This window comes from Streptomyces sp. HUAS MS02, from assembly GCF_055702265.1.
Genome location: NZ_CM146747.1, coordinates 3,416,785 through 3,531,106 on the forward strand (window position 1 = coordinate 3,416,785; position 114,322 = coordinate 3,531,106).

The 114,322-nt window shown below is 71.5% G+C and carries 99 protein-coding genes (2 of these 99 running past the window's edge); 42 read left to right on the forward strand and 57 right to left on the reverse strand.

The window, feature by feature from the left end:
• The 5 genes from ACZ9QC_RS14500 to ACZ9QC_RS14520 form a co-directional block, all read right to left on the reverse strand.
• Positions 1-2,224 carry the 5' portion of a galactose oxidase-like domain-containing protein gene (locus ACZ9QC_RS14500; protein ID WP_472920520.1) on the reverse strand. It extends 239 nt beyond the left edge of the window, so the window shows 2,224 of its 2,463 coding nt (coding positions 1-2,224); its start codon is at positions 2,222-2,224; the stop codon falls past the left edge of the window.
• 32 nt (positions 2,225-2,256) lie between these two features.
• The gene (locus ACZ9QC_RS14505; RefSeq protein ID WP_472920521.1) at positions 2,257-3,561 is read right to left on the reverse strand and encodes a glycosyltransferase; all 1,305 of its coding nucleotides are present in this window, start codon (positions 3,559-3,561) and stop codon (positions 2,257-2,259) included.
• Complete coding sequence (locus ACZ9QC_RS14510) at positions 3,558-5,276, reverse strand: ArnT family glycosyltransferase (protein WP_472920522.1); 1,719 nt, start codon at positions 5,274-5,276, stop codon at positions 3,558-3,560. Before ACZ9QC_RS14510 ends, ACZ9QC_RS14505 begins: the two co-directional genes overlap by 4 nt.
• A complete protein-coding gene (locus ACZ9QC_RS14515) occupies positions 5,273-6,535 on the reverse strand; it encodes a glycosyltransferase (RefSeq protein WP_472920523.1) in 1,263 nt (420 codons plus the stop codon). The genes ACZ9QC_RS14510 and ACZ9QC_RS14515 overlap by 4 nt, the downstream gene beginning before the upstream one ends.
• A gap of 214 nt (positions 6,536-6,749) precedes the next feature.
• Entirely contained in the window at positions 6,750-8,807 is a 2,058-nt protein-coding gene (locus ACZ9QC_RS14520) for a thioredoxin domain-containing protein (protein WP_472920524.1), read from the reverse strand.
• Between the two features lie 236 nt (positions 8,808-9,043).
• On the opposite strand from ACZ9QC_RS14520, the gene ACZ9QC_RS14525 reads away from it, so the two are divergent.
• Positions 9,044-12,313: a tetratricopeptide repeat protein gene (locus tag ACZ9QC_RS14525; protein ID WP_472920525.1), complete on the forward strand. Its 3,270-nt coding sequence runs from the start codon at positions 9,044-9,046 to the stop codon at positions 12,311-12,313.
• 100 nt (positions 12,314-12,413) lie between these two features.
• Here the strand turns inward: ACZ9QC_RS14525 and ACZ9QC_RS14530 are convergent, their stop codons facing one another.
• Together ACZ9QC_RS14530 and mca are read right to left on the reverse strand one after the other, a co-directional pair.
• The gene (locus ACZ9QC_RS14530; RefSeq protein WP_472920526.1) at positions 12,414-12,656 is read right to left on the reverse strand and encodes a hypothetical protein; all 243 of its coding nucleotides are present in this window, start codon (positions 12,654-12,656) and stop codon (positions 12,414-12,416) included.
• A gap of 21 nt (positions 12,657-12,677) precedes the next feature.
• On the reverse strand, positions 12,678-13,529 hold the full coding sequence (mca, locus tag ACZ9QC_RS14535) for a mycothiol conjugate amidase Mca (RefSeq protein ID WP_472921689.1): 852 nt from the start codon (positions 13,527-13,529) through the stop codon (positions 12,678-12,680).
• A 211-nt stretch (positions 13,530-13,740) separates the two neighbouring features.
• Between mca and ACZ9QC_RS14540 the strand changes: the two genes are divergently transcribed.
• Positions 13,741-14,139, forward strand: coding sequence for a DUF4307 domain-containing protein (locus ACZ9QC_RS14540; protein ID WP_472920527.1), 399 nt, complete (start codon positions 13,741-13,743; stop codon positions 14,137-14,139).
• A gap of 211 nt (positions 14,140-14,350) precedes the next feature.
• Positions 14,351-14,851 carry a transcription elongation factor GreA gene (gene greA / locus ACZ9QC_RS14545; RefSeq protein WP_230219785.1) on the forward strand — a complete coding sequence of 167 codons (501 nt, stop codon included), beginning with the start codon at positions 14,351-14,353 and terminating at the stop codon, positions 14,849-14,851.
• A gap of 66 nt (positions 14,852-14,917) precedes the next feature.
• On the opposite strand, the gene ilvA is transcribed toward greA, so the two are convergent.
• Positions 14,918-16,147 (reverse strand): threonine ammonia-lyase, encoded by a 1,230-nt coding sequence (gene ilvA / locus ACZ9QC_RS14550; protein ID WP_472920528.1) that lies wholly within the window; start codon positions 16,145-16,147, stop codon positions 14,918-14,920.
• A gap of 164 nt (positions 16,148-16,311) precedes the next feature.
• Here ilvA and ACZ9QC_RS14555 point away from each other — a divergent pair, with 164 nt between their 5' ends.
• From ACZ9QC_RS14555 to ACZ9QC_RS14565, 3 genes are all read left to right on the forward strand, one after another.
• Positions 16,312-16,806, forward strand: coding sequence for a MarR family winged helix-turn-helix transcriptional regulator (locus tag ACZ9QC_RS14555; protein ID WP_184906451.1), 495 nt, complete (start codon positions 16,312-16,314; stop codon positions 16,804-16,806).
• Positions 16,807-16,907: 101 nt separating this feature from the next.
• Positions 16,908-17,399: a sigma factor-like helix-turn-helix DNA-binding protein gene (locus ACZ9QC_RS14560; protein WP_472920529.1), complete on the forward strand. Its 492-nt coding sequence runs from the start codon at positions 16,908-16,910 to the stop codon at positions 17,397-17,399.
• The gene (locus tag ACZ9QC_RS14565) at positions 17,396-17,644 is read left to right on the forward strand and encodes a hypothetical protein (protein WP_472920530.1); all 249 of its coding nucleotides are present in this window, start codon (positions 17,396-17,398) and stop codon (positions 17,642-17,644) included. The genes ACZ9QC_RS14560 and ACZ9QC_RS14565 overlap by 4 nt, the downstream gene beginning before the upstream one ends.
• A gap of 31 nt (positions 17,645-17,675) precedes the next feature.
• Here ACZ9QC_RS14565 and ACZ9QC_RS14570 read toward each other — a convergent pair whose 3' ends face one another.
• Positions 17,676-18,830, reverse strand: coding sequence for a cystathionine gamma-synthase (locus ACZ9QC_RS14570; RefSeq protein WP_472920531.1), 1,155 nt, complete (start codon positions 18,828-18,830; stop codon positions 17,676-17,678).
• A 199-nt stretch (positions 18,831-19,029) separates the two neighbouring features.
• Here ACZ9QC_RS14570 and ACZ9QC_RS14575 point away from each other — a divergent pair, with 199 nt between their 5' ends.
• The 3 genes from ACZ9QC_RS14575 to ACZ9QC_RS14585 all read left to right on the forward strand — a co-directional run bounded on the left by ACZ9QC_RS14575 (position 19,030) and on the right by ACZ9QC_RS14585 (position 23,053).
• A complete protein-coding gene (locus tag ACZ9QC_RS14575; RefSeq protein WP_472920532.1) occupies positions 19,030-20,148 on the forward strand; it encodes a hypothetical protein in 1,119 nt (372 codons plus the stop codon).
• A gap of 176 nt (positions 20,149-20,324) precedes the next feature.
• Entirely contained in the window at positions 20,325-21,965 is a 1,641-nt protein-coding gene (locus ACZ9QC_RS14580) for a M48 family metalloprotease (RefSeq protein WP_472920533.1), read from the forward strand.
• Positions 21,962-23,053 (forward strand): hypothetical protein, encoded by a 1,092-nt coding sequence (locus tag ACZ9QC_RS14585; protein ID WP_472920534.1) that lies wholly within the window; start codon positions 21,962-21,964, stop codon positions 23,051-23,053. The genes ACZ9QC_RS14580 and ACZ9QC_RS14585 overlap by 4 nt, the downstream gene beginning before the upstream one ends.
• Before the next feature lie 80 nt (positions 23,054-23,133).
• Here the strand turns inward: ACZ9QC_RS14585 and msrA are convergent, their stop codons facing one another.
• From msrA to ACZ9QC_RS14600, 3 genes are all read right to left on the reverse strand, one after another.
• Positions 23,134-23,646: a peptide-methionine (S)-S-oxide reductase MsrA gene (msrA, locus tag ACZ9QC_RS14590; protein WP_215448729.1), complete on the reverse strand. Its 513-nt coding sequence runs from the start codon at positions 23,644-23,646 to the stop codon at positions 23,134-23,136.
• A 131-nt stretch (positions 23,647-23,777) separates the two neighbouring features.
• Positions 23,778-24,620, reverse strand: a complete 843-nt coding sequence (locus ACZ9QC_RS14595) for an MBL fold metallo-hydrolase (protein ID WP_472920535.1) — start codon at positions 24,618-24,620, stop codon at positions 23,778-23,780.
• Positions 24,621-24,859: 239 nt separating this feature from the next.
• Entirely contained in the window at positions 24,860-25,903 is a 1,044-nt protein-coding gene (locus ACZ9QC_RS14600) for an NAD(P)-dependent alcohol dehydrogenase (RefSeq protein ID WP_472920536.1), read from the reverse strand.
• A gap of 180 nt (positions 25,904-26,083) precedes the next feature.
• Between ACZ9QC_RS14600 and ACZ9QC_RS14605 the strand changes: the two genes are divergently transcribed.
• Entirely contained in the window at positions 26,084-27,004 is a 921-nt protein-coding gene (locus ACZ9QC_RS14605) for a helix-turn-helix domain-containing protein (protein WP_472920537.1), read from the forward strand.
• A gap of 101 nt (positions 27,005-27,105) precedes the next feature.
• On the opposite strand, the gene ACZ9QC_RS14610 is transcribed toward ACZ9QC_RS14605, so the two are convergent.
• From ACZ9QC_RS14610 to ACZ9QC_RS14630, 5 genes are all read right to left on the reverse strand, one after another.
• On the reverse strand, positions 27,106-30,531 hold the full coding sequence (locus tag ACZ9QC_RS14610; protein ID WP_472920538.1) for a S8 family peptidase: 3,426 nt from the start codon (positions 30,529-30,531) through the stop codon (positions 27,106-27,108).
• A gap of 226 nt (positions 30,532-30,757) precedes the next feature.
• Positions 30,758-31,441 carry an ABC transporter ATP-binding protein gene (locus ACZ9QC_RS14615; protein WP_472920539.1) on the reverse strand — a complete coding sequence of 228 codons (684 nt, stop codon included), beginning with the start codon at positions 31,439-31,441 and terminating at the stop codon, positions 30,758-30,760.
• Between the two features lie 84 nt (positions 31,442-31,525).
• Positions 31,526-33,016, reverse strand: coding sequence for an ABC transporter permease (locus ACZ9QC_RS14620; protein ID WP_472920540.1), 1,491 nt, complete (start codon positions 33,014-33,016; stop codon positions 31,526-31,528).
• 188 nt (positions 33,017-33,204) lie between these two features.
• Positions 33,205-34,473, reverse strand: a complete 1,269-nt coding sequence (locus ACZ9QC_RS14625) for a L,D-transpeptidase (protein WP_472920541.1) — start codon at positions 34,471-34,473, stop codon at positions 33,205-33,207.
• 218 nt (positions 34,474-34,691) lie between these two features.
• Positions 34,692-35,033, reverse strand: coding sequence for a hypothetical protein (locus ACZ9QC_RS14630; protein WP_215448721.1), 342 nt, complete (start codon positions 35,031-35,033; stop codon positions 34,692-34,694).
• Positions 35,034-35,142: 109 nt separating this feature from the next.
• On the opposite strand from ACZ9QC_RS14630, the gene ACZ9QC_RS14635 reads away from it, so the two are divergent.
• A complete protein-coding gene (locus ACZ9QC_RS14635) occupies positions 35,143-35,469 on the forward strand; it encodes a hypothetical protein (RefSeq protein WP_472920542.1) in 327 nt (108 codons plus the stop codon).
• A gap of 210 nt (positions 35,470-35,679) precedes the next feature.
• Here the strand turns inward: ACZ9QC_RS14635 and hutH are convergent, their stop codons facing one another.
• The 3 genes from hutH to ACZ9QC_RS14650 form a co-directional block, all read right to left on the reverse strand.
• Complete coding sequence (gene hutH, locus ACZ9QC_RS14640; protein ID WP_472921690.1) at positions 35,680-37,218, reverse strand: histidine ammonia-lyase; 1,539 nt, start codon at positions 37,216-37,218, stop codon at positions 35,680-35,682.
• Positions 37,219-37,503: 285 nt separating this feature from the next.
• The gene (locus ACZ9QC_RS14645; RefSeq protein WP_230219756.1) at positions 37,504-38,673 is read right to left on the reverse strand and encodes a GGDEF domain-containing protein; all 1,170 of its coding nucleotides are present in this window, start codon (positions 38,671-38,673) and stop codon (positions 37,504-37,506) included.
• 321 nt (positions 38,674-38,994) lie between these two features.
• Complete coding sequence (locus tag ACZ9QC_RS14650; RefSeq protein WP_472920543.1) at positions 38,995-39,810, reverse strand: enoyl-CoA hydratase/isomerase family protein; 816 nt, start codon at positions 39,808-39,810, stop codon at positions 38,995-38,997.
• 725 nt (positions 39,811-40,535) lie between these two features.
• On the opposite strand from ACZ9QC_RS14650, the gene ACZ9QC_RS14655 reads away from it, so the two are divergent.
• Entirely contained in the window at positions 40,536-41,093 is a 558-nt protein-coding gene (locus tag ACZ9QC_RS14655; RefSeq protein ID WP_472920544.1) for a hypothetical protein, read from the forward strand.
• Between the two features lie 15 nt (positions 41,094-41,108).
• Here ACZ9QC_RS14655 and ACZ9QC_RS14660 read toward each other — a convergent pair whose 3' ends face one another.
• Both ACZ9QC_RS14660 and ACZ9QC_RS14665 read right to left on the reverse strand, forming a co-directional pair.
• The gene (locus ACZ9QC_RS14660; protein ID WP_316726111.1) at positions 41,109-42,263 is read right to left on the reverse strand and encodes an adenylate/guanylate cyclase domain-containing protein; all 1,155 of its coding nucleotides are present in this window, start codon (positions 42,261-42,263) and stop codon (positions 41,109-41,111) included.
• A 247-nt stretch (positions 42,264-42,510) separates the two neighbouring features.
• Positions 42,511-43,386 carry a biotin--[acetyl-CoA-carboxylase] ligase gene (locus ACZ9QC_RS14665; protein WP_472920545.1) on the reverse strand — a complete coding sequence of 292 codons (876 nt, stop codon included), beginning with the start codon at positions 43,384-43,386 and terminating at the stop codon, positions 42,511-42,513.
• A 157-nt stretch (positions 43,387-43,543) separates the two neighbouring features.
• Here ACZ9QC_RS14665 and ACZ9QC_RS14670 point away from each other — a divergent pair, with 157 nt between their 5' ends.
• The 4 genes from ACZ9QC_RS14670 to ACZ9QC_RS14685 all read left to right on the forward strand — a co-directional run bounded on the left by ACZ9QC_RS14670 (position 43,544) and on the right by ACZ9QC_RS14685 (position 46,547).
• Entirely contained in the window at positions 43,544-45,142 is a 1,599-nt protein-coding gene (locus tag ACZ9QC_RS14670) for an acyl-CoA carboxylase subunit beta (RefSeq protein WP_472920546.1), read from the forward strand.
• Between the two features lie 27 nt (positions 45,143-45,169).
• Positions 45,170-45,379, forward strand: coding sequence for an acyl-CoA carboxylase epsilon subunit (locus ACZ9QC_RS14675; RefSeq protein WP_184904269.1), 210 nt, complete (start codon positions 45,170-45,172; stop codon positions 45,377-45,379).
• 72 nt (positions 45,380-45,451) lie between these two features.
• Positions 45,452-45,580, forward strand: coding sequence for a morphogenic membrane protein MmpB (gene mmpB / locus ACZ9QC_RS14680; protein WP_472920547.1), 129 nt, complete (start codon positions 45,452-45,454; stop codon positions 45,578-45,580).
• 343 nt (positions 45,581-45,923) lie between these two features.
• Positions 45,924-46,547: a Maf family protein gene (locus ACZ9QC_RS14685; RefSeq protein ID WP_472920548.1), complete on the forward strand. Its 624-nt coding sequence runs from the start codon at positions 45,924-45,926 to the stop codon at positions 46,545-46,547.
• A gap of 9 nt (positions 46,548-46,556) precedes the next feature.
• Here the strand turns inward: ACZ9QC_RS14685 and ACZ9QC_RS14690 are convergent, their stop codons facing one another.
• Positions 46,557-47,066 (reverse strand): hypothetical protein, encoded by a 510-nt coding sequence (locus ACZ9QC_RS14690; RefSeq protein WP_472920549.1) that lies wholly within the window; start codon positions 47,064-47,066, stop codon positions 46,557-46,559.
• A gap of 394 nt (positions 47,067-47,460) precedes the next feature.
• Between ACZ9QC_RS14690 and ACZ9QC_RS14695 the strand changes: the two genes are divergently transcribed.
• Positions 47,461-49,236, forward strand: coding sequence for an acetyl/propionyl/methylcrotonyl-CoA carboxylase subunit alpha (locus tag ACZ9QC_RS14695; protein WP_472920550.1), 1,776 nt, complete (start codon positions 47,461-47,463; stop codon positions 49,234-49,236).
• Between the two features lie 212 nt (positions 49,237-49,448).
• A complete protein-coding gene (locus tag ACZ9QC_RS14700) occupies positions 49,449-50,015 on the forward strand; it encodes a TetR/AcrR family transcriptional regulator (RefSeq protein ID WP_472920551.1) in 567 nt (188 codons plus the stop codon).
• 94 nt (positions 50,016-50,109) lie between these two features.
• On the opposite strand, the gene ACZ9QC_RS14705 is transcribed toward ACZ9QC_RS14700, so the two are convergent.
• A complete protein-coding gene (locus ACZ9QC_RS14705) occupies positions 50,110-51,117 on the reverse strand; it encodes a DeoR/GlpR family DNA-binding transcription regulator (RefSeq protein WP_467329652.1) in 1,008 nt (335 codons plus the stop codon).
• A 187-nt stretch (positions 51,118-51,304) separates the two neighbouring features.
• Entirely contained in the window at positions 51,305-52,753 is a 1,449-nt protein-coding gene (locus ACZ9QC_RS14710; protein ID WP_472920552.1) for an NAD(P)H-quinone dehydrogenase, read from the reverse strand.
• 170 nt (positions 52,754-52,923) lie between these two features.
• Here ACZ9QC_RS14710 and ACZ9QC_RS14715 point away from each other — a divergent pair, with 170 nt between their 5' ends.
• From ACZ9QC_RS14715 to ACZ9QC_RS14725, 3 genes are all read left to right on the forward strand, one after another.
• On the forward strand, positions 52,924-53,361 hold the full coding sequence (locus ACZ9QC_RS14715) for a gamma-glutamylcyclotransferase family protein (protein WP_472920553.1): 438 nt from the start codon (positions 52,924-52,926) through the stop codon (positions 53,359-53,361).
• 116 nt (positions 53,362-53,477) lie between these two features.
• A complete protein-coding gene (locus tag ACZ9QC_RS14720) occupies positions 53,478-54,302 on the forward strand; it encodes a purine-nucleoside phosphorylase (RefSeq protein ID WP_184904281.1) in 825 nt (274 codons plus the stop codon).
• Positions 54,303-54,638: 336 nt separating this feature from the next.
• On the forward strand, positions 54,639-56,270 hold the full coding sequence (locus ACZ9QC_RS14725) for a phospho-sugar mutase (RefSeq protein ID WP_316731610.1): 1,632 nt from the start codon (positions 54,639-54,641) through the stop codon (positions 56,268-56,270).
• A gap of 133 nt (positions 56,271-56,403) precedes the next feature.
• Here ACZ9QC_RS14725 and ACZ9QC_RS14730 read toward each other — a convergent pair whose 3' ends face one another.
• Entirely contained in the window at positions 56,404-58,191 is a 1,788-nt protein-coding gene (locus ACZ9QC_RS14730; RefSeq protein ID WP_472920554.1) for a hypothetical protein, read from the reverse strand.
• A gap of 201 nt (positions 58,192-58,392) precedes the next feature.
• The gene (locus ACZ9QC_RS14735) at positions 58,393-59,052 is read right to left on the reverse strand and encodes a PH domain-containing protein (RefSeq protein ID WP_472920555.1); all 660 of its coding nucleotides are present in this window, start codon (positions 59,050-59,052) and stop codon (positions 58,393-58,395) included.
• Positions 59,053-59,250: 198 nt separating this feature from the next.
• Between ACZ9QC_RS14735 and deoC the strand changes: the two genes are divergently transcribed.
• From deoC to ACZ9QC_RS14750, 3 genes are read left to right on the forward strand one after another with little or no spacing between them, the layout of a single operon-like run.
• Positions 59,251-60,204, forward strand: a complete 954-nt coding sequence (gene deoC, locus ACZ9QC_RS14740; RefSeq protein WP_472921691.1) for a deoxyribose-phosphate aldolase — start codon at positions 59,251-59,253, stop codon at positions 60,202-60,204.
• A 5-nt stretch (positions 60,205-60,209) separates the two neighbouring features.
• On the forward strand, positions 60,210-61,646 hold the full coding sequence (locus ACZ9QC_RS14745; protein ID WP_467292388.1) for an aldehyde dehydrogenase family protein: 1,437 nt from the start codon (positions 60,210-60,212) through the stop codon (positions 61,644-61,646).
• Positions 61,639-62,526, forward strand: coding sequence for an aldehyde dehydrogenase family protein (locus ACZ9QC_RS14750; RefSeq protein WP_472920556.1), 888 nt, complete (start codon positions 61,639-61,641; stop codon positions 62,524-62,526). Before ACZ9QC_RS14745 ends, ACZ9QC_RS14750 begins: the two co-directional genes overlap by 8 nt.
• Positions 62,527-62,628: 102 nt before the next feature.
• On the opposite strand, the gene ACZ9QC_RS14755 is transcribed toward ACZ9QC_RS14750, so the two are convergent.
• Positions 62,629-63,039, reverse strand: coding sequence for a hypothetical protein (locus ACZ9QC_RS14755; RefSeq protein WP_472920557.1), 411 nt, complete (start codon positions 63,037-63,039; stop codon positions 62,629-62,631).
• A gap of 140 nt (positions 63,040-63,179) precedes the next feature.
• Here ACZ9QC_RS14755 and ACZ9QC_RS14760 point away from each other — a divergent pair, with 140 nt between their 5' ends.
• Entirely contained in the window at positions 63,180-63,809 is a 630-nt protein-coding gene (locus tag ACZ9QC_RS14760; protein WP_472920558.1) for a uridine kinase family protein, read from the forward strand.
• 242 nt (positions 63,810-64,051) lie between these two features.
• Here ACZ9QC_RS14760 and ACZ9QC_RS14765 read toward each other — a convergent pair whose 3' ends face one another.
• On the reverse strand, positions 64,052-64,819 hold the full coding sequence (locus ACZ9QC_RS14765; RefSeq protein ID WP_472920559.1) for a SigE family RNA polymerase sigma factor: 768 nt from the start codon (positions 64,817-64,819) through the stop codon (positions 64,052-64,054).
• A gap of 265 nt (positions 64,820-65,084) precedes the next feature.
• Here ACZ9QC_RS14765 and afsQ1 point away from each other — a divergent pair, with 265 nt between their 5' ends.
• From afsQ1 to ACZ9QC_RS14790, 5 genes are all read left to right on the forward strand, one after another.
• Entirely contained in the window at positions 65,085-65,762 is a 678-nt protein-coding gene (afsQ1, locus tag ACZ9QC_RS14770) for a two-component system response regulator AfsQ1 (protein ID WP_013001223.1), read from the forward strand.
• A gap of 47 nt (positions 65,763-65,809) precedes the next feature.
• Positions 65,810-67,360: an ATP-binding protein gene (locus ACZ9QC_RS14775; protein ID WP_472920560.1), complete on the forward strand. Its 1,551-nt coding sequence runs from the start codon at positions 65,810-65,812 to the stop codon at positions 67,358-67,360.
• Positions 67,357-67,980, forward strand: a complete 624-nt coding sequence (locus ACZ9QC_RS14780) for a hypothetical protein (RefSeq protein WP_472920561.1) — start codon at positions 67,357-67,359, stop codon at positions 67,978-67,980. The genes ACZ9QC_RS14775 and ACZ9QC_RS14780 overlap by 4 nt, the downstream gene beginning before the upstream one ends.
• A 219-nt stretch (positions 67,981-68,199) precedes the next feature.
• Entirely contained in the window at positions 68,200-68,754 is a 555-nt protein-coding gene (locus ACZ9QC_RS14785; RefSeq protein ID WP_467292375.1) for a VanZ family protein, read from the forward strand.
• Between the two features lie 122 nt (positions 68,755-68,876).
• On the forward strand, positions 68,877-69,077 hold the full coding sequence (locus ACZ9QC_RS14790) for a PspC domain-containing protein (RefSeq protein ID WP_037694490.1): 201 nt from the start codon (positions 68,877-68,879) through the stop codon (positions 69,075-69,077).
• A gap of 105 nt (positions 69,078-69,182) precedes the next feature.
• Here the strand turns inward: ACZ9QC_RS14790 and ACZ9QC_RS14795 are convergent, their stop codons facing one another.
• Both ACZ9QC_RS14795 and ACZ9QC_RS14800 read right to left on the reverse strand, forming a co-directional pair.
• Complete coding sequence (locus tag ACZ9QC_RS14795) at positions 69,183-69,554, reverse strand: ATP-binding protein (protein ID WP_472920562.1); 372 nt, start codon at positions 69,552-69,554, stop codon at positions 69,183-69,185.
• A 133-nt stretch (positions 69,555-69,687) separates the two neighbouring features.
• Complete coding sequence (locus tag ACZ9QC_RS14800) at positions 69,688-70,851, reverse strand: adenosine deaminase (RefSeq protein WP_472920563.1); 1,164 nt, start codon at positions 70,849-70,851, stop codon at positions 69,688-69,690.
• 113 nt (positions 70,852-70,964) lie between these two features.
• Here ACZ9QC_RS14800 and ACZ9QC_RS14805 point away from each other — a divergent pair, with 113 nt between their 5' ends.
• Positions 70,965-71,735 carry a prolyl oligopeptidase family serine peptidase gene (locus ACZ9QC_RS14805; RefSeq protein ID WP_472920564.1) on the forward strand — a complete coding sequence of 257 codons (771 nt, stop codon included), beginning with the start codon at positions 70,965-70,967 and terminating at the stop codon, positions 71,733-71,735.
• A gap of 70 nt (positions 71,736-71,805) precedes the next feature.
• Here ACZ9QC_RS14805 and ACZ9QC_RS14810 read toward each other — a convergent pair whose 3' ends face one another.
• A complete protein-coding gene (locus ACZ9QC_RS14810) occupies positions 71,806-72,804 on the reverse strand; it encodes a LysR family transcriptional regulator (RefSeq protein ID WP_472920565.1) in 999 nt (332 codons plus the stop codon).
• Between the two features lie 63 nt (positions 72,805-72,867).
• On the opposite strand from ACZ9QC_RS14810, the gene ACZ9QC_RS14815 reads away from it, so the two are divergent.
• Complete coding sequence (locus tag ACZ9QC_RS14815) at positions 72,868-74,133, forward strand: MFS transporter (RefSeq protein ID WP_472920566.1); 1,266 nt, start codon at positions 72,868-72,870, stop codon at positions 74,131-74,133.
• A 297-nt stretch (positions 74,134-74,430) separates the two neighbouring features.
• Complete coding sequence (locus ACZ9QC_RS14820) at positions 74,431-75,435, forward strand: sigma-70 family RNA polymerase sigma factor (protein ID WP_472920567.1); 1,005 nt, start codon at positions 74,431-74,433, stop codon at positions 75,433-75,435.
• Here the strand turns inward: ACZ9QC_RS14820 and ACZ9QC_RS14825 are convergent.
• From ACZ9QC_RS14825 to ACZ9QC_RS14890, 14 genes are all read right to left on the reverse strand, one after another.
• Positions 75,328-75,714 carry an STAS domain-containing protein gene (locus ACZ9QC_RS14825; protein ID WP_472920568.1) on the reverse strand — a complete coding sequence of 129 codons (387 nt, stop codon included), beginning with the start codon at positions 75,712-75,714 and terminating at the stop codon, positions 75,328-75,330. The two genes, ACZ9QC_RS14820 and ACZ9QC_RS14825, sit on opposite strands and share 108 nt — an antisense overlap.
• Before the next feature lie 55 nt (positions 75,715-75,769).
• Positions 75,770-77,053: a thymidine phosphorylase gene (locus ACZ9QC_RS14830; RefSeq protein WP_472921692.1), complete on the reverse strand. Its 1,284-nt coding sequence runs from the start codon at positions 77,051-77,053 to the stop codon at positions 75,770-75,772.
• Between the two features lie 80 nt (positions 77,054-77,133).
• A complete protein-coding gene (locus ACZ9QC_RS14835) occupies positions 77,134-77,541 on the reverse strand; it encodes a cytidine deaminase (protein WP_472920569.1) in 408 nt (135 codons plus the stop codon).
• Complete coding sequence (locus ACZ9QC_RS14840; protein WP_472920570.1) at positions 77,538-78,812, reverse strand: ABC transporter permease; 1,275 nt, start codon at positions 78,810-78,812, stop codon at positions 77,538-77,540. The genes ACZ9QC_RS14835 and ACZ9QC_RS14840 overlap by 4 nt, the downstream gene beginning before the upstream one ends.
• Positions 78,809-79,945 carry an ABC transporter permease gene (locus ACZ9QC_RS14845; RefSeq protein WP_472920571.1) on the reverse strand — a complete coding sequence of 379 codons (1,137 nt, stop codon included), beginning with the start codon at positions 79,943-79,945 and terminating at the stop codon, positions 78,809-78,811. Before ACZ9QC_RS14845 ends, ACZ9QC_RS14840 begins: the two co-directional genes overlap by 4 nt.
• Entirely contained in the window at positions 79,945-81,519 is a 1,575-nt protein-coding gene (locus ACZ9QC_RS14850; protein WP_472920572.1) for an ABC transporter ATP-binding protein, read from the reverse strand. Before ACZ9QC_RS14850 ends, ACZ9QC_RS14845 begins: the two co-directional genes overlap by 1 nt.
• Before the next feature lie 285 nt (positions 81,520-81,804).
• Positions 81,805-82,860, reverse strand: a complete 1,056-nt coding sequence (locus ACZ9QC_RS14855; RefSeq protein ID WP_472920573.1) for a BMP family lipoprotein — start codon at positions 82,858-82,860, stop codon at positions 81,805-81,807.
• A gap of 325 nt (positions 82,861-83,185) precedes the next feature.
• Positions 83,186-84,244 (reverse strand): BMP family lipoprotein, encoded by a 1,059-nt coding sequence (locus tag ACZ9QC_RS14860; RefSeq protein WP_472920574.1) that lies wholly within the window; start codon positions 84,242-84,244, stop codon positions 83,186-83,188.
• 313 nt (positions 84,245-84,557) lie between these two features.
• Complete coding sequence (locus ACZ9QC_RS14865; protein WP_472920575.1) at positions 84,558-85,811, reverse strand: amidohydrolase; 1,254 nt, start codon at positions 85,809-85,811, stop codon at positions 84,558-84,560.
• A 621-nt stretch (positions 85,812-86,432) separates the two neighbouring features.
• Entirely contained in the window at positions 86,433-87,635 is a 1,203-nt protein-coding gene (locus ACZ9QC_RS14870) for a low temperature requirement protein A (RefSeq protein WP_472920576.1), read from the reverse strand.
• Positions 87,636-87,757: 122 nt separating this feature from the next.
• A complete protein-coding gene (locus ACZ9QC_RS14875; RefSeq protein WP_472920577.1) occupies positions 87,758-88,864 on the reverse strand; it encodes a hypothetical protein in 1,107 nt (368 codons plus the stop codon).
• A gap of 137 nt (positions 88,865-89,001) precedes the next feature.
• Positions 89,002-89,940 carry an N-acetylneuraminate synthase family protein gene (locus ACZ9QC_RS14880; RefSeq protein WP_472920578.1) on the reverse strand — a complete coding sequence of 313 codons (939 nt, stop codon included), beginning with the start codon at positions 89,938-89,940 and terminating at the stop codon, positions 89,002-89,004.
• 15 nt (positions 89,941-89,955) lie between these two features.
• The gene (locus ACZ9QC_RS14885; protein ID WP_472920579.1) at positions 89,956-91,257 is read right to left on the reverse strand and encodes a cytidylyltransferase domain-containing protein; all 1,302 of its coding nucleotides are present in this window, start codon (positions 91,255-91,257) and stop codon (positions 89,956-89,958) included.
• A gap of 44 nt (positions 91,258-91,301) precedes the next feature.
• Positions 91,302-92,630, reverse strand: a complete 1,329-nt coding sequence (locus tag ACZ9QC_RS14890) for a DUF6716 putative glycosyltransferase (protein ID WP_472920580.1) — start codon at positions 92,628-92,630, stop codon at positions 91,302-91,304.
• A gap of 198 nt (positions 92,631-92,828) precedes the next feature.
• On the opposite strand from ACZ9QC_RS14890, the gene ACZ9QC_RS14895 reads away from it, so the two are divergent.
• The 4 genes from ACZ9QC_RS14895 to ACZ9QC_RS14910 all read left to right on the forward strand — a co-directional run bounded on the left by ACZ9QC_RS14895 (position 92,829) and on the right by ACZ9QC_RS14910 (position 97,446).
• Positions 92,829-93,806, forward strand: coding sequence for a glycosyltransferase family 2 protein (locus ACZ9QC_RS14895; RefSeq protein ID WP_472920581.1), 978 nt, complete (start codon positions 92,829-92,831; stop codon positions 93,804-93,806).
• Positions 93,803-95,137: an alpha-2,8-polysialyltransferase family protein gene (locus ACZ9QC_RS14900; RefSeq protein WP_472920582.1), complete on the forward strand. Its 1,335-nt coding sequence runs from the start codon at positions 93,803-93,805 to the stop codon at positions 95,135-95,137. Before ACZ9QC_RS14895 ends, ACZ9QC_RS14900 begins: the two co-directional genes overlap by 4 nt.
• Before the next feature lie 8 nt (positions 95,138-95,145).
• The gene (locus tag ACZ9QC_RS14905; RefSeq protein ID WP_472920583.1) at positions 95,146-96,342 is read left to right on the forward strand and encodes an acyltransferase family protein; all 1,197 of its coding nucleotides are present in this window, start codon (positions 95,146-95,148) and stop codon (positions 96,340-96,342) included.
• Positions 96,343-96,519: 177 nt separating this feature from the next.
• The gene (locus tag ACZ9QC_RS14910) at positions 96,520-97,446 is read left to right on the forward strand and encodes a class I SAM-dependent methyltransferase (RefSeq protein WP_472920584.1); all 927 of its coding nucleotides are present in this window, start codon (positions 96,520-96,522) and stop codon (positions 97,444-97,446) included.
• 37 nt (positions 97,447-97,483) lie between these two features.
• Here ACZ9QC_RS14910 and leuE read toward each other — a convergent pair whose 3' ends face one another.
• Together leuE and ACZ9QC_RS14920 are read right to left on the reverse strand one after the other, a co-directional pair.
• Positions 97,484-98,137: a leucine efflux protein LeuE gene (leuE, locus tag ACZ9QC_RS14915; RefSeq protein ID WP_472920585.1), complete on the reverse strand. Its 654-nt coding sequence runs from the start codon at positions 98,135-98,137 to the stop codon at positions 97,484-97,486.
• Between the two features lie 141 nt (positions 98,138-98,278).
• Positions 98,279-99,859, reverse strand: coding sequence for an acyl-CoA mutase large subunit family protein (locus ACZ9QC_RS14920; protein WP_472921693.1), 1,581 nt, complete (start codon positions 99,857-99,859; stop codon positions 98,279-98,281).
• Between the two features lie 223 nt (positions 99,860-100,082).
• Here ACZ9QC_RS14920 and ACZ9QC_RS14925 point away from each other — a divergent pair, with 223 nt between their 5' ends.
• Positions 100,083-101,015 carry a L,D-transpeptidase family protein gene (locus tag ACZ9QC_RS14925; RefSeq protein ID WP_472920586.1) on the forward strand — a complete coding sequence of 311 codons (933 nt, stop codon included), beginning with the start codon at positions 100,083-100,085 and terminating at the stop codon, positions 101,013-101,015.
• Positions 101,016-101,350: 335 nt separating this feature from the next.
• Here ACZ9QC_RS14925 and ACZ9QC_RS14930 read toward each other — a convergent pair whose 3' ends face one another.
• The 4 genes from ACZ9QC_RS14930 to ACZ9QC_RS14945 all read right to left on the reverse strand — a co-directional run bounded on the left by ACZ9QC_RS14930 (position 101,351) and on the right by ACZ9QC_RS14945 (position 105,260).
• A complete protein-coding gene (locus ACZ9QC_RS14930) occupies positions 101,351-102,664 on the reverse strand; it encodes a hypothetical protein (RefSeq protein WP_472920587.1) in 1,314 nt (437 codons plus the stop codon).
• Positions 102,664-103,350: an RNA polymerase sigma factor gene (locus ACZ9QC_RS14935; protein ID WP_184904345.1), complete on the reverse strand. Its 687-nt coding sequence runs from the start codon at positions 103,348-103,350 to the stop codon at positions 102,664-102,666. Before ACZ9QC_RS14935 ends, ACZ9QC_RS14930 begins: the two co-directional genes overlap by 1 nt.
• 384 nt (positions 103,351-103,734) lie before the next feature.
• Complete coding sequence (locus ACZ9QC_RS14940; RefSeq protein WP_472920588.1) at positions 103,735-104,598, reverse strand: hypothetical protein; 864 nt, start codon at positions 104,596-104,598, stop codon at positions 103,735-103,737.
• A gap of 71 nt (positions 104,599-104,669) precedes the next feature.
• A complete protein-coding gene (locus tag ACZ9QC_RS14945) occupies positions 104,670-105,260 on the reverse strand; it encodes an RNA polymerase sigma factor (RefSeq protein ID WP_329898688.1) in 591 nt (196 codons plus the stop codon).
• A 381-nt stretch (positions 105,261-105,641) separates the two neighbouring features.
• Between ACZ9QC_RS14945 and ACZ9QC_RS14950 the strand changes: the two genes are divergently transcribed.
• Complete coding sequence (locus ACZ9QC_RS14950) at positions 105,642-107,675, forward strand: FG-GAP-like repeat-containing protein (RefSeq protein WP_472920589.1); 2,034 nt, start codon at positions 105,642-105,644, stop codon at positions 107,673-107,675.
• 251 nt (positions 107,676-107,926) lie between these two features.
• Here the strand turns inward: ACZ9QC_RS14950 and ACZ9QC_RS14955 are convergent, their stop codons facing one another.
• From ACZ9QC_RS14955 to ACZ9QC_RS14975, 5 genes are all read right to left on the reverse strand, one after another.
• Positions 107,927-108,307: a hypothetical protein gene (locus ACZ9QC_RS14955; protein ID WP_472920590.1), complete on the reverse strand. Its 381-nt coding sequence runs from the start codon at positions 108,305-108,307 to the stop codon at positions 107,927-107,929.
• A 167-nt stretch (positions 108,308-108,474) separates the two neighbouring features.
• On the reverse strand, positions 108,475-109,080 hold the full coding sequence (locus tag ACZ9QC_RS14960; RefSeq protein WP_472920591.1) for a hypothetical protein: 606 nt from the start codon (positions 109,078-109,080) through the stop codon (positions 108,475-108,477).
• Positions 109,081-109,165: 85 nt separating this feature from the next.
• Positions 109,166-109,702 carry a hypothetical protein gene (locus tag ACZ9QC_RS14965; RefSeq protein WP_472920592.1) on the reverse strand — a complete coding sequence of 179 codons (537 nt, stop codon included), beginning with the start codon at positions 109,700-109,702 and terminating at the stop codon, positions 109,166-109,168.
• A 91-nt stretch (positions 109,703-109,793) separates the two neighbouring features.
• Entirely contained in the window at positions 109,794-110,645 is an 852-nt protein-coding gene (locus ACZ9QC_RS14970; protein WP_472920593.1) for a DUF4328 domain-containing protein, read from the reverse strand.
• 239 nt (positions 110,646-110,884) lie between these two features.
• Entirely contained in the window at positions 110,885-112,537 is a 1,653-nt protein-coding gene (locus ACZ9QC_RS14975; protein ID WP_472920594.1) for a beta-N-acetylhexosaminidase, read from the reverse strand.
• A 209-nt stretch (positions 112,538-112,746) separates the two neighbouring features.
• On the opposite strand from ACZ9QC_RS14975, the gene ACZ9QC_RS14980 reads away from it, so the two are divergent.
• From ACZ9QC_RS14980 to ACZ9QC_RS14990, 3 genes are all read left to right on the forward strand, one after another.
• Positions 112,747-113,373 carry a 2-oxo-4-hydroxy-4-carboxy-5-ureidoimidazoline decarboxylase gene (locus ACZ9QC_RS14980; RefSeq protein WP_472920595.1) on the forward strand — a complete coding sequence of 209 codons (627 nt, stop codon included), beginning with the start codon at positions 112,747-112,749 and terminating at the stop codon, positions 113,371-113,373.
• A 336-nt stretch (positions 113,374-113,709) separates the two neighbouring features.
• Entirely contained in the window at positions 113,710-114,054 is a 345-nt protein-coding gene (sdhC, locus tag ACZ9QC_RS14985; RefSeq protein ID WP_045562912.1) for a succinate dehydrogenase, cytochrome b556 subunit, read from the forward strand.
• Between the two features lie 5 nt (positions 114,055-114,059).
• On the forward strand, positions 114,060-114,322 hold the 5' portion of the coding sequence (locus ACZ9QC_RS14990; protein ID WP_472920596.1) for a succinate dehydrogenase hydrophobic membrane anchor subunit. 229 nt of this gene lie beyond the right edge of the window; the window shows 263 of its 492 coding nt (coding positions 1-263); the start codon lies at positions 114,060-114,062; its stop codon lies off the right edge, out of view.

Genomic DNA, 114,322 nt, shown 5'->3' on the forward strand with positions numbered 1-114,322 from the left:
TGGTCTTCTTCCCCGGGCCCGTGACCTTGCCCTTCGGGGCGTCCGCGAAGTCGTGGACGTGGGCCGAGGGGGCCTCGCCGGACGCCTGTGCCAGTGCGGACGGGCCCTGGAGGTGCACCCATTCCGCGACCGACGGGACGCCGTTCGCGTCGACCGCGAAGAGCATGTACCAGCCCGGCGGCGCCAGGTTCGGGTTGCTCGTCACGTTCAGGTCCACGTTGTTGCCGTCGACCGACAGGGGGAGGTCCACGAAGCGCTGGTTCGGGTCCGAGGAGTGGGTCACGGCGGCGGGGCGGATCAGTTCCGCCTTCGCGATCGGGCGGTCCACCGTGATGCGTTGCGTGTCGCCGTACACCCACTCCTTGTCGATCACCGAGGTGATGGTCGGCCGCGGGCCCTTCAACAGGTACGGCGGGGTGTAGATCGACACGTCGTGGTTCCAGGTGCCGTTGCCCGGGTTGTCGCCCGTGGTCATGACACGGCCGTCGGGGAGCAGGAACGCCGAGGAGTGGTAGCCGCGCTCCTCCGGGTCCGTCGCCACCGGGTCGAACGTGTTGGTCGCCGGGTCGTAGATCGAGGTCTCGTAGACCGGGTCGGCGCGGTTGTGCAGGGCGCCGCCCGTCTCCAGGACCTTGCCGTCGGGCAGCAGCACCGCGGAGACGTACATCTTGCCCTGGTCGCCCGTCTGGGCGACCTTGCCGTTGCCGAGGTCCACCGTGCCCTGCGGGATCGGCGGGCCGGCGACGTACGCCGGGTTCGCGGCCTTGAGGTCGATGATGTCCGTCAGGCGGTTCGCGACCGGGTTGGACTCGATGTTGCCGCCGCCGAGCGTCAGGACCTTCTGGTCCTGGGCCGGGGGCAGCAGCACGCTCGCGGACTGGTCGCGTTCGTCCTTCCGCTGCAGGCCCGGGACCTGCGTGACCGTGTTGGCGCCGTAGTCGTAGATCGCCGAACCCGTGCCCGGGATGTTGTTGCCGAAGACATGGCTGCCCGAGTAGAAGAGGCGGCCGTCCTGCATGAGGATCATCGACGGGTACAGGCCCCAGTACGACCAGGTCTGGTTGACCTTCCAGAGTTCGAGCCACTTCTGCTCGGCGTCCGACCACAGCTCGGCGGTCACCGAACCGGTCGAATCCTCCTTCAGGCCGCCGAAGGAGATGACGTCACCGTTGCCGAGGATCGTCGCCGACGGGTACCAGTGGCCGTCGTTCATGTCGTTGGTCTTGCTGTACGTCTCCGTCACCGGGTCGAAGATGTACGAGTCCTTGTAGCCCTGGTAGCCGATCGTGCCGTCGGCCGACGGATAGCCCTTGTTGCCGCTCATCACCAGGACCCGGCCGTCGTCGAGCTGCACGTGGCCCGCACAGAACATGTCGTCCGGGGTCGGGATCTGCTTGTACGTGCCGTTCTTCGGGTCGTACACCGCCGAGGTGAAGGTGCCCGCCTCGAACATCTCCTCGCTGTTGCCGGAGCCGGCGATCAGCAGCACCTTGCCGTTGTTGAGGACGACCGAGTGCATGGAGCGGACGGGGTTCTGCGTGGGCAGCACGTCCCAGCGGCCGTTCAGGCACTCGTCCGGCGTGCCCGTGCACTGCGGCTCGGGGACGGGGTCGGCGACCACGTCCATCGTGTAGTCGTCCGTGGTGACGGAGCCCGTGCCGTAGACGGAGACACCCCAGGCGATGCGGTCCGTGGCGGCCGGCACGGCGGGCGTACGGACCGTGGCCTCGGTCCAGCTGCCCGCCATCTCGAGCGTCTTGAGGTCGGTCCAGTACTGCCATCCGGCCGTGGTGTCGTGCCGGAAGAGCGTGATGGACGTGTCCGGCGTCGTCGACTTGTACCAGAGAGCCAGGTCGTACTGCTTGCCCACCGTGACCGAGGGCGCGCAGGCCGCCGACTCGGTGATCAGAGCCTTGCGGTCACCGTCGGCCCGGCGGGTCAGCTCGACCTTCATGGCCTTGGAGCCCGAGTGGGCATCCGATGTCGTGGTGAACGTGAAGTCGTTGTCGCCCCAGCCCGACTTCTTCCAGCAGTACGGCATGTCGTCCGTACCGGCCGTCTCGAAGCCGGGGTTCTGGATGAGGTTGGCGGCGGACGCGGGCTGGGGTGAGATCAGCAGGAGGCCGGAGGCGAGGGCTCCGACCGCCAGCAGGGCGGTTCTGCGTCTGGGTCTCGGGATGGATCTCGAGGTGGATCTCGAGGTGGATCTCGGTCTGGATCTCATCCAGACGGTCAAGCGGTTCCTCAGGTGGTTCTTCACGCGGCTCTCCTTGCCGACTGCTCGGGCTCCACAGGCTCCCCGGTCCGATCGGTCACATCGGTCGCATCGGACCGACCGGACCGTTCAGCCTGCTTCTCGGCCCGCTTCCGCCCGCCGCGCTCCCCGCGGCGGGACTTCTTGCGGGGCAGATAGACGAGCGCCTCGGTCCCCACGAAACGCAGGACGAACGTCGTCACCAGGGCGAGCGCGGTCGCGGGCAGCGCGCCCATCCCGAACTCGCTCACGAACAGGGCGATCAGCGGGATCCGCAGCACCAGGTCGGCGTTGGCGAGCAACGCGAACCGGCCTACGCGGTCCCACCCCTTGCGGTACTGGCGCCGCTCGCGGAAGCAGAGGTGCTCGATGAGGAAGAAGTTCCAGAGCACCCCGAGCTGGTTGGCGAGGATCTCGGCGGGGACGTAGTGCATCCCGGCCGAGGTGAGGGCGTACAGGCCCGCGAGGTTCGGCAGGAAGCCGGTGACACCGATCAGCCCGAAGACCGTCATGCGGGCCAGCGGCGACGCGGTGCGCAGTCCGACGAGGTGGCGCAGGAACCTGAACCCCTCCCGCGCGGTCGACTTGGACTCGCCGGCGTAGCGGTCCTGGAAGACGAACGGCACCTCCGTGACCCGCCGGGGGCGGCTGCGCACGGCGAGTTCGAGGAGGATCTTGTAGCCGAGCGGCTGGAGGATGTCGGCGGTGACGGCGCTGCGGCGGATGGCGAAGAAGCCGCTCATCGGGTCGCTGATGCCGTGCAGTCGGCGCGGGAAGAGGGCCTTGGTGAGCCAGGTCGCGCCGCGCGAGACGGCCACGCGGTAGCTGCCCGCGAGTCCGGCCCGGCTGCCACCCTTGATGTAGCGGGAGGCGACCACCAGACCGGCGCCCGAGCGTTCCCCGGTGGCCACCAACTCCGGTACCAGCGAGGGCGGGTGCTGCAGGTCGCCGTCCATGACGACGATCCAGTCGGAGCCGGCCGCCCTCATCCCCTCGACCACCGCGCCGCCGAGTCCGCCGACCGGTTCGTCGCGGTGCAGCACGGTCACCGGGAACGGGCAGTCCTGCGCGGCGGCGTCGATGACCTCCGGGGTGTCGTCGGTGGAGTCGTCCACGAAGACGACCTCGCAGGGCAGCCGCGAGGGCACCGTCTCGGTGATCCGGTGCAGCAACTCACGTACGTTGGCGGACTCGTTGAAGGTCGGTACGACGATGGTGACGGCACCCGGCTCGGGCACCTCCGCACCGCGCACGGCCGGGTCGTTCAGCTCTCCGGGGGCGGTGGACTCATAACTTCCGCTGCTCATCGGTCGCCTCCAAGGGCGTCGGTCTCGCGGTTCCGGCCGTCGTCGCCCGCTCCCTCGATCCTGCGGATCTCGATCCGGTCCTCGCCGGTGCCGAAGGTGGCCACCGGGGTCGAGTTCTCCATCGCGCCCTTGACGTTGGGCAGGTCGACCGCGTCGCGCCGTACCGTCGGGGACGCGACCACGTAGTCCAGGTCGCGCCAGCCGCGTGGCATCGTCTTCGTCACCGCCGGGTCGAGGTCGGCCTTGTAGAACCAGATGACGCCGAGGCCCGGCTCGTAGCCCTCGTGGACGAGGTCGAGCCAGAGCGCGTCGTCGACGAGGACCCGGGTGTCCGCGGGGTCCTCGACCTCCGTGCCGAGCCACTCGGCGGCCTGCCGGTAGGGCGCGTTGGCGTCGAAGGTCATCGCGGTGTGGTTGCCGTCGTACCAGCGCGGGACGACGTACGCGGCCGCGGCTGCGGCCAGGGCGAGCGCGAGGACGTGCCGCGCCCAGGTCACGGGCCTCCTCTCCGTCGCACTGCGCCAACGGCGCAGGATGCCGTGCGTGACGCTCGCGGTGCCGCCCGCGAGGACGAGCGCGAGGAAGGGCAGCGCCTGGAGGACGTACATGGCGGGGAGGTAGCCGGGGCGCAGCGCCATGCCGGCGAGGATCGCGACGGCGAGCGCGGGGCCGGCGAGGGCCCGCGCGGTCACCGACCAGCGCCAGGTGACCAGCAGGAGCAGGGCGCCCGCGAGTCCGCCGATCGGCAGCACCCGGTCGTAGTACAGCCACGACTGCAGGACGCCGTACGAGCCCGTGCCCTCGGTGAGGATGAAGCCGGAGCCGGGGCGGCTCATCTGGTAGACGATGCCGTCCCAGAGGGACACATGGCCGTCGCCGGGCAGCATCTCGCCCTTGAGCAGGGCGAACAGCGGGTACGAGATGCCGATCAGGGTGCAGGCGGTGATGGCGCCGGTGATGGCGAACTTCCGGGTGTCCCGGTGGCTGTGCCGCCACATGGTGAGCAGCACGGCCGGCAGGACGAGGAGCATCGTCTCCTTGGTGAGCACGGCCGCGGCCGCGGCGATGCCGGCGCCGAAGTGGTGCCAGAGGTGACGGCTGGGCGAGGCGGCGAGGCAGAACGCCAGCAGCGTCCACATGACCGCGATGTTGTCGAGGAAGATCTCCCGCTGGAGCACGACCGACAGCGGGGAGAGCCCGAAGAGGGCCATGCCGAGGCCGGCGGCCCAGCGGGGCAGCGAGAGGCGGCGGCCGAGGACGTAGACGAGGACGGCGCTGACCGCGCTGATCAGCAGCATGACCACGCGCATCGAGCCGACGGTCATCGACTCGGGGGCGAGCTGGGCGGGGATCCAGGTCAGGACGGCGAGCTGGATCCAGCCGAGGGGCGGGTGGTCGTACCAGTAGGTGTAGTGGGCGAGGCCCCTGCCCTCCTGGACGGCCCAGGCCTGGGCGAGGTAGGTGCCCTCGTCGTCGCTGAGGGTCGGGTAGTCGGCGATGTTCCAGCCCTGCACGATCATGATCGCGACGAGGAGGAGACCGCAGAGGATCAGGTCGGGGGGCGAGTTCCGCAGGCGCTTCGGCGGGGTCCCGGGCGTGGGCGATACAGAAGAGGAATCGTTTGTTCGACCTGTCGAACCGGCTGTGGGCACAGCTGTCCGCTGCGCGGGGACCTTGACTTTCGTCTTGGCCGCCGCGGGAAGTGTGGAGGTCACGCAGGAACGTCCTCTCGGGTCACGTTCGCGAGATGTGCGCCGACGTGACTGGTCAGTTCCCAGTCGTTGCGGCCGCGTTGCTCGCGCCACACCGCGCGTACGGCGGCGAAGGCGAGGAGCAGCTGGTAGAAGGGGCCGCCCACGATGAGCTTGACGTAGTGGACGAACCGGACGCGCAGTCCGTACTGCTTGCCGAAGTCGTGCAGTCCGACGACCTCGAACACGAAGGTGACCAGGGCGGTCACGGCCGGCAGGAAGGTGATGAAGGCGACGCCCACGGGGACGTCGAGGAAGAGCGCGATGCCCACGTTGAGGGGGATGATCACCCCGGAGACGGCCTGGAGATAGGGCGTCATCAGGGTGTAGCGGGCGAGCAAGCGCTGCCGGAAGGAGGGCAGTTGACGCCAGTCCCGCTTCCGGTAGACCTGGAGGAAGCCCTGGTTCCAGCGGGTGCGCTGCTTCATCAGGGACATCAGGCTGCCGGGGGTCTCCTCCCGGGTCACCATGTCGGAGTCGTAGGCGACGACGACCTTCTTGCCCACGCTGGAGAGCCGGACGCCGAGGTCGCAGTCCTCGGCGAGGCAGTTGGGGTCCCAGCCGTCGGCGGCGCGCAGCACGTCGGTGCGGACGAAGACGGTGTTGCCGCCGAGCGGGATGAACCCTTTCTGCGCGTGCAGATGGAGGCGGGACCGGAACCAGAAGAAGTACTCCAGGCAGTTGCGCAGGCTGTACCAGCTGGAGTTGTAGTTGATGAGCTGCACGCCGCCCTGCACGACGTCCGCGCCGGTGGTGCGGAAGGCGTGGTCGACGTGGGACAGCAGCTCCGGATGAACCTGGTCCTCGGCGTCGAAGACCCCGACGACATCGCCGCGGCAGTGCGGCAACGCCGTGTTCATGGCCTTCGGCTTGTTCTTCTTCTCGTGGTGGTCGACCACCACGCGGACGCGCGGGTCGCGCCCCTCCGCGGCCCGGGCCACCGCGGTGGTCTCCGGGTCGTCGTGCCCGACGATCACGATGATCTCGAAGTCGTCGTGGCTGGATTCGAGCAGTCGTTGGATGGTGTGGTCCAGCACGGCCTGTTCATGGCGTGCCGGCAGCAGCAGTGAGAACGACACATGCTCGTCGCCGTCGGGTCTGCTGAAACGGGTGGAGGCGAGCACTTCGGGCGTTCGCCACGCGTGCATCTGCCACCACAGGGTGAAGGCCGCCATCCAGAACAGGACAAGCGAGACGACGGCGATAAAGACGGACGTCAACAAGAAAGATCCCCCCAGATCCCCAATACCCCCTACGCGACAGTGAGTTACTCCTGCCGCGGAACTGTGCCGAGCCTAGGGGGAAACTGTGAAGCCTGGGGACCCTTCCGATAAAAACCGTGTTTCCGTTCGGTGGAACATCTAATCGGATGTGTCCGAACACCAGCACGTTTCCAGGCAGTTGTTCGATCTTGTCCGGGTCCCGGACCGGCGAGTTTCAGCCGGTCGCGCCCGCCGCGGGCGATCCGAGGGCCGTGCGCAACCTGTCGACATCTGTCGTGGGAGCGTCACATGTGAAGTTACGGCAGACGTACGCAGTCGGTTCACCGCCGACGTAAGGACGGCCCGCCAGCAACGGCAGCTCGTCACTGTCCGTGGTCCCCACGGCCACCACCGCGCCCGGCGCGGTCCCCAGCAACGCCGCCCGGTGCAGCTCCTTGGTCCCCGGATGCCCCTCCGGTCCCACGACCGCCACCTCACGCGGCCCGTCGAGCAGAGCCTCCGCCGTGGCCAGCCCCCACCCGATGAACCGCGGCGCCCGCGGCCCCAGGGCCTTCACCACACCCAACGCCCGTTCGGCGGCAGTCCGATGAGGCTCGGAACCGGTGTGCGCGGCATAGCTCAGCAGCGCACCCGCCGCCGCGCTCCACCCCGACGGCGTGGCGTTGTCGGTCGGATCCTGCGGCCGCCGGATCAGCTTCTCCGCGTCGGCGGCCGTGTCGAAGAGCGCTCCGGACTCCTCGTCGACGAACCGGACGAGCACATGGTCGAGCAGGAACCCGGCGAACTCCAGCCACACCCCCTCCCCCGTGACCGACGCCAGCGCCAGGAACCCCTCGGCGACGTCCGCGTAGTCCTCCAGCACCCCCGCGTTCGCCCCGACCTGCCCGTCCTTGCTGGTCCGCGCGAGCCGCGCCCGCTCGTCCAGATGCAGGCGTACGAGGAGGTCGGCGGCGGCGATGGCGGCGTCCACCAGGTCGGGGCGGTCGAAGTAGGCGCCGGTCTCGGCGAGCGCGGCGACGGCGAGGCCGTTCCAGGCGGCCACCACCTTGTCGTCGCGGCCGGGGGCGGGACGGCGCGCCCGCGCCGCATTCAACCGATCCCTGACCGACTCGATCCGCTCGGCATCGAACACGCCCTCGCGCTGCGGTAGCTGAAGAACGGACGCCCCCTCCTCGAACGTCCCCTCCTCCGTGACCCCGAAGTAGTGCGCGGCGAGGGCCGCGTCCTCCTCGCCGAGCACCTCGGTCAGCTGCTCGGGCGTCCAGACGTAGTACGCCCCCTCGACATGCCTGCCGGAACCGGTCCCGTCGTCGCTGTCGGCGTCCAGCGCCGAGGCGAACCCGCCCTCGTTCGTGCGCAGTTCGCGGACCATGAAGTCGGCCGTCTCCAGGGCGACGCGCCGGGCCAGCTCGGAACCGGTGGCCCGCCAGAGGTGGGCGTACACCCGGCACAGCAGGGCGTTGTCGTACAGCATCTTCTCGAAGTGCGGCACAACCCACTCACGGTCGACGGAGTACCGGGCGAAGCCGCCGCCGAGCTGGTCGTAGATGCCGCCGCGGGCCATGCGCTCGCAGGTGTCCCGCGCCATCTGCAGCGCGCCCTCGGAGCCGGTGCGCGCGGCGTGCCGCAGCAGGAACTCGATCACCATCGAGGGCGGGAACTTGGGCGCCCGGCCGAAGCCGCCCCGCGCCGCGTCGTACTCCCGGGTGAGCCCCAGCAGCGCCTGGGCGAGCTCGTCCTCCCCGGGCACGTCGACCGCCGCGAACTTCAGCTCCCGGCCGGCCAGGTCCCGCACGATCTTCGCGGCGACCTCGGTGACCTCGTCCCGCCGGTCGGCCCAGGCGGCCCGCACCCCCTCCAGGACCTGCCGGAAGGAGGGCATGCCGTGGCGGGGAGCGGGCGGGAAGTAGGTGCCGAAGTAGAAGGGCTCCTCCTCCGGCGTCAGGAACACGGTCATGGGCCAGCCGCCCTGCCCGGTCGCCGCCTGTACGGCCTCCATGTAGACGGCGTCGACGTCCGGCCGCTCCTCACGGTCGACCTTGATGTTGACGAAGTGCGCGTTCAGGTACTCGGCGGTCTCCCGGTCCTCGAAGGACTCGTGCGCCATCACATGGCACCAGTGGCAGCTCGAGTACCCGACGCTGAGCAGCACCGGCACACCCCGCCCGCGCGCCTCCTCGAACGCCTCGGCCGACCACGGCCACCAGTCGACCGGGTTGTCGGCGTGCTGGAGGAGGTAGGGAGAGGTCTCGTGGGCCAGTCGATTCGCCATGGGCACCATCATTCCCCAGTACCCGTGAATCGCAGTTCAGCACGGACCCGCGCCCCTGAAAGGGGCGCGGGGAACTGCGCGAGCAACCCCCCACACACCCGCACCCGGCCGACAACCCGACCCCCACGGCGAAACCCCGCTCACGCACCCCCACCCACGATCACGCCCTCTCGCCTACACGCACCGATCCCCGCACACTGGCCGGAGGCAACCGTTTCGGCGAAGGGGGAAGCGTGATGCGGGACAGCCACCGGGGGGAGGCCGAACGGCTGTTGGTCCGGGCGGTCGAGGAGGAGGTCCGCAGATCGGGCGGCCGTACCGACGGAGTGGTCCTGCTCGGCCGTGCCCGCGCCTCCCTGGACTCGATGGCGCAGAACGCGGCCGAGGAGTACGAGACCTACACCCGCGCCCTGGACGAGTCCGAGGCCGGCCGCCCCACCTTCCGCCAGCGCTACGCGAAGGAGGGTTCCGGCACTCCCCTGCTGGTCGCGGCCGTCGCCGCCGGCACGGCGGTCGTCGCCGACCTCTCCTTCGGCGTCGCCCCCGGCACCGCCGTGAGCACCGGCGTGATCGTCGGCATCGCGAGCGCCGTGGCCACGGTCCTGAAGGTCACCGCCTCGCACCTCCCCGCCGCCCACCACCACGCGGGCACCCTGAGCCAGCCTGGCGGCCCGGAGCAGCTGCGGCTGCAGTGGCTGACGGCGCTGGAGGTGCGCGGGATACGCCCGTTCCTGGACCAGCAGCGCGTCCTCGCCGCGTCGACGGCGACGGCGAAGAAGACGGCGCCCCGGCTGCGCGGCGCCGACAAGAGCGCGGCGGCCCGGCGGCGCAACGTGCTGGAGCAGTCGTTCGCCCAACTCCCCGAGGCCGACGTCCGGTTCGCGGGCCGCCGGGCGGAGATGGGGAAGATCCGCCAGTGGGTGCAGGCGGCCCGCGCGGAGACCGAGACCCGGCCGACCGTCGTCGTGCTGCACGGCGCGTCCGGCTCCGGCCGCACCGCCCTCGCCGTCCGCGCCACCCATGAGCTGCGGGACTACTTCCGGGGCGCCTGTGTGGTCGATCTGCGCGCCGACAGCCCCCAGGAGCCGCCGCTGTCGACCCGGGACGCGCTGATGCATCTGCTGAATCGTCTCGGCGCGCCCCGCGACCAGCTGCTCTTCCGTGAGCGGACCTCCCAGGACCAGCAGGTCAAACGGCTCAGCGAGCTGTACCACCAGCAGCTGACCACCGTGCCGGTGACGATCGTCCTCGACGACGCCTCCGACCCCGAGCAGGTCCGCGCCCTCGTCCCCGAGCGCTCCGACAGCCTCGTGCTGGTCACCGCCCGCTCCCCGCTCGCCCTGCCCGCCGACCTGCCCGCCTGGGTCCACCAGCTCCCCGTCGAGGCGCTCGACGCCGACGGCACGCACGAACTGCTGAGCACGGCGGCCCAGGACGGCGCGGTGCTGTCGGCGGGAGCCGTCGCGGGCGCCGGCGCGGGGCCGTCGTCGGGGGCGCGCTCCGGCTTGTACGACACGGGGTCCGTCGCCCGGATCCGGCATCTGTGCGGCGGGCTGCCGCTCGCCCTGCGCATCGCCGGCTCGTCCCTCGGCCCGCGCACGCCCGGCCAACTGGCCACGGACCTGGGCGCGTACGGGCCGGTCGAGCCGATCGAGCGGGCCCTCTGGCTCCGCTACACCGACCAGTCGGAGCTGTCCCGCAAGCTGCTGCGTCGCCTGGCGCTGGCGGGACGGGCGTCGCTGGGCGCGGCGGCGGCCGCCTCGCTGCTCGCCACCGACGAGACGGAGGCGACCCGTCACCTCACGGCGCTCGCCCGCGCGGGCCTGATCGACCACGTCCACGGCAACCGCTACCGCCTGCACGACCTGGTCCGTGCCTTCGCCCACGCCCGCCTGCTCGACGAGGAGGAGCCGAGTGAGCGCACGGCGGCGCAGGAGCGCCTCATCGTCACCTACGCGGATCTGGCCGACTCCGTCCTGCGCCTGGTCGACGGCAACATGTCGACCCGTTCGGACCGCTTCGGCCAGCACGGCTTCGTGTCGCTGGAGGAGGCGCTGCGCTGGCTGGACGACGAGACCAGCTTCATCACCTCCACGCTCCGGCACGCGGAGGGCGTGAACGAGGCGGCCGTGCTCAGTCTGCTGGGCGCCCTGTGCGACTACTGCCTGCTGCGCGGCGACCTCTACCGCCTCGGCGAGCTCAACGAGCTGGCCCAGTCGGTGGGGCAGGGTCTGCTGACCCGCTCCGTGCAGTGGCGTACGGGTATCGCGGCCCGTCAGCTGGGTGAGCTGGACAAGTCACGGACGACGCTGGCGTCGGTGGTCAACCTGTACATGGAGACCAACCACGACGCGGGCGCCGCGCGTGCCCTGTGTTCCCTGGGTATCACTCTGCACCACCAGGGCAATCTGACGGAGGCGGCGGAGAAGCTGCTGGAGGCCCTGCAGATGCAGTCGGTCCCCGAGCTGGCGGCGGACCGCGCGTGGACGATGCACGCCCTCGCGGCGGTGGAACGCGACCGCTCCCATCTGGCCGACTCGCTGGACCTGTTGACCCGCGCGCTGGTCCTGCACCGTCAGCAGGAGTCCCTGCACGGCGAGGGCTGGGCCTACTACCAGCTGGGCCAACTGCTGTTGCGGATGGGTGAGGTGGCGCGCGCGGAGACCGAACTGCGCACGGCGCTCGATCTGTTCGGCCGTACCCGCGACCCCCGGGGCGAGGCCTGGTCGATGACGCAGCTGGCCCGCGCCCGTCTCGTGGCCGGGGACCCCTCCGCCGCCGTCGACGGTCTGCGCCAGGCCGTCTCGCGCCACCGCGACAACGAGGACGCGCGCGGCGAGGCCTGGTCCGGCTACTACCTGGGGCAGGCCCTGGAGGAGACCGGCAATCTCGACCAGGCGGTCCGTGAGCTGGAGCGTTCTCGCACGATGTTCTCCCGGATGCGGGACGTGTACGGCCTGGCCTGTGCCCGTCACCACTCCGCCCGCGTCACCCGCGACCAGCGGGCCGTGCAGACCGGCTCGCTGCGCAACTCCGGCTTCGCCCGTCAGCTCCTGGTCGACGCGCGCGCCGACTTCCAGCGCATCGGCGTCGCCCACGGGGAGGCCTGGACCTGCCTGGAACTGGCGGTCGTGGACGCGGGCAACACCCGTACCCCCCAGGCACTGGCCCTCTGCGAGGAGGCCACCCGTCTCTTCACGTCCTACGGCGACCGCCGGGGCGAGGACTGGGCCCGCTTCCTCAAGTGCACCCTGCTGCCCTACGCGGCTCCGGGCGGCGTGGAGATCGGCACGGCCGTCGCCCAGGAGGACCTGGCCCATCTCTCCCGCACCGACCATCCCCTGCGTGACGAGAAACTCACCGAGTACATCGAGGCCTACCAGCTCCTCCTGGAGCGGGGCGTCAATCTGGAGAGCGGCTGGCGGGCCTGGACCCTCGGCATGGTGCCGAACCGCCATGCGCGCGAGGTGATGGGGGTGCCGGTGTCGGGCGGGGGACACGGGTGAGGGGGGCTCGAAGGCCCGGTGGACCGGCGACGACAGGGCGTGACCGTGTGGCACCTCGCGGTGTCACACGATCCCGCCCGTCGAGCCGTCGCGTCGGCGGTCAGCCCTTCGCCGGAGTCGTCTTCCCGGCCGCGTCCGTCGCCGTCTCCTCGACGGAGGCGTCCGGGTCCGACTCCTTGAAGTCGACCTTGCCCATGTGCTTGTTCATGGACTTCATCAGGCCCCAGACGGCCAGGGCCATCACCGCGAAGACGATGAAACCGAGGACGCCGGGGGTGACCTTGTCCTCGTCCAGCTCCTTGGCGAGGGGGACGAGGTGTGTGACTGCCAGGCTTACGCTCATGCCTGGCATTGTCCCCCAGGGCTAGCGGATGCCCGCAAAGAGGTCGTCCTCCGGGAGCGAGGTGTCCACGAGGGACTTCGCGAGCTCGTACTCCTCGGTCGGCCAGACCTCCTTCTGGATCTCCATCGGGACCCGGAACCAGCCGCCGTCGGGGTCGATCTGCGTGGCGTGGGCGATGAGGGCCTTGTCACGGATCTCGAAGAACTCGGCGCACGGCACGTGCGTGGTGAGGGTGCGGTCCTTGTGGTCGGACTCGTCCCAGCGCTTGAGCCAGTCGCCGTACGGGGACTCCAGACCGCGCTCCAGCATGGCGTTGTGCAGCGCCTCGGTGCGCGGGCGGTTGAAGCCCTGGTTGTAGTAGAGCTTCTGCGGCTGGTACGCCGGGCCGTACTCGGCCTCCGGGTACCGCTCGGTGTCCGCCGCGCCCTCGAACGCCACCATCGAGATCTTGTGGGTCATGATGTGGTCGGGGTGCGGGTACCCGCCGTTCTCGTCGTAGGTGGTGATCACCTGGGGACGGAACGCGCGGATCCTGCGGACCAGCTCGCCGGCCGCCTTGTCGACGTCCTCCAGCGCGAAGCAGCCGTCGGGAAGGGGCGGGAGGGGGTCGCCCTCCGGGAGGCCGGAGTCGACGAAGCCGAGCCACTCCTGGCCGACGCCGAGGATCTCGCGGGCCTCGTCCATCTCCTTCTTGCGTACCTCGTGAATGTGCTCCTCGATGTACTTGTCGCCCTGCAGTTTCGGATTGAGGATGGAGCCGCGCTCCCCGCCCGTGCAGGTCACGACCAGCACGTCCACCCCCTCGGACACATACTTCGCCATGGTGGCCGCACCCTTGCTCGACTCGTCGTCGGGGTGCGCGTGCACGGCCATCAGTCGCAGCTGGTCAGTCAAGACTCATTCCCTCGTAAGTCGGCGCCCGGCCTGGACGATCGGTGACTCGGCCCGGCGCGATCCGGTGAGTCCATACTGCCGCCCCGCGCGGACACCCGTGTGGGGCGGCCGTCAGGCGCTGGGCGGGGGGCTTCTATAGTGACGGCATCGGGGGGTGGGATATTCCCGGTCCGGATCAGAGAGGGCGACCATGACGACGGCGGGCACACGGCTTCCCGAGGGTCGCTACGGCCGCTCCGCGGACGAGCGCGCCGACCGCAAGCTCATGGTCGTCGGCAGCGTCCTGGGCGCGGCCCTCCTCGTCCTCGTCGGCTGGTTCGCCTACCACTACGTCGCCGGCAACAGGATCAGCGTCGAGGTCTACACCTTCGATACCTCGGCGACCTCGGTGAAGGTGCACCTCAGGGGCGACAAGGACGCCGGTGTCGAGGGCTACTGCACCGTGCGCTCCCAGTCCGAGGACGGCGCCGAGGTGGGCCGCGCGGACTTCCGCTTCGACGCCGCCACCACGGACATCGACGAGGTCGTCACCCTGAAGACGACGGCGCGCGGCACCACCGCCGAGCTGCTCGGGTGTCACGCCGGCTGATCCCGGCCCGTCGCACCCCCCGGCCAGGGCCCGCGAACGAGCCATCGGCTCTCCGCACCTCGGCCCTGACCTGCGTCGACGTAACGCTTGTGGTTTATGTCCTCCCCCTTCCGCCACTGAATTGTTAGGCTCGTGGTTTCGCCCACTCGTGAAGGAACATTCTTCTGGGTAGGGCGATGCTTTGTATTCCCAGTACCTACGAGGAGCACCTGTGACCCAGACCAGCGAGAACGTCACCTGGCTGACCCAGGAGGCGTACAACCAGCTCAGGGCCGAGCTGGAGTACCTGTCTGGTCCTGCGCGCACGGAGATCGCCGCCAAGATCGCGGCCGCGCGCGAGGAGGGCGACCTGCGCGAGAACGGCGGGTACCACGCGGCCAAGGAGGAGCAGGGCAAGCAGGAGCTCCGTGTGCGCCAGCTGACCCAGCTCCTGGAGAACGCGAAGGTCGGCGAGGCGCCGGCGTCGGCGGATGGCGCGGTGGCTCCCGGCATGGTCGTGACGATCGCCTTCGACGGCGACGAGGACGACACCGTGACCTTCCTGCTCGCCTCCCGGGAGTACGCCAGCTCGGACATCGAGACCTACTCGCCGCAGTCCCCGCTCGGCTCGGGCGTGATCGGCAAGAAGGTCGGCGAGGACGCCCAGTACGAGCTGCCGAACGGCAAGCTCGCCTCGGTGAAGATCCTCAAGGCCGTGCCCTACCAGAGCTGACCGCACGTCCTTCGCTCGGTCCGGGCCCCCGGCACCCTTCGGTGCCGGGGGCCCGGTCGTGCGGCATCAGTCGAGGACGATGTAACCCGCCTTCCGCAGGGCGAGGTTGACCTCCGCGCAGTGCTTCGGGCCCCTGGTCTCCAGGTGCAGTTCGACCTCCACCTCCGTGAGCCCGAGCCGGGGGTCGGTGCGTACGTGGCTCACGTCCAGGACGTTGGCGTCGACCGCCGACAGCACCCCGAGGAGCGTCGCGAGGGCGCCGGGGCGGTCGGTGAGCCGGAGGCGTACCTGGAGGTAGCGGCCGCCGGCGGCCATGCCGTGGCGCAGGATGCGCTGCAACAGCAGCGGGTCGACGTTGCCGCCGGAGAGCACCGCGACGACCGGGCCCTCGAAGGACTCCGGGTCGCGCAGCAGGGCCGCGACGGGACTGGCGCCGGCCGGTTCGACGACCAGCTTGGCCCGCTCCAGGCAGAGCAGCAGGGCGCTGGAGAGGTCGTACTCCGAGACCGTGCGGATCTCGTCCACCAGGTCGGCGACGATCCCGAACGGCACGTCGCCGGGTCGGCCGACCTTGATGCCGTCGGCCATCGTCGCCGGGTTCCGCACCGCCACGGGCCGCCCGGCGGCCAGCGACGGCGGGTACGCGGCGGCGCCCTCCGCCTGGACGCCGATGACCCGCACGTCCGGCCGCAGCGCCTTCACCGCGACCGCGACGCCGGCCACGAGCCCTCCGCCGCCGACCCCGACGACGATCGTCCGCACCTCCGGGCACTGCTCAAGGATCTCCAGGCCGACCGTGCCCTGACCGGCGATGACGTCGTGGTGGTCGAACGGGTGGATGAACACGGCGCCGGTCTCGGCGGCGTATTCCTGGGCCGCGGCCAGCGTCTCGTCGACCACCGTGCCGTGCAGCCGCACCTCGGCGCCGTACTCCTCGGTCGCGCTGATCTTCGGCAGCGGGGCGCCCTTCGGCATGAAGACCGTGGAGCGCACCCCGAGCAGGGAGGAGGCGAGGGCGACCCCCTGGGCGTGGTTGCCGGCGCTCGCGGCGACGACACCGGCGGCGCGCTCCTCGGGCAGCAGGCCCGCGATGCGGACGTACGCGCCGCGCAGTTTGAACGAGCCCGTCCGCTGGAGGTTCTCGCACTTGAGGTGCACCGGCGCGCCGACGAGCTGCGACAAATGCCTGCTGCCCTCCATCGCGGTGACACGTGCGACGCCGGTAAGCATCTTCTGGGCGCCGCGCACGTCGTCGAGCGTCACCACCGGAAAGGAGTCAGCCGTGCTGTAGCTCATGACCACCAGTCTCGCAGTTCACAGCGGTGGAACGCGGGTGTGACCAAGGCGCGGGACGGGTTTCAGCGGCGCCGGTACACCCCGCGCCCGGTCCGCGTACTCTGTCCCCCAACCCAGCGCCCCACGCATGAATTGAGCCTTTGGCCATGCCCACAACACCTGAAATGTCGATGGACATGACGACCGTCGGTGACACCGGTCTTCTCGACACGCTGCAGCACGAGGTCGCGGTGTTCGCGCGCCGTGCCGAACAGACCCGGCTCGGCGGCGTCGGGCAGGTGCGCAACTCCATGGACCGTGCCGCGTACCTGCTGCTCAACCGCCTCGACAACGAAGGCCCGATGGGTGTCAAGGCGCTCGCGGCGAGCATGGGGATCGACTCCTCGACGGTCACCCGTCAGGTGGCGCCGCTCGTGGACACCGGACTCGTCAAGCGCACCTCGCACCCGGAGGACGGCCGGGCGGTGGTGCTCCAGCTGTCGCCCCGCGGGCTCGCCCGCCTTGAGGAGGTACGTTCCTCCAGGCGTCAGCTGATGGCCGAACTCACTCAGGACTGGGCCCCCGAGGAGCGCGAGGCGTTCTGCTCCCTCCTCACCCGATTCAACACGGCGCTCTCCACCCGCATGGCGGCGGCGCCGGAGGCACCGTCGCCCTCCTGACCCTTGACCGCGCCCCCGCTCCTGGCCTCATATGAGACCGGGCCCTCGTCGTGCGCGGCCGGGCCCCGTTCCCTCAGGGTCGGCCTCAGGCGGGAGGCGCGGTGCGAGATCGGCATGTGGCCCAAGGCGCCCGCCGGGCACGGGAGTTCGAGGCGTTCGTCGCGGGCGCGGCGGGGCGGCTGCTGCGGACCGCCACCCTGCTCACGGCGGAGACGCCGGACGACAACCCGCGCGCGCGGCGGCTGCTGACGCACGCCCTCGCCCACACGTACGCCACCTGGGACCGGCTGCGCGGCGAGGACCCCTACGACCGGACCCGTCAGCAGCTGGCCCTCCGTTTCGCGCGCGCGGCCTGGCACCACCACGCGCTCTTCCGCCACGCGCGCGGGGGCGTCCTGCGCGTCCTCGGTCCCCAGGAGCGGCTGATCCTGGTGCTCCGGCTCTACGAGGGGGTCGCCGAGGAACAGACGGCGGCGCTCCTGGGGCTGCCCGTCGAGCGGGTGCGGACGATCTGTCTGCGTGCGATGGCGACCGTGCTGCATCCCCCGCGCGAGGTCGCCGCCCAGAAGGTGGTGGAGGTGGCGCCGTCATGAGTCTGCGGGAGCGTGAGACGGCCGTACGGCTGATCCTGGAGCGCGGGCCGGTCCAGGTGCCGCCCGACCTGTGCACGGCGGCGATGCGACGCGGCGGGCGCATGCTGCGGCGCCGGACGGTGGCACGCCGTCTGCTGTGGCTGGTGCTGACGGCCGCCGTGGTCGCGTTCTTCGTGTGGGCGCTGACGACCCGCCCCTGGGTGGAGCCGCCGTCGACGACGACCCCACCGGTGGTCGACTGGTGAGCGACCGGGCCCGGCAGCGGGCCGGGGGCGGCTAGCCCAGGGCCTGCTGGAGGTCCTCCAGGAGGTCGTCGACGTTCTCGATGCCCACGGAGAGGCGGACGAGGTCGGCGGGTACCTCCAGGGCCGAACCGGCCACCGAGGCGTGCGTCATGCGTCCCGGGTGCTCGATCAGGGACTCGACGCCGCCCAGGGACTCGCCGAGGGTGAACACCTTGGCGCGGTCGCAGACCGCGACGGCCGCCTCCTCGCCACCGGTGACCCGGAACGACACCATGCCGCCGAACGCCTTCATCTGCTTGGCGGCGACCTCGTGCCCGGGGTGCTCGGGCAGGCCCGGGTAGAGCACGCTCGACACGCGCGGGTGCCGGGTCAGCATGTCGGCGACCGTGGTGGCGTTCTCGCTGTGCCGGTCCATGCGGACGGCGAGCGTCTTGGTGCCGCGCAGCACCAGCCAGGAGTCGAAGGGCCCGGCGACCGCGCCCATCGCGTTCTGGTGGTACGCCAGTTCCTCGCCCAGCTCCTGGTCGCCGACGATCAGGGCGCCGCCGACGACGTCGGAGTGGCCGCCCATGTACTTGGTGAGCGAGTGCACGACGACGTCCGCGCCGAGCGCGAGCGGCTGCTGCAGGTAGGGGGTGGCGAAGGTGTTGTCGACGACCAGCTTCGCGCCGGCCTCACGGGCGACCTGGGCGACGAGCGCGATGTCGGTGATCCCGAGCAGCGGGTTGGAGGGGGTCTCCACCCAGACGACCTTCGTCTTGGGGGTGATGGCGGCGCGGACGGCCGCGGGGTCGGAGGTGTCGGCCACCGACCAGTCCACGCCCCACCGGGAGACGACCTTCGCGAAGAGGCGGAACGTGCCGCCGTACGCGTCGTCGGGGATGACCACATGGTCGCCGGGGCTGAGCAGCGTGCGCAGCAGGCAGTCCTCGGCGGCCAGTCCGGACGCGAAGGCGAGGCCGCGGCGACCGCCCTCCAGGGCGGCCAGGTTCTCCTCCAGCGCGGTGCGGGTGGGGTTGGCGCTGCGGCTGTACTCGTAGCCGCCGCGCAGGCCGCCTACGCCGTCCTGCTTGAAGGTCGAGACCTGGTAGATCGGCGGGACGACGGCGCCGGTGAGGGGATCCGCGGTGTTGCCCGCGTGGATCGCGAGGGTCTCGAAGTGTTGGCTGTGGTGGGTGTCGCTCATGGGTATCGAGCCTAAGCGCTCCGCGCGGATGCCGGGCGCCTTGCAGCTCGGGAGGTCCTGCGGTTCGGCGGCTGCGGGTGGTTCGTGACCGGTCGCGCCCACGCGGCGGAGCCGCAGATCGACACCGCCCCGCGCCCCTTGCGGGGCGCGACCCCGACCGGGTTGGGCAATTGTCGGCGGCGTCTGGAACCCTTGTCGCATGGAGATTCTCTGGGTCCTGATGGCGATGCTCATGATCGGGTTCGTGATGTGGCCGATCGTGGCGCGGCGGCGGGCCGGTATTCAGCAGGTCGAGGCGGGGCATCCGGACGCGGCGGACCCGGCGAACTACGGGTTCGTGCGCCAGGAGCTGCTGGACGTGCGGATGCCGGGGCCGGACCAGGATCTGCTGGACGTGCTGGACGTGGTGCAGCGCTCCCAGGACTACCGCACGGCGAAGCAGCTGCTGGCCGGTACGGACGCGGTCGGCGAGGTCAGATGGCAGCGGGTGCAGGCGTTCGCGGGCGCGGCGTCGCTGGAGCTGGCGCAGCGTCCCGGCGGGGTGGGCGAGACGCCGGGCGGACAGTGGCTGCGGGTGTGGCGCGCGGAGGCCCCCAAGGACGCGGGCGGTGCGGCGGTGCACGCGGAGTTCCTGGTACAGCAGGCGTGGCGGACGTCGACGCCGGGCACGGACGACTTCCGGATCATCATGGAGGAGGCCAGGTCGGCGTGCGGTGACGCGGCGCTGCTGGCCCCGGGCGACCCGATCCCGTACATCATCGAGCTGTCGGTGGCACGCGGGCTGGAGTACTCCCGCGAGGAGTTCGAGCAGCTGTGGCTGAAGATCCTCGACCGGGCCCCGGCGCACATGGGCGCGCACCTGGCGGCCCTGCACTACTGGTGCGAGAAGTGGCACGGCTCGCGGGAGCTGGCGTACTCCTTCGCCGAGGCGGCCGCCGCCCGCGCGCCGCAGGGTTCGCTCCTGGCGGCCATGCCGCTCTTCGCGGTCTTCGAGCACCTGCCCGAGGTGAACCTGGTGCAGGGCTTCTACGAGAGCGAGGTCGTCACCAAGGCGATCCACGGCGCCCTGTTCGCGGTGCACGCGGCGCGGCCCGACGATCCGATGCTGGCCCATGTCCGCCATCTGCTGGTCCTGTTCCTGGTCCGCTCCGAGCGCTGGTCGGAGGCCATGAACCAGCTCGTGCACGTCGACGGCCACGTGGGCGCGCTCCCCTGGACCCTCACCTCCGACCCGGCGGCGGACTACGCGCTGTACCGGGCGCTGGCGGTGGCGGGGTACGAGGCGAACGGCGGCAGTCCGGCGACGCTGCTGCACTGACCCCCGGCGAGAGGCGCGGCCCCTCCAGTAAGCCCTTGCGACCCCGCACACCCGTGCGAAATACTCCGCCCCTCACACCTTTGGTCATGGACACGCCTCAGAGCCTCCCTGACCACCCGTTTTCACCGTATACATGATCGTCGTTCGCGATCTTTCCGTGGGGGGAAGACTGCCCAATGGGCGCGACCTTGCGCGCACTGCGCGCCCTCGTGCTGCTCGCCGGCTTCTATCTGCTCGGCGTGATCCTGCTCGCGGCGCTCGCCGGCGCCGACTACCTGCTCCACCTGCACGCTCCGTCCGGCGTCGCCGCCAAGCTGTACCTGGTCTCCGTACTGCTCGCGATCCCGCTGGTCCGCGGCCTGTTCATGCTGCGGACACCGAAGGGCGAGGAACTGCCGGGCCTGCCGGTGACGGAGGCCGACGAGCCCGAACTGTGGCGGACCGTAAGGGAGCTGGCCGAACAGGTCGGCACCCGGGCGCCCTCCCGGATCGTCCTGACGGCCGACGTGAACGCCGCGGTCGCCGAGGACGCCCGGCTGCTCGGCCTGCTGCCCGGCACGCGCCGCCTCTACCTCGGCGTACCGCTGCTCCAGGGCCTGACCGAGGCGCAGCTGCGCGCGGTCCTCGCCCACGAACTGGGCCACTACTCGAACTCCGACACCCGGCTCGCCGCCCTCACCGTGCGCGGCCGCGCCCAGGTGCTGCGCACCGTCCGGCACTTCGAGGAGCGGGCCGACAGGACCGCCGGACGCGAACGGGCCCGGCAGGAGAAGAAGAACGCCAAGGCCGCGGCCAAGGGGAAGAAGACCCGCGAGATCGACACCCGGCACGCGGGCGTCACGTACCGCGTGATGGCGAAGATCTACATCGGCTACGCCAAGCTGTACATCCGCGCCACGCTCGCCGGCTCCCGCCGCCAGGAGTACGCCGCCGACCTCGCGTCCGTCCGTGTCGCCGGCCGGGACGCCACCGCGTCGGCGCTGCGCGAGATACCGGCCCTGGACGCGGCGTACGACTTCTACATGAACAGCTACGCCACGCTCGGCGCCGAGGCCCGGCTGATGCCGCCGCGCGGCGAGTTCTTCGGCGGCTACGGCCGGATGCTCTCCGCCCGCCAGCTCGAACTGGTCGGCCTGCGCACCGACCTGCCCACCGAGCCGGCCTCCCCCTACGACTCGCACCCGCCCATCGCCGACCGCGTCGAGCGGATCGAGGCGCTGCCCGCCGACGGCCGCGCGGACGAGGCCCGGGGCGCGGCCCTCGGCCTGCTCGCCGACCCGGACCGGACCCTCGCGGCACTGGAGGACGCGGTCCTCACCGAGGACGTGCTGCGGTTCGGGCGCACCGCCGACTGGCAGGCACTGCTCGACGGGTCGATGGTCGCGAACTTCGCCTCCCTCGACACCCCGCTGCACCGGGCGCTCGCCATGTACACCAAGGAACACCCGACGCTGGCCGCGCTGCTCAAGGTGATCGACGACGGTCAGCTGTGGCAGCTGGCGCGGCGGCTGCCGCTGTCGGACCAGGCGGCGGAGGCGCAGGGGCGGGCCTTCCGTGAGTTCGTGCGGCCCGCGCTGGCCGACGCGCTGCAGGGCATGGTGCTGGCCGAGCTGAGCGCCCACTCCCGGCTGAGCTGGGACTTCTCCTGGTCGGAACCGGCCTCGGTACGGCTGGCGCCCGCCCCGGACGGCACGGAGACCGACCTCGGCGCCGCGATCGAGGCGGCCGTCGCCGACCACCCCGACACCCGCCCGCTGCGCACACTGCTGCCCACCCCCCAGGGCCCCGCCGCCCGAGAAACGGACGCACCGCGATGACCGTACTGCTGTGGATACTGGCCGTCCTGGCGGTACCGACCCTGCTCTTCGGGCTGTGGATCGCCGGGGTGTTCCTCAAGGAGTTCTTCCGCGCCGGCGGCGACATCGACCCCGACATCGCGGAATCGATGGGGCTGCTGCCGGCCGAGCGGCAGAACACCGAGTTCGCGGGCCCGCTCCCGGCCGAGGTGGACTCGGCGCTCGCCGCCGTCCGCGGCGGGGACTGGAAGGCGGCCGCCAAGCTGATGCACGACACCGGCCGGGACTGGGAGCGCCGGTCCCTGGCCGCGTATCTGCTGGGCGAGATCGCGGCCAAGGAGGACGACTGGCTGCTCGCGTGGGAGGCGGACCGTCCCGACGACCCGGACGCCGCCGTCGTCCGTGCCCGGAGCACGGTCATCCTGGCCTGGGACCTGCGCGGCGGGAAGCGGGCCAAGTACACGACCGGTGAGCAGTTCCAGGGCTTCCACCGGATGCTGGAACGTTCCCGCGAGGAGATCGGCCGGGCGGCGGCGCTCAACCCCGACGACCCCACGCCGTTCATCACCGAGATCTGGGTCGCGCTCGGGCTCGGCTACCCGCACTCCGAGATGGACCGGCTCTGGTCGGAGATCACGGCTCGCGCGCCGCACCACTACGAGGCCCACTTCTCGGCGCTCCAGTACTGGTGCGCGAAGTGGCGGGGCTCGGAGAAGCTGGCGACGGAGTTCGCCGAGCGCGCGGCGGCCCAGGCACCGCTGGGCAGCCTGCTCACCGCGTTCCCCCTGATCGCGCACTTCGAGCACGACACGTCGGACGACGCGGAGGCGGACCGTACCCCGAGGATGATCGGCCGCGTGGACGCCGGTCTCACGGACGCGGCCGCGGCCGACCCGACGCACCCCCGTCTGCCGGAGCTGAGGCACCTCCTCGCGTACTACCTCTCCCTCCAGGACCGCGACGACGCCGCGCTCGAACAGTTCAGGCTGGTCGACGGGTACGTCAACGCGTTGCCGTGGCGCTACCAGGGCGACGGCGAGGCGATGGCCGCGCACTACTGCCGGATCCGCAACGCGTCGGCAGCGGCGGTGGCGGCGTCGGCCGACTGAGCGGGCCGCCCTGGGCCAGGGCCCAGGGCTCGGCACAGCCCGGCCGCGGAGCCTCCGCCCTGCGCCGGGCCGTCTCGCGGTCAGCTCTCCGTGCGGGCGGGCAGCCGCCATCCCGGGCGCGGGAAGTGGCAGGTGTAGCCGTCCGGGTAACGCTGCAGGTAGTCCTGGTGCTCGGGCTCGGCCTCCCAGAAGGGGCCGACCGGCTCCACCTCGGTGACGACCTTGCCCGGCCACAGACCGGAGGCGTCCACATCGGCGATCGTGTCCTCGGCGATCCGCTTCTGCTCGTCGTCCACGTAGTAGATCGCCGAGCGGTAGCTGAGACCGATGTCATTGCCCTGGCGGTTCCGGGTGCTCGGGTCGTGGATCTGGAAGAAGAACTCCAGGAGGGCGCGGAAGTCGGTCCTCTCGGGGTCGAAGAGGATCTCGATGGCCTCCGCGTGCGTGCCGTGGTTGCGGTACGTGGCATTCGGCACGTCACCCCCGGTGTAGCCGACCCGGGTCGCCGTCACCCCCGGGAGCCGGCGGATCAAGTCCTGCATTCCCCAGAAACATCCGCCGGCCAGCACGGCCCTCTGCGTCTGCGCGGTCATCGCGACCCTCCCATACAAGTCAGCTCGGTGACTCGGCGTACTCGTTTCGCACACCGCCGTCATCCGATGCCCACCGTCCTCAACGCGCGAGCGCTCCGAGCGATTCCGGGCGGCCCCGGCGGCGACGGCCCTCAGGACCCGTGGCCGCCGCCGTCCGGTTCGAAGTCGGCCAGCATGCGTTCCAGGGCCGCCTGGTCCGGGCCCGTGAAGGGTGGGGCGTCCGGGGCCGTGGTGAGGGTGTCGAGGAGTGAGCCGGTGATCCCCGCGGCCGGGGGCAGATGGGTGGAGAGGACGAGGTCCGGCTTGCGGTCCTTCAGCGGCTGGAAGGTCGCGAGGTACTTGTCCATGTCGACCGTCCTGACCCAGGGGCTGTCCACCGTGGCCCACAGCAGCTGGGCGGTGCGCAGATCGTCGACGGCGATGTCCCGGACGTCGCCGGCCTGGGCGAGGTCCGCCGTGGGGAGCGGCGCGCCGAAGCAGTCGGAGCTGAAGCAGACGCCGGTGAGGTCGTCGAAGAAGCCGACGGTGGCGGGGTTGTCGAACAGGGGCGGGCGGAAGCCGGTGAGCGTGCGGTCGCCGATGTCCATCGTCTCGCCGGGGTTCAGCAGGTAGCAGCGGTCGAGGGGCAGCGGGCGTTCGCAGGAGAGGATCCCCGCGCCGATGAAGGTCGTCACGACCCGTGCGTCGGGCGCCGCCGCGAGCAGGTCGAAGATGCCGCCCGTGTGGTCCCGGTCGGGATGGGTGAGCCAGATCCAGCGCACGTCCCGCGGGTCCAGCACCGAGCCGAGCGTCTCGACGAACATCCGGTCGGGCAGGCCGAGGCCGGTGTCGACCACGACCGGCTGGGCGGACAGCAGGACGAACGCGTTCACCGGGATGTGCCCGATCCCCGGCACCTCCAGGCTGTCGGCGAGAACGCTGATGTCCGGGCGCAGCCGGTGGACCGTGCCTGGACGGGTCTTCTGCAGGGGCATGTCGCTCACACCTCGCAAGCCCCCCGGGTGGTGATCGCGTCGCGGCCGCCTGTCTCTCTCCCGTTCCCTCCATCGTCGGGCCGCACCCCCCACGGGGCAAGCGGCACGGGGGCGCAGCCCCGTGCCGCTCGAGAGGCGCGGGAAACTGCGCGACCAGCCCCCACTCACCCCGCGGCCGGACACGACTCACCCGCGGCCGGACACGCCGCGACCGCCCCGTCCGACGCGAACCGACGCGCTCAGATCGTCGCCGTGTCGATCACGAACCGGTAGCGCACGTCGCTCGCCAGCACCCGCTCGTACGCCTCGTTGATCTGGTCCGCGCGGATCAGCTCGATCTCGGCACCGAGGCCGTGCTCGGCGCAGAAGTCCAGCATCTCCTGGGTCTCCTGGATGCCGCCGATGCCGGAGCCCGCGAGGGTCTTGCGGCCGGCGATGACCGAGAAGAGGTTGAGGGCGACGGGCTCCTCGGGGGCGCCGACGTTCACGAAGGCGCCGTCGGTCTTCAGCAGCGACAGGTACGCGTCCAGGTTCAGCGGGGCCGAGACCGTCGACAGGATCAGGTCGAACGTGCCCGCCAGCTCCTTGAACGTCGCCTCGTCGCTGGTCGCGTAGTAGTGGTCGGCACCCAGCTTCAGGCCGTCCTCCCGCTTGCGCAGGGACTGCGACAGCACGGTCACCTCGGCGCCGAGCGCGTGCGCGAGCTTGACGCCCATGTGGCCGAGGCCGCCGAGACCGACGACGGCGACCTTCTTGCCGGGGCCGGCGTTCCAGTGCTTGAGCGGCGAGTACGTGGTGATGCCGGCGCACAGCAGGGGCGCGGCCTCGTCGAGGGCGATGCCGTCGGGGATGCGTACGGTGAAGGCCTCGTCGACGACGATCTTCTCCGCGTAGCCGCCGTAGGTGGGCTCGCCGTCCTTGCCTATGGCGTTGTACGTGCCGACGTTGCCCTTGAGGCAGTACTGCTCCAGGCCCGCCCGGCAGTTCTCGCACTCGCGGCAGGAGTCGACCATGCAGCCGACGCCGACCTTGTCACCGACGGCGAACTTGGTGACGCCGGAGCCGACGGCCTCGACGACACCGGCGATCTCGTGGCCGGGGACCATCGGGAAGATCGCCTCGCCCCAGCCCTCACGGGCCTGGTGGATGTCCGAGTGGCAGATACCGGCGTACTTGATGTCGATCAGAACGTCGAACTCGCCGACCTCGCGGCGCTCGATCGTGGTGCGCTCCAGCGGAGCCTTGGCTGCGGGCGCCGCGTAGGCGGCAACAGTGGTGGTCATGCCGGAATTCTCCTGATCTTCGTCCTGCGGCCGGCCTGCCTTCCAGCCGGCCGCAGGACCAGCCTGCCCCAGACCCCGGAGGTCACCCAGGTCACGGCTTTGCGTACGTCCGCTGGTCCTACCACTGGTGGGGTCAGGCTCACAGGCGTGTGTGGTCGTACGACCATGAATACTTGCCGTATGGACGAACAGCCCGAAGCCGCGCGGGAGCCCCAGACCGGTCAGGCCGCCGGGGCGCTGGACCGGCGTGCCGAGCTCAGCGAGTTCCTGCGCACCCGGCGGGCCCGGCTGCGGCCGGAGGACGTGGGCCTGCCGGCCTTCGGGCGGCACCGGAGGGTTCCCGGGCTGCGCCGGGAGGAGCTGGCGCAGCTGGCCGGTGTGTCGGTGGCGTACTACACGCGGCTGGAGCAGGGCAACGGGCGCAATGTGTCGGCGGAGGTGCTCGACTCCATCGCGCGCGCCCTCCGGCTGAACGACGCCGAGCACGCGCACCTCACCCACCTCGCGAAGCCGAAGGCGCACAAGAAGAAGCGGTCGGCCCGGCCGCAGCAGGTGCGCAGCGCCCTGCGGCAGCTCGTCGACAGCCTGGACGGCATTCCCGCGTACGTCACCGGCCGGCGCTCGGACATCCTCGTGTGGAACCGGATGGCGGCGGCTGTGTTCGGGGACTGGTCGGCGCTGCCGGCGCAGGAGCGGAACTGGGCGCGGATGGTGTTCCTGCGGCCCGACTACCGTGATCTGTACGTCGACTGGGACCAGAAGGCGGCCGACATGGTCAGCTATCTGCGGATGGACGCGGGCTGCCATCCGGACGATCCGCAACTGTCGGCGCTGGTGGGCGAGTTGTCGGTGAAGAGCGACGAGTTCCGGCGGCTGTGGGCGACGCACGACGTGAAGGAGAAGAGCCACGGAGTGAAGCGCATGCACCACCCCCTGGTCGGTGCACTCACCCTCTCCTTCGAGACGTTCAGCCTGCCCGACGACCACGAGCAGAACCTGATCACCTACCACGCCGAGCCGGGCTCGCCCTCCGCCGACGCCCTGCGTCTGCTGGCCAGCTGGGGCACGGACGCGACCCGCGCGTCGACGGCGGCGCCGTAGCCGGGTGCCACGGCGCCGCCCGAGCGGGACGGGTCAGGACGCGTCCGTCGCGCGGACGGTCCAGGACGCGTCCGTCGTACGGACGGGTCAGCGCGCGTCCCTCACCTGCCGAAATACGCGTCGTGGATCGTCACCGTCGACCGGTTCCCCTTCTTGTCGGTGACCACGGCGCGCAGGGAGACGCTCTTCCCCGCCGCCGGAGCCTTCTGGGTGAACCGGCCGTTCTTCAGGGCGACCTTCGTCCACTTCTTGCCGTCACCGGACACGTGCACGGCCAATGACTTGAGGTTCCCGCCCCTGGCCGCGCCCTGCACGGTGACGCGGACGGTGCCCTCGCTGCCGGCCGGGGCGGTGCTGTCGAGTCCCAGGAACGGGGCGCCGAAACGGACGGTGGAGACCGGGAGTTTCACGTCGCTCGTGGTCTTCCCCGAGGTGAAGGTCCAGCTCGCGTCGATCCGGGAGGCGGCCCCGGCCAGCTCGGCGGAGCGGGAGATGGATGTCGTCAGACGGTAGGTGGCGAGGCCCGCCGGGACTGTGAACTGCCCCGACCCGTCCAGCGCGTCCTCGCTGGTGGCGATCTTCTCGCCGCCCCGGTGGAGGACCGTCGTGACCTTCTCGTAGAAGGAGGCCCCGGCGTGCCCGCGCCCGTCGGCGAACATCGGCAGCAGTCCGTAGATCTGGTTCCGGTCGCGGCGGATGCCGTAAAACCCGGTGATCTTGGGGCCGAAGACCCCGACGTTGAAGGTCTGTGCGTACGTCCGGCCGGCCTTGAAGGTGAGGCTGTCGCCGGTCGTGTAGTACGCGTCCAGGAGCGGGAAGCCCTGGTCGTCCTCGGCGCCGTACTGCTCGAAGTCGAGGCTCCACTTCACCCCGCGCACGGCGGACAGGTGCAGTGTGCGGGTGCCGGGCAGCGGCTGCGGGACGGCGACGGCGGGTGAGCCGGAGCTGCCGGGAAGCCAGGCCCAGGGGATGACGGCGCCCGTCTTCCCCGCGGCGGACGAGCCCAGGCCGGCCCTCACGGTGGACAGTTCGCCCTTCTTCCAGCGCTTGGTGAAGCCGGTGGCGAGCTTCGTGACCTTGCCCCCGGTGGCGACGGCGTACTGCTCGGTGTCGCCCTTCGTCCACTGGCCCACCCAGCTCTGGCTGAGCCGGCCGCCGCCGGTCTCCGGACCGAGGTGCGCGGTGCGGAACCCCTCATAGGTGTCGAGCAGCCATCCGAAGGTGTACCCGCTGCCGCCGGACTCCAGGGTGAACTCCGGTGCGGCGAAGGCCGGTTCGGCGGTCGTGTCGGGCACGGTGATGTCCACGGGCTTCGTCGCGCGGGCGTCCAGGGTGAGGGTGGTCCTCCGGTCGACGGTGAACTTCGGCCGTGACAGCCAGGCCGCTCCCTCGCCGTAGTCCTCCGGGTCCACGACGATGCCGGCGTTGAAGACGTACGTCCCCTCCGGCACCCGTACATCGACCGTGCCGTCCTTGTCGTACGGCGTGAACCACGTGCCCTCGGCGAGCCCCGCGATGCCGGTCAGGTCGAGCATGTGGTGCGCGGCGGGCCGGCCGTCCCGGCCGATCACCTTCAGCGTGACGTCGTACGACTCCTCCTCGCGCTGCACGGCCGCCGCCGTGCGGATGCCCTGCCCGCCGCCCTCGGCGACGACGTACGCGGTGTAGGCCCCGTCGAGGGTGCCGCCGAGCCTGGTGTCGGCGGTGACCTTCACGGAGGCCCGGCCGCCCGCCGGGACGGTGACCTTCTTCGCGCCGAGCCGGAAGAAGCCGGCCGGGGCGGGCTTGCCGTTCGGGGCGGTGCCGGTGACCGAGAGGCCGAGGGTGACGGGCTTGGTGCCGAGGTTCCGGTAGGTGAGCTTCCTGGTCACCGGCTTGTCGTCGGCGTGCGGCCACTCCTGGACCCCGAGGTCGACCGAGACCGGGTCGGCCACGACCTTCTGCTTGATCGCCCTGTCGACGCGGATACGGCCCGAGCCCTGCGCGAAGGGCGTGTACGGGCCGCCCTTGGCGGAGGCGACCAGGACGGCCTTCAGTTCGGCGTACGTCCAGTCCGGGTGCTGTTGCTTGAGGAGGGCGGCGGCGCCCGCGACATGCGGGGTCGCCATCGAGGTGCCGGAGATGGTCAGGTACCCCTCGGGCCGCTGGCCGACCTCCTCGTCGATGACGCTGCCGGGGGCCGCGGCGGCGGTGATGCCGACGCCGGGCGCGGTGACGTCGGGTTTGATCTGTCCGTCCATGCCGGGGCCCCGGCTGGAGAACGGGGCGATCCTGTCCTTGTCGTCGACGGCGCCGACGGTGAGGGCGGCGGCCGCGCTGCCCGGCGAGCCGACCGTCCGCTCCCCGTCGCCCTCGTTGCCGGCGGCGACCGCGAAGAGGATGCCCTTCTCGGCGGAGAGCTTGTTGATCATCGCCTCCATCGGGTCGACCTCGGGGGTGTCGCCGCCGCCCAGGCTGAGGTTGACCACGTCGGCGCCCTGCTCGGCGGCCCACTCCATGCCCGCGATGATGCCGGAGTCGTCACCGAAGCCCTCGTCGCTCAGCACCTTGCCGTTGAGCAGTTCGGCGCCGGGCGCGACGCCCTTGTACCTGCCCTTGGACCTGGCCCCGGTGCCCGCCGCGATCGAGGCGACGTGCGTGCCGTGGCCGTACTTGTCGGTGGTGTCGGGCGAGGTGGAGAAGTTCTTGGCGGCCGCCACCTGGCCCTTGAGGTCGGGGTGGGTGGCGTCGACGCCCGTGTCCAGTACGGCGATGGTGACGCCCTTGCCGTCGAAGCCCGCCTTCCATGCCTTCGGGGCGCCGATCCGGGCGACCGAGGTGTCGAGGGCGACCTTGCGCACGCCGTCCAGCCAGAGGTTCGCGACCCCGGTGGCGGTGGTGCCGTCGGCGTCGGTGACCGCCTTCCACAGCTCGGCGGCGTCGTCCCTCGGGGTGAGCACCGCGTCGGCGTTCAGGGTCTTCAGGGTGCGCCGGACCCTGGTGTCGCCGGCGTCCCGGACGTCGGCGCGGGCGCCCGCCGCGGTTCCCGCGTAGCCGACGATCAGGGTGAGGCCCTGCTTCTGCGAGGTGCGGGTCGCCGACCGGTTCAGCACGGTGATGTCGAAGAGCCGTCTGTCGACCCTTCCGCCGGCGATGAGCCGGGCCGCGTCGGCCGGCAGCACATAGGTGTGGCCGTGGGCCGTGCGGACCTGCACCGGCACACCCTCCCGGCCCTTCGCCCGCTCCAGGCCCAGCACCCGGCCCCCGTCGTCGACGAGCACACGGTCACCGGTGACGAGGGTGATGCGGTGGCTCACCCTGCCTCCCGCGCCGCGGGTGTCGGGGCCGCCGAACGGAGTCGCGCCGGGGGCGCGCTCGGATATCGCGGACGCCGGGCTGGTCAGGCCCGCCACCGTCCCCACGGTCGTGTCCGCCGCCGTCCCCACGGTCGTGCCCGCCGCCGTCCCCACGGTCGTGCCCGCCGTCACCACCACGGCCGACGCCAGGGCGGTCACGGCCGTACGCGCACGCTTGACGTGTCTGCGCAAGTCTCCCCCTTGAGCCCGCTGTTCCGGTTGACCCGGTTAATCCGGCCAGGGGACCGTCCGCACACATACGCGTCAATTCCCCCCGGTCTACGCAGTATGACCGGGGGTCAACTCGTGCCACACGCCTCGCGGCTGGGCGCAAAGCGGCGAAGTACGGGCCGGCCGCGACCCGCACGCGCCCCCGTCACGCCTTAGCGGTCTCCTCTCACGCCTTGGCAGGCTCCTTTCACGCCTTGGCGTTCTCCTTCACCGTGATCCGCCCCTTGCGGATCGTCGCGACCCGGGGGGCCTTCTTCGCCAGCACGGAGTCATGGGTGACCATGACGAAAGTGAGCCCGTGCTCCTTCCACAGCGTCTGAAGGACCTCCATGATCTCGTCGCGCGTGGACTCGTCGAGGTTGCCGGTGGGCTCGTCCGCGAGCAGCACCTTCGGCCGCTTCACCAGCGCACGGGCGATCGCGACGCGCTGCTGCTGCCCACCCGACAGCTCGGCCGGCAGGTGCCCCAGCCGCTCGCCGAGGCCCACCGACTCCAGCGCCTCGGCGGCCCGCTCGCGCCGCTCCTTCGCCTTCACCCCGAGCGGCACGAGAGCGGTCTCGACGTTCTCCTGCGCGGTCAGCGTCGGGATCAGGTTGAAGCTCTGGAAGACGAAGCCGATGTTCTCGCTGCGCACCTTCGTGAGCTTCGCCTCCGACAGCCGCGCCAGATCGGTCCCGTCGAGTTCGACGCTCCCGTCGGACGGCTTGTCCAGCCCCCCGAGCATCTGGAGCAGCGTGGACTTCCCACCGCCGGTGGGCCCCTGGATGACCAGCCGGTCCCCGTCGGCGATGGTGAGATCGACCGCGTCGAGCGCGGTGACGGTGTCCTTGCCGCGTGCGTACCGCTTGGTGACGCCGCTGAGTACGTACATGTACAACTCCCGGAAGAGGTAAGAGGGTTGGTAGCTGGTTCGGCCGCCGGGCGGCCGGGGTGGCCGTGCGGCCGGCCGGTCCCGCTACTCCACGCGCCGCAACGCGTCCGCCGGCCGCAGCCGCGAGGCGCGCCACCCGCCGAACGCCCCCGCGATCAGCCCGCCCGTGACGGCGAGCCCCACCGCGACCCCGATCGTCGTCACACTGACGGGCGCCGTGAGAGCCACCTCCAGCGCGTTCGACGCGGCCTGCTGCCCACCACCGGGACCGCCTCCGCCCGGGAAGCCGCCCCCACCGGGTCCGCCGCCGAACCCGCCGCCGGTCGCCCCGACCTCGGCCTGGAGCGTCGGACTGATCGCCGTCACCGCATAGGCCCCGGCGAGCCCCAGCGCGATCCCGAGCGCACCGCCCACGAGTCCGTTGACGACGGCCTCGCCGACGACCTGCCCGGTCACCCGCCCCGACTTCCATCCCAGCGCCTTGAGGGTGCCGAACTCCCGCACCCGCCGTGACACGGCCGACGAGGTGAGCAGCCCGGCCACCAGGAAGGCGGCCACGAGCACCGCGGCCGACAGCCACCTGCCGACGTTGGAGGCGAGGTCGGACGCGGTGGACAGCGACCCGGAGACCGTGGCGGCGAGATCGGCGGAGGTGGTGACGGTGGTCCCGTCGATGTTCTTCTGGATGGCCGCCTTGACGCTGTCGATCTGCTGCGAGTCGCTCGCCTTGACGTAGATCGTGGTGACCTTGTTCTTGGAGTCGCTGAGCGTCTGCGCCTGCTTCAGCGGCATGTAGAGGTTGGCCGCCGCGTCCCCGCTGTCGGGTGTCGCGATCCCGATGAGCTCGTACGTGACGCTGTTGATCGTGACGCTGCTCCCGACCTTCAGCTCCTTCTCCTTGGCGTACGACTTGTCCGCGACGACCACCTTGGCGTCGGTCTCGGACGACTTGAACGTACGACCGCTGGTGATCTTCGAGGAGGTCAGCGGGCCCAGCTCGGGCTCGGTGACGTCCGTGCCGTAGACGGAGTAGTTGTCGACGTCGAACTCGGCGCCGCCGCCCTCGACCCGTCCCTGGGGCTGCCCGGTGCCGCCGTTCTGACCGCCGCCGGGTACGCCCTGCTGTTGGCCCCCGGACGCCTCGTCCTGCTGGAACTGTCCGCGCCGGAACTGCCCGTCCACCTTGATGACCTGGAGACTGAGGCCACCGACGGCCTCGGCGACGCCCTGCTGCTCACCGACCTCGGTGACGGTCGAGCTCGCCAGGGTCTGGAAGCCCTGGACCCGGACGAGGTCGCTGCTCTGCTCCTCGTCGGAGTCGTCGTCCTGGGCGTCGAACTCGAACCGGGGGCGTTCGCCGCCGTTCTCGCCGGGCGCGGCGGCGGCCTTGGTGACGGTCATGTCCGTGCCCAGGCCATACAGGGATTCGAGCACTTTGGCCTGGGCCTTCTCCATGCCCGAGGACACGGAACCGACCACGATCACCAGCGCGATGCCCAGGGCCAGGCCGGAGGCGACGACGAGCGCCGCCTTTCTGCGGCGGCGCAGTTCGCGCCTCAGGTAGGTGAAGAACATGGCGGCAAGCTAGGTACGCCGCGTGATGAAGGCATAAGCCCGCGATAAGAGCCTGATGAGAACCCGGTGCGCGCCCCCGCGGACACCGACCCCGCGGACACCGATGCCACCCACAGGAACCCCTCAGACACCGATGCCGTCCCCGGGGAGCCCGGGGACGGCATCGACGACGTGCGAGTGACTGCGGATCAGACCGCCGAGCCGGCCTTCCAGGCGGCCCAGTCCAGGTTCCAGCCGTTGAGGCCGTTGTCCGGGGCGACCGTCTTGTCACCGGTGTTCCGGATGTCCACGACGTCACCGACGATCGAGTTGTTGTAGAACCAGTAGCCCGCCGTGCCCTTGTCGTTGGCACCCTTGGTGTCGTTCAGACCGACACAGCCGTGGCTGGTGTTGACGTTGCCGAAGACGGAGTCGGCGCCCCAGTAGTTGCCGTGGATGAACGTCCCGGACGTGGTGAGGCGGATGGCGTGCGGCACGTCCTTGATGTCGTACTCGCCCTTGCCGTCGTCGTCGGTGAAGCCCACGGTCGCGCCGTTCATGCGCGTCTCCTTGAACATCTCCGACATCACCATGACGCCCTGGTACGTCTTGTTCTCGGGCGAACCGGCGGAGATCGGGATGGTCTTGACGACCTTCCCGTCCTGCATGACCTTCATCTGCTTGGTCTTGGCGTCGACGACGGAGACCTGGTTGCGGCCGATCTTGAAGGTGACCGTCTTCTGCTGCACACCGTAGACACCGTCGGCGCCCTCGACCCCGTCGAGCGCGAGCTTCAGGGTGACGGTGGAGTTCTCCTGCCAGTAGTCCTCGGGGCGGAAGTCGAGGCGGTTGGCGTTGAACCAGTGCCCCACGACCTCCTGGCCGGAGCTGCTGGAGACGGTGATCCCCTTCTGGACCTCGGCCTTGTTGGTGATCGCCTTGTCGAAGTTGATCGAGACCGGCATGCCGACACCGACCGTGGAGCCGTCCTCGGGCGTGAAGTTGCCGATGAAGCTGTTGGCCGGGGAGACCGTGGTGAACGAGGAGTTCTCGTGCGCCTCGCGCCCCTTGGAGTCCTCGGCGGCCGCCGTGATCTTGTAGCTGGTGGACCGCTCCAGCTGAACGCTCGGGGCCCAGCTCTTCTTGTCGGCGGATATCTCGCCCTCGACGGCGGTGCCCTCGGAGGTGGTCATCTTCACGTCCGTGAGCGTGCCCTTGCTCACGGTGACCTTGGCCGAGTTGTTGATGGAGGCGTTGTCCGAGCCGTCCTTCGGCGTGATCTTGATGTCCGCCTCGGAGGTCTTCTCGGCCGCCGCCTTGTCGGCCTGGGCCTGCGAGGAGTCCCCGCCGTCGTTCCCGGACGCGTTGTCGCTGTCACCCCCGCTGCACGCAGAGAGCACCAGCACCCCGCCGAGCAGTGCGGACGCGACCGTGAGGCCCCTGCGCCGCTTACTGTTCGTCATCACACGCTTCTCCATCGTTGCCGAATCCCCAAAACCCCGAAGATCCCCGTAAGCACTTAAACACCACTACGGCACCGAGCCGTTCCGCCGAAGCGGAGATGTGGGATACGCCACTCCACCCGCAACGGATCGACGGCGACCCGGCGGCGGTGCACTAGTGACTGGTGCGACCCATGAGACGAAAGAACCCCGGGCAGCGGTTGCCGCCCGGGGCCATCAATCTCCCAAGCCGCTCAGCCGAGTCGGTCTTCCTCGTCCTCCCGATCATCATCCTCGTCGAGACCCCATTCCGGCGAATCGGGGTCGTAGTCGATGCCTTCGCTGCTCCAGGAGGCCTGGGCGAGTTCGACCCCCGGCACCTCCCCGACCAGGTCGAACGGGTCGACCAGATAGGCGAGGGCCTCCGCTGTGTCCTCCGTCACCGCACTCTCGGCGTGTACCCGCTCATCGGCGGGCATATCGGGGTCGTCCGCGATCCGCCGCAACGCGGCGCCGGTGACGGCCTCCACATCCTCGACCTCGACCACCAACTCGACGCGAAGCCGGACAAACTGTGATGTCTCCGTTGTGCTCATGCTCCGGAGCGTACGGCTCACAGGTCACGCGACTTTCCCACGACCCGCGCCTTTCATTAGCATCGCTCCCTAGGCCAATTCGCCAGCGCCACAAGGGGATCGATATTCCGTGTCCGTCGCACGTCGCGCGTCGTCCACCACCCGCCGATCGCTGCTGACCGCCACCGCCGCGGGCACCCTGCTGGGTGCCCTCTGGTTCGTGCCGTCCGCCAACGCGACCCAGGACGAGGCGGCGATACGCGACCGGACGACGACGAACGCGTCCACGACGACGGAGACGACCACCTCCGAAACCCGCGAACTGGCCGACACGGGTAGCCCCAACACGACCCCGTACGTCATCGGCGGCACCGCGATGCTGGGCGTAGGAGCCGGTTTCCTGGCATACGCGATCCGCCGCGAGCGCGAGGATCTCGGCCCGGTCGGGGGCGTGTAGTCGTCTGCGGGTGGGCGGGGGCTGGTCGCGCAGTTCCCCGCGCCCCTGAAAAGCAGGGGCTGCGCCCCGTGCTTTTCGGCCCGAAAGGGCCGGAGGCCCTTCAGGGGCGCGGGGAACTGCGCGAGAAGCCCCACCGGACCCGCGGATGGGGGTCAAAGGGGCGCAGCCCCTTGGTGACGGGACGGGCAGGGGCGGCGGGGGCGAGACAACTCAGGCAAGCACCCCGGTGACAGACTCCGCCGCCGCCACCAACCGCCCGTCCCGCACGAACCCCTCGGCCAACGCCAGATCAGGCGCGAGAAACCGATCCGGCCCAGGCCCCTCGACCCCGGCCCCTCGCACCGCCGCCACCACGGCCCGAGTGGCAGGCGCGGCCACCAGCCCCTCCCGCAGCTCGACCCCCCGCGTCCCCGCGTACAGCTCCACCGCCAGCACCCGGGCCAGCCCGTCCACGGCGGTCCGCAGCTTCCGCGCGGCCGCCCACCCCATCGACACATGGTCCTCCTGCATCGCGGAGGACGGGATCGAGTCGGCCGAGGCCGGCACGGCCAGCCGCTTCAACTCGCTCACCAGCGCCGCCTGCGTGTACTGCGCGATCATCAGCCCGGAGTCGACCCCGGCGTCGTCCGCGAGGAACGGCGGCAGCCCGTGCGAACGGTTCTTGTCGAGCAGCCGGTCCGTCCGCCGCTCCGCGATCGACGCGAGATCCGCCACCGCGATGGCGAGGAAGTCGAGGACGTACGCGACCGGCGCGCCATGGAAGTTGCCGTTGGACTCCACCCGCCCGTCCGGGAGGACCACGGGGTTGTCGACCGCCGCCGCCAACTCCCGCTCCGCGACGAGCCGCGCGTACGCGACGGTGTCCCGCCCGGCCCCGGCCACCTGCGGAGCACACCGCACCGAGTACGCGTCCTGCACGCGGGGCGCGTCGTCCTGGTGGTGCCCGGTGAGCCCCGATCCCTTCAGCACGGCGAGCATGTTGGCCGCGGAGGCGGCCTGCCCCGGGTGCGGACGGATGGCGTGCAGCTCGGGCGCGAGGACCCGGTCCGTGCCGAGCAGCGCCTCCAGCGAGATCGCGGCGGTGATGTCGGCCGAGGTGTACAGCAGTTCCAGGTCGGCGAGGGCCATGACCAGCATGCCGAGCATGCCGTCGGTGCCGTTGAGGAGGGCCAGCCCCTCCTTCTCGCGCAGCTCCACGGGAGCGATCCCGTGCTCGGCGAGCAGCTCACCGGCGGGCCGTACGACCCCGTCGGGACCCTCCGCGTCCCCCTCGCCCATCAGGGTGAGCGCGCAGTGCGACAGCGGCGCCAGGTCGCCGGAGCAGCCGAGCGAGCCGTACTCGTGCACCACCGGTGTGATACCGGCGTTGAGGACGTCGGCCATGGTCTGCGCGACCTCGGGCCGTACGCCGGTCCGGCCGGAGCAGACGGTCTTCAGCCGCAGGAACATCAGCGCGCGCACGACCTCGCGCTCCACGCGCGGTCCCATGCCGGCCGCGTGGGAGCGGACGATGTTGCGCTGGAGCCTGGCGCGCAGCTCCGGGCTGATGTGCCGCGTCGCGAGGGCGCCGAAGCCGGTGGAGACGCCGTAGACGGGCTCCGGCTTGGCCGCCAGCGCGTCCACGATCTCGCGTGCCGCGGCGAGGGCGGCCACCGCCTCGTGGGAGAGCTCGACCCGGGCGCCGGCGCGCGCCACGGCGATGACGTCGGCCGCGGTGACCCCGGACGTCCCGAGGACCACCGTGTCCACAGAGTGCATATCCATATTCAGGATCGTAGGGACTGAATCGTCGAATGTCACGACCGAAGCAGGGAGGGGCTCCTTACCCACCGCGATCCGCAATCCGCGTAGATCGGAATCCGCTCCCAGAACGATCCGAGCTTGCTCAGAGATTGGTCAGAATCCCCAGGTCAGAGCGTTAGGGGTCCGCACAGGAGCGTAGGGTCGAGATCTCGGACCGGCCCACGGCCCACTCCCCCTTGGCCGTGGGCAGCCCAGGACCGCGCGCCGACTCGACCCGCCGCGCGGCCCGCCCTAGGACCGGCGCCCTCGAATGCGGCGCCGGTCCCCCGGGTGCGCGGGGTCGACCGGCGCGGGCGGCCGGTCGGCGAGGCTGACCACGGGATCCTCGGCACCCTCCCCCTCGCGTCCCGCGACGACCGGCTCGACGGACCCCGCGGCCTTGGCCCGGTACTGCGCCGCGTCGGCCAGCCGGAAGAGCCGCCGGGCCGAGCGCAGCGGCCCGATCGGATCGCCGGTGGACGCGACCCCGCAGGCGACCCCGTCGCCCGGCTCCAGCTCCCGCGCCCGCACGCACAGATCCCCGGCGACCCGCACCACGTCGTCCGCCGACGGCCCCACCGCGAGCAGACAGAACTCGTCCCCGCCGAGCCGCGCGACCAGCACCCGAGGCAGTTCGGCCGCGCAGCGCGACAGCACGGAACCGAACCTCTCCAGCAGCTGATCGCCCATGGCGTGCCCGTAGGAGTCGTTGACCTTCTTCAGCCCGTTGAGGTCGCAGACGACGAGGCTGATCACCGTGCCGTCGCGCCGGTACGCCTCCATCGCCTCGTCGAGCCGGAGGTCGACCGCGCGGCGGTTGCCCAGTCCGGTGAGGGGGTCGGTGAAGGCGAGCCGCCGGGCCTCCTCCAGCCGCTCGGACTGCGCCAGACCGGCCGCCACGACCGAGGCGAGCACCGTGGCGAACGCGGCGTCGTCACCGTGGAAGACGGGCTCCCCGGCGGGCCGGGCCACATACAGTTCGCCCCACGCCCGGCCGTTCAGCACCACGGGCGCCACCACGCAGCAGCCGCGTCCGCGCCGGCGCAGCGCGGCGACCCGCTGATGGCAGTAGCCACCGGGCCGCCGACCGCCGACCGGCCCGGCGGCCGTCTCCACCCAGGCGTTGGGCTCACCGCCCTCCAGCCACCGTTCGTGCAGGAACTCGGCGATCTCCGGGAACTCGTGCACCGGGTACGTCTCGTCCTCCGGGAACTCCTCCTCGTCCGCCGCCCGGTTCCCCACGTTCACCAGCACCCGCAGCAGCCCGCGCTCCCGTTCCCACACGGACAGCGCGGCGAAGCTCCCCGAGAGCGCCCGGCACGATCCGTCCGCGGCCGCCCACCACGTCTCCGGCGACGTACGCGCCCCCGCCATCCCCCGCGCCAACGCGACCACGGCCCTCAGCCGCCTGTCCTCTCCCATCACCCCAGGCTAGGTAGCTTTGCCCTGATTCGAGACGTTAGTGGGGCGAACAGGGGTACGGACCACGGACACCGGAGCCGAACGGCCACGAGACGACCACGAGGGCACACCCCCGCGACACCGGCGCACACGACCCGGCCCCACCACCACCGGAGGTCGCGCGGCGCCGCTCGGGCCCACGACAGGAGGCACGGCCCGCACGGTGCACGGAGGACGTCCGCCTCCCCGTCGACCGACACCGCCCTACGACAGACCGGCCACCGGTCCTGCGGCAGACCCGAGCGCTCAGCCCGCTCCTCACCGCAGGGCGCTCGCGCTCGTTCACTCCCCCGGCCAGGCCGGCTTCCGCTTCTCGTTGAACGCGGCCACACCCTCGGCCCGGTCGCCCGAGAACGCGACCGAGCGCCAGGCCGCGTCCTCGACCTCCAGACCGGCCCGCAGGTCGAGCCCGTGCCCCAGCCGCAGCGCGCGCTTGGCCGCCCGCAGCCCGACCGGTGAGTTCGCGGCGATGCGCTCGGCCAGCGCCAACGCCTCCGCCCGGTCCCGCCCCTCCTCCACCAACTCGTCCACGAGCCCCAGCTCCCGCGCCTCCTCGGCCTCCAGCCGCCGCGCCGTGAAGATCAGCTCGGCCGCCCGCGCGGCCCCCACCCGACGCGGCAGCAGCTGCGTGCCCCCACCGCCCGGGATCACCCCCACCGACACCTCGGGCAGCCCCACCACCGCCGTACGGTCGGCCACGATCAGGTCGCAGGACAGGGCCAGTTCGAAGCCGCCGCCCAGCGCGAAGCCGTGCACGGCGGCGATCGTGGGCATCGGCAGCTCCAGCACGCCGGTGTACGCGGAGCGCGCGACGGGCCGCTGCCGCACCAGGTCGGCGTCACTGAAGGAGTTCCGCTCCTTCAGATCGGCCCCCACACAGAACGCCCGCTCGTGCGTCGACGTCACCACGACGACGCGTACGTCCCGGTCGGCGGTGAGCGCGCCGCACGCCGCCGCGACGGAGCGGGCCATGTCGGTCGACACGGCGTTCATGGCCTTGGGCCGGTCCAGCGCGAGTTCGGCGACATAGCCGTGCCGCCGCACCACGACGAACTCCCCGAACCGCCGCTCCCCCGCCTGCTCCACACCCTCACCCATGACACCCTCCCGGTTAACGACAGTTAACAACCACCCCGATCATCCCAGTCACCCCCACCGAACGAAACCCTGGCCGGGCTCCGGATGCGCCGGAAGGCAACTCCACGGCAGACGGTTACCGGCAGGCAGTCCACCGGCAGACGGCAGCGTCAGCCGTGCGCCCGTCGGCCACTCCAACGGGAGTGCTCACGGAACCGTCCCTTGACCTGCCCCGGCGACCTTCTCCCCGTACGGGTGACATCCGGGCCTTCTCCGGCCACACCGCCCACCGCGCCGCATAACCTGCGCTCCGCCATAGGCGCACCGAGGGACACGGGCGCACAGGGGAGGGACGGACCATGACGACGACCACGGCCACCAGGCCGACGCAGACCACACCACGGGCGCCACACCAGCCACCGCAGGCACAGCAACCACGGCAATCACCGAAGTCATCGCAGGCACCGCAGTCACCGCAGTCACCGCAGTCACCGACGGCAGCAGCGCCTCCCACCGGCCAGACGGCCGCCACGCCGCCAGGAGCTCCCCCGGGGCCGACGGCGCCCTCGCCGCCCTGGAAGCCGTCCACGACCCCCTCCGGCCACACGACACCCTTCTCCGCCGCCCTCTCCGCGACCACAGCCGGCGCCTCCACAGGACACTCGCCCCAGGCCGGCCCCGCCCCCCGCCCGCGGGGCCGGCACCGGCGGCCCCGGCCCCGGAAGCTGCTGTTCGCGGTGGGCGGGATGGCGCTGGCGGCGGGTGCGCTGAGCCTCGTACGGCTGGCGTCGGACCCGGTCGGCAGCGTCGGCGCGGCAGGCCCGGCACCGAGCGCGGCGGACGACATCACGGACGGGGCGACCGGGGCGGGAACCACCGTGGGCGGCGAGCCCTCCCCCGACGCGGGCACCCCGACCGCCGACACCCCCATGGGCGCCGGAAAGCCCACGCCCACCCAGCAGCCGCCCTCATCGGGAGCGCCGGCCCCCACGCCGACCCCGTCCGGCTACCAGCCCGCCCCCTCCATCGGCGTGGACATCCCCTCCGCCCCCGGTGCCCGCGACCTGCCCAGGACCCCACCGCCCCGGGACGCCTCCACGGCGCCCCGCGCTCCGGAAACCCTCAGCCCCAGCGCTCCGGCGCCCACCCGGCCCCCGGCGGCAGCCCCTCAGCAGCCGACCGCACCCGACTCACCGACCACACCGACCGACCCCGGCGACACGACCACACCCACGAAGCCCACGAAGCCGGGCCTCTGCGTCCCGATCGTCGGCGTATGCGTCAACGACGCTCTGAGCGGATAGCGGAGGTGGCGGACATCAGCCACGCCGCGTGAGCAGCCACGGCTGGACCACGCCCAGTCCACGCACGGGGCGTTGCCACATCGGCTGGAGGGCGAAGCGGTACGTGGGCGGTTCCTCGCCCTCCTTCTCCGCGGCGGCTGCGGCCTCGGCGGCCTCGGCCTCGGAGGCGGGCGCCTCGCCCGTGCGGATCAGCTCCTCGGCGAAGGCGCCGTCGACGAGGACCGCGTCCTTCGGCGCTATCGAGGTGAGCCGGCTCGCGAGGTTCACGGTGGACCCGAAGACGTCACCCATCCGCGTCGTCACCGTGCCGAAGGCCATGCCCACGCGCAGCTCGGGCATGGTCTCGTCGTTGGCCATGGTCTCGATGAGGCGCAGGGCGATCTCGGCGGCGACACCGGCGTCGTCCGTGGCGTACAGGACCTCGTCCCCGAGGGTCTTGATGAGGCGCCCCCCGTTCGCCGCCACCAGGTCCGCGGCCGTGGTCTCGAAGGCCTCGACCAGCTCGCCGAGCTCCTCCTCCTCCATCCGACGGGTCAGCCGCGTGAACCCCACGAGATCCGCGAAGCAGACCGCGAGGCGCCGGTCGACCATCTCCTCGTCGTCCGCGGCCTGGACGACCCGGCCGGTGGCGGCGGCCAACTGGCGCCGCCAGACGTAGACGAGGAACTCCTCCAGCTCCGGCAGCAACAGCTCGATCAGCGGATACGTCACCTCGGTCCGGGTCATCCCCGGCTCCGGCGGCTCGGTCAGCCCCTCCAGGAAGGAGTCGATCTGCCACTCGGCCAGCCGCGCCGTGGTCTGCCCGGTCGAACGGGCCACCTGCACCGCCATGGCCTCACTCAGCAGCCCCGCCTCGACGAGACCCGCGAGGCGCCGCAGCGCGAGCACGTCGGCCTCGGTCAGCGCCTTGGCCTGACCGATGTCCGCGAAGCCCATGGCCCGCCAGAAACGGGACGCCAACTCCATGGAGACACCGGCGCTGCGTGCCGCCTGAAAAGGGGTGTACCGGCGCTCGGCCCCGAGGATCAGCCCTTCGAGCCGCAGCGCCAGAGGGTCCTCCTCGTCGGCGTCCACGCCGTGGGGCTCGCCCCGCTCGAGCGAAGCCGAGAGCGGGGGCGGCTCCACGCGGCCATCCGCGTTCGTGCCGGAGCCCGTGTCCTCGACGCTCACTCCTGCTGCCCTTCCGATCTCCCGCGGTCACGTACTCGACCGGCCTCAACTCTACGGCAGGTGTGCGCCAGCTCACTCCGTCAGGTGGGGCCGATGGTGGACGCCCACCGTCATCACCGCCCCACCGCCCAGCCACCACCCGAGTTCCCATCCCCCACCAGCCACACCTCCCCGTTCCCACCCCACAGCCCCTGATCGCACCCCCAGCCCCTGACCGCACTCCTGGTCACACAGGCCGCACCCCCGGTCACACAGGCCGCAAGTGCACGATGTCCCCCGCCCCCACCGGCTCCTGCACCCCCGCCTCCGTGGCGAGAACGAGCCGCCCGTCCCCGTCCACGGCCACGGCCTCCCCCACCACAGACCGATCCCCGGGCAGCTCGGCCCGCACGGTGCGCCCCAGCGTCGCGCATCCCGCGGCATAGGTCTCCTGGAGCCCGCTCGCGGACGGATCACCCCCGGCCGCCCGCCACCGCCCGTACCACTCCTCCAGCGACCGCAGAACGGCCCGCAGCAGCGGATCACGGTCCGTGCTCACGGCGCCGGCGAGCGCCAGCGACCCCGCCGCGGGCACCGGCAGCTCTTCCTCACGCAGGCTGACGTTGATGCCGATCCCGATCACGACACCCTCCGAACCCGCCCGCTCCGCGAGGATCCCGCCGGCCTTGCGCTCCTCGCCCCCCACGGTCACCAGCAGGTCGTTGGGCCACTTGAGCGCCGTGTCGACCCCGGCGGCCCGGGACAGCCCGGTCGCGACGGCGACCCCGGCGAGGAGCGGCAGCCAGCCCCAGTGCCGGACGGGCACCTCGGTCGGCTTGAGGAGGACGGAGAAGAACAGACCGGAGCGCGGCGGCGCGGTCCAGACGCGGTCGAGCCGTCCCCGGCCCGCGTGCTGCTCCTCGGCGACGAGCACCGCACCCTCGGGAAGCCGGTCGGCCCGCCCCGCGAGGTCGGTGTTGGTGGAACCGATGACGGGCACCACGTCCAGGGAGCTCCACAGCCCGCCCTCCCGGACCAGGGCCCGGCGCAGGGAGGCGGAGTTGAGCGGGGGCCGGTCGAGGTCGGACCAGCGTCCGCCCGGCTTGTCGTTACCGTCGTCTGAAGAGGGATCTCGCGGCGTCATGCAACCCACATTAGGTGTGGTAAACGCCGCACTGCTGAACGGTAGGCGCAGCACTACGCTACGAATGAGTAACCGCACCCACTTATGAGCACCCACCGCGCAGCACGTACTGACTGATCCCTCACGTCCCCATGAGCAGGCAGGGAGCCGCACCCCGATGTCCGAGTCGGTAGAGCCAGCAAGCATCGACATTCACACGACCGCGGGGAAGCTCGCGGATCTGCAGCGCCGTATCCACGAGGCGACGCACGCCGGCTCCGAGCGCGCGGTGGAGAAGCAGCACGCCAAGGGCAAGTTGACGGCCCGTGAGCGGATCGAGCTGCTCCTCGACGAGGACTCCTTCGTGGAGTTCGACGAGTTCGCCCGGCACCGCTCCACCGACTTCGGCATGGAGAAGAACCGCCCCTACGGCGACGGTGTCGTCACCGGCTACGGCACGGTCGACGGCCGCCCGGTGGCCGTCTTCTCCCAGGACTTCACCGTCCTCGGCGGCTCGCTCGGCGAGGTCTTCGGCCAAAAAATCATGAAAGCCATGGACTTCGCCCTCAAGACCGGCTGCCCGGTCATCGGCATCAACGACTCCGGCGGCGCCCGCATCCAGGAGGGCGTCATGGCCCTCGGCATGTACGGCGAGATCTTCCGCCGCAACACGCACGCATCCGGCGTCATCCCCCAGATCAGCCTCGTCGTCGGCCCCTGCGCGGGCGGAGCGGTCTACTCCCCCGCGATCACCGACTTCACGGTGATGGTCGACCAGACCTCGCACATGTTCATCACCGGGCCGGACGTCATCAAGACGGTCACCGGCGAGGACGTCGGCTTCGAGGAACTCGGCGGCGCCCGCACGCACAACGCCACCTCCGGCGTCGCCCATCACATGGCCGGCGACGAAAAAGACGCCATCGAGTACGTCAAGCAGCTCCTCTCCTACCTCCCCTCGAACAACCTCAGCGAGCCCCCGGCCTTCCCCGAGCAGGCGGACCTCACCCTCACCGACGAGGACCGCGAACTCGACACCCTGGTCCCGGACAGCGCCAACCAGCCGTACGACATGCACACGGTCGTCGAACACGTCCTGGACGACGCGGAGTTCTTCGAGACCCAGGCGCTCTTCGCGCCGAACATCCTCACCGGCTTCGGCCGTATCGAGGGCCACCCGGTGGGCATCGTCGCCAACCAGCCGATGCAGTTCGCCGGCTGCCTGGACATCGACGCCTCGGAGAAGGCCGCCCGCTTCGTGCGCACCTGCGACGCCTTCAACGTCCCCGTGCTGACCTTCGTCGACGTCCCCGGCTTCCTCCCGGGCGTCGGCCAGGAACACGAGGGCATCATCCGCCGCGGCGCCAAGCTCATCTACGCCTACGCCGAGGCCACCGTCCCCCTCATCACCGTCATCACCCGCAAGGCCTTCGGCGGCGCCTACGACGTCATGGGCTCCAAGCACCTCGGCGCCGACCTCAACCTCGCCTGGCCCACCGCGCAGATCGCCGTCATGGGCGCCCAGGGCGCGGTCAACATCCTGCACCGCCGCACCATCGCCGCCGCCCCCGACGACGAACGCGAAGCGGTACGCGCCCGTCTCATCCAGGAGTACGAGGACACGCTCCTCAACCCCTACACAGCGGCCGAGCGCGGCTACGTCGACGCCGTCATCCCGCCCTCAGAGACCCGCCGCCACCTCGTCCGCGGCCTGCGCCAACTCCGCACCAAGCGCGAGTCCCTGCCCCCCAAGAAGCACGGCAACATCCCCCTGTAGCCCCTTCCAACCCCGCTGGGAGCCGACATGACCATCAAGGTCGTACGCGGAAACCCGACCCCGGAGGAGCTGGCCGCCGCCCTGGCGGTGGTCCGCGCCCGCGCCGCGGCGGCGGCCACCGAGCCGCCCGGCGCGCCCGCCCCCCGGGACTCCTGGTCCGACCCGTCCCGCATCGCCGCGCACCGCCTGCCGGCCCCGGGCCCCACCACGTGGAGCCGCACCTACTGGCCCGGCTGAGCGGAACCTCGCCTACCGAATTGAGTACGCGTACTCAGGCGCCCGGCCCGCCGGGCGGCGCACCATCGCAGCATGCTCTGGTCCGACCCTGAGAACGAGCCGCCGAAGGAACTGCGCGACACGCAGGTCATGCTTCGGCGGCTCGGCGTGCTCATGGCCTGCGCCATGCTCCTGGCGATGCTGGTCCTGGGCATCCTCTGAGCGCCCCGACGCAGGGAGAGCCGCGTACGGCGGGAAGGGGGCGTGTCGGGGGGTGTCCGCCCGCAGCGGTTGGCGCGTCAACTCGCCCCGCTTCCCAGCCGACCGATTCCGCGCCGTTCCGAGGACGGACACCCCCCGGCGCGCCCCCGACCCACCCCCCGCCCCCGGGCGAACCCGACAGACGGACCGCACCCCTTCAGGGGCGCGAGGAACGGCGCGACCAGCCCCCACCCACCCGCACCCGACAACGCGCCTCACCCGGCCCACCCGGCCCGCACCCGACAACGCGCCCCACTCTCCCCACCCGGCCCGCACCCACCAACCCACGCAATACCCTGAGCGCATGACCGCCCCACAAACCCACCGTCGCCTGATCCTCGCCTCTCAGTCCCCCGCCCGGCTCAACCTCCTGCGCCAGGCCGGCCTCGCCCCCGAGGTGATCGTCAGTGGTGTGGACGAGGACGCCGTGTCCGCGCCCACCCCCGCCGACCTGGCCCTGGCCCTCGCCGAGGCCAAGGCCTCCGTCGTCGCCGCGAAGCCCGAGGTCAAGGGCGCCCTCGTCATCGGCTGCGACTCGGTCCTCGACCTCGACGGCGAGGCCCTCGGCAAGCCCGCCGACGCCGAGGAGGCCACCGCCCGCTGGAAGAACATGCGCGGCCGTGCCGGCACTCTCCAGACGGGCCACTGCGTCTACGACACCGCCACCGGCCGCTACACCTCCGCGACCGCCTCCACGGTCGTCCACTTCGGCGACCCCACGGACGAGGAGATCGCCGCGTACGTGGCCTCGGGCGAGCCCCTCTACGTCGCGGGGGCGTTCACGCTCGACGGCCGCTCGGCGCCGTTCATCGACGGCATCGACGGCGACCACGGGAACGTCATCGGCATCAGCCTTCCCCTGCTCCGCCGCCTGCTGGCCCGGCTCGGCGTGTCCATCACCGACCTGTGGACGCCCCGCGCCGACTGACGCGAGCCCTCACGAGGCGCCGGGCGCGGCCGGAGCGGCCTGCTCCGGCCCCCCGCCCCCCGTGCTCCCGGGGCTCCCGGCGCCCCCGTCGGCCCCGGGCCCACCCGGCACGGCGTCAGCGACCCCGTCCTGCCGGTCGTACGTCATCAGGGTGAGCAGCACCAGCCCCAGCACCGCCATCATGAACGCGAACGCGCCCCACCCGACCAGCCCCACGGTGAGCGCCCCGAGCATCCCGTGCACGACGGCCACGCTGATGAGCAGGATCCTGCCGAGCCCGGCGGGGGGACGGTTGCGCAGCGCCACGAGCAGCGCGACGACCCCGCAGAAGACGAAGTAGAGGCCGAAGAGGACACCCCCGGCCTTCGTGGAGACGGACATCGCGTCGGAATCCAGCCCGGCGAGCGACATCTCCTGCCGGTCGACGACGGTGCCGAGCAGCCACTGGACCCCGGCGATCCCGAGCCCTTCCACGACCAGCACGATCGCCGTCAGTACCGCCACCGGTCTGCGGATCACCGGCCCCACCCACTTCCGCTCTCGCCTGTCGCTCTGGACGCGCTCCCCGCACACCCGGTCGTTACCCCAGGTAGGTGTTCGAGACATCGCGAACGCTACTAACGGGTAAACCTCGGGACAAGGGTTCTTACGAGAGCAAAGAATCGTTGGGCCATTAGTAGGGACTCCACAAAGAAACCCAACCGGCCGCAGCGCGGCCGCACAGAGACCTTGACCACACCAGAGGGCTAGGGTTTTCGCGTGGAGTCCTGCGCCATGCTGTGCGACAAGGGATTTCGCGGGTTGAGTGAGCCTCGATTCACGCTCCGTGTGGGCAAGCTCACCATTGTGGACGGGTCGAAACGCCGTGTCGGCAGTCCCTAAACTCGGCTTGTTTCAAGGAGAGGGAGCCATCGTGCGCAAGGTGTTGATCGCCAACCGAGGCGAAATCGCTGTCCGCGTCGCCCGGGCGTGCCGGGACGCCGGGATCGCGAGCGTGGCCGTGTACGCCGATCCGGACCGGGACGCGCTGCATGTGCGCGCCGCGGACGAGGCGTTCGCGTTGGGCGGTGACACTCCGGCGACCAGCTACCTGGACATGGGCAAGGTCCTCCAGGCGGCGAAGGACGCGGGCGCCGACGCGGTCCACCCGGGCTACGGGTTCCTCTCGGAGAACGCGGAGTTCGCGCAGGCGGTCCTGGACGCGGGTCTGATCTGGATCGGCCCGCCGCCGCAGGCGATCCGTGACCTGGGTGACAAGGTGGCGGCCCGTCACATCGCCCAGCGCGCCGGTGCCCCGCTGGTCGCGGGCACCCCGGACCCGGTCTCGGGCGCCGACGAGGTCGTGGCCTTCGCCCGGGAGCACGGCCTGCCGATCGCGATCAAGGCCGCCTTCGGCGGTGGCGGTCGCGGCCTGAAGGTCGCCCGCACCCTCGAAGAGGTCCCCGAGCTGTACGACTCCGCCGTGCGCGAGGCCGTCGCCGCGTTCGGCCGGGGCGAGTGCTTCGTGGAGCGCTACCTCGACAAGCCGCGCCACGTCGAGACCCAGTGCCTGGCGGACCAGCACGGCAACGTGGTCGTCGTCTCGACCCGTGACTGCTCGCTCCAGCGCCGCCACCAGAAGCTGGTCGAGGAGGCCCCGGCCCCCTTCCTGTCCGAGGCGCAGAACGCCGAGCTGTACGCCGCCTCCAAGGCGATCCTGAAGGAGGCCGGCTACGTCGGCGCCGGCACCGTCGAGTTCCTCGTCGGCATGGACGGCACGATCTCCTTCCTGGAGGTCAACACCCGTCTCCAGGTGGAGCACCCGGTCACCGAGGAGGTCACCGGCATCGACCTGGTCCGCGAGATGTTCCGTATCGCCGACGGCGAGGAACTGGGCTACGACGACCCGCCGATGCGCGGCCATTCCTTCGAGTTCCGCATCAACGGCGAGGACCCGGGCCGAAACTTCCTCCCGGCGCCCGGCACGGTCACCACGTTCACCGCGCCCTCGGGCCCCGGTGTCCGTCTGGACGCGGGCGTGGAGTCCGGCAGCGTCATCGGCCCGGCCTGGGACTCCCTCCTGGCCAAGCTGATCGTCACCGGTGCCACCCGGCAGCAGGCCCTGCAGCGTGCGGCCCGCGCGCTGGAGGAGTTCACCGTCGAGGGCATGGCCACCGCGATCCCCTTCCACCGCGTGGTGGTCAAGGACCCGGCGTTCGCTCCCGAACTGACCGGCTCCAGCGACCCGTTCACGGTCCACACCCGCTGGATCGAGACCGAGTTCGTCAACGACATCAAGCCCTTCGCGGCCCCCGCCGACGCCACCGAGGCCGACGACGACGCCGACCGCGAGACGATCGTGGTCGAGGTCGGCGGCAAGCGCCTGGAGGTCTCCCTCCCGGCCGCCCTGGGCATGACCCTGGCCCGCACCGGCCTCGCCGCCGGCGCCAAGCCGAAGCGCCGCGCGGCCAAGAAGTCGGGCCCGGCGGCCTCCGGCGACACCCTCGCCTCTCCGATGCAGGGCACCATCGTCAAGGTGGCCGTCGAGGAGGGCCAGGAGGTCAAGGAAGGCGACCTCATCGTCGTCCTGGAGGCCATGAAGATGGAGCAGCCCCTCAACGCCCACCGCTCCGGCACCGTCAAGGGCCTCACCGCGGAGGTCGGCGCCTCCCTCACCTCGGGCGCCCCCATCTGCGAAATCAAGGACTGACCGCCACGTGAAGCCCCCGCGCCCCATGTGCTTGGGGGCGCGGGGAACTGCGCGAGAAGCCCTACGCACCCGCACCCGCGCAACCACCTCCGTCACCCGAGCTCTTAGGCTGAGGACGCCCCCAGCAGAAGAGAGCAGGTGATCACCGCGTGAGCCTCACCCCGGCCCAGCGCCCCGCAGGGACCCGGCCCCCCGCAGCAGGCCGGAGGCCCATGCGCGCGGACGCGCGTCGCAACCACGACCGCCTGCTCACGGAGGCCCGCCTCGCCTTCGCGGCCCACGGCACCGCCGCCTCGCTCGAGGACATCGCCCGCCGGGCGGACGTGGGCATCGGCACCCTGTACCGCCACTTCCCGAACCGCCAGGCCCTCCTGAGCGCGGTCTTCGAGGAAGCCGTCGCCGATCTGCTGGCCCGCGCCCAGGCACACCTGCGCGAGGAACACCCCTGCACGGCGCTCGTCGCATGGCTGCGCGACATCATCACCCATGCGGGCGAATACCGGGGGCTGGCGCAGGCCCTGATGACGGTCTCGTACGCGGACTCCCGCGCCGCGGACGAGAACCCCTCGGACCTGGCCCGGTGCTGCGCCCCGATCCGGGAGGCGGGCACGACCCTCCTCCGGCGGGCGCAAGACGCTCACGCCGTACGCGACGACGTGTCCATCGGAGATCTGCTCCAGCTCACCCACGCGATCGCGCTGGCGGCCGAGGAAACCCCGGACGACCCGGAGCTGGCCGACCGCCTGCTGACGCTGACCTTGCGCGGCCTGAAGCCGTAGCCACCGCCGGCCGGAGCCCACCCGGGCTCAGCCCGCACGCCCCTGCCCGACGCCGCGGCTCACGCGCCCTGCCCGACGCCGCGGCCCACGCGCCCTACCGGCGCCGCAGATCCGCGACCCGGGCCGCCCGCTCCCGTTCCCGTTCACCGGCGGGCGGCTGGTCCCCCAGGACCGTGGCGGTGCGCAGCTGGGGCGCGGTGCCGTGGACCTGGTTGCGGCGGGGTCCCGGAAGGGGCACGTCCCGGCGCGAAGGGCGCGCCGGGACGGGATCGCCTCCCGTTCCCCCGGCGCCCGACGCCCCGGCCACGGAGATCTGCACACCCTGATCGGCCAGGGCCTGCAGCTCGGTGACCGCGCGGTCGTCGTGGCCGGGCGGATCGTCGGTGACCAGCCGGGTGATCACATCCGTCGGCACCGTCTGGAACATGGTGTCGGTGCCGAGCTTGGTGTGGTCGGCGAGCACGACGACCTCGGCGGCGGCCTGGACCAGCGCGCGGTCGACGGACGCCGACAGCATGTTGGACGTGGACAGGCCGCGCTCGGCGGTCAGTCCGCTCCCGGAGAGGAAGGCCTTGGAGACACGCAGCCCCTGGAGGGACTGCTCGGCTCCGGAACCGACCAGGGCGTAGTTGGAACCGCGCAGGGTGCCGCCGGTCATCACGACCTCCACACGGTTGGCATGGGCCAACGCCTGTGCCACCAACAGGGAGTTGGTGACGACGGTCAGCCCGGGGACCCGCGCGAGCCGGCGTGCCAGCTCCTGCGTGGTGGTCCCCGCCCCGACCACGATGGCCTCGCCCTCTTCGACGAGGCTCGCGGCGAGATCGGCGATGGCCGTCTTCTCGGCGGTCGCGAGATGAGACTTCTGCGGAAAGCCGGACTCCCGCGTGAACCCGCCCGGCAATACCGCACCGCCGTGTCGGCGGTCGAGGAGTCCTTCTGCCTCCAGAGCGCGCACGTCCCGCCGTACGGTCACTTCGGAGGTCTGGACGACGCGGGCGAGCTCACGGAGCGACACGGCTCCATTGGCCCGCACCATTTCGAGGATCAATTGACGACGTTCTGCAGCGAACACGAAACTGACAGTAACGCCAACGACCATCTGCTTTCAGCAGTTTGCGCCGAATAGCAGAAGTTGTTCGCAGGGTGGGGCGAGAAGTGATATAGGGACTATCCCGGACGGAACCCGGCACACATCGGTCAGAACGCACAGATCGCACCGACCGAACGGACCACGCGATCCGTACGGACCACGCGATCCGTGCAGACCATGCGGACCGTACGGACCGTCAGACCCCTCCACCCGACTTGCGTGTGTGGAGCTGGCGTGCGACCTCGGCGATCGAGCCGGACAGGGACGGGTACACCGTGAACGCGTTCGCGATCTGCTCGACCGTCAGGTTGTTGTCGACGGCGATCGAGATCGGGTGGATCAGCTCGGAGGCGCGCGGCGAGACCACCACACCGCCCACGACGATGCCGGTGCCCGGCCGGCAGAAGATCTTGACGAAGCCGTCCCGGATGCCCTGCATCTTGGCGCGCGGGTTGCGCAGCAGCGGCAGCTTCACCCCGACGGCGTCGATGACCCCGGCGTCCAGGTCGGCCTGGGTGTAGCCGACGGTGGCGATCTCGGGGTCGGTGAAGACGTTGGACGACACGGTCTTCAGGTTCAGCGGGGCCACGGCGTCGCCGAGGAAGTGGTACATGGCGATACGGCCCTGCATGGCGGCGACGGACGCCAGGGCGAACACCCCGGTGACGTCACCGGCCGCGTACACGCCGGGGGCGGTGGTCCGCGACACCTTGTCGGTCCAGATGTGCCCGGACTCCTTGACCTTGACCCCGGCCTCCTCCAGGCCCATCCCGGCGCTGTTGGGGACGGCGCCGACGGCCATCAGACAGTGCGTGCCGGTGATGACGCGGCCGTCCGCGAGCGCGACCTCGACCCGGTCACCGACCCGTTTGGCGGACTCGGCACGGGACCGCGCCATGACGTTCATCCCGCGCCGCCGGAACACGTCCTCCAGGACGGCGGCGGCGTCCGGGTCCTCGCCCGGCAGCACCCGGTCGCGGCTGGAGACGAGCGTGACGCGCGACCCGAGCGCCTGGTAGGCGCCGGCGAACTCGGCACCGGTGACACCGGACCCGACGACGATCAGTTCTTCCGGCAGCTCGTCCAGGTCGTAGACCTGGGTCCAGTTGAGGATGCGCTCGCCGTCCGGCTGCGCGTCGGGGAGCTCGCGCGGATGTCCGCCGGTGGCGATGAGCACGGCATCGGCGGTCAGGGTCTCCTCGGACCCGTCCGCCGCCCGCACGACGACCTTGCGCGACCCGTCGAGGTCCTGCTGACCCTCGAGCCGCCCGCGCCCGCGCATGACCCGTGCGCCGGCGCGCGTCACCGAGGCGGTGATGTCGTGCGACTGCGCCAGCGCGAGCCTCTTCACACGCCGGTTGACCTTGCCGAGGTCCACGCCGACGACACGCGCGGGCGTGTCGATGTGCGGGGTGTCGTCGGCGACGATGATCCCCAGCTCCTCATAGGAGGAGTCGAAGGTCGTCATCACCTCGGCCGTCGCGATGAGGGTCTTGGACGGCACGCAGTCGGTCAGCACCGACGCCCCGCCCAGACCGTCGCAGTCCACGACGGTCACCTCCGCGCCGAGCTGCGCGGCCACCAGCGCCGCTTCATATCCGCCGGGTCCGCCACCGATGATCACGATCCGAGTCACATGCCCCATTGTCCCGTACGAGCCCGGGTACCAACGAGTCGGGGGTACGCGCCGCCCCGCAAGGGGCGCGGTGAACTGCGCGACCAGCCACAACGCGCCCGCACCCGCGAGACCACAGGCACCCCCACCCCCCTCAGGCGCCCGGCTCCCCGTGCGGAGCGCTCCCGTACCCTCTCCCCATGTCGCTCTACGCCGCCTACGCCGGCAACCTGGACTCGCGCCTGATGTCCCGCCGCGCCCCCCACTCCCCGTTGCGCGCAACCGGCTGGCTGAACGACTGGCGGCTGACCTTCGGCGGCGAGCACATGGGCTGGGAGGGCGCCCTGGCCACCGTCGTGGAGGCTCCCCGCTCCCAGGTCTTCGTGGCCCTCTACGACATCGCCCCCATGGACGAGGAGGCGATGGACCGCTGGGTCGGCGTCGGGCTGGACATATACCGCCGGATGCGGGTCCGCGTGCACACGCTGGACGGTGAGGAACCGGCCTGGGTCTACGTCCTCAACGGCTACGAGGGCGGTCTGCCCTCCGCCCGCTATCTGGGCGAGGTCGCGGACGCGGCGGAGTCGGCGGGCGCCCCGCACGACTATGTGATGGAACTCCGCAAACGCCCCTGCTGAGGAGCCGGCCCGGGGGCGAACGCCTCCCCCCGGTGTTGGAAACGACAAGGCAACGATCCCGATCCCGTGAGCCTGGTCATCTACGCGCGTAGGCTCAGACCGGATACCCTCGTCACGTGAACGCATCTCTTCTTCCGGACGACATCCAGGGCGACCCGTACGCCGCCGCCGACGCCGCCGCCGCGCGCCTGCGTGAGCTGACAGGCGCCGAGACCCACGACGTCGCTCTCGTGATGGGCTCCGGCTGGGCCCCGGCCGTGGACGCCCTCGGCGCCCCCGAGGCCGAGTTCCAGGTCACCGAGCTGCCCGGCTTCCCGCCGCCGGCCGTCGAGGGGCACGGCGGCAAGGTCCGCTCGTACAGGATCGGTGACAAGCGCGCGCTCGTCTTCCTGGGCCGCACGCACTACTACGAGGGGCGCGGCGTCGCCGCCGTCGCGCACGGCGTCCGTACGGCCGTCGCCGCCGGTGTGAAGACGATCGTCCTCACCAACGGCTGCGGTGGTCTGCGCGAGGGCATGCGTCCCGGCCAGCCGGTGCTGATCAGCGACCACCTGAACCTCACGGCGACGTCGCCGATCGTCGGCGCGAACTTCGTCGACCTCACGGACCTCTACTCCCCGCGCCTGCGCGCCCTGTGCAAGGAGATCGACCCCTCCCTGGAGGAAGGCGTCTACGCGCAGTTCACGGGCCCGCACTACGAGACCCCGGCGGAGATCCGCATGGCCCGCGTGATCGGCGCGGACCTCGTCGGCATGTCCACGGTCCTGGAGGCCATCGCCGCGCGCGAGGCGGGCGCCGAGATCCTGGGCATCTCCCTGGTGACGAACCTGGCGGCCGGGATGACGGGCGAGCCCCTCAACCACGAGGAGGTCCTCCAGGCGGGCCGCGACTCGGCGACCCGCATGGGCGCGCTGCTGACGCAGGTCCTGAACCGGCTGTAGCCCGGGGCTCCGCCGGGGGGTGCCTTGTCGGGTGCGGGTGGTTGGGGGCCTGGTCGCGCAGTTCCCCCCCCCGCCCGTGAAAAGCAGGGGCTGCGCCCCGTGCTTTTCAACCCGCAGCCCCCGCCCCCTTCCAGGCCCACAGGGGCCTGGTCTTTCAGGGGCGCGGGAACTGCGCGACCAGCCCCCACCGGACCCGCACCCGGAAACCCACGACCGGCGGGGTCGAAGGGGCGCAGCCCCTGGGACGGGTCGGGCAGGGGCGGCGGGGGCGAGCACAATCGAACCGACGGCACAGCAGAAGACCGACGGCAGACCAAGAACGAGAGGTTGACCCCCGTGCACGACGACCTGATCGCCCGCGCCAAGGCGTGGCTGGCCGAGGACCCCGACCCGGACACCCGGGACGAACTCGGCAGGCTGATCGACGCGGCGGACACGGCGGAACTGACCACCCGCTTCTCCGGCACCCTCCAGTTCGGCACGGCCGGCCTCCGGGGCGAACTCGGCGCCGGCCCCATGCGCATGAACCGCGCGGTCGTCATCCGCGCCGCCGCCGGCCTCGCCGCGTACCTCAACAAGCAGGGCGACACCGGCGGCCTGGTCGTCATCGGCTACGACGCCCGCCACAAGTCCGCCGACTTCGCCCGCGACACGGCCGCCGTGATGACCGGCGCGGGCCTGCGCGCGGCCGTCCTCCCCCGCCCCCTGCCCACGCCCGTCCTGGCCTTCGCCATAAGGCACCTGGGCGCGGTGGCCGGCGTCGAGGTCACGGCCAGCCACAACCCGCCGCGCGACAACGGCTACAAGGTCTACCTGGGCGACGGCTCCCAGATCGTGCCCCCGGCCGACGCCGGGATCGCGGCCGAGATCGACGCCGTACGCTCCCTCGACGACGTGCCCCGCCCGGACGCCGGCTGGGACACCCTCGACGACAGCGTCCTGGAGGCCTATCTGGCCCGTACGGACGCGGTGCTCGCCCCCGGTTCCCCCCGGACCGCCCGCACGGTCTACACGGCCATGCACGGCGTCGGCCGGGACACCCTGCTCGCCGCCTTCGCCCGGGCAGGCTTCCCGGAGCCCGTCCTGGTCGCCGAGCAGGCGGACCCGGACCCGGAGTTCCCGACGGTCGCCTTCCCGAACCCGGAGGAGCCCGGCGCGATGGACCTCGCCTTCGCGAAGGCCCGCGAGACGGACCCCGACCTGATCGTGGCGAACGACCCGGACGCGGACCGCTGCGCCGTGGCCGTGAAGGACGGCACCGACTGGCGCATGCTGCGCGGCGACGAGGTGGGCGCGCTCCTCGCCACCCACCTGGTCGCGCGTGGCGCCCGGGGCACCTTCGCCGAGTCGATCGTCTCCTCCTCCCTCCTCGGCCGTATCGCCGAGAAGGCGGGCCTCCCCTACGAGGAGACCCTGACCGGCTTCAAGTGGATCGCCCGCGTCGAGGGTCTGCGCTACGGCTACGAGGAGGCGCTCGGCTACTGCGTCGACCCCGAGGGCGTCCGCGACAAGGACGGCATCACGGCGGCCCTGCTCATCACGGAACTCGCCTCCCGGCTGAAGGAGGAGGGCCGCACCCTCCTCGATCTGCTGGACGACATCGCCGTCGAGCACGGTCTGCACGCCACCGACCAGCTCTCGGTCCGCGTCCAGGACCTCTCGCTCATCGCCAGCGCGATGGAACGGCTCCGCGAGCGGCCGCCGACCGCCCTGGCCGGCCTGCCCGTCACCCGGGCCGAGGACCTGACCCGGGGCACGGACCGGCTCCCGCCCACGGACGGCCTGCGCTACACGCTCGACGGCGCCCGGGTCATCGTCCGCCCGAGCGGCACGGAGCCCAAGCTCAAGTGCTACCTGGAGGTCGTGGTGCCCGTCGCCGACCCGACCGCTCTCCCGGCGGCCCGCGCGAAGGCGACGGAGCTGCTGACCGGCATCAAGCGGGACCTCTCGGCGGCAGCGGGCATCTGACCCCTGCCTCTTCTCGCCCACGGAGGCCCCGGCCGATTCACCGGCCGGGGCCTCCGCCACGCCCGGGCCGACGACGGCGAGGCGCGCTCCGCCGACCTCACCGGCACCCGCCTCCACGGCGCCGGCACAGCCTTTACGGCACCAGCACCAGCACCGCCGCCCACCCCACGGCGAGCACCGCACTCAGCGGCCACAGAGGTGTCCCCCGCCCCACGTACTCCCCCTCCGGCCGCAGCGACGGCTCCTGCCACAGGGCGGTGATCTCGGCGGCGGTCCTCTCGTAGGGGTGAACGAGCCGCAGCCTGCGCTCCAGCCAGCGCCAGCGCTCCGCCCGGACGCTCCACAGCTCGAACGACTCCTCGCGGCTGTCCACCGTCAGCACGGAACCGGCGCACCGCACGGTCGCGAGGTCGTCCCACGCGACGTGCCGGGGCCGGCCCCAGCCGCTCAGCCACAGCCCCGAGCGGTCGGCCGTGATGCGCCAGGTGAGCATCTGGGGCAGCGTCAGGACGGCGAAGAGACCGAGGAGGCCGCCGAGGACGTACCGCGTCGGTCCGTCCGGGTAGAGGCCCACGGCGGCGATCACGACGACCATGAACAGGGCGGTGGCCCAGTCCGGCCAGCCGGCCCGCCAGCGCCGTACGGACACCGGCTCGTCCCCCAGCCGCGCCCGGCTCTCCGTGACGGCCGTGGCCCGCAGCTCCTCGTGGACCGTGTGCCGCTTCGCCCCGGCCCGCTGCCGGGCGGCCCGGTGCCGTACGGTCCGGTCGGACAGGGGCCGCACGGGCCCGCTGGACGACTCGACGACCAGTTCCGCGGGCGCGCCGCCCTCTGCCGCCTCCGTGCCGACCGCCGGCTTTTCCAGGTCCACCGGCCCACCGGCCCCGCCCGGGGCCTGCGGCGCCTCCGCCGCGCTGACGAGCACGATCTCGGCGCCGTCGTGGGGCAGCCCGTACAGCACGGCCTCGCGCAGGGGACCGGGCTGGTCGTCGTCCTCGTCGACGCCCTCGACGGCATCGAGGAGCACGTCCCGCTCCGACCGGCCGCCGCGCTCCTCGGCCTCCTCGCCGTCCTCACCGTCATCGTCGGCGTCGTCGTACCACTCCTCGGTGACGACCGTGAACAACGGCCGCAGCGCCGCCACGTCGTCGGCGGCGAACACTTCCGCGTCCCCGTCGGCGCCGTCGCGGACGAGCACCCGCAGCACCGGCACGGGAGCGCCCCGCAGCGCGGCGGACCGGCGGCGGCCCAGCACTCCGGAGAGCGACGTGGTGAGTCCCCAGCCGACCACGAACCAGCCGACGAGCGTGGCCTCGTGCCGGTCGGTGGCGACGTCCCAGCCGGAGACGGCGGAGAGCATCCCCGCACCGACCACGGCCAGCACGGCCCCGAAGCCGATGAGGAACCGGCCGCGCCGCAGCGGCCCGACCCCGTCCGGCACCGTGGCCGTGACCCCCTCGGTGGCCGCGAGCGCCCACTGCCGCTGGAGCCGGCGCTTGCTCAGCCGGATCTCGGCCGCGGCCCAGGTGAAGGTCGCGGCGAGGAGGCCCAGCAGGGTCGGCACGTCGTGCGAGCCGCCGTACCAGGCGAGCAGAAGCAGCAGTGCCGGCGCGGAGAACCGTACGACCTCGGGCCTGACCAGGGTCCACACCAGTTGCAGCGGCACCAGCGCGGCGAGGGCGGCGGGCACCTCCACGAAGTTCGCCAGCCAGAAGCCGACGATCAGGCCGCCCGGGACCACGGCGAGCAGATGCAGGGGCCGCGTCCGCGCGGGCACCCACAGGGGAGGCTGGGTCCGCGCCCAGACCTCCGTCTTCTCCCCGCTCCAGGCGACACAGCCATCGGGCACGGCGAACGCGGGCAGGGGACGCGGCGGTGGGGAGACCCCGGCCGGGAACTGGGGCTCAAGCTCGGTACTCATCGTTGTGTGGACACTCCGGCCGCCGTCGTGGTTGCGCCGCGCGGTCCGACACGATCCAAGCGGACCAGGCTGTGAAGGCGAGACACACGAGCAGCGCCACCCTAGAACAGACGTCCGGCGTTCCTCACCGAAACGACTCCCCGGAGCTCCACGTCACACCGGACCGGTGTCACACCGGACTGATGTCGCCCCGGACCGGCATCACCCCAGCGCGATCAGCACCGCCAGCAGCACGGCCCCGGCCGCCGCCGGCCCCATGATCTCCCAGGCCCACCGCACGCTCGGCTCCCCCTGCGACCCGGCCGCCTTCGCCCGCGCCTCACACAGGTCCCGCAGATCGACCATGACCTGATCGGCCTCCGCCCGCACGGGCCGCCCGGCGTCGGCGGTACGCCCGCCACCGTCGCCCCTGGCCGCCCGACGGGCCTCCCGGGCCTGCTGCCGATGGGCCTTCTTGCGCCCCCGCAGCGAGACAGGGATCGCAAAGAGCTGGTACTTGGTGCCGCTCTCGTCGATGACCTCGTTCGTGTAGCCGGACCGCAGCGACACCACGCTCGCCCAGGGCAGCTCGATCACCCGGAACGGATTGCGCACCCGCAGCCGGTCGTCGTTGGCGAACACGGCCGGCCGCACCGAGAACGCGACCACCACCGGCACGGCCACCAGCATCGAGGCCAGCGCCAGCCAGGGCGTACGCCCCTCGCCGGACACCACCGCGTCCCCACCGAGCCAGGCGATCAGGCCGAGCAGCAGCACGCCGCCCACGAGCCCGGCGGGCGACCGGTACACCCGGTCCTTGTAGACGGGCTTGTTGTCGGGCTTGCCGGGCGTCGACGCGGAGGCCTGATCCGAGGTGCTCATACGTCCGATTCTGCCCGATGCCGCGCACCTGCCCGCAGCCGAGGTCGCGCGCCCCTCAAGGGGCGCGGGGAACTGCGCGAGCACCCCCCACCCACCCGCGCCCGCCACACGACAAGCACCCCCACCCCTCACGCGTCCGTTCGAACAATCCGAGGGCTGTACACCTGCTACGCGCGTAGATATGCTCGTCTGGTGACCATGTCCACAGCTGCACCCCACGCTCTCGCCGACGTCACCGCGTCCGACAGCACGCTGCGCCGCTTCCTCCACGGGCTGCCCGGCGTCGACCCGGTCGGCCTGGAGGCGCGCGCCGCCTCCCTCGGCACCCGTTCCATCAAGACGACCGCCAAGGCGTACGCCATCGACCTGGCCATCTCCATGGTCGACCTGACGACGCTGGAAGGCGCGGACACCCCCGGCAAGGTCCGGTCCCTGGGTGCCAAGGCGGTCCTCCCCGACCCCACCGACCGCACCACGCCCGCCACCGCCGCGGTCTGTGTCTACCCCGACATGGTGCCCGCCGCGAAGGCCGCCGTCGCCGGCTCCACCGTGAAGGTCGCCTCCGTGGCCACCGCCTTCCCGGCCGGCCGCGCCCCCCTCGCCGTGAAGCTGGCAGACGTCCGCGAGGCCGTCTCCGCGGGCGCCGACGAGATCGACATGGTCATCGACCGCGGCGCGTTCCTCGCGGGGAACTACCTCAAGGTCCACGAGGAGATCACCGCGGTGAAGGAGGCCTGCGGCACCGCGGCCCGCCTGAAGGTCATCTTCGAGACGGGCGAGCTCTCGACCTACGACAACATCCGCCGGGCCAGCTGGCTCGGCATGCTCGCCGGCGCGGACTTCATCAAGACGTCCACCGGCAAGGTCGCGGTGAACGCCACGCCCGCCAACACCCTCCTCATGCTGGAGGCCGTCCGCGACTTCCGCGCCCAGACCGGCGTCCAGGTCGGTGTGAAGCCCGCCGGCGGCATCCGCACGACCAAGGACGCGATCAAGTTCCTCGTCCTGGTCAACGAGACCGTCGGCGAGGACTGGCTGGACAACCACTGGTTCCGCTTCGGCGCGTCCTCGCTCCTCAACGACCTGCTGATGCAGCGCCAGAAGCTGGCCACCGGCCGCTACTCCGGCCCCGACTACGTGACGGTGGACTGATCCCCATGGCTTCCGCATTCGAATACGCACCGGCCCCCGAGTCCCGGGCGATCGTCGACATCGCCCCCTCCTACGGCCTGTTCATCGACGGCGAGTTCACCGAGGCCGCCGACGGCAAGGTCTTCAAGACGGTCAGCCCCGCCTCCGAGGAGGTCCTCTCCGAGATCGCCCAGGCGGGCGAGGCGGACGTGGACCGCGCCGTACAGGCCGCCCGCAGGGCGTTCGAGAAGTGGTCGGCCCTGCCCGGCACGGAGCGCGCGAAGTACCTCTTCCGCATCGCCCGCATCATCCAGGAGCGCTCCCGCGAGCTGGCCGTCCTGGAGACCCTCGACAACGGCAAGCCCATCAAGGAGACCCGCGACGCCGACCTCCCCCTGGTCGCCGCGCACTTCTTCTACTACGCGGGCTGGGCCGACAAGCTCGACCACGCCGGCTACGGCGCGAACCCCCGCCCCCTCGGCGTGGCGGGCCAGGTCATCCCCTGGAACTTCCCGCTCCTGATGCTGGCGTGGAAGATCGCCCCGGCCCTGGCGACGGGCAACACGGTCGTCCTGAAGCCCGCGGAGACCACCCCCCTCTCGGCGCTGTTCTTCGCGGACATCTGCCGTCAGGCGGGCCTGCCCAAGGGCGTCGTCAACATCCTCCCCGGTTACGGCGACACGGGCGCGGCCCTGGTCGCGCACCCGGACGTCAACAAGGTCGCCTTCACCGGCTCCACCGCGGTCGGCAAGCAGATCGCGAAGACGGTCGCGGGCACCCGCAAGAAGCTCACCCTCGAACTGGGCGGCAAGGGCGCGAACATCGTCTTCGACGACGCGCCCATCGACCAGGCCGTCGAGGGCATCGTGAACGGCATCTTCTTCAACCAGGGCCAGGTCTGCTGCGCGGGATCCCGCCTGCTGGTCCAGGAGTCGATCCAGGACGAGCTGCTCGACTCCCTCAAGCGCCGTCTGTCCACCCTCCGTCTCGGCGACCCGCTGGACAAGAACACGGACATCGGCGCGATCAACTCCGAGGAGCAGCTCACCCGGATCACCTCGCTCGTCGAGCGCGGCGAGTCGGAGGGCGCCGAGCGCTGGTCCCCGGCCTGCGAACTGCCCACCTCCGGCTACTGGTTCGCCCCGACGCTCTTCACGAACGTCACGCAGGCGCACACCATCGCCCGTGACGAGATCTTCGGCCCGGTCCTCTCCGTCCTCACCTTCCGCACCCCGGACGAGGCGGTCGCCAAGGCCAACAACACCCAGTACGGCCTGTCGGCGGGCATCTGGACCGAGAAGGGCTCCCGGATCCTGGCCGTCGCGAACAAGCTGCGCGCGGGTGTCGTCTGGTCCAACACGTTCAACAAGTTCGACCCGACGTCGCCGTTCGGCGGCTACAAGGAGTCGGGCTTCGGCCGCGAGGGCGGCCGCCACGGCCTGGAGGCGTACCTCGATGTCTGACCGCTTGACTGTCTTCAAGACCTACAAGCTGTACGTCGGCGGGAAGTTCCCGCGTTCCGAGAGCGGCCGGGTGTACGAGGTGACGGACTCCAAGGGCAACTGGCTGGCGAACGCGCCGCTCTCCTCCCGCAAGGACGCCCGTGACGCGGTCGTGGCCGCGCGCAAGGCGTTCGGCGCCTGGTCGGGAGCCACGGCCTACAACCGCGGCCAGATCCTCTACCGCGTGGCCGAGATGCTGGAGGGCCGCAGGGCGCAGTTCGTCCACGAGGTGGCCGACGCGGAGGGCCTGTCGAAGTCGAAGGCGGCGGCCCAGGTGGAGGCCACGATCGACCGCTGGGTCTGGTACGCGGGCTGGACCGACAAGATCGCCCAGGTCGTCGGCGGCGGAAACCCGGTCGCGGGCCCGTACTTCAACCTGTCCTCCCCCGAACCGACGGGCGTGGTGGCGGTCCTGGCCCCCCAGGAGTCGTCGTTCCTGGGCCTGGTCTCGGTCCTCGCCCCGGTGATCGCGACGGGCAACACGGCCGTGGTCGTGGCCTCGGAGCGCTCCCCCCTCCCGGCCCTCTCCCTCGGCGAGGTCCTGGCCACCTCCGACGTCCCCGGCGGCGTGGTCAACGTCCTCTCCGGTCGTACGGCGGAGATCGCGGCCCCTCTCGCCGCCCACCAGGACGTCAACGCGATCGACCTGGCCGGCGCGGACGACGTCCTGGCGAAGGAACTGGAGATCGCCGCGGCCGACAACCTCAAGCGCGTCCTGCGTCCACAGCCTGTGGACGACTGGTCGGCCACGCCCGGCATCGACCGTATGACGGCGTTCCTGGAGACGAAGACGGTCTGGCACCCGACGGGGTCGCTGGGCGCGTCGGGTTCGGCGTACTGAGAGAGCGCCCCGTGAGGGGCGCGGGGAACTGCGCGACCAGCCACGGACGGCCCGCACCGTCTCCGAGGACCGCGCAGTTCCCCCACCGACTCTCCGCTCCCGTCAGCCTTGCAGTCCGCTCACCACCGACCCCACCACCGGAATGCTCCCGACCGACGGCGCCTGCGCCACCGGTCCGGTCAGCGCCGTCGACGTCAGCGGCTGGAAGTCGGCCAACTGCGTCCCCACGCCGTTGTCGAGAGGATCGACCCCGGTGCCCGCCAGCGGGTTGGGCTTGAGCCCCGCGACCGGCCCGGTGACGTAACCGACCGTGCCGGTCAGGGCCTGCAGGCCCGCCTGCGGGTCGATCTTCCCCAGCGACGTGGGCCGGGTGCGCAGCACGTCGACGACCGGGGCCGCGTCGTCCGCCGCGGCGGCCGTGCCCGCGCCCGCGCCGAGCGCGACCCCGGCGGTGGCGGCGGCCAGCAACGCGCGCCGGGCGGTGGAGTTCTGGGGAGCCGAGTGTCGAGCCATCAGGGGTGCCACCTTCTGCTGCGTGTTCCTCTTGCGGAAAGTAATCATAGAGACACGTACGGTAGTTGAGGTGTGATGTGCGCTCCAAGGGCGACCCGCCGTCTCGGCGGGAGCCGCGCGATGCCTCACACTGGACTCTCGTGAGTTCGCATCCTCCGATACCGACCCGAGTCGTCCTGCTGTCCGGTCCGTCCGGCTCGGGCAAGTCCCTCCTCGCCGCCCGCTCCGGCCTGCCCGTGCTGCGGCTCGACGACTTCTACAAGGAGGGCGACGACCCGACGCTGCCGCTGGTGGAGGGCAGCACGGACATCGACTGGGACCACCCGCTGTCATGGGACGCGGACACCGCCGTCGCGGCGATCGGGGACCTGTGCCGGACGGGCGGGACGACCGTCCCGACGTACGACATCTCCCTCAGCGCACGGACGGGCGCTGAGGCCCTGCACATCGGGCGGACGCCGGTGTTCATCGCCGAGGGCATCTTCGCCGCCGAGATCGTCGAACGCTGCCGTGAACTCGGGCTGCTGGCGGACGCGCTCTGTCTGACCCGTGGTCCGGTGAAGACCTTCCGCCGCCGTTTCCTGCGCGACCTCAAGGAGGGCCGCAAGTCGGTGCCGTTCCTGCTGCGCCGCGGCTGGCGGCTGATGCGGCTGGAGCGTTCGATCGTGGCCCGGCAGACGGAGTTGGGCGCCCACCCCTGCGACCGGGACGAGGCGCTGGGCCGGCTGGCGGCGGCCGCCGCCGGCCGCGTCGCGAAGGCCCCCGCCTGAGCCCGAGCCTGTGAGCGCGAGGCCCTGAGCACGAGGCTTTGAGCGCGCGGCTTTGAGCCCGACGCCGGACATGAAAGCGGGACTGGACGGACCCCCCGGCCCTCCAGTCCCGCTTCCCCCGTGGTCCCCCCACGTGTCACACCGGCGCCCCCCAGCGCCGCCGTGACGTTCCCCGTTCCCCCGTGCTCCCCCGATTTCCCCCGTACCCCCCGCTTCCCCCGTTACCTGCTCCCCCCAGACCCTCAGGCGACAAGCTCCCCGAAGGACTCCTCCTCGTCACGGCCGAAGCTGAGGACCTCGTCCTCACGCAGCCGGCGGAGGGACCGCCAGATGCTGGACTTCACCGTGCCGACACTGATGTCGAGGATCTCCGCGATCTCCGGGTCGGTACGGCCCTCGTAGTAACGCAGGACCAGCATCGTCCGCTGGAGTTCGGGGAGCCGGGCGAGCGCCTGCCACAGGACGGCGCGCAGTTCGGTGCCGCGCATCGCGTCCGTGTCACCGGCGGTCTCCGGCAGCTCCTCGGTCGGGTACTCGTTCAGCTTGCGGCGGCGCCACGCGCTGATGTGCAGATTGGTCATGGTGCGGCGGAGGTAGCCCCCGACCGCGGCCTTGTCACTGATCCGGTCCCACGCCCGGTAGGTCGAGAACAGCGCGCTCTGCAGCAGGTCCTCGGCCTCGAAGCGGTCTCCGGTGAGGTGGTAGGCGGTTGCGTACAGGGAGGCACGACGCTCCTGGACGTAGGCGGTGAACTCCGCCTCCGACACAGACCGGCGTTCCCCCGTGCCCTCCCCGTACGCGGTCCCCGTTCCCCCGTGGGCGACCCCCGTTGCCCCCGTGGTGCTTCCCCCCACGTGTGCGTCAACCACCGACATCAACGTGGTGTGCTGACGCCCGGTGCCGCGAGCGCACCCCCGCCCGCTCACGGCACCGGACTTCTCCGTGCTCCGGACGACGTCGTGGAGCCGCGTGACAACTGCGCTAGTGCTGGTGCTGTGCAGCGTGTTCATCTCGCGCCCCCCGTCGTGGAGTTCCGGTCTTCGGCCTGCTTGCTTGCCTGTGCCGAAAAGATTGCCGGTTCACCTTCATGGCTCTGTCCGCCGACTGTCACAGACCTGTCACAGGGGTCGGACCCCTGGGCACGGCCCAGGCGGGGCACAGGTCGATCACAGAGCAGAGTCGTACGGCTACGCGAACGGCACGATCGTGTGCGGGTGTCGGGTGGGAGCGCTCCAACGGTCGATTCGGCGCCATGCCATGGGCCAGAATGAGCCCGTGCCTTCCCTGTTGCTGATCGAGGACGACGACGCCATCCGCACGGCCCTGGAGCTCTCACTGACGCGCCAGGGGCACCGTGTCGCCACCGCCGCCACCGGCGAGGATGGTCTCAAGCTGCTGCGCGAACAGCGGCCGGATCTGATCGTTTTGGACGTGATGCTGCCCGGGATCGACGGCTTCGAGGTGTGCCGGCGGATCCGGCGCACCGACCAGCTGCCGATCATCCTGCTCACCGCGCGCAGCGACGACATCGACGTCGTGGTGGGCCTGGAGTCGGGCGCGGACGACTACGTGGTCAAGCCCGTGCAGGGGCGGGTGCTGGACGCCCGGATCCGCGCGGTGCTGCGGCGCGGTGAGCGCGAGGCCAACGACGCGGCGACCTTCGGCTCCCTCGTGATCGACCGCGCGGCGATGACCGTGACGAAGAACGGCGAGGACCTCCAGCTCACGCCCACCGAGCTGCGGCTGCTCCTGGAGCTGAGCCGCCGCCCGGGACAGGCCCTGTCCCGGCAGCAGTTGCTGCGTCTGGTGTGGGAGCACGACTACCTGGGCGACTCCCGCCTGGTGGACGCGTGTGTGCAGCGGCTGCGCGCCAAGGTCGAGGACGTACCGTCGTCGCCGACCCTGATCCGTACCGTGCGCGGCGTGGGCTACCGGTTGGACACGCCTCAGTGACGAAGGCCCGAGGGGGGAGCCGCGGCTGGGCCGCGGCTCGCAGGACAGTGCAGTCCCGGATCCGTTTCACCAGTCTCCGGCTGCGTCTGGTGGTCGTCTTCGGCCTGGTGGCGCTCACGGCCGCAGTGTCGGCGTCCGGTATCGCCTACTGGCTCAACCGCGAGGCCGTGCAGACCCGCGCGCAGGACGCGGCGCTCAACGACTTCGAGCGTGAGATGCAGAGCCATGTGAGCACGCTGCGACCCAACCCGACGCAGGACCAACTGCGCGTCGCGGCGCGCAAGATGGCGGACGGCGGCGAGCGCTCCAGCGTGCTGCTGATCGCCGAGGGCGCCGACGGCGAGACGGTCTCCGGATCCTCCACCGACAATGCGCTCACCGGTTTCTCGCTGGAGGACGTGCCCGCGTCCCTGCAGAAGGCCGTCAACAAGCGGCAGAAGCTGACCTCGGGCAACAAGCACGCGTACCACGTGTACTGGCAGCGGGTCATCGACGGCGACACCCCCTATCTGGTGGGCGGCGCGAAGATGATCGGCGGCGGGCCGACCGGCTACATGCGCAAGTCCCTCGCGGAGGAGGCGAAGGACCTCAACTCCCTCGCCTGGTCCCTCGGTATCGCCACGGGCCTGTCGCTGATCGGCTCGGCGCTGCTCGCGCAGGCAGCCGCGACCACGGTCCTGAAGCCGGTGCAGCGCCTCGGGGTTGCCGCCCGCCGCCTCGGCGAGGGCAAGCTCGACACCCGGCTGCGTGTCTCCGGCACGGACGAACTGGCCGACCTCTCCCGGACCTTCAACCTCGCGGCGGAGTCCCTGGAGAAGAAGGTCGACGACATGAGCGCCCGCGAGGAGGCCTCCCGCCGCTTCGTCGCCGACATGTCCCACGAACTCCGTACGCCGCTGACGGCGATCACCGCCGTCACGGAGGTGCTGGAGGAGGAGCTGGACGCCGACACCGGCAGCCTCGACCCCATGATCGAACCGGCGGTACGGCTCGTCGTCAGCGAGACCCGGCGCCTGAACGACCTGGTCGAGAACCTGATGGAGGTCACCCGCTTCGACGCGGGCACGGCCCGGCTCGTCCTGGACGACGTCGACATCGCCGACCAGATCACCGCCTGCATCGACGCCCGCGCCTGGCTGGACGCGGTGGAACTGGACGCCGAGCGCGGCATCATCACCAACCTGGACCCGCGCCGCCTGGACGTGATCCTGGCGAACCTGATCGGCAACGCGCTCAAGCACGGCGGCTCCCCGGTGCGCGTCTCGGTGCGCACGGAGGGCGAGAACCTGTTCATCGAGGTCCAGGACCACGGCCCCGGCATCCCCGAGGACGTCCTCCCGCACGTCTTCGACCGCTTCTACAAGGCGAGCGCCTCCCGCCCGCGCTCCGAGGGCAGCGGCCTCGGCCTGTCCATCGCCCTGGAGAACGCCCACATCCACGGCGGCGAGATCACCGCCGCCAACTCCCCCAAGGGCGGCGCGGTCTTCACCCTGCGCCTGCCCCGCGACGCGGCCTCCCTGGTCGCGAAGGAACGGGACGAGCGGGACGGCGATCAGGGCGACGGCGGCCCGGCGGGCACCGAGGGGGACAGCCAGTGACGATACGAAGCGTGCACGGCGTACGGCTCCTGGCGGCGACCGGGGCGCTCGCCGGCCTGCTCACCGGCTGCGGCATCCGGGCCACGCAGGTACCGACGGACTTCGGGCCGGCGCCCTCGATGGTGCCGTGCGAGCTGTCGGTGTCGGACATCGCGACCCAGGCCACCCCGTCCGGGATGCCGGTCGAGGTGTTCCTGCTCTGCTCGGGGGCGCTCGTCCGGGTCAACCGCTCGGTGCAGGTCGCCGAGGGCACCGAGGAAGCGCAGCGGCGGGTCGTCGTCGCCCAGGGCCTGCTGGACGCCCTGGCCGGCGACCCCAGCGACGTCGAGGACGAGGTCGGCTACAGCACGGCCGTCCCGCCCGGCCTCACGGTGTCGGGCCCCGCCCCGGGCGACCCCGAGGACACCCTCCGCCTGTCCACCGCCCCCGGCTCCCTCCCGAAGTACGCCCTCGCCCAGATCGTCTGCACCTTCGCCGACTCCGCCGCCGCCGGCGACAACGGCTCGGTCGTCCTGGGCGGCACCGGCGCGGCCTCCCTACGCCGCTACGAGTGCACCCAGGAGACCCAGTCGGCCCCGGGAGAGGGCAACCCGCCGTCCGAGGAGATCGACGGGTCCTGAGCCACCCGTCCGACACCCGCTGCCGGGGCAACTGCACAAGAGCCGGCGAGTGAGCCGAAGGGGCGCGCCTGTGTCGAGAGCGTGAGCGCGCGGAGGCCCCGACGAAGGAGGGGTCGAGCACGGTCACGCTCTCGACACAGGCTTCTGCGCCCCGGAGGCGAACCGAGCCTCAAAAAAGGGGCTGCAACCGATCGTGCCGGGGGGCGCGTCTTGGGGGGCGTGCAGCCTCAAGGTACGAACGGCGGTAGCGCCGGGGTCCGTGTCCGTGTGGCGGGGGGTGTCCTCCTCGCCGCACATCTCGCGGTCGTTGCCTGGATCACGCTGCGCCCGCTGGACGTCACCTGGATGAGTCCGGCGAATCTGCGGCCCTTCGCGGGGATCAGAGCGGATCTGGCGCTCGGCTGGCCGGAGGCGGCCCACCGCATCGGCGAGGGGCTGGCGCTGCTCGCCCCGCTGGGCGTCCTGCTGCCGATGCTGCACGGCAGGCTCGCCGTGTCGCCGCTCGCCTCGCTGGCCCGGTCGGTCGCGGCCGGGGCGCTGCTGTCGCTGGCCATCGAGCTGTTGCAGACCGGGGTGCCCGGTCAGGTCGTGGACATCGACTCGATCCTGCTGAACTCGGTCGGCGTGGGCCTCGCCCATGTCGCGGTCGTTCCGGCGCTCAGGTCGGCGTTGCGGCGGAGGGCGAAGACGCGGGTGGGGGCGGCCCGGCTGCTCCCCGAGGAGCTGTCTCAGGGTCGGACCCCGACGATTCCCAGGGTGGGGATGGCCCCATAGAGGGACGCTTCGTCCGGTTCGTCACCGTAGCGTCGAAGGTGTGGAAAAGAGAGCGGGCCGCTTGGAGGTCCCGTCCCACAGTCGACCTCCGGTCGACGTCCTACGCTGACGAAGGAGCCCCCATGAGCCGCCTTGCCCGCCCCACCGAAGGCCGGATGATCGGCGGAGTGTGCGCCGCGCTGGCACGGCGCTTCGGCACCTCCGCGACCACGATGCGCGTGATCTTCCTCGTGTCGTGTCTGCTTCCCGGCCCGCAGTTCCTGCTCTACATAGCCCTGTGGATCCTGTTCCCCTCCGAGGGCAAGGCCCGCACGGCCTGGTGACGCGCGCCGGACCGGCGGCCGACGACGACCGGCGGCCTCCCGGCGCACACACCGACGGGGCGCCCCCTGCGAAGGGTGCGCCCCGTACGGGTGTCGTGGTGCGCCTCAGGCGGCGGGACCGCCGCCGAGGGGCAGGCCGTTGACGCCGAGGCCCTTGGCGGGGAGGGTCTTGCCGACGGGGAGGCCGCCGAGCAGTCCGGCGACGGGGGCCGTGGGGCCCTCGGCGAGGACGTTGGTGGCGGCGGGCTGGGCGGCTTCGAGGCCGGCGCCGAGCGCGCTCTGCCCCTGGGCGAGGGCGCCGGAGGCGGCCGGCAGCACCCTCGAGACGTTCTCCACGGGCAGTGCCTGGGTGACGGTGCCCAGGGCCTGGGAGGCGTCGGGGGCACCCGGTGCGGCGTTCGCGGCCCCCGCGCCCGCGGCGGCGATGGCGGCACCGACGACGGCGACACCGAGGGTCTTGGCAGCAGACTGCTTCATGTTGAATGCGTCCTTGGAATGCGTTTGACGGGTGGTGAGCGGTGCCGAAACGTAAACACCAAAGTCCCGCCGGAGGCAAACATCGAAAAGCGGCCGCGTCGCCGTCGGCGCGACCGCTTACCGATGCAGCCGATCAGCCCTGTTCGTCGACAGAACCGCTGGTGGAGGCCGTCTGACGGAACAGCCATTCGGATTTCAACTCGGCGTATCCGGGCTTGATCACGTCATTGATCATGGCCAGTCGTTCATCGAAAGGAATGAATGCTGACTTCATAGCATTGACCGAGAACCACTGCATGTCGTCGAGCGTGTAACCGAAAGCGTCGACAAGGTGCTCGAATTCGCGGCTCATGCTGGTGTGGGACATCAGCCGGTTGTCGGTGTTCACGGTGGCCCGGAAGTGCAGTCGCCGCAGCAGCCCGATGGGGTGCTCGGCGTACGAACGGGCGGCGCCGGTCTGGAGGTTGGAGCTGGGGCACAGCTCCAACGGGATGCGCTTGTCGCGGACGTAGGAGGCGAGGCGGCCGAGCTTCACGGAGCCGTCCTCGTGGATCTGGATGTCGTCGATGATGCGGACGCCGTGGCCGAGCCGGTCGGCGCCGCACCACTGCAGGGCCTGCCAGATGGAGGGCAGTCCGAAGGCTTCGCCGGCGTGGATGGTGAAGTGGTTGTTCTCGCGCTTGAGGTACTCGAAGGCGTCGAGGTGGCGGGTGGGCGGGTAACCGGCCTCGGCGCCCGCGATGTCGAAGCCGACGACGCCCAGGTCGCGGTAGCGGTTGGCGAGTTCGGCGATCTCCAGGGCGCGGGCCGCGTGCCGCATGGCGGTGAGCAGGGCGCCGACGCGGATGCGGTGACCGTCGGCCCTGGCCCGTCGCTCGCCTTCCCGGAAGCCCTCGTTGACGGACTCGACGACCTCTTCGAGGGTGAGGCCGCCTTCGAGGTGCTGCTCCGGGGCGTAGCGGATCTCGGCGTAGACGACGCCGTCGACGGCGAGGTCCTCGGCGCACTCGGCGGCGACGCGGAAGAGAGCGTCGCGGGTCTGCATGACGGCGACGGTGTGGGAGAAGGTCTCCAGGTACCGCTCCAGCGAGCCGGAGTCGGCGGCCTCGCGGAACCAGACGCCGAGCCGGTCGGCGTCGGCCTCGGGGAGCTGGGAGTACCCGCTGTCGCGGGCGAGTTCGACGATGGTTCCGGGGCGCAGGCCGCCGTCGAGGTGGTCGTGCAGCAGAACCTTGGGCGCCCGGCGGATCTGGTCCGAGTCCGGGGTGTTACCGGTCGGGTCGGTCTGGTTCGTCATTTTCGTACGATATCTCCTACGCGCGTAGAGCGCCTGTCGGGCGGTTCCGTCGATACCCAACGGTGACCCTCAGGACGGGTGGCGTACACCCTCTCTTCTGACACTGTTCTGTCATGGCGCAGCAAGCAATGCCGGTACGTATGCCCCGACTTGGGCGGACGATCGGCCCGGAGCCGAGCACGGTCAGCGGGGTCGTCCTGCTGCTCCCGGCCGGCGACGAGGCATCCACCCGCAGACCCTCCCCCCTGATGGCCACGGCGTCCGTGCACGCCCTCGGCCGCCGGCTCGCCCGCGCGGGCCGTACGGAGGGGCTGGCCACGCATGTCGTGCACTACCGCTATCGGGGATGGAACGGCTCTCAGGCGCGGCTGGCGCGGGACGCCGAGTGGGCCGCGGACGAGGTCGTCCGGCGTTACGGAGACGTCCCGGTGTGTCTCGCCGGGCTCCACATGGGGGCGCGGGCCGCGCTGCACGCGGGCGGGCACGAGGCCGTCAACTCCGTGCTGGCCATCGCTCCCTGGTTGCCCGAGGAGGATGTGGCGGCGCCGCCCGAACCGGTGAAACAGCTGGCCGGGCGGCGGGTGCTGATCGTGCACGGGACGAACGACGAGCGGGTGGATCCCGAGTTGTCGTTCCGGTTCGCGGCGCGGGCGAAGAAAACGAACCCCGACATCTGCCGGTTCGAGGTGCACGCGGATCGGCACGGGTTGACGCAGTACCGGGACGAGGTGCACGCGTTGGCCGCGGATTTCGTGATGGGGGTGTTGTTCGGGCAGGCGTTCGCGCGGCCCGTGGAGGACGCGCTCGCGGCGCCGCCGCCGTTGGGGTTGCGGATGCCGCTTGCCTCCGGCTTCGGGGGGCGGCGCTCGCATCAGGGTGGTTGATGTCATCTCGCGACCGCGGGCAGTGGGTGGCCGGCCGCGCAGTTCCCGGCGCCCCTGGGTGGGCGGTGGCTCAGCTTGGCAGCAAGTGCCCTCTTCTCGACAGCAGGAACTTCTTGAAGGCTGCCACCGGGGGTGTGTCGGGGTGGCCGTCGAGCCAGGCCACGCCGATTTCGCGGGCCGCTCTCGGGGCGGTGACCGTCAGTTCGACGACGCCCGGTCGTGGGACGGCGGGTGGGGGCAGGAGGGCCACGCCCAGGCCCGCCGCCACCAGGCCCCGTAGGGTCTCCGCCTCCTCGCCCTCGAAGGCGATACGGGGTTTGAAGCCGGCCTCCTTGCAGAGGTCGTCGGTGATGCGGCGCATGCCGTAGCCGGGTTCGAGGGTGACGAAGGTTTCGTCGGCGGCCTCGGCGAGGCGGACCCGCTTGCGGGTGGCGAGGCGGTGGTCGGCGGGGACGACGAGGCGGAGCTTCTGTTCGTCGAGGCGGCGGGCCACCAGGTCGGGGGCGTCCGGGACGGGCGAGGTGAGGCAGAGGTCGAGTTCGCCCGCGCGCAGACGCTCCAGCATGGCCTCGCCGTAGTTCTGGACGAGGCTGAAGCGGACGCGGGGGTGCTCGGCGCGGAAGGCCTGGAGCAGGCCGGGGACGGTCTCGGCGCCCATGGTGTGCAGGAAGCCGAAGGCGACCTTGCCGGTGGCGGGGTCGGCGTCGGCGCGGACCTCGTCGGCGGCGCGTTCGATCTCGGTGAGGGCGCGCTCGACGGAGGTGTGGAAGGTACGGCCGGCGTGGGTGAGGGAGACCGTGCGCCCCCGGCGGGCGAACAGGTCGACGCCCAGGTCCTGTTCCAGGCGGACCATCGCCCGCGACAGCGTCGACTGCGGGACCCGCATCTCGCGCGCGGCCCGGGTGACGTGTTCGGTGCGGGCGACCCCGGCGAAGTAGGCGAGGCGGGGGGCGAGCCGCAGGACGATGTCCTCGATGTCCCCGCCCTGGTCGCCGTGCCCGGTGTGCTCAATGTCTTCTGTGTCACCGGACGGTGACAGTCGCGGCCCTGACCTCTGCTGATGCTTCACGGGAACGATTATGACGGTTCCATGCATTGGACGGATGAATGTCGGCGTACGTAGTTTCGAGGCATGCCTTCCGCGAGTACCGAGGCGCCCACCAGCGTGGGCGCCGGATCAGTCATCACCCCCATCGATTCCCGAGTGGCCCCGGGCGGGCCCGGCTACCGTCGGATGAGCCTCGCGCTGTTCCTCGCGGGTGTCGCGACCTTCGCCCTCCTCTACTCCACGCAGGCGCTGCTGCCGTTGATCTCCGACGGTTTCGGGACGACGGCGAGCGCGGCCAGCTGGACGGTGTCGGCGGCGACGGGTGCGCTGGCGCTGTTCGTGCTGCCGATGAGCGCGCTGTCGGAGCGGTTCGGGCGGCGGACGCTGATGACCGCCTCGCTGGGGGTCGCGGTGACGGTCGGGCTGCTGATCCCCTTCGCGCCCTCGCTGGGGGCGCTGGTGGTGCTGCGGGCCGTGCAGGGTGCCGCGCTGGCCGGGGTGCCGGCCTCGGCCACCGCCTACCTCGCCGAGGAGGTGCGGCCCAAGGCGCTCATCACGGCGATCGGTCTCTTCGTCGCCGGCAACAGCGTCGGCGGCATGAGCGGGCGGGTCGTCACGGGGTGGGTCGCCCAGGAGTGGGGCTGGCGGGTCGCCCTCGGCGTGCTCGGGGTGGTCGCGGTCGGCTGCGCGGTGGCCTTCCGGCTGCTGCTGCCCGCGCCGAGGCACTTCGTGGCCGGGTCGCTGCGGCCCGCGGTGCTGGGCCGTACGGTCCGGGCGCACCTCGCCAACCCGCTGCTGCGCCGGCTGTACGCGATCGGCGCGCTGTTCATGACCGTCTTCGGGGCGGTCTACACGGTGATCGGCTACCGGCTGACCGACGCGCCGTTCTCCCTGCCGCAGGGGGTCATCGGGTCGATCTTCCTGGTGTATCTGGTGGGCACGGTGTCGGCGTCGACCGCCGGGAAGCTGGTGGGGAGGCTGGGGCGCCGGGGCACGCTGTATCTGGCGGGCGGTACGACGACCGCCGGTCTGCTGGTGTCGCTGTCCGACTCGCTCCCGCTGGTCCTGCTCGGACTCGTGCTGATCACCGCCGGGTTCTTCGCCGGGCACGCCGCCGCGTCGTCGGCGGTGAGCCACACGGCGAAGGAGGGGCGGGCGCAGGCGTCGGCGCTGTACCAGTCGGCGTACTACGTGGGTTCCAGCGCGGGCAGCACGTTGGGGGCGGTGGCCTTCCATGCGGGCGGCTGGGGCGGGACGGTTTCGCTGGGGCTGCTGGCTGTGGTGGGGGTTGTGGGGATCACTGTGGTGGGGTCGCGTGCGGCTCGGCGGGGGCCGGTCCCGGTTCACTGAGGTTTTTGGGGTGGGTGGGGCGGGTGGGTCAGCGCGGGTCCGGTGGGGGTTCTCGCGCAGTTCCCCGCGCCCCTGAGAAGCAGGGGCTGCGCCCCGTGCTTTTCAGCTGAAGGGCCGAAGGCCCCTTCAGAGGCGCGGGGAACTGCGCGACCGGCCCCATCGGACCCGCGGGCGACCCACAACCCCCTGACGTGCGCCTTCGCCCCTTCGCCAGGCCATTGTCAGTGGGCTGCGGTAGCTTCCGAGGTGGTGCGCAAGGGTGCGTGCGACGGAGTGAGCCACAGGGGTGGGTTGGCCATGAGTGACGGTACGGCGACGGCGGATCTGGACGTCCGGCTGGAGAAACACCGGGTCGAGCTGACCGGGTACTGCTATCGGATGCTGGGGTCGTCCTTCGAGGCCGAGGACGCCGTGCAGGACACGATGATCAGGGCCTGGCGGAGTTACGAGAAGTTCGAGGGGCGGTCCTCCCTTCGGTCCTGGCTCTACCGGATCGCCACGAACGTCTGTCTCGACATGCTGACCGCGGGGAACAAGCGGGCCCGGCCCATGGATCTCACCGACTCGACGCCGCTCGCGCAGGCCGCCCTCTCCCCCCGCCCCGACAACACCTGGCTGGAGCCGGTGCCGGACGCCCGGGTGCTGCCGACCACCGACGATCCGGCGGAGGCCGCCGTGGCCAAGGAATCCGTGCGGCTGGCGTTCGTCGCGGCGCTGCAGAAGCTGCCGTCCAAGCAGCGGGCGGTGCTCATCCTGCGCGAGGTGCTGGCATGGAAGGCCAGCGAGGTCGCCGAGCTGCTGGACACGTCCGTCGCCTCGGTGAACAGCGCCCTCCAGCGGGCCCGCGCGACCCTCGCCGAGGGCGAGGGGAAGGTCGCGCCGGCCGATGTCTCCGACCCGCTCGACGACGAGCAGCAGAAGCTGCTGGAGCGCTATGTGGCCGCCTTCGAGGGGTACGACATGGCGGCGCTGACGGCCCTGCTGCACGAGGACGCGGTCATGACGATGCCGCCGTTCGACCTGTGGCTGACCGGCACCGACGACATCACCGGCTTCATGACCACGCTCGGCGCGGCCTGCGCCGGATCGCACCTCGTACCGGTCGCGGTGAACGGCCTGCCCGGCTTCGCGCAGTACAAGCCGGACCCGGAGAAGGGCGGCTTCAGCGCGTGGGCGGTGCAGGCGCTGGAGATATCAGAGGGCCGGATCGCCGGATTCCACTGCTTCCTCGACACCGCCCGCTGGTTCCCCCTCTTCGGCCTGCCCCTCCACCTCGAAGGCAAGCCCGACCAGGGCCAGTAGCGCGCGCAGCGCCGGGTCGGGGTCCCGCAGCCGTATCCGGCCCCCGGCCCGGCGGGCGGTGAGCTGCATCCGCGCCAGTACGTCGACGACGGCCAGGCCCGGCGGTCCGACACCGGCGACGTCGCACACCACGGTCCCGCCCCCGGTCTCCTCCAGTCGCGCGCGTACCTCGGCACAGAGCCGAGGCGTCTCGTCCCGGGTGACGGGGCCTGGCAGCACGAGTACGGCGGGTGTCGTCGCGTCCACGACCGGTAGACCGGGGAGCGTCCCGGAACTCATCGCGGAGGCGACCACACCCGCCGTGACCTGCCCGGATCCGCCGGGCTCGGCCGTCTCAGGCGATGCGGTCCAGCACGATCGGGGTCGGGGAGTACGCGGTGCCGGGGGCCGCGATGTCGTACGACCCCCGCACGGCCTCCAGGGCGTAGTCGAAGCGCTCGGGCGTGTCGGTGTGCAGCGTCAGCAGGGGCTGGCCCTCGGTGACCGTGTCGCCGGGCTTGGCGTGCAGCTCGACGCCGGCGGCGGCCTGGACCGGATCCTCCTTGCGGGCGCGTCCGGCGCCGAGACGCCAGGCGGCGATGCCGATGTCGTACGCGTCCAGGCGGGTCAGGACCCCGGAGGCGGTCGCCTTGACCACGTGCTGCTCCCGCGAGGTCGGCAACGGAGCGTCCGGGTCACCGCCCTGGGCGGCGATCATGCGGCGCCAGGCGTCCATCGCCGAGCCGTCGGCCAGGGCCTTCGCCGGGTCGGCGTCCTTCACCCCGGCCGCGTCGAGCATTTCGCGGGCGAGGGCGACGGTCAGCTCGACGACGTCCGCCGGGCCGCCGCCCGCCAGGACCTCGACCGACTCGCGGACCTCGAGGGCGTTGCCGGCGGTGAGACCGAGGGGTGTCGACATGTCCGTCAGGAGGGCGACGGTCTTCACGCCGTGGTCGGTGCCGAGGCCGACCATCGTCGACGCCAGTTCCCGGGCGTCCTCGATGGTCTTCATGAAGGCGCCGGTGCCGACCTTCACGTCCAGGACGAGGGAGCCCGTGCCCTCGGCGATCTTCTTCGACATGATCGAGGAGGCGATCAGCGGGATGGCCTCGACCGTGCCCGTGACGTCGCGGAGCGCGTAGAGCTTCTTGTCCGCCGGGGCCAGGCCGTCGCCCGCCGCGCAGATGACCGCGCCGACCTCGTCCAGGACGTTCAGCATCTCCTCGTTGGAGAGCAGGGCGCGCCAGCCGGGGATGGACTCCAGCTTGTCCAGGGTGCCGCCGGTGTGGCCGAGGCCCCGGCCGGAGAGCTGCGGTACCGCCGCGCCGCAGGCCGCCACCAGCGGCGCCAGGGGCAGGGTGATCTTGTCGCCGACGCCGCCCGTGGAGTGCTTGTCGGCGGTGGGGCGGGACAGGGACGAGAAGTCCATGCGCTCGCCGGAGGCGATCATCGCGGCCGTCCAGCGGGCGATCTCGCGGCGGTCCATGCCGTTGAGGAGGATCGCCATGTTGAGGGCGGCCATCTGGTAGTCGGCGACCTCGCCGCGGGTGTACGCGTCGATGACCCAGTCGATCTGCTCGTCGCTGAGCTCGCCGCGGTCCCGCTTGGTGCGGATGACTGAGATGGCGTCCATCGACAAAGACGTCATGGCTGTCCTTCCAAAGATCTGCGAAAGTGCGCGGCCCCTCCGACCGTTCGTCAGGAGGGGCCGCACGGGAGTTACTTGGTGAGATGGCCCGGGCCGAAGGCCTGGGGCAGCATCTCCGACAGGGGCAGGATTCCCGCCGGGGTCTCCAGCAGCAGGCCGGGTCCGCCGAACTCGTACAGCAGCTGTCGGCAGCGGCCGCAGGGCACGAGGATCTCGCCCTTGCCGTCGACGCACGTGAAGTGCGTCAGCCGGCCGCCGCCGGTGCGCTGCAGCTCCGAGACCAGTCCGCACTCGGCGCACAGACCGAGGCCGTACGAGGCGTTCTCGACGTTGCAGCCGGAGACCGTGCGGCCGTCGTCGACGCGGGCGGCCACGCCGACCGGGTAGCCCGAGTACGGGGCGTACGCGTGGGACATGGCGTCCCGCGCGACGGCGCGCAGCTCGTCCCAGTCGGCCTCGGCCGGTGCGCCCGCGGTCACTTGCCCTGGCCCTTCCGGTACGGCAGTCCGTCCGCCTTCGGCATCCGCAGCCGTTGTGCGGAGAGAGCGAGGACGATCAGGGTGATGACGTACGGCGTGGCGGCGACGACCTGGTTCGGGACCTCGTTGGTGGTCGCGTACCAGGCGTAGACCAGGGCGCCGACGACGAAGGTGATCGCGGCCGGGACGTACTTCTTGCGCACGGCCTGCCAGATCGCGCCGATGATCAGCAGAAGAGCACCGAGGAGCAGCAGGGCGTGGACGTTCTCGGAGCCGCCGCGCAGGTTGAGGCTGTCGGTGTAGCCGAAGAGGCCGGCGCCGAGGGCGAGACCGCCCGGCATCCAGTTGCCGAAGATCATCGCCGCGAGACCGATGAAGCCGCGGCCGCTGGTCTGGCCCTCCAGGTAGAAGGGGTTGGCGACGATGGAGAGGAAGGCTCCGCCGAGGCCGGCCAGACCGCCGGAGATGATCACGGCGAGGTACTTGTACTTGTAGACGTTGACGCCGAGGGACTCGGCGGCGATGGGGTTCTCACCGCAGGAGCGCAGGCGCAGACCGAAGGCGGAGCGCCACAGGATCCACCAGGTGGCCGGGATCAGTGCGACGGCGACGAGGGTCAGCCACGAGACGTTGGTGACCAGACCGCCGAGCAGGCCGGCGAGGTCGGAGACGAAGAACCAGCCCTTGGAGTTGAGTTCGACCAGTGCGTCCGACAGTCCCGGGATGGTGAAGTCACCGATGGACTCGACCGGCGGGGACTGCTTGGCCGAACCGCCCTGGTGGCCCTCGAAGGCGAGGGGGGCCAGGTAGCGGGTTGCGCCGAGGGCGAGGATGTTGATGGCCACACCGGAGACGATGTGGTTGACGTTGAAGGTGACGGTGACGAAGGCGTGCAGCAGGCCGCCGATCGCGCCGCCGGCGATGCCGACCAGGACGCCGGTCCACGGGCCGTACTGGAAGCCGGCCCAGGCGCCGAACCAGGTGCCGAGGATCATCATGCCTTCGAGGCCGATGTTGACGACGCCCGCGCGCTCGGCCCACAGACCGCCGAGACCGGCGAGGCCGATCGGGACGGCCAGCTCCAGCGCGGTGGACATCTGGCTGACGTTGGTGATGCCGTCGGCGCCGGTGATGATGCGGACGATCGAGGTGAGTGCCAGGACGCCGGCGATGACCAGCAGCAGCACGGGCAGCGACATCTTGCGCCCGGTCGGGGCGGTCGGCTCCAGCGAGGGCTGGTTGAGGTCGGTCGCGGTGGTGCTCGTGGTCATCGGCCCGACACCTCCTTCTTGACGTTGTTGTTGTCGGAGGCGTCCGCGCCGAGGACGTTCCCGGCGGCGAGTTCGGCGCCGACCCGGCGCTGCTGCCGGCGCAGGCCCCACTCGCGGACGGTCTCGTAGGAGACGACGACCGAGAGCACGATCAGGCCCTGCATGATGACCGCGATCTCCTTGTCGTAGCCGTGGAAGTCCAGCTCCGGGGAGGCCTTGTCGAGCCAGGCCCACAGCAGGGCGGCGAAGGCGATGCCGACGGGGCTGTTACGGCCGAGGAGGGCGATGCCGATGCCCAGGAAGCCGATACCGGTGGGGAAGTTGAGGCTGTAGGTGTGGGTGTCGCCCAGCAGGATCGGCAGACCCGCGAGGCCGGCGACGCCGCCGGAGATCAGCATGGCGGTGAGGATCATGCGCTTGGGGTCGACACCGCTGGCCGCGGCGGCCGACTCCGAGGCGCCGGAGGCCCGCAGGTCGAAGCCGAAGCGGGTGCGGTTGATGACGACCCAGTAGCCGACGCCGAGCAGGACGGCGAGGAGCACCAGGCCGTAGATCTCGCCGGCCTTGCCCATGTCGATGCCGGGCACCCAGCCCGACTCGGCCATCTCGCCGGTGGTGTTGTTGTTGCCGACCTTGACGCCGAAGACGTTCGGCAGCCAGAGGTAGCCGATGACGGAGGTGGCGATCGCGTTCAGCATGATCGAGGAGACGACCTCGCTGACACCGCGGGTGACCTTGAGGACACCGACGATGGAGGCCCAGAACGCGCCGGTGCAGATGGCGGTGAGCATCAGCAGCGGGATCTGGAGGAACGCGGGCAGGTCGACATGGGCGCCGACGATCGCGGTCATCATGGCGCCGAGCAGGTACTGGCCGTCGACACCGATGTTGAACAGGTTCATCCGGAAGCCGATGGCCACCGCGAGGGCCGCGATGTAGTACAGCGAGGCCTGGTTGATGATCCGGACCTGGATGTCGGAGAACGTGGCCTGCTCGAACATGATCGTGAACGGCTCGACCGGGTTCTTGCCGGAGGCCAGCAGCACGATCGCGGTCAGCGCGAAGGCCACGGCGAGCGCGAGGACCGGTCCGGCCACCGCGAGGAGCACGCGCTCCTTGTCGAACTTCTTCATCAGCGGGCCTCGTCTTCCTCGGACCCGGACGCGGACTCGTCCGCCGAGGTCTCAGGGGTCTCTTCGTGTTCGAGGTGGCCGGTCACGGCACCGGTCATGGCCGAGCCCAGCTCCTCGGGGGTGATGGTGGCCGGGTCGGCGTCGGCGACCAGCTTGCCGTTGTAGATCACCCGGAGGGTGTCGGACAGGCCGATCAGCTCGTCCAGGTCGGCGGAGATCAGCAGCACGGCCAGGCCCTCGCGGCGGGCCTCGCGGATCTGGTCCCAGATCTGGGCCTGCGCGCCGACGTCCACACCACGGGTGGGGTGGGCGGCGATCAGGAAGCGCGGCTTGTGGCTCATCTCGCGGCCGACGATCAGCTTCTGCTGGTTGCCGCCGGAGAGGGAGGCGGCGGTGACGTCGATGCCGGGGGTGCGGACGTCGTACTCGGCGACGATCCGGCGGGTGTCCTCCTGGGCGGCCTTCGGGTCGAGCCAGACGCCCTTGGCGTTGGGCCGCTCGGTCACATGGCCGAGGATACGGTTCTCCCAGAGGGGGGCCTCCAGGAGCAGACCGTGCCGGTGGCGGTCCTCGGGGATGTAGCCGACGCCCTGCTCGCGGCGCTTGCGGGTGGCCCAGGTGGTGATCTCCTCATCGGCGAGCGAGATCGTGCCGGAGTCGGCGGACTTCAGGCCGATGAGGGCGTCGACCAGTTCGGTCTGGCCGTTGCCCTCGACGCCGGCCAGGCCCAGGACCTCGCCCGCGTGGATGGTGAAGCTGATGTCGTCGAGCAGCGCCTTGCCGCCGACGGCCTCCAGCCGGAGGTCCTTGACGGTGAGGACGGGACGGTCGGTGACCGTGGACTCGGCCGTCTCGGGGGTGGGCAGTTCGCTGCCGACCATCAGCTCGGCGAGCTGGCGCGGAGTGGTCTCGGCGGGGACGGCCGTGCCGACGGTCGTGCCGCGCCGGATGACGGTGATCTCGTCGGCGACGGAGAGCACCTCGCCCAGCTTGTGCGAGATGAAGATGACCGCGAGGCCCTGCGCCTTGAGTTCGCGCAGGTTGGCGAAGAGGGAGTCGACCTCCTGGGGCACCAGGACGGCGGTCGGCTCGTCCAGGATGAGGGTGCGGGCGCCCCGGTAGAGGACCTTGAGGATCTCCACGCGCTGGCGCTCGGCGACGCCCAGTTCCTCGACCAGGACGTCGGGGCGGACCCCGAAGCCGTACCGCTCGGAGATCTCCTTGATCTTGCGGCGGGCCTTGGCACCGATGCCGTGGAGCTTCTCGCTGCCGAGGACCACGTTCTCCAGGACCGTGAGGTTGTCGGCGAGCATGAAGTGCTGGTGCACCATGCCGATGCCGCGCACGATGGCGTCGGCCGGGGAGGAGAACGAGACCTGCTCGCCGTCGACCGCGATGGTGCCCTCGTCCGGCTTCTGCATGCCGTAGAGGATCTTCATCAGGGTGGACTTGCCGGCACCGTTCTCCCCGACGAGGGCGTGGACGGTGCCCTTGCGGACGGTCAGGTGGATGTCGTGGTTGGCCACGACGCCGGGGAATCGCTTGGTGATCCCGGCGAGTTCGACGGCGGTCACCGAGTCGTTGACCGCCGCGTCGGCCGGAGGGCTGCTGGACGCGTTGATGGCGCACTCTCCTGGGAAAGGGGGGTCGTCTACGCGCGTAGCGCCCCTACGGCATCGAAATTGGGCGGCGACGCACCGGGACAACGGGGTACAGGGAGCGATACTCCCCGTGCCCCGTTGAGCGGACGTAACCCCGCGGTTACCGGAGACTTCGGGAGGGCCTCGGTGGTGTCCGAGACCGCCCCTCGGTCGCCCGGCTGCTCGTGCTGTGGCTGGGTGGGTCGGTCGCGACCTGGATCAGCTGGTCTTGACCTTGATCTCGCCGCTGATGATCTTCTCCTTGGCCGTGGCGATGGCCTCCTGGAGCTCGGTGTCGCTCTTGAACTTCGGGTTGGAGTCGGCGAGGCCGACCTCGCCGGTCTTCAGATCGCCCCTGACGATACCGGTCCCCGGCTTGCCGTCCTCGACCGACTTCGCCAGGTTGTACACCGCCTTGGCGACGTCCTTCGTGGCCGAGGTCAGGATGGAGTCCTTGTACGTCGCGAGGGCTTCCTGCTTGTACTGGTCGGAGTCGACGCCGATCGCCCAGATCTTGTTCGCGGCGGCGGCCTCGATCACGCCCTGGCCCGACAGTCCGGCCGCCGCGTACACGACGTCGGCCTTCTTCTCGATCTGGCCCTCGGCGGCCGTCTTGCCCTTGTCGGGGCTGGAGAAGCCGCCCTCCTCGGCCGTCTGGGTGAGGTACTGGGTGAGCACCTTGGCCTTGGGGTTGGTGTCCTTGACGCCCTGCGCGAAGCCCGCCTGGAACTTGTGGATCAGCGGGATGTCCACGCCGCCGACGAAGCCGACCGTGTTGGTCCTGGTGGCCTTCGCCGCCGCGACACCGGCGAGGTACGAGGCCTGCTCCTCGGAGAAGACCAGGTCCGCGACGTTGTCCAGCTGCACCGTGGAGTCGTCCACGATGCCGAAGGTGGTGTCCGGGTACTGCTCGGCTGCGGCCTTCACGGCCGTCGCGTAGGCGTAGCCGACACCGACGACCGGGTTGTAGCCCTGCTTCGCCAGGGAGATCAGGCGCTGCTCCTTGTCGGCGTCCGTCTCGCCCTCGGTGGGCTCGATGTCCTGCGTCTGGTACCCGAACTCCTTCTTCGCCTTCTCCAGGCCCGCGTACGCGGCGTCGTTGAAGGACTGGTCGCCCTTGCCGCCGACGTCGTACGCGATGGCGAGGCCCATGTCGCCCTTGGAGTCGGCCGAGGAGGACGAGGCGTCCGTCGACGTACCGCCGCAGGCGGAGAGGGCGAGTGCGAGGGAGGCGGTCGCTGCGCCTGCGACCGCGAGGCGGGAAACCCGGCGCATTTGTGGTGCTCCTGTCGTACAGCGCCGGGAGGTACTGGGCAGGAGTGCTGCACAGCGTCGGCGCCTTATATGGCTTTCGCCGCAGAGTAACGCGCGTAGACCCTCCGGGTGAAGCCTGGTGGACCACGTTGTTATGGGGCCGTGTTGCAACGTGGGGCGGGGGTGTTGGACGCCAGGGGTGGGGTGGTGTCCGACGAGTCGCGACCGTCCGTGCGTCGTGGCTGGTCGCGCCGTTTCCCGCGCCCCTGAAAGGCTTGGATACGTGAAGCGGGCGGGTGTACAGGTACACCCGCCCGCTGTCAGGACTCTTTCGAAGGTGTGACCGTTACTCGGTCTTCACCTTGATCGTGCCGTCGATGATTTCCTTCTTGGCCTTGGCGACCGCGTCCGAGAGGCCGGCGATCTCGCCCATCTTCGGGTTGGAGTCGGCGAGGCCCACGCCGTCGACCTTCAGGTCGAAGGTCTGGACGCCGGTGAGGGGCTTGTCGTCCTCGACGGACTTGGCGAGGGCGTAGACCGCGCCGCCGACGTCCTTGAGGGCGGAGGTGAGGATGTACTCCTTGTAGGGAGCCAGGGCCTCCTGGTTGTACTGGTCGGAGTCGACGCCGATGGCCCAGACCTTGGCCTTGGCGGCGGCCTCGATGACACCCTGGCCGGAGAGGCCGGCGGCCTGGTAGAGGACGTCCGCGTCCTTCTCGATCTGGCCCTCGGCGGCGGCCTTGCCCTTGTCGGGGCTGGAGAAGCCGCCCTCCTCGGCCGTCTGGGTCAGGTACTGCGAGACGACCTTGACCTTGCCGCCGCTGGTGTCCTCGACGCCCTGCTTGTAGCCGGCCTCGAACTTGTGGATCAGCGGGATGTCCACACCGCCGATGAAGCCCACGGTGTTCGACTTGGTGGCCTTGGCGGCCGCGACACCGGCGAGGTACGAGGCCTCCTGCTCGGCGAAGACGAGGGACGCGACGTTGTCGCCCTCGACGACCGAGTCGACGATGCCGAAGGTGGTGTCCGGGTACTGCTTGGCGGCGGCCTCCATGGCCGGGCCGTAGGCGAAGCCGACACCGATGACCGGGTTGTAGCCCTGCTTGGCCAGGGACTCCAGACGCTGCTGCTTGTCGGCGTCCGTCTCGCCCTCGGTGGGCTCGATGTCCTCGGTCTGGTAACCGAACTCCTTCTGAGCCTTCTCCAGGCCCGCGTACGCGGCGTCGTTGAAGGACTGGTCGCCCTTGCCGCCGATGTCGTACGCGATCGCGAGGCCCTTTTCGCCCTTGCTGGTCTCGCCGCCGTCGCTGCTGCTCTCACTGCTGGTGCCACCACAGGCCGTGGCGGCGAGCGCCAGCGACGCGACCCCCACCGCGACGCGGGTCAGTTTGGAAATCCGACGCATCTTGAAGTTCCCCATCTTCTCCAAAGCCCCGCGACCGGGTGCTCAGTTCGGCGCACATTAACGCGCGTAGACCCTCCTGGGAACGGGGTTTCGACTGGCCGTTATCCATTCGTGCCGGTGGCCGTTACGCCCTCGTGAACCAGGGGATCGAAAGGGACGTCTCGGACACGGAGCCTTTCGCGTCCCTCGCTTTCCGTGTACAGGGGGTGACTTCAGCGTCAGAGTGCGCGGTCCGCACGGGGCTCGTACGGACACGCGCACCAGGCTGCCGCGAGGGTGGGCGGGGCGCAAGCCGAGGGCTCGGGCGGGAGGGTTACCGGCCGGCCTCATCGAGGACCCGCATGCGGGCGTCGAGGAGGGCGGCCGCGGTGAAGAGCTCGACGCCCACGGTGATGGCGTGTTCGTCGGCGTCGAAGTCGCCCTGGTGGAGGTCGCGGACGGTGAGGTCGCCCGGACGGCGGACGCCCAGGCGGGCCATGGCACCGGGGACGTGCTCCAGGTACCAGGAGAAGTCCTCGCCGCCGAGGCTCTGCTCGGTGTCCTCGACGGACTTCACGCCGCGGCGGGCCACCATCGAGTCGTGCAGCAGCTCGGTGACGACGGGGTCGTTGACGACCGGCGGGACGCCCCGGATGTAGTTGATCTCGGGCTTGGCGCGGTGCATGACCGCGACCTCCTGGACCGCCTCGTGGATCAGGTCGGGCGCCTGCCGCCAGGCGTTGATGTCCAGGCAGCGGACGGTACCGGAGAGCTCGGCGTGCTGCGGGATGACGTTCGGCGCGTGGCCCGACTCGATGCGGCCCCAGGTCACGACGAGCCCGGCGCGGGCGTCGAAGCGGCGGGCGACCAGCGCGGGCACGTCGGTGACGACCCGGGCGGCGGCGGTGACGAGGTCGGTGGTGAGGTGCGGGCGCGCGGTGTGGCCGCCCGGGCCGTCCAGGGAGAGCTCCAGCCGGTCGCAGGCCGAGGTGATGGGGCCGTGGCGCAGCCCGATGCGGCCCGCGTCGACGCGGGGGTCGCAGTGGACGGCGATGATCCGGCCGACACCTTCGAGCGAGCCGGTCCTGATGACGTCCGCGGCGCCGCCGGGCAGCACCTCCTCGGCGGGCTGGAAGATCAGCCGGACGGGGCGGGGCAGCTCTCCCCTGCGGTGGAGGTCGGCGAGGACGAGGCCGGCGCCGAGGACGACGGTGGTGTGTACGTCGTGGCCGCAGGCGTGGGCGCGGTCCGGGACGGTGGAGCGGTAGTCGCAGTCCACCTTGGTGTCCGGGATCGGGAGGGCGTCGATGTCGGCGCGCAGGGCGAGCGCGGAGTGGTCGGCGCCGCTCCAGTCGCCGATGTCACAGATGAGTCCGGTCCCGGTCTCGAGCACACGCGGCCTGAGCCCTGCCTTCTCCAGGCGGGCCTTGATCGCGGCGGTCGTACGGAACTCCTGGTTGCCGAGCTCCGGGTGCATGTGCAAGTCGCGGCGGAACGCGACGAGTTCGGCACGCAGGGCTTCCGGCAACGTGCCGGGGAGCGACGCTTCGGCTTCCCCTGGCAGATCGGCCTCGGACTCTCGGGACATCAGTTGGTTCACCCTCTGAAGGGTAGGGCGATCGGGCGACCTTCTCACCCTCGATCAACAAAAAATCAGCCCGCGAGGGGAAGACTTTCGGTCGCACAACGCATACGTATGGGCAGGGATGGGTATACCCGGCCGCCTCTTCGCGGGCGGGTGGACCTGGGGGGACCGTGAGGAAGGAGCGCCGGGGTTGCCCGCGAATCTCTTCGTCTAAACGTCCGGGGGTGTCCGGACGATTCCCACACTCCACGGATACCACGTCCGCGCCGCCCCACCGTCCCGGAAGCGTCTCCGCCGCGCGCCGGTTCGGTTACGCCGTGTGTGCGAAGGGTCCTCCGGGAGGCGTCGCAGTCGGGAAGCCGGGAAGCCCGGGAGGGCGGGTGGCCTGCGGTTGCTCGGGGCGGCCAGGGTGCCGGGGCCGTGCGGTGCGATCGGGTGGCTCGGGGCCGGCGGTGGTGACAGGGATCACGGGGGCGGTGGGGGGCGCGGGGACGGGGCGGGAGCGACCCCCTCGCCGCTCGGCCGGTCCTTCCCGCGGCTCGCGGCTCACCGCTCGGCCGGTCCTTCCCGCGTCTCCCGGCTCACCGCTCGGCCGGCCGCCCCTCGCGTCTCCTGGGTCGCCGCTCAGTCGGCGGTGGCCGGCCGGGGCGGGCGGCCGTGCAGGAGGAGTACAGCGGTGATCACGCCGGCCAGGCCGGCGAGGGCCGCCAGGGCCGGGACGAGGGCGACCAGCGGGCCCGCCGCCACGCAGACCACGCCGCCGGCGAGCAGGACGGGGGCGCGGCGGCCGGTGGTGCGCAGGAGGATCGCGGCGGAGGCGAGCAGGAAGAGACCCGCGCCGCCGGCCAGGGCCCAGGCGGGCATGCCGTGCAGGGGCTCGGACAGGCCGTAGTGCTCGGTGTCGGCGACCTGCTGGAGGGTCTTCTTCATACCGAGGGCGGTGATGACCACGCCGGCCACCAGGGGCAGGTGGAGGAAGGTGTAGGTGTCGCGGGCCAGGACCGTGCGGTCGTCGCCGGTCAGCGCGGCGAGGCGGTGTTCGGCCGGTTCGGCGACGCCGTGGAAGTACAGGCGCCACAGGGCGGCGACGGCCAGCAGGCCGAGGGCGGAGGCGGCCACGACGGGGGCGGAGACCGGGGAGCCGGTGACGCCGACACCGACGCCGATCGCGACGATGGACTCGCCCAGCGCGATGATCACGATCAGGCCGTGGCGTTCGGAGAAGTGTGCGGGGGAGGCGAGGCGCCAGCCCGACTTGCCGGTGACGAAGATGCCCGCGTAGTCGATGATCACCGCGGCGAGCCAGATCAGGATCCGGGTGATGCCGTCGAAGGCGGCGCCCACCAGCAGCAGGGTGACGGGCGGGAGCACCGAGAGCAGGGCGGTACGGCGGAGGGTGGCGTGCAGGGCCGCGTCGTCGGGGGCGGAGAGCCAGTAGGTCACCAGGTGCAGGACGCGGACCAAGCCGTAGCAGGCCACGAAGAGCAGGGGCGCGTGGAGGCCGCCCGGGGTGTCGTCGTAGACCTCGGGGACCGTCAGGGAGACGACCAGGACGACCGCCATCACCGCCACCAGGACCGCGAACATGCCGCCGGAGTCGGCGCGGACGACGTTGCCGAGCCAGGCGAAGCAGCACCAGCACCACCACAGGAGGGCGAGGACGACCATGCCGCCCAGCAGGCGCGGGGCGGTGGGGTCGGCGGCCATCAGGGCGGTGACCTGGGTGATGGCGTAGACGAAGACGAGGTCGAAGAAGAGTTCGGCGGGGGTGACCTTGTGGCCGTCCGCCGTGGGTGTCAGCCGGGTGCGTTCGCCGTGTGTCGTCACAACTACAACTCCCCCTTGCGGGGCGGCACTTCACCTTCCCCGGTCTCGCGGCACGATAGGCACGGGGCGACCGGGGAAGCGAGAGCTCCGGATACTCCCGGAGCGAACACGCGAGGTGGAGGTCAGGCCGACGCCACCGACGACAGCCGGTGGACGTCCCTGGCCGTGCCCGTGACGCCGGACAGGAAGCCCTGGGCGCGGGGGGAGGCGTTCTCGGTGAGCCAGCTGGGGTCGATGTCGCAGACGGCGACGCGCACGTCCGTCCCGGCCAGGGCCAGGGGCAGGGTGTGGACGACCGTCGACGGGAAGCTCAGGATCGTCCGGCCGATGGGGCCGCGGCGGGCGATGAGCTCCAGGGGGAGGTCGGGGCGGACGATCTCCAGGCCGGTCTCCGCGCCGAGGGTGTGGAGTTTCTCGGCGCTCTCGCGGCGGTGCGCGAAGTAGCGCGTGGCGCCGTGGGCCTTGGCGAGGGAGCGGACGGCTTCGCGGTAGCGGTCGCCGTCCACCACTCCGGTCTCCACGAGGGAGGTGCCCACGAGGTCGGCGCCCTTGGTGATGCGGGGCGGGCCGAAGCGGGAGCGGGTCCAGGTGAAGGCGTTGGCCGTGACGGAGACGCCCTCGGGGGTCTCGTCGATCGGCATGGAGGAGAAGACCTCGACCCGTCGGCCGGTGGCCGGGGTGAGGCGCTTGCGGGCCTTGGCGGAGACCGGGGCGAAGATCAGGTCGCGGGGGCCGGGGCGGCCGCCCTTGCGGTGCCAGCGCACGAGGCGTTCGCCGCGGGCCAGCTGGGAGACGAACTCCATGGTCGCGGTGCCGTCGTCGACGACGACCACGTCCGGTGCCCGGGTGATGGTCAGCAGGAGCTGGACGTAGCGGGAGAAGGGGTCGCCCAGGACGACGCGGCTCGCGGCGCGCAGCAGCGGGGCGAGGCCGCCGACGGTGCGGAAGGGGGCGGCGGTGCCGCCGCGCGCCTCCTCCCAGCGCACCTCGTGGCCCTCGTCCCGGGCCAGCTCCGCCATCCGGCGCAGCTGGCCCCGGGTCATGGGGTCGTTGGGCGACAGGACCACCAGGGTGAGCCCCGCGCCACCGGAACGGAAGGGCCCCGCGGCGGGGTCCTCCGGGGTGCCGAGGGCGTGGGTGTGCGCCCACTCCAGCACGTTCAGGAGCTGTACCGGGCTCTCGACGAAGGCGAGAGTGCGGGGGCCGGCGGTTCCGGTGCGGGGGCTCATCGACGTATGTCCGTCGCTTCCGGGAGTACGGATGTTGGGGAGCGGGGCGGGGATCGCTTGCCGGTGGTGCCGGGGTGCCGCCGCGGGCCGCCCGTGCCGCACCGACGGCACGACGGCCCGCGGCCACCTGCGGTCGGTCAGACGCCGACCGGCTCGCCCGCCGCCACCGCGATCTCCGCCTCGGCGACGACGCCGGGGACACGGCGCAGCTTCTTCATGGGGCCGAGCTCGGAGTCGTAGACCTTCTTGACGCCGTCACCGAGGGAGGCCTCGATGGTGCGGATGTCGCGGACCAGGCGGGTCAGGCCCTGGGGCTCGACGGAGGCGGCCTGGTCGGAGCCCCACATCGCGCGGTCGAGGGTGATGTGGCGCTCGACGAAGGTGGCGCCGAGGGCGACGGCGGCGAGCGTGGTCTGCAGGCCCGTCTCGTGGCCGGAGTAGCCGATCGGGACGTTCGGGTACTCGGCCTGGAGGGTGTTGATGACGCGGAGGTTGAGCTCCTCGGCCTTGGCCGGGTACGTCGAGGTGGCGTGGCAGAGCAGGATGTTGTCCGAGCCGAGGACCTCGACCGCGTGGCGGATCTGCTTCGGGGTGGACATACCGGTGGAGAGGATGACCGTGCGGCCGGTGGCGCGCAGGGCGCGCAGCAGCTCGTCGTCGGTCAGGGAGGCGGAGGCCACCTTGTGGGCGGGGACGTCGAACTTCTCCAGGAAGGCGACGGCCTCGGTGTCCCACGGGGAGGCGAACCAGTCGATGCCCTTCTCCTTGGAGTACTCGTCGATCTGGCGGTACTCGTCCTCACCGAACTCCACGCGGTGGCGGTAGTCGATGTAGGTCATGCGGCCCCAGGGGGTGTCGCGCTCGATGTCCCACTGGTCGCGGGGGGTGCAGATCTCGGGGGTGCGCTTCTGGAACTTGACGGCGTCGCAGCCGGCCTCGGCGGCGGCGTCGATCAGCTTGAAGGCGTTCTCCAGCTCACCGTTGTGGTTGATGCCGATCTCGCCGACGACGTAGACGGGGTGACCCGGGCCGGCGGTCTTCGAACCGAACGTGCGCAGACGGGAGTTGGTGCTCATGGTGGGACCAGTTCCTTACTTGTCGAGGGGGTCGAGAGAGTCGAGAGAGGGACCGAGGATCCAGCCGGCGATCTCCCGGATCGCGCCTTCACCGCCGGGGACGGTGGTGACCGCGCGTGCGGCGCCGCGTACGACGTCGTGGGCGCTGCCGACCGCCACGGGCCAGCCCACGAGGGCGAAGCACGGGAGGTCGTTGACGTCGTTGCCGACGTAGAGCACGCGCTCCGGCGCGATGCCCTGCTCCTCGCACCACTGCTTCAGTGCGAGGTCTTTGCGGTCGATGCCGTGCAGGACCGGGATCTTGAGCTTCCGGGCCCGTGCGGCGACGACCGGGTTCTGTTCCGTGGACAGGATGAGCATCTTCAGGCCGCTCCTGCGGAGGGCCGCGATGCCGAGTCCGTCGCCGCGGTGCACGGAGACGAACTCCCGTCCGTCGGAGTCGATCAGCACCCGGTCGTCGGTCTGGGTGCCGTCGAAGTCGAGGACTACGGCGTCGATGTCGTCGTAGGCGGGGAGGGCGCCGGGTCGGTTCGCGTCGAAGAGCGGCGCGAGGGCCTGGGCGCGGGCGAGGTCGTGCGGGTCGTCGATCTCCAGGACCCGGGCGGGGTCGGTGCGGACGGGCTCCGTACGGCCGAAGAAGCGGTGCTGGTGCTTGCGCAGCCCGGCCGCGTCCATGGCGTAGGCGGCACCGGTCTCCAGCAGGTCCTGGGGGCGGTCCTGGCGGCGGGGACGGAAGGACTTGTCGTGGTTGACGCCGTAGCCGCCGGCGGTGTCGGCGGACTCCAGGGCCTCGCCGTCCGTACCTCCCAGGTGGGCGGCTCCGGCGGTCGCGGGCTCGTCCGCCGTGTCGCGCCAGATGAAGCCGTGGAACGGGGCGACGGTGAGGGCGGTGTCGGCGCCGTGTTCGACGACGGCGCGGGCCACGCCGTCGATGTCCTCGCGGAGGATGAACGGGCTGGTGCACTGGACGAGGAGGACGACGTCGACCGGAGCGCCGTGGCGGGACTCGTGGGCGTCCAGGGCGTGCAGGACGGCGGCCTCGGAGGTGGCGGTGTCACCGGCGATCGCGGCGGGGCGCAGGACGACCTCGGCGCCGGACTCACGGGCGGCGGCGGCGATGGCGTGGTCGTCGGTGGAGACGACGACGTCCGTCACCAGCTGGGCGGCGAGGCACTCGCGGACCGCGCGGGCCACCAGCGGAACGCCGCCGACGGGGGCGAGGTTCTTCGCGGGGACGCCTTTGGAGCCGCCCCGCGCGGGGATCACGGCGAGGACGCGGCGGGCGGAAGGCGCCTGGCCCGCTTCCGGGTTGAACATGTCGGGAACTCCTTGCGGCTCTTGCGAGGCGGTGGGGCGGCGGTTCACAGCTCCCCCATCCGGCGGATGACGGGCGCCACGCGCTGCACTCCGTGGCGGTAGGCGCCGCGCGCCGCCCGGCGCACGATCTGGCGTACGGGCCCGGCCTGCCGGTCCTCCGCGGGCGCCCCGGGCAGCGGTGCGCCGTCGGGGCCGAGGTGGTGGCGGGCGAGGATGCCGGGGAGGTAGCCGGGCGCGGTGACGGGCGTGTAGTACGGCGCGAGAGGCGGCAGTTCGGGCGCCGCGACCAGCTTCGCGATACGGGTACGGGCCGCGTCGAAGGCGGTGGCGTACGCCCCGTCCGGGACGACCCCCTGCCGGGCCACCCACTCCGGGTCCGGCGTCGGCTCGTACCCGGCGTCCAGCTGGTCCCAGGAGGCGAGGCAGCCGGAGCCCACGAAGTGGTGGTTGCCGAGGGTCTCGCGAATCCCGAGGTCGGTGAGGACGACGGTGGGGATCCGGCGGTGCAGCGACTCCAGGGCCGCCGTGGAGCTGACGGTGACCAGCAGGTCGGTGGTGTCGAGGACCTCGCCCATGTTCCCGTACGCGAGACGGAAGTTGGCCGGCAGACCGCCGGGAAGCTTCTCCGCCAGCTTCTGGTACGGCAGTTCCTCGATGTGCGTGGTGTGCTCGCCCGGCTTGGAGCGCAGCTTCAGCAGCACCTGGCGGTCCGGGTGCAGCCTCGCGTGCCGGACGAGGCGGTTCAGCAGGTACGTGCGGTCCCGGCGGTTGTCCGGCACGGACGGCTGTACGGCGAAGACGACCGTGTAGGGGCCGTCGGGGCCGGCGTACGCCTTGCCGCCCAGGAAGGGCAGCGCGACCTCGGTGACCGAGGAGGCGTCGGCGCCCACGCCCTCGTAGACGGCCCGGAAACGGTCCGCGTCCTGGCGGGAGTTGGCGAGGACGAGGTCCGCGCCGTGCCGCAGCAGCAGACCGTCGGCGAGCTTCTCGTAGACGACACCGACGTAACCGGTGACGACCACGGGCCGCTTCGTCCGGCCGTCCCAGGCCCGGCGCAGGCCGTGCAGTATCGCCTGGACGCCCCCGCCGACGAGGGAGAGCACGATGACGTCGTACGCGTTCTCGCTCGTGTCCTCCTTCATGGCGCGCAGGAATTCGAGGCCGGTCACCTCGCGCAGGGAGTCGGGGCGGACCCCGACCTCCTGGAGCTGGCGGGCGGTGGGGGTGGCCCGGCCGCGCAGGAGGAAGCCGTCGAGGCGGATGTCCGCGTCCACCGGAGCGAGACGGTGCGCGGTGAGCGCGCCCCATTTCCACCGGGTGTCGGAATCCGCGAGTACGGCGACTCGCAGGCTGTTCGTAGCACTTGCTGGCACATCGAAGACGCTAGGAAGCGATTCCGTTGATCGGCCCAACCTGAATGCAACAAAGGGTTAACAGCACGTCGCCGAACGGCGAATCGGGGCGCGAATGGCACCGGAAAGCGTCTGGTTCACGGTTCCGCCACGCGTCGTTCACCTGACATCAAGCGGCTGGTCAAGACGAATGCCGGAGCGCCGCCTAACGTCACGGGGGTGGTCAAGCTCTCCGTCATCGTGCCGTTCTACAACGTGCAGCAATACGCGCCCGACACCCTGAAGAGCCTCGGAGCCAACGCTCGTGAGGACTTCGAATTCATTCTCGTCGACGACTGCTCCCGCGACGAGACACCGGACATTCTCGCGCGCGCGGAGCGCGAGCTGCCGGGGGCGGTGTACGTCAGACACGAGCAGAACGGAGGACTGGCGACCGCGCGCAACACGGGCATCGACAAGGCCCGCGGCGAGTACCTGACGTTCCTCGACGGGGACGACTGGCTCGCCCCCGGTTACTATCCCCAACTGCTGCGCGCGATCGAGGACTTGGGATGTGACTTCGTGCGCACGGACCATGTCCAGTGCACCGCGCGGGCCCGCGCGGTGCACCGGGTGCCCAACGGGCGGCGGGGCGTGGTGATGAACCCGCGCGACGCGATCCTGCCCGCCGACCGGTCCACCTCCGTCGACTACGCGTTCGCCTGGGCGGGCATCTACCACCGCCGGCTGATCGACAAGGGCGTGCTGCACTTCACCCACGGGCTGCGCACGGCCGAGGACCGGCCGTGGATCTGGAAGCTGCACCGGGAGGCCGATTCGTTCGCCACGGTGGGGCTGCTGGGCGTCTTCTACCGGCGCGGTGTGGCTTCCTCGCTGACCCAGATCGGCGACGTACGCCAGCTCGATTTCATTCGCGCATTCGACCAGGTCATCGCGGAAACCGCGAAGGACCGGGACGCGGACAAACTCCTCCCCAAGGCCGTGCGCACCTATTGCGCGATCATCTCCCACCATTTGGGTTCCATCGAAAGGTTCGAGCCGGCGGTGGCACGGAAACTGAAGTCGATGAGCGCGGTCGCGCTGCGCGGAATGCCGCAGGACGTGCTCGACGAGGCCCTCGACTCCATGGACGTCCAGCGCGCCACCCGGCTGCGCCGGCTGCGCCGTCGTCCCGCCGCCACGGGGGTCGCCGCATGACCACGCAGATCTTCATGGCGTCCACCCTGTACGGCGTGGCCACGCTGGCCGCCGCCCTGGACACCGAGTGCTTCCGCCCCGCCTCCCGGCGCATCCTGCTGGTCTCCAACAACGCGGCGACCCCGGAGACGGCCCCCGGCCCGGACGAGATGCCCGGCTTCGAGCGGCTGCGGTCCCGCTTCGACGAGGTGATCTCCTGGAACGAGACCATCTCCCCCTTCCACCCCGGCGGCTGGTCCCCGCGCATGGACGACGTACCGCTGTGGGAGCGGCATCTGCGGCTGCTGTGGAACCTGGGTGACGACGACGTCGAACTGGCCGTGGAGTCCATCCAGGTCCACCCCGCGCTCGGCTTCACGCAGATCTTCACCGGCGCGCCGGTGACCGTGTACGCCGACGGGCTGATGAGCTACGGCCCCACCCGCAACAAGATCGACCCGCTGGTCGGCACCCGCATCGACCGTCTGCTCCACCTGGACCTGGTGCCGGGTCTCGAACCCCTGCTGCTCACCGAGTTCGGGGTCGGGGCGGAGATCGTGCCGACGGACGCCTTCGTGAAGGTGCTGGCCGAACTCGTGGACACGGGCGACGAGTTGCCCGCGATCGAGGAGCCGGCGCTGCTGCTCGGCCAGTACCTCTCCGCGCTCGGCATCCTGACCGCCGAGGAGGAGGAGGACCTCCACGTACGGATGCTGAGAGGTGCCGTCGCGCTCGGGCACTCCAAGGTCGTGTTCAAGCCGCACCCCAGTGCCCCGGCCCGCTGGTCGCGCGGTCTGGAGAAGGAGGCGGAGCGGCTCGGCGCCGACCTGACCGTGCTGGACACGCCGGTCCTCGCCGAGGTGCTCTACCAGCGGATGCGTCCGGCCCTGGTCGTCGGCTGCTTCTCGACGGCCCTGCTGACGGCCTCCGCGCTGTACGGGCTGCCGGTGGCCCGCGTCGGCACGGGCGCGCTGCTGGACCGGCTCGCCCCGTACGAGAACAGCAACCGGGTGCCCGTCACGATCGTGGACGCGCTGCTGCCGGAGCTGGGGGACGCGGCGGCCGTCGCCTCGCAGCGGCCGGGCACGGCGGTGTCCGACCTCAACAGCCTGGTCCGGGCGGTGGGGTTCGCGATGCAGTCGAAGATCTATCCGTCGCTGCGGGCGGAGACCGAGGCGTATCTGACGCGGCATCTGAGCACGCACACGCTGCGGTACTTCAAGCGGCGGCGGTTGACCTCGCTGGGGCTGCCCGGTGGGATTCCGGTGCAGCTCGCGTTCATTCCGCGTAACGCGACGGTGCGGAGGGTCGCCCGGCGGGCTCGGTCGCTCAAGCGGGCGACTCTGGGGTGAGTTCCGCGGTGCCTTCTTTGACCGAGGTTGATGATCGGGTCGAGTCCCGGGTGCGGGTTGGTGGGGGCTCGTCGCGCCCCGCGGCCGAGCCGCACACCGATGCAGCCCCGCGCCCCCATCGGGGCGCGGCAGCGGGCGTCGGTCGAGCAGCGCCCCGGCTCTACGCCCTCGACGGGCTGCGGCTGATAGCCGCTCTCGCCGTCGCCGCCTATCACTACGGCGGGCGGGACGGGGAGATCGGGAAGGCCTGGGGGGCCTCGCCCGCCGTGCAGTTCCCCACCGCCCACAGCTGGCTCGCCTACGGCTGGGCCGGGGTGCAGGCCTTCTTCGTGATCAGCGGGTTCGTGATCTGCGCCAGCGGCTGGGGCCGTTCGGTACAGGCGTTCCTCGCCTCCCGGGCGGCCCGGCTGCTGCCGGCGTACTGGGCGGCGGTGATCCTGGTGGCTGCGGTGTTCGCGCTGCCGGGGATCGCCTTCGCGCGGGTGTCGGTCAGCGAGTTCCTGGTGAACCTCACGATGCTGCAGATGCCGCTCGGCGCGGACCGCGTCCTCGGCGTGTGCTGGACGCTGTGGGCGGAGGTCCGTTTCTACGTCCTGTTCGCGCTGTGCGTGGTGCTGCCCGGGGTGACCCGCAGACGGGTGATCTGGTTCTGCGGAGGCTGGACCCTGGCCTCGGTGCTCGCGCACGGGGCGAAGGAGCCGCTGCTGGACATGGTCCTGATGCCGGAGTACGCGTCCCTGTTCATCGGGGGCATGGGCCTCTATCTGGTGTACCGCGACCGCCGGGACACCGCCGCCTGGCTGATCGTGGTCTTCAGTCTGCTGCTGAGCCAGTACCAGACGGTCGAGGCGATGTGGCACGCCCCGAACGCCGACTACTTCTCCTACCGCTCCCAGCTCGGCATCATCGTCGCCGTCACCGTCGGCTTCGTGGCTGTGGGTGCCGTGGCGCTGGGCCTGCTGAACCGCGTCGACTGGCCCTGGCTGACCACCGCGGGAGCCCTGACGTACCCCTTCTACCTGGTGCACGAGCACCTGGGCTGGCCGGTGGTGCGGGCGCTGCACCAGGAGCTGGGTGTTCCGTCGGCACTGACCGTCGCGCTCACCGTGGCGCTGATGCTGGCGCTCGCCTGGCTGCTGCACCGGTGGGTCGAACGTCCGTTGCAGCCGCTGCTGCGGACGTCGCTCGGTGGACGCCGGCGCTGAACGGTCCCGGAACCTGGAATTGGCCCACTGTTCATGCGACGCGAGGATTCGAAAACCCCTTCGCGGAGAGGCTCCGCAGCATCCTTGACCGGGCCAAAGGCATCTCATAGGTTCCTGGCCCGTTCGCCTGTTCGCCTCGTCGACGCAAGAAGGTCTTCCGTCCTCATGACCTCTGAAATGACCTCTGAACACGGCACGATCCGACTCCCCCGTGAACTCGATGACGTCCCCGGCTGGTTCCCGGTGCTCGACCAGCTGCTCTTCGACTGGTTCCTGAACCGGCAGGAGGCGGCGGGCGAGAGGGGCGACCTCCTGGAGGTCGGCGTCTACATGGGCAAGAGCGCCATCTTCCTCGGCCGCCATCTTCAGGACGGCGAGGCGTACACGGTCTGCGACCTCTTCGAGAGCGACGCACCGGACGACGCCAACGCGGCGGAGGCCACCAAGTCGTACCGCAGCACGCTCACCCGCCGGGCCTTCGAGGCGAACTACCTCTCCTTCCACGACGAGCTGCCGCGGGTGCTGCAGGGGCCCAGCTCGGTCGTCCCCGGCGAGGTCAAGCCGCGCTCCTGCCGTTTCGTGCACATCGACGCCTCGCACCTGTACGAGCACGTCGAGGCCGACATCACCGCCGCCCGGGACATCCTTCTGCCCGGTGGCCTGGTCGTCCTCGACGACTTCCGCTCGGAGCACACACCGGGCGTCTCCATCGCCGCGTGGGAGGCCGTCCTCAACCGGGGCCTCAACCCCGTCTGTCTCAGCACGCAGAAGCTGTACGGCACCTGGGACGACCCCGAGCCCCTCCAGGAGGCGCTGCTCGCCATGGTCGCGGACCGGGACGACTGCCACCTAAGCAACCAGCAGGCCGCCGGTCACCGCATCCTGCGCCTGAAGTCCAAGGGCATGAAGGCCCCGGCCTTCCCGAAGTCCCGCCACTGGACCGAGCCCGCGCCGCCGGCACCCGCCCCGGCGGCGCCCGCACCCCAGCCCCCGGCCCGCCGCCCGTCCCGGAGCCCCGCCCGGAAGCTGGCCGCGGACCTGCTGCCGCCGGTGGTGACGAGGGCGATCAGGAAGGCGCGCGCGGCGAACCGACCGGGGAGGTGAGCCGGGGCGGGGAGAGGCGCGGAGGGGCGCGGAGAGGCTAGGCGCTGCTCGCCAGGGACAGCTTGACCGCGAAGCCCAGGAACAGGGCACCCGCCGCCGAGGTCGCCCCCGCCGACAGTCTCTTCCGGCGGCGGAACGTGGCGGCCAGCCTGGTGCCGCTGAATATCAGCGCGCTCAGGTAGAGGAAGCTGGCGAGCTGGGCGAAGGCGCCGAGGACCACGAAGGAGAGCGCCGGGTAGGCATAGCCCGGGTCCACGAACTGCACGAAGAAGGCGACGAAGAAGAGGATCGCCTTCGGGTTCAGCAGACTGATCACCAGGGCCCGGCGGAACGGCCGCTCGCCCTCCGCGACCTCCTCGCCCGGCCCCTCCACGACCCGCTCGCGGCGGCTGCGCCACATCGCCCACGCGGCCCGCAGCATCCCGATCGCCAGCCACGACAGATAGCCTGCGCCCGCGTACTTCACGATCCCGAACAGCACGGCGTTGGCCTGCAGCAGCGAGGCCACCCCCGCCGCCGACAAGGTCATCAGCACGGTGTCGCCGACCCATACGCCGGCGGCGGCCCGGTACCCGGTCCGTATCCCGCGCCGGGCGGCCACGGACAGCACGTAGAGGGAGTTGGGGCCGGGCAGCAGCACGATCAGGACGAGGCCCGCCAGATAGGTGGGGAGGTCGATGACACCGAACATGAGAAGGAGTGTCGCACGGGGGTCCGACATCCCGATATGCCCGTCCGAAGCCTGACGAAATGCCAGACGAGAGCCGGACGAAAGGGCCGTCGGAAGGCGGCCGCGGTCGATCGCGATCGGCCACGGCTCACGCACGAGCGGTCAGAAAGCGTCGCTGGGGATGTACGTGCCCCACACCTCACGGAGGGCGTTGCACACCTCGCCCACCGTCGCGCGGGCCTTGAGGGCCTCGCGCATCGGGTAGAGGACGTTGTCCGTGCCCTCGGCGGCCTTCTTCAGGGCGGTCAGGGCCGTGTCGACCGCCTGCTGGTCGCGTCGCGCGCGGAGCCCGGCCAGCCGCTCCGCCTGCTGGGCCTCGATCGCCGGGTCCACCCGCAGCGGCTCGTACGGCTCCTCCTCGTCCAGCTGGAAACGGTTGACGCCCACCACGACCCGTTCCCCGGAGTCGGTCTCCTGCGCGATGCGGTACGCGCTGCGCTCGATCTCGCCCTTCTGGAAGCCGTGCTCGATGGCCGCGACGGCACCGCCCAGGTCCTCGACCTTCCGCATCAGCTCGACGGCCGCCGCCTCCACGTCGTCGGTCATCTTCTCCATGACGTACGAACCGGCGAACGGGTCGACCGTCGCCGTCACGTCCGTCTCGTAGGCCAGCACCTGCTGCGTACGCAGCGCCAGACGGGCGCTCTTGTCGGTCGGCAGGGCGATCGCCTCGTCGAAGGAGTTGGTGTGCAGCGACTGGGTGCCGCCCAGCACGGCCGCCAGCCCCTGCACCGCGACCCGCACCAGGTTCACCTCGGGCTGCTGCGCGGTCAGCTGCACCCCGGCCGTCTGCGTGTGGAAACGCAGCATCAGCGACTTGGGGTTCTTCGCGCCGAACTCCTCACGCATCACCCGGGCCCAGATCCGGCGCGCCGCACGGAACTTGGCGACCTCCTCCAGGATCGTCGTCCGGGCGACGAAGAAGAACGACAGCCGGGGCGCGAAGTCGTCCACGTCCATGCCCGCCGCGACCGCCGTGCGCACGTACTCGATCCCGTCGGCCAGGGTGAACGCGATCTCCTGCGCCGGCGAGGCACCCGCCTCGGCCATGTGGTAGCCGGAGATCGAGATCGTGTTCCACTTCGGGATCTCGGCCTTGCAGTACTGGAAGATGTCGGCGATCAGCCGCAGCGAGGGCTTGGGCGGGAAGATGTACGTCCCGCGCGCGATGTACTCCTTCAGCACGTCGTTCTGGATCGTGCCCGTCAGCCTGTCCGCCGGTACGCCCTGCTCCTCGCCGACCAGCTGGTACATCAGCAGCAGCAGCGCGGCCGGCGCGTTGATCGTCATCGACGTCGAGACCTTGTCCAGCGGGATGCCGTCGAACAGCACCCGCATGTCCTCGACGGAGTCGATCGCCACCCCCACCTTGCCGACCTCGCCGTGGGCGATCGGGGCGTCGGAGTCATGGCCCATCTGGGTGGGCAGGTCGAACGCGACCGACAACCCCATCGTGCCGTTGGCGATCAGCTGCTGGTAGCGGGCGTTGGACTCCACGGCCGTACCGAAGCCCGCGTACTGACGCATCGTCCACGGACGACCCGTGTACATCGACGGATACACACCCCGCGTGAACGGGTACGCGCCCGGCTCCCCCAGCCGTTCCGCCGGATCCCAGCCCTCCAGCACCTCCGGCCCGTACACCGGCTCGATCGGCAGCCCGGACTCCGACTCGCGCGCCATGATGTGTGCCTCCGTCTTGCTCGTCGCTTCGGACGCTCGCTTGTTACTCATCAGTACAACGGCTTTGGCGTCGGACTGTAGCGGCGACCGTTGGTCCGGTGGAGTGCCCCTGGCTGGGACCTTGCTCACAACCATGCCCGTTTGTTCGCGACGGCTCACGTCCGGGCAACCTGTCCGGGAAGAACGACCGGACGCGGCCGATCATGAGACGACGGGGACCCCGATGCGTACCAAGGACATGCGGAGATCGGTGGCCGCGATCGCGGCACTCGCCATGGCCGGCGCCTGCACGGCCCAGGGGATCGAGGTGCACGGCGGCCAGCGCCAGCCCGTGCGCGTCGACGGGAGCGCCACGCCGAACGGCACTCCGAAGCAGGACGAGGGCGACAGGGTCGGCGGCGGGGACCAGGCCGCGGGCGGGAGCGGAAACGGAAGCGGAGGAAGCGGGAACGACGGCAAGGGGGCGCCCGAGAAGGCCCCGACGACCGCGCCGCCCTCCCCCACACCGACCCCCGCACCCCCCGCCCGGGTTCTCTGGTCCCAGGGCGACGAGGGCCTCGACGTACGCGAGTTGCAGGCCCGGCTGCGGCAGGTCGCCTGGCTCTTCGCGGGGCCCACGGGGACGTACGACGACCTGACGGTCCAGGCGGTCAAGGGCTTCCAGGGCAAGCGGGGGCTGCCGCGGACCGGGAAGACGGACAGCGTGACGTGGGCGCGGCTGCTGAACATGACACGGGAGCCCGGCAAGTGGGAGCTGTACGCCTACGGCGGGCAGCCGGCCGCGTCACCCGATCCGCGCTGCATGACGGGCCGGGTGCTGTGCATCAGCAAGACGAGCCGCACGCTGCGCTGGATGGTGGACGGCAGGACGCTGACGACGGTCGAGGTGCGGTTCGGCTCGGAGTACACCCCGACCCGGGAGGGCCTCTTCAGCGTCTACTTCAAGTCCCGCGACCACTGGTCGACCCTGTACGACACCCCGATGCCGTACGCGATGTTCTTCAGCGGCGGCCAGGCCGTCCACTACTCCTCCGACTTCTCGGCCCGTGGGTACTACGGGGCCTCGCACGGCTGCGTCAACGTCCGGGACAAGGCGGCGATCGCGCGGCTGTTCGACCAGGTCAGGAACGGCGACAAGGTCGTCGTGTACTGGTGACGGATGACGCGTGACTGGTGACGCGTGACTGGTGACGGAAGATTTCGTGACGTGCGTCACATGACGCATAGCGGGAGGGCGCCGGGCGCGTCAGGGGGAGTACGGGGTCACGGGGGACCACGGGGGAAATACGGGGGTTATGAGGCGCGGGCGGGACCGGGGGAACGTGTCCCGCCCGCGCCGAGGTGCACGAGCCGTAGGTACGGGGGGAACCCCGGCTCAGTGCGACGGCCGATGACCAGTCGGCTCACTCATTACTGCGCCGGGACCGCCAAAAGTGTTACCCGTTCCGCGAAAGAATTCGTGACGGATGCGAAAGCGCAGGTCAGGATGGGTCAGGAGGGGGTGATGCGGGCGGCGACGTCGGTCCGCGCCGCCGAGGCGAGCTGACTGCGGTGGCCGTTGCCCCCGTTGCCCTTGCCGCTCTTGTTCCCCTTGCCGCCGTTGCCGCCCTTGCCGTAGCCATGGCCCTGGCCGCCGTTGCCGTGGCCCTTGCCGTGCCCGGGGCGGTTCTTGCCCTTGCCGTCGCCGTGTCCGCCGCGGTGGGAGTCGTCGTCCTCGTCGGAGTCGCCGCCGGACCGCGGGCTGCCGTCACCGCCGCCGGACGAGCCGGTGGAGTCACCGGAGTCCGCCGTACCGGACCCGCTCCCGGTGCCCTGGCCCGTCCCGGTGCCCCCACCCGGCCGCTTCTTCGTGCCGGGGTAGTCGGAGCCGCCGGCCAGGACGCCCTCGCAGTACCGCTTCAGCTGCCCCTTGCCCTTGCCGCCCGCCGCGTCCTCCAGGCCACGCCGGCGGTCGGTCCCCAGCTCCTTGCCGTCGCGGACGTCACGGCAGGCGGAAAGGACCTTGTTCCACCATTCCTGGCCGGGGGTGTCGTTCTTCCCGGAGTCCCGGGTCCGCCCGTCCTCGTCGGTGCCGTCGGAGCCGTCACCGGAGGGGGCGTCGCCCCGCGCGGAGCCGTCCGGGGTCATCTCGGGTTTCGTGTCGCCCCACGCCCCCCGTCGGTCGTCTCCGTCCTGCGCGTTCGGTGACGGCGACGGCGACAGCAGCGGCCGGTCCGGCGACTGGCCGGCGGAGACGGTGGCGGAGGGTTCCGGTTCGCCGTCGCGGAACGCGGTCAGTGCCCCGCCGCCGACCGCCACCGCGACCCCGCCGAGCATCCCGGCGGCCACGGCCGCGACCAGCCCGAACCGCACCGGCCGGCCCCAGCGGGCACGGTGTCCATCGCCCCCTGTCGGGTGCCCGGGGCGTCCCAGGCGGACGAGTCCCGCGTCGGCGGCGGGCGCGGCGGCGGTGTGTGTACGACCGCCACTGCCACGGCCGGGCTCCACGGCCCGCCCGTCGTCGGACGAGAGGGCGGAGCGGGCGGAGGCGGAGGTGGCAGAGGCCGAGGCGGAGGTGGCGGAGGAGGTCGCATCGGACGTACGGGCTGTTCGCGCGCTGCGGAAGGCGGCCAACGCCGCTTCCTCGCCGGGGAGTTCGGGACTCCGCGGGGACACCGGAGCGAGATCGGCGGTCAGTGAGCCGAGCGCCTCGGCGAGCCGGGCGGCACGGTCACGGGTGTCGGCGTCGACGGCTTCGAGGGGCTCCCCACGCAGCAGCCGCTCCGCGGCGTCGCGGTTGAGCCACCTGTACTGCTCGTCGGCCATCACACATCCTTCTGCGTCCGCCAACGCGTATGCGTCACACCGGCGGACGAAGCCGCGCGTGCGCGCGGCCCTCTCGGTGGGGGTACGGCGTCCAGCGGATCGCCGGACTCCGGGTCGGCCTCGCCGGCCGTCTCCGGATTCTCCCCGATCAGTTCGGCGAGCCGCTTCAGACCCCGGTGCGCGGCCGTTCGTACGGCTCCCGCGCGCTTGCCCAGGGTCTCGGCCGCGGTCTTCGCGTCGAGTCCGACGACGACCCGCAGGACCACCGCCTCCGCCTGGTCCTGCGGCAGCTGGGCGATGAGCGAGAGCGTGCGGCCGGTGGCCAGGGCCTCCATCGCCTCGCCGGCCGTGTCGGACTCGGCGGCCCTGCCGGTCAGCTCGGTCTCGTCGCCGCCTATCGCGGGCCTGCGCCCCCGCATGCGTATGTGGTCGAGGGCCCGGTTGCGGGCGATCCGCGCGGCCCAGCCACGGAACCGGTCGGCGTCACCGCTGAAGCGCTCCAGGTCACGGGCTATCTGGAGCCAGGACTCGGAGGTGACGTCCTCCGCGTCCGGATCGCCGACCAGCGTCCGCACGTACCCGAGCAGCCGTGGGTGCACCGAGCGGTACACAGTCCGGAACGCGGTCTCGTCCCCGTCCTGTGCCGCAAGCACCGCGGCGGTCAGCTCCGCGTCGTCCCCCAGCACCCGCGCGCGCCCCTCTTTGCGCTTCGACCGAGCCGCTCTCGCGGACCGGGTCCTCGCTGTCGTGGTCGTGGTCGTCAATGAATCGTGCGGTGCCGGGCCGTCGATGGTTGTGGTGGTCTTCCGCCATCCACGATCCGGCGCGAATGGCACGTTACGGCCTGAAACCGCTGGGCGTCCATGTCCGTAGAACATGCAACTAACTCGTGATGCAGCTAGGTGTGACAGAAAACGTGGACGCGGCGCTGTAGGTAGTACGGGTCGCCGCGCGGCCCGTGCCGCGCGACGGTCGGGGCCTCTCCTGTGGGGGGTGGCGGCCCCGACCGTTGCCATCGGCGGAGTGGCCGGGTGTCTTGCGAGTACGGGGGTCTTGCGAGCACGCCGGCCTCACTTCGTTTTCCGCGCCTCCTGAGGCGTTTCCGGGGCGGCCTCCTGCCGCGACTCCGGGGCGGTCCTCCGGGGCGACTGCGGCGCGGTCTGCTCGCGCGACTCCGATGCGGTCTCCTCACGCGACTCCGGCGCGGCCTGCGCCTTCGGTCCGGTCGGCCCGTTCGCCTCGCCGGGCCGGGGGGACCCCCGCCGGCTGTCGGCGCCGACATCTCCGCCGCCGTTACCGGAACCATTGCCCGAACCATTGCCGGTGCCGGTGCCCGTGCCGTCGCCTGTGCGATCGCCGCCCGAAGACGTCTCCCGCGCGCCCTTGCCGTCGTCCTGCCGGTCGGCCCGTCGGTCGGCCTCGTCCGGGCTCCGGGACGCGCCGTCCTGGTCGGCCGTGGCGGAGGGGTCCGGGGCCGGAGGAGCCGTACGCGGGACGTCCGCGGGACCGGGCCAGGTCGGGGCGCCGTCGGCGGTACGGTCGGGCCGCTCCCGGTTCTCGTAGCTGCCGTGCTCCCGGTCGGCGCCCTTGTCGCCGCGCGCGGCCGAGCCGATCGCCGCGAAGGCGACCCCGCCAAGGGTGAGGCTGGCCAGCAGGACGGCCAGGGTGGTGCGGATGGAGAGCTGGACGCGGCGCCGCGCGTTGGGCCGCCAGTCGTCGCGCCGCCGGGTGCGTGCGGGGCGGCCCCCGCTCTCCCGCGCGGCCCGGAAGGCGGCCACGGCCCGTGCCTCCCCCGCACTGTCGGCCGGCGCGCCGGCGCGCACGGCGGCGGCGAGGAGCGAATCGACGGAGGGGGTGTCCCGGGGCTCCGGGGACGGAGGGGCGGAGGCAGCGGAGGTACCGTCCCGCTCTCCGTTGTCAGGCCGGTCGCTCATGTCCGGCTCCGTCCTGCCCGACGGCATCTCGCGCCCTTCCCTCTCGCCGTGCGTCCCTACGTCGCTGTCGGTCATCTCGACTCCCCCAGCGTCCGGGGGCCGTCATCCGTCACACCCTCGCTCCGCAGGAGCTGGGCGAGACGCTTCAGGCCCCGGTGGGTGGCGGTACGGACCGCGCCGGGGCGCTTGCCGAGGACACGGGCGGCGGCGGGGCCGTCGAGGCCGACGACCACGCGCAGCAGCACGGCCTCGGCCTGGTCACGCGGCAGCCGGGCGACCAGCGCGAGGGCCTGTTCGGTGGAGAGGCTCTCCAGCGCCTGGTCCTGGGTGCTGTGCGCGCCGGGCAGTTCCAGCAGGTCGTTCTCCAGCGCCGTCGCCCGGGGTCTGACCCGCTGGCGCCTCAGATGGTCCAGGGCCCGGTGCCGGGCGATGGTCGCGCTCCAGCCGCGGAAGCCCGCGCCGTCGCCCTTGAACCGCCCGAGGTCCCGCGCGATCTCCAGCCAGGCGTCCGAGGCGACGTCCTCCGCGTCGTCCCCGACGATGCCGCGCAGATACCCCAGCAGCCCCGGCTGCACGAGCCGGTACGCCACCGCGAACGCGGCCTCGTCCCCGGCCTGGGCCCGCGCGACGGCCGCGCCCAGCTCCCCGTCGTAGGCCTGCACGCGCCGCGGTTCCCCTCCCTGGCCCCGAACTGTCGGGACAGTGCCAAGTCAGTGCCGGGATCGCCTTCCCGGGGCCGTCCCGGCCGACGCCCAGCCCCCACGCTGATCTGCGTCACGCCCCGCGGAAGTGTCACAGCGGCCCGTACACCCCTCGGAGAGATCACCCGCGGGACGGCCGCACGTCACCCCCCTCCCGCGTGACATGGGCCACACCCGCACCCCCCGATGCCGATCTCCGTGAAGTCCTGTGCGCTGAATAGAGGGGCCACCCCTGCGCCGGGGTGGCGTCTTCGTACCGTTCATCCAGGGGTGGGGTATTTGAGTCACCGTAGGAGCCATGCGTCGGAGCCGCTGGGGCCGAGGCGGAGGGGCTGGCTGACGTTGGGCGCCGTCATGGCCGGCGGCGCGGGCCTCGTGTCGTACGCCGTGGTCGGGCCGGGCGTCGGCACGGCCGCCGCCGACGACGTACCCACCGCCCGCCCCTCGACCGTCACCCGCCCGCCGATCGTCAGCCGGGCCGCGTGGGGCGCGGACGAGGCGGCCGTGACAGGGACGCCCGAGTACAACGACCGGATCAGCGCGGTGTTCGTCCACGACACGGGCGGCACCAACGCCTACAGCTGCGCCGAGTCGCCCGCCCTGATCCGCGCGCTCATGGCCGACGACATCCAGACGGCGGGCCGGGGCGACCTCGGCTACAACTTCGTCGTCGACAAGTGCGGCCGTATCTACGAGGGCCGGGCCGGCGGCGCGGACCTGTCGGTGCGCGGCGCGCACACCCCCGGCTTCGACGGGGAGTCGACGGGCGTCGCGGTCCTCGGCGACTTCGACGGCGACGACGGGCCGAGCCGGGCGGCCGTGGAGTCCGTGGCACGGCTGGCGGCGTGGAAGCTGGGCCAGTACGCGGGCGACCCCACGGGCAGGGTGACGCTGACGGCGTCCGAGGACACCGGGGTGTACACGAGCGGCGAGTCGGCGGAGCTGGACGTCATATCCGGCGGCAGCGACGCGGCGTCCCTCACCTCCCCGGGAGCCGGTCTCTACGCCGAGCTCCCCGAGATACGCCGCTACGCCGCCTCCCCGGCCCGCGCCTCGGCGATCCCGACCGCCGACTACACGGGCGACGGCGTGAGCGACCTGGTGACGCCGACCCCCCGGACCGGCAGCGGCTGGGTCACCCTGGTGCCGGGTGGTGCGAGCGGGCCCGTCCCGACCGCCAGGCTCCGCCTGAACCAGGCGAGCGCGGGCGTGCCGGGCGCCGCCGAGTCCGGCGACCAGTGGGGCGCGGCGACCGCGTGGGGCGATGTCGACGGTGACGGGTACGCGGATCTCGTGGTCGGCGCGCCCGGCGAGGACGACACCACCGGGCACGCGGACCGGGGTGCGGTGACGATCCTCTACGGGCCGTCCTTCACCGATGGCGCCGACACCATGGCCCTCGGCGACGACTACGAGCCGGCCGGCGCGCGGTTCGGCGCCACCGTGGCGATCGGGGACTTCAACGCGGACGGCAGGGCGGACGTGTTCACCGCCGCCACCGGGACGGGCGGCAACTGGGCGGCCCGCTTCGGCGACGGCCACGAGGTCGCCGGGGACCTCACCACGGCCACCGGCTCACTGGCCCACGCGGACGCCGCGACCGGCGACTTCAACCGGGACGGCTACGACGACGTGGCCCTCAACTACCGTGACGCCTCCGGCATCGGCCGGATCGTCTGGTTCAAGGGCTCCCGGTCGCTGGGGCTGACGAAGGCGGCGACCCTGACCGTGAAGGGCGGCCGCGCCGTAGCGGCGGGCGACATCGACGGGGACGGCTACGACGACCTCGTCGTCGGACAGCCCTACGCCTCCGAGTCCGCCGGCAACGCGGGCGGCCAGGTGACCGTGGTCCCCGGCACGTCCACCGGGCTGGGCTCGACGGGGACCCGGACGGTCCACCAGGCCACGGCGGGGGTGGAGGGCTCCTCCGAGACCTCGGACGGCTTCGGCTCCTCGGTGGCCGTCGGCGATGTCGACGCCGACGGGTACGCCGACGTGCTGACCGGGGCGCCGAACGAGGACATCACCCGGGCCGGGAAGAACCGTCCGAACGCGGGGTCGGTGTGGCTGCTGAAGGGGGCCGCCGCCGGGGTGAGTGGGGCGGGGTCCGTGGCGTTCTCGCAGGACGCGCCGGATGTGGCGGGCTCGACCGAGGCCGAGGACAAGTTCGGGTCCGCGGTGTCGGGGGCGGATGTCACCGGGGACGGGTACGGGGATGTGCTGGTCGGGGTGGAAGGGGAGGACGGGGGGAACGGCACGGTGCTGTTCATGCCGTCGGTGAACGGTGTGCCGGTGGCTTCTCGGTCCGCGTACTACGGCGTCACGCAGTTGGGGGCGCCGGAGGGCGGGCGGCTGGGCCAGTTCCTGACGCCGTAGCCCGGCTCTTCCTCGCCCCCGCCGCCCCTACCCGTCCCATCCCCAGGGGCGGTGCCCCTTCGACCCCCAGACGTCCGCCCGGTGGGGGCTTCTCGCGCAGTTCCCCGCGCCCCTTGAAGGCCTACGGCCGCTCAGGGGCGAAAAGCGCGGGGCGCAGCCCCTGCTTTTCAGGGGCGCGGGGAACTGCGCGAGAAGCCCCACCCACCCGCGCCCGACAACGCACCCGACACCGCCCCCGGCCCCACCCGCCCTCACCCGGAGGGCATCGCATCGCGGCACAGCAGCCGCAGCGACCCTTCCCCCGTGTAGCACCGGCGGGCCTCGTCGAAGGGGTCCCAGAAGCGGCCGTCCCCGGTGCGGACCCAGTAGCCGCCGTCCGACTCGACCCACTCGCCGCCGGCCCAGCGGACGACGACCTCACCGGCGTACGCGCCGAAACCCCGCAACGTCCCCTCCACGGCGGCGTACGGCGCTCCCTCCCGGCGGATCTCCTCGATCATCCGGTCCACCCGCCACAGGCTCTGCGTCGAGTAGTCGAGGCGCACCCGCGCCCCTTCCCGCATCATCGCCACCGCGTCGGCGGCCCACCGAAGGGGCTTCGCCGCACTACCGGGCCGGTTCCCGCGGCTCACCGGCGCGCCCGGGGTACCGACCAAACTGAATGTCTGCTGTGCGCTCACACTCGGGAAAGCGCCCGCCCGGCACGAGACGTTTCGCGATTTCGGCCTGTCCCCGACACCGGCGCAGGACCGCCACACGCGGCCCCAGGACACCCACAGGACCCGCCAGGAAACGAGGTTTACCGCTGCGCGCCTCGCGCGCGCCGTGACACGACCGCCCGCAGCACCCGCCGCCCCTCCGTGGCGACGCCGAGCGCCTGCCGCAGCCCCGCCGCGCCGTGCTGGGCGAGCAGTTCCAACACCGCGACCTGACGACGCAGTTCGGCGGCGACGAGATGGGACGCGCCCTCGGTACGGCCCTCCCGGCACGCCGCCACGGAGTCGGCGCCCCCGGTGTCCAGCGGGTCGAGCAGTTGATGGATCCGCAGCGCGGAGACGGAGCACACCTCCGCCCACTCCCGCAGCCCCTCACCGGACCGCTCCCCGGGGACCGCGTCCAGCATCCGGCGGGCGAGCAGGACGACTTCCTCGCCCCCGTCACCACTGCCGTCACCTTCACCGCCCTCGTCGGAGCCGGGGTCGGAGGGGTGCGGTGGCGTCAGTTCGCCGCGTATCTTCGCGACTCGCTCTCCCCACTCCTCCCCCTCGTCCACCAGGCCCGCCCACAAGGGACGCAGGACCTCGTCGTCACCCCCGAGAAGCGGTACGCAACGGTCCAAACAAGCCAACCCGCCGGCCGCCAGACCACGTTCGTCGGCCTGGGCCAACAGCTCCACCAGGCTCATCGCGCCTCCCCTAGATCCTGCTCGATCGTGCCCCGGTTATACGGAGCCCGCACTTCCCCTTACTGCGTGCGACGACGCGGGAGTGTCACAGAGGGACGATCCCGAGCCGGTCGAGCAACCGGAAGAGAATGTTTTCAGCCAAGGGGTCCGCTGGTCCAGGCTCTGAGGTCAACACCTCGGCCAGGGAACGCTCGACGACGACCCGTCCCGCCTCCGCGGCCCAGGCGACGGCGCGTTCGGCGGCGTCGCGCGGTTCGAGGAAGTAGTCCTCGACCGTGAGCCCCTCACCGTCCCCCAGATAGGCGGCCATGGCACGCCGCGCGAGACACGTCGTCCACGCCCCGCTCTCCGGCGCCGCCGCCTCCACGACCACACAGTCGCTGTCCATGACGTAGCCGAACAGCGCGGGCGCCCCCGTCTCCCGGGCGAGCGCGTTCATGTTGCCGACATCGCCGGTGCCCCCGGCCGCCCCGGTACCCGGCGCGCCCGTCGGGTACGCCCAGATCTGCCAGCCGTCGTCCGCCGTCACGCACAGCGTCATGGCCTCGGCCCCCGCCAGCGCGTCCAGCTCCGCGAGCGGCCGCTCGCTTCTGCCCACGACGTAGTACCCCCAGTACCCCATACCGGGAATAGACCACACCCGTACGGCGACTCGCCCCCGGAATCGGGCAATCCGCCCGCGTCCCCCCAGACAGCCGCGAAGGTGGACGGTTTCAGAGGGCGGACACGGGCTCGGGCTCCGCACGCGGCCCGCTCCGCGCCCTGTCGTCCTGCATACGGGTGAGGGCGAGGACGAAGAAGATGGCGAACACGGCGGTGGGGATCTCGAACGCGTCCGCGAACAGCACACGTTCGGTGGCCGTCTGCAGTTCCTCCGCCGTCTCCGCCCGGCGCAGGGCCAGGCCGCTCACCTGGTTCGCCACACCGCCGATGATCCACATCGTCCACCAGGCGTTGACGAGGGCGTGCGACCGCGGCTTCGTCGACGGGCTGCTGGCGTCCCAGCTGTCCAGGGCGATCCGGCGCGGGTACCAGAGGTTCACGATCGGCACGATCCAGCCCGCTATGGCCCAGCCCCGCCTCTTCTGGTGGCCGAACGGCTCGAACACCTCGGCGTTGACCCGCACCCGGTGGAACCAGATCAGGAAGACGACGACGGTGACGAGATAGGCGAGCATCTGCGCGCTTCCGGTCAGACCGCTGAGCCGGTCGGCCCGGTCCGCGTCCGCCTCGACACTGAACCCGTACTCCCCCTCCGTCATCCTTCCCAGCACGTCGAGCATCACGAGATCCGCCCACACCGCGACCAGGTCGGTCACGGCGACCACTCCGAGCAGGATCGCCGCCGCACGCCCCAGCACCACCGGCGACCGCAGCCACGCGGGGCCGTGCGGGGACTGGATCGGCAGGGCCGTGTGGGCGGGGAGCCCCGGTGCCGCCGGATGCGGGACGGCGGCGTGCGCGGGCGTGGGCGCCGGCGCGGGGTGCAGATCCGCCGCCTCGCACTGTCGGCACAGCTCACCGCCGGGTGCCGCGGCATAGGTTGCGCAGCGCGCACAATTCATCGTGGAGCCCCCGTGTGATCGGACGATCGTGATCGTCGTGACCGTCCTGACCGTTGTGATCGGATGATCGGAACAGGCCGAACGGCGGTCCTCCCCAGACCCTCACGCTCGGCAATCGAACAGGCGGAACATACGGTTCACGGGCACCGTCCGTCCAGCTGATTCCCTGACGCCGGTCACCGATCGCCGATCGCCGCGCGGGCCGGTGCCGGTCGGCACACGGGCCCGCGCCCCGCGGCTCAGCTCACCTGTCCCGCCAGCTCTCGGAACTGCGCCCAGGTCGGGCCCGGCTTCCCCGGGTCCCACAGCTTCTGCGAGAGCGCCCGCAGCGGCATCCGGACGCCCGCCGCGACCTGCGCCTCGGTCTGCCGGTTCGCGAGGTCGCACCAGACGGCGAAGGAGCCGCCGAGGATCTGGTCGTCGTACTGGGCGGGCACGGCGGTGGTGCCGCGCAGCACCCGGGGGGTCCAGGACTCGTAGATGCGCTGCCCGGTCGGGTAGACGAACTGGTTGGGCTCGCCGAGGACGTAGTACAGGTACTCGTCGTTGTAGTTGATCACCTGTCGCCCGGCGCTCAGGTACTCGATCGGCGGCCGGGCCCCGATCTCCTTGCCCGTCCAGTACGCGACCTGGATGGCCTTGTCCGCCTGGACCGAGCCGCCCCGGAAGAACCCGTCGTTCCAGGCCCGGACGGTCCGGTCGTGTCCGCGCATCACCTTGGCGCGGTCGTTCAGCCAGCCGGTGGCGAGGTCGGCGACGGTCGCGCCGGCGCCGTACTTCTGCTGCGCGGCGGCGGCCAGCTGCGGGTACGAGGCCTCGGGGTCGGAGGTCATCAGCGCCCGGTACTCGTCGGCGCCCAGGTGCCAGTACGCGCCGTCGAACAGGTCGGCGTACTCGTCGAGCAGTTCGTCCACGACCTCGGCGGACCGGGGGTTGGAGATGTCGACGGCCCCGCTCGCGGCCACACCCTGCGCGTTCCTCAGCTGCAGTCCCGGGTTGCCCGCGATCACGGCCCCCAGGTGGCCGGGCGAGTCGATCTCGGGCACGACCTCGATGTGGCGGCTCTCCGCGAGGTCCAGGATCTTCCTCACCTGGGCCTTGGTGAGGTGCTGCCGGGACACCACCTCGGGGTGGCTCGTGGACTCGATCCGGAACCCCTGGTCGTCGGAGAAGTGCAGGCCGAGCTGGTTGTACTTCAGATCGCCCAGCTCACGGATGCGGTCCTCGATCCAGCCCGCCGTGAAGTGCTTGCGCGCGATGTCCAGCATGAACCCGCGCTGCGGTTTGGCCGGCTCGTCCCGGACGACACCCTCCGGCGCCGTACCGCCGCCGCGCACCTCCTGCTTCAGGGTGCGCGTGCCGTAGAAGACCCCCGCCTCGGCGGGCGCGGCTATCCGCACGCGTCCGTCCTCCACGGTGAGGGTGTACGCCTCCGACCTCGGCGCGTCGGCCCCGGTCAGCGCCAGTTCCACGTCCCCGGCCCGGGGCCGGGCCTCCCCGGCGTACGCCAGCCCCAGCTCCCCGGCGGTCAGCCGCCCCTCGTCGGCCAGCGCGGCGTTCCGTACGACGACCCGGCCCCCGTCGGCGGGCTTCCACCCGGGGCCGCGGGCGGCCTCGTGCTGCCGTACGGCGGGGATGGTCCGCGGCTTCGTCGACAGGGGGTAGGTGCGTGACGGCGAGGGGGACGCGGAGGGCGTGGTCCCGGCGGCGCTCACGGACGACGGCTCCGGCGACGGCCCCGAGCCGCTGGGCGTGCCCTTACCGTCGCCCGGCCACACGGTCACGGCCACGGCCACCGCACCGCCCGCCAGCACCACTCCCGTGCCCAGGAGCAACCCTTTCGACGTGATCGCCGTCTTCCTGCGGGGTGCCCTGCGCCGGCCTCGGTTCACGACAGACCCCCGGTCCCCGTGCCCGCCCTTGTCCCGCTCGCCGTCCACGACATCTCACACACCTCTCGCCACGCGCTGTCCCCGGCCTCACTCCCGACTCTCCGCCGAGCCCCCTTCTCGAACCTACGACGTCCCCCCGCCCGAACCGTCCACCACAGGTTCCGAAACTCTCCCGTCCGGGTGAATTTCGGGCATCGAACGGACAGCCCATGAACCGCCTCGATAACGTGGTGGCACCTTTCGCACAGCCTGCCCAGCCGACCCCTACGCACCGCCGAGGACCCACGCTGCCTCCGCACCGTCTTCCGCACCTCCCCGGCCAGGTCGCCGTCCCGGAGCAGGCCCACACTCCCGGCCCCTCGGCCCTGGAGCGGTTCAACCACGCCCCCGCCGAGACCGCCCGGCAGGCCCTGCTCTCCTGCCTGCGCAGCCTGCGCTGGGCGCACCGCCTCACCGACCACCGGCCCTACCCGGACCTGGACGCCCTCCTCGCCGCGTCCGACGAGGCCGCGTACGACCTCACGCCGGCGGACCTGGCGGAGGCCCTGGCGGGCGAGACCCTGCCCGTCCTGCCCGACGACACCTACGGCGTCGCCCACACGGCGCTCAACGCCGCGCACGCCGCGTACGAGGCCCGCTTCGGCCACGTCTTCGTCATCGCCCTGGACACCAGCCACCCGGACGAACTCCTCGACCGCACCCTGGAGGGCATCCGCTCCCGCCTCTCGAACGACCCGGAGGAGGAGCGCGTGGTGGTGGCCGAGGAACTACGCCGCCTGGCAAGAACCCGCCTGACCACCCAGGTCAGCCCCACGAACACCTGCCCGGTCCCGTAGACCGCGGGAACCCGCGCCTCATCGGGTGCGCAGAGGACCGCGCTTTCCAGGGGCGCGGGGAACCGCGCGAACAACCCCCACCCACCCGCACCCGGAATCCGAACCCGCCCCCACCCCGCCGCACCCGGTACTAACCCTTACGTGCGCCTTTGTATGCCAGTTTGATCACACCAACCCTCCCGGCTTAAGCCAAGTGCAACGACGTCGCTACCATGGCCGGGGCCGGTGGACCGTACCCGGCCGGGTCAGACCGACAAGCAAGCCGGCCGGCCCCAATCCCCGCTCCCGGAGGGTTCTTCCGTGCCGGCTGGAACGCTGTACCGCGGCCGGGAAGGAATGTGGTCCTGGGTGGCTCATCGAGTCACCGGCGTCCTCATCTTCTTCTTCCTGTTCGTACACGTGCTGGACACCGCTCTCGTCCGCGTCTCCCCCGACGCCTACGACAAGGTCGTGGCCACGTACAAGACGCCGATCGTCGCGCTGCTGGAGTACGGCCTCGTCGCCGCCGTCCTCTTCCACGCGCTCAACGGTCTTCGGGTCATCGCCGTCGACTTCTGGTCCAACGGCCCCCGTCACCAGAAGACGATGCTGTGGTCCGTCGTCGGCATCTGGCTCGTGCTGATGATCGGGGCCCTGTACCCCGTCCTCGGCCACGCCGTCCGTGAAGTCTTCGGGAGCTGAGGCAGATGTCCGCCACTGAAACCACCGCCTCCGGCATCGGCCCCGTCGAGGGCGCCGGGGACCTGTCGGGCTACAGCCCCGACAACCCGGCCCCCGTCATCGAGCCGCCCCGCAAGCGCACCAAGAAGACCCCCCGGTCGACCCGCGGCAACTTCGAGATGGTCGCGTGGCTCTTCATGCGTCTGTCCGGCATCGTCCTGGTCGTCCTGGTCATCGGCCACCTGCTGATCCAGCTCGTCCTCGACGGCGGCGTCTCCAAGATCGGCTT

Bases quoted from the DNA above. Each gene is read 5' to 3' on its own strand.
- ACZ9QC_RS14505 (WP_472920521.1), bottom strand. From the start codon at position 3,561: ATGAGCAGCGGAAGTTATGAGTCCACCGCCCCCGGAGAGCTGAACGAC.
- ACZ9QC_RS14520 (WP_472920524.1), bottom strand. From the start codon at position 8,807: ATGGCGAATCGACTGGCCCACGAGACCTCTCCCTACCTCCTCCAGCAC.
- ACZ9QC_RS14525 (WP_472920525.1), top strand. From the start codon at position 9,044: ATGCGGGACAGCCACCGGGGGGAGGCCGAACGGCTGTTGGTCCGGGCG.
- ACZ9QC_RS14530 (WP_472920526.1), bottom strand. From the start codon at position 12,656: ATGAGCGTAAGCCTGGCAGTCACACACCTCGTCCCCCTCGCCAAGGAG.
- mca (WP_472921689.1), bottom strand. From the start codon at position 13,529: ATGGCCGTGCACGCGCACCCCGACGACGAGTCGAGCAAGGGTGCGGCC.
- ACZ9QC_RS14540 (WP_472920527.1), top strand. From the start codon at position 13,741: ATGACGACGGCGGGCACACGGCTTCCCGAGGGTCGCTACGGCCGCTCC.
- ilvA (WP_472920528.1), bottom strand. From the start codon at position 16,147: ATGAGCTACAGCACGGCTGACTCCTTTCCGGTGGTGACGCTCGACGAC.
- ACZ9QC_RS14555 (WP_184906451.1), top strand. From the start codon at position 16,312: ATGTCGATGGACATGACGACCGTCGGTGACACCGGTCTTCTCGACACG.
- ACZ9QC_RS14565 (WP_472920530.1), top strand. From the start codon at position 17,396: ATGAGTCTGCGGGAGCGTGAGACGGCCGTACGGCTGATCCTGGAGCGC.
- ACZ9QC_RS14570 (WP_472920531.1), bottom strand. From the start codon at position 18,830: ATGAGCGACACCCACCACAGCCAACACTTCGAGACCCTCGCGATCCAC.
- ACZ9QC_RS14575 (WP_472920532.1), top strand. From the start codon at position 19,030: ATGGAGATTCTCTGGGTCCTGATGGCGATGCTCATGATCGGGTTCGTG.
- ACZ9QC_RS14580 (WP_472920533.1), top strand. From the start codon at position 20,325: ATGGGCGCGACCTTGCGCGCACTGCGCGCCCTCGTGCTGCTCGCCGGC.
- ACZ9QC_RS14585 (WP_472920534.1), top strand. From the start codon at position 21,962: ATGACCGTACTGCTGTGGATACTGGCCGTCCTGGCGGTACCGACCCTG.
- msrA (WP_215448729.1), bottom strand. From the start codon at position 23,646: ATGACCGCGCAGACGCAGAGGGCCGTGCTGGCCGGCGGATGTTTCTGG.
- ACZ9QC_RS14595 (WP_472920535.1), bottom strand. From the start codon at position 24,620: ATGCCCCTGCAGAAGACCCGTCCAGGCACGGTCCACCGGCTGCGCCCG.
- ACZ9QC_RS14600 (WP_472920536.1), bottom strand. From the start codon at position 25,903: ATGACCACCACTGTTGCCGCCTACGCGGCGCCCGCAGCCAAGGCTCCG.
- ACZ9QC_RS14605 (WP_472920537.1), top strand. From the start codon at position 26,084: ATGGACGAACAGCCCGAAGCCGCGCGGGAGCCCCAGACCGGTCAGGCC.
- ACZ9QC_RS14615 (WP_472920539.1), bottom strand. From the start codon at position 31,441: ATGTACGTACTCAGCGGCGTCACCAAGCGGTACGCACGCGGCAAGGAC.
- ACZ9QC_RS14620 (WP_472920540.1), bottom strand. From the start codon at position 33,016: ATGTTCTTCACCTACCTGAGGCGCGAACTGCGCCGCCGCAGAAAGGCG.
- ACZ9QC_RS14625 (WP_472920541.1), bottom strand. From the start codon at position 34,473: ATGGAGAAGCGTGTGATGACGAACAGTAAGCGGCGCAGGGGCCTCACG.
- ACZ9QC_RS14630 (WP_215448721.1), bottom strand. From the start codon at position 35,033: ATGAGCACAACGGAGACATCACAGTTTGTCCGGCTTCGCGTCGAGTTG.
- ACZ9QC_RS14645 (WP_230219756.1), bottom strand. From the start codon at position 38,673: ATGGGAGAGGACAGGCGGCTGAGGGCCGTGGTCGCGTTGGCGCGGGGG.
- ACZ9QC_RS14650 (WP_472920543.1), bottom strand. From the start codon at position 39,810: ATGGGTGAGGGTGTGGAGCAGGCGGGGGAGCGGCGGTTCGGGGAGTTC.
- ACZ9QC_RS14655 (WP_472920544.1), top strand. From the start codon at position 40,536: ATGGCGCTGGCGGCGGGTGCGCTGAGCCTCGTACGGCTGGCGTCGGAC.
- ACZ9QC_RS14665 (WP_472920545.1), bottom strand. From the start codon at position 43,386: ATGACGCCGCGAGATCCCTCTTCAGACGACGGTAACGACAAGCCGGGC.
- ACZ9QC_RS14670 (WP_472920546.1), top strand. From the start codon at position 43,544: ATGTCCGAGTCGGTAGAGCCAGCAAGCATCGACATTCACACGACCGCG.
- ACZ9QC_RS14675 (WP_184904269.1), top strand. From the start codon at position 45,170: ATGACCATCAAGGTCGTACGCGGAAACCCGACCCCGGAGGAGCTGGCC.
- mmpB (WP_472920547.1), top strand. From the start codon at position 45,452: ATGCTCTGGTCCGACCCTGAGAACGAGCCGCCGAAGGAACTGCGCGAC.
- ACZ9QC_RS14685 (WP_472920548.1), top strand. From the start codon at position 45,924: ATGACCGCCCCACAAACCCACCGTCGCCTGATCCTCGCCTCTCAGTCC.
- ACZ9QC_RS14700 (WP_472920551.1), top strand. From the start codon at position 49,449: ATGCGCGCGGACGCGCGTCGCAACCACGACCGCCTGCTCACGGAGGCC.
- ACZ9QC_RS14705 (WP_467329652.1), bottom strand. From the start codon at position 51,117: ATGGTCGTTGGCGTTACTGTCAGTTTCGTGTTCGCTGCAGAACGTCGT.
- ACZ9QC_RS14710 (WP_472920552.1), bottom strand. From the start codon at position 52,753: ATGGGGCATGTGACTCGGATCGTGATCATCGGTGGCGGACCCGGCGGA.
- ACZ9QC_RS14715 (WP_472920553.1), top strand. From the start codon at position 52,924: ATGTCGCTCTACGCCGCCTACGCCGGCAACCTGGACTCGCGCCTGATG.
- ACZ9QC_RS14730 (WP_472920554.1), bottom strand. From the start codon at position 58,191: ATGAGTACCGAGCTTGAGCCCCAGTTCCCGGCCGGGGTCTCCCCACCG.
- ACZ9QC_RS14735 (WP_472920555.1), bottom strand. From the start codon at position 59,052: ATGAGCACCTCGGATCAGGCCTCCGCGTCGACGCCCGGCAAGCCCGAC.
- deoC (WP_472921691.1), top strand. From the start codon at position 59,251: ATGTCCACAGCTGCACCCCACGCTCTCGCCGACGTCACCGCGTCCGAC.
- ACZ9QC_RS14745 (WP_467292388.1), top strand. From the start codon at position 60,210: ATGGCTTCCGCATTCGAATACGCACCGGCCCCCGAGTCCCGGGCGATC.
- ACZ9QC_RS14750 (WP_472920556.1), top strand. From the start codon at position 61,639: ATGTCTGACCGCTTGACTGTCTTCAAGACCTACAAGCTGTACGTCGGC.
- ACZ9QC_RS14755 (WP_472920557.1), bottom strand. From the start codon at position 63,039: ATGGCTCGACACTCGGCTCCCCAGAACTCCACCGCCCGGCGCGCGTTG.
- ACZ9QC_RS14765 (WP_472920559.1), bottom strand. From the start codon at position 64,819: ATGAACACGCTGCACAGCACCAGCACTAGCGCAGTTGTCACGCGGCTC.
- ACZ9QC_RS14790 (WP_037694490.1), top strand. From the start codon at position 68,877: ATGAGCCGCCTTGCCCGCCCCACCGAAGGCCGGATGATCGGCGGAGTG.
- ACZ9QC_RS14795 (WP_472920562.1), bottom strand. From the start codon at position 69,554: ATGAAGCAGTCTGCTGCCAAGACCCTCGGTGTCGCCGTCGTCGGTGCC.
- ACZ9QC_RS14800 (WP_472920563.1), bottom strand. From the start codon at position 70,851: ATGACGAACCAGACCGACCCGACCGGTAACACCCCGGACTCGGACCAG.
- ACZ9QC_RS14805 (WP_472920564.1), top strand. From the start codon at position 70,965: ATGGCGCAGCAAGCAATGCCGGTACGTATGCCCCGACTTGGGCGGACG.
- ACZ9QC_RS14815 (WP_472920566.1), top strand. From the start codon at position 72,868: ATGCCTTCCGCGAGTACCGAGGCGCCCACCAGCGTGGGCGCCGGATCA.
- ACZ9QC_RS14820 (WP_472920567.1), top strand. From the start codon at position 74,431: ATGAGTGACGGTACGGCGACGGCGGATCTGGACGTCCGGCTGGAGAAA.
- ACZ9QC_RS14825 (WP_472920568.1), bottom strand. From the start codon at position 75,714: ATGAGTTCCGGGACGCTCCCCGGTCTACCGGTCGTGGACGCGACGACA.
- ACZ9QC_RS14840 (WP_472920570.1), bottom strand. From the start codon at position 78,812: ATGACCACGAGCACCACCGCGACCGACCTCAACCAGCCCTCGCTGGAG.
- ACZ9QC_RS14845 (WP_472920571.1), bottom strand. From the start codon at position 79,945: ATGAAGAAGTTCGACAAGGAGCGCGTGCTCCTCGCGGTGGCCGGACCG.
- ACZ9QC_RS14855 (WP_472920573.1), bottom strand. From the start codon at position 82,860: ATGCGCCGGGTTTCCCGCCTCGCGGTCGCAGGCGCAGCGACCGCCTCC.
- ACZ9QC_RS14860 (WP_472920574.1), bottom strand. From the start codon at position 84,244: ATGCGTCGGATTTCCAAACTGACCCGCGTCGCGGTGGGGGTCGCGTCG.
- ACZ9QC_RS14865 (WP_472920575.1), bottom strand. From the start codon at position 85,811: ATGTCCCGAGAGTCCGAGGCCGATCTGCCAGGGGAAGCCGAAGCGTCG.
- ACZ9QC_RS14875 (WP_472920577.1), bottom strand. From the start codon at position 88,864: ATGAGCCCCCGCACCGGAACCGCCGGCCCCCGCACTCTCGCCTTCGTC.
- ACZ9QC_RS14880 (WP_472920578.1), bottom strand. From the start codon at position 89,940: ATGAGCACCAACTCCCGTCTGCGCACGTTCGGTTCGAAGACCGCCGGC.
- ACZ9QC_RS14885 (WP_472920579.1), bottom strand. From the start codon at position 91,257: ATGTTCAACCCGGAAGCGGGCCAGGCGCCTTCCGCCCGCCGCGTCCTC.
- ACZ9QC_RS14900 (WP_472920582.1), top strand. From the start codon at position 93,803: ATGACCACGCAGATCTTCATGGCGTCCACCCTGTACGGCGTGGCCACG.
- ACZ9QC_RS14910 (WP_472920584.1), top strand. From the start codon at position 96,520: ATGACCTCTGAACACGGCACGATCCGACTCCCCCGTGAACTCGATGAC.
- leuE (WP_472920585.1), bottom strand. From the start codon at position 98,137: ATGTTCGGTGTCATCGACCTCCCCACCTATCTGGCGGGCCTCGTCCTG.
- ACZ9QC_RS14920 (WP_472921693.1), bottom strand. From the start codon at position 99,859: ATGGCGCGCGAGTCGGAGTCCGGGCTGCCGATCGAGCCGGTGTACGGG.
- ACZ9QC_RS14925 (WP_472920586.1), top strand. From the start codon at position 100,083: ATGCGTACCAAGGACATGCGGAGATCGGTGGCCGCGATCGCGGCACTC.
- ACZ9QC_RS14930 (WP_472920587.1), bottom strand. From the start codon at position 102,664: ATGGCCGACGAGCAGTACAGGTGGCTCAACCGCGACGCCGCGGAGCGG.
- ACZ9QC_RS14940 (WP_472920588.1), bottom strand. From the start codon at position 104,598: ATGAGCGACCGGCCTGACAACGGAGAGCGGGACGGTACCTCCGCTGCC.
- ACZ9QC_RS14960 (WP_472920591.1), bottom strand. From the start codon at position 109,080: ATGAGCCTGGTGGAGCTGTTGGCCCAGGCCGACGAACGTGGTCTGGCG.
- ACZ9QC_RS14965 (WP_472920592.1), bottom strand. From the start codon at position 109,702: ATGGGGTACTGGGGGTACTACGTCGTGGGCAGAAGCGAGCGGCCGCTC.
- ACZ9QC_RS14970 (WP_472920593.1), bottom strand. From the start codon at position 110,645: ATGAATTGTGCGCGCTGCGCAACCTATGCCGCGGCACCCGGCGGTGAG.
- ACZ9QC_RS14980 (WP_472920595.1), top strand. From the start codon at position 112,747: ATGAACCGCCTCGATAACGTGGTGGCACCTTTCGCACAGCCTGCCCAG.
- sdhC (WP_045562912.1), top strand. From the start codon at position 113,710: ATGTGGTCCTGGGTGGCTCATCGAGTCACCGGCGTCCTCATCTTCTTC.